Genomic DNA, 115343 nt, shown 5'->3' with positions numbered 1-115343 from the left:
CCCAGAGCGTGTAGGGGCCGTTGGGCTGGATCCGGCGGATCTCGGCGATGTCCGCCTCCGCCATGAGCCGGATGGTGGCGTGGGGCGTCTCGCCCTCGTTGATGCCGTACGCCTGCACGCCCGCCACCGAGCGTTCCCCGTCGAAGCCCAGCGCGAGGGCGCGCAGGTTCATCGGGTAGCCGCCTAGGCCGGGCCAGGCGAAGACCTGGGCGGGCGCCCTGTCGGAGTTGAGCCGCACCAGCCGGGAGGCGGCGGGCGCGGCGGCGCGGTCGTCGACACGGGCCGCCAGCCCGGCCAGGGTCGGGGTCTCGAAGAGGGTCTGGAGCGGCAGCCGGGTCCCGAAGCGCCGGTTGATCCGGTTCACCAGGGCCACGGAGTGCAGGGAGTTGCCGCCGGAGGAGAAGAACTCGTCCTGGGTGGAGACCTCTTCGTACCCCAGCAGCCGTCCCCACTCGGCGGCCAGCCACCGTTCGGTCGGCGTCTCCGGCTCGACGTGCGCGGCGGTGTTCCCGCTGTTGACCACCTCCGGCAGCAGCGCGGTGGCCTTGAGGTCGGTCTTGCCGTTGGCGGTGACCGGCAGCCGGTCCACCACGACGACCCGCGAGGGGACCATGTAGTCGGGGAGGAACTGCGCGGCGTCGTCCCGGATCATCTCCGCCGGGCCCTTGGTGTGCACGGCGTCCTCGTTCATGCCCTCGTGCTCGGTCTGGGCCGCGGAGACCGGCCCGCCGACGGCGAAGTACGAGGCCGGGGCGGCCGGGGCCGAGGCGCGCCGCAGCAGGTCGTCCAGGCGCTGGGAGGCCGGGAGCGGATGGCCGGTGCGCGAGGAGTAGCCGGAGGACATCAGGCCGGTGCCCGGCACGCGCTGGAGGTGGTGCAGCAGGGTCCCGAGCACCATGTACCGCCGCCAGGCGTCCTCCGTACGCGCGACGGCGCTGATCCCGAAGGAGGCCCGGTCGTACACGCCCTGGTTGATGGCGATGACGTGGCGCCGCTCCACCACCTCGTCGCCGAGCCGCACCAGCGCGCCGTCCTCGTGGCGGTAGAGCCCGCCCGGCAGCCCGTCGACCCGGTCGCCGTGCGCCTGGACGTACAGCTCGGTCTCCGCCGGGCGCGGGCGCCCGTCGTACCGGACCACCGCGAAGGTGCCCAGGTAGTGGTCCTCCTCCGCCACGTCGAGCCGCGCCTTCGCCTCGGGGGTGAAGCCGTCGGGCCGGACCGTGAGGCCGAGGCCGGGCAGCACCTCCTCCAGCACGCCGAGCATGTGCCCGGCCTCGAACTCCAGCACCTCGACGATGTTGTTCTTGTAGACCGGCTCGATGGCCCGCCGCTTGCCCAGGAAGTGGACCTTCAGCCCGGGTTCGCCGCCCGGGGCGGGGTGGTCCCCGACGCGGACGAGGGTGTGGTCGGCGGGGTGGTGGTAGTAGACGCCCGACAGCCCGGCCACCCCGTCGGCCTCCAGGTAGAGCTGGGTGGCGTAGAGGGCGCCGGGGGAGGCGTAGGCGTACTTGGGCAGCAGCCGTTCGGGGCTGCGGTGCGGGCCCAACCAGCGGAGTAGCGAACCGAGTTCGGGGGCGGTCAGCTCGCCGGGGCCGCGCGGGGGAGCGGCCGGGGGCCGCGGCGGGGCGAGGAGGGCCCGGAGCCCGTCGAGGGTCGCGCGCCCGCCCTCGTAGAACCGGTACGACTTGCGGGCGAAGGCGGCCCGCCGCTGCTCGGGCGTCGCCCCGGCGCCGGCGAGGGGGACCACCGGGCGGACGGCGAGTTCGGCGGGCTCGCGCAGACCGGGGTCCGCCAACTGGGCCTTCACCTGGAGCTTGGAGGACTTCGACTGGTGGTGCGCGGCGTCGGAGCGGCCCTGGTCCATCACCGCCGCCGTGTGCTCGTTGAGTTCGACGGCGGCGACGAGGACCTGGGAGCCGGTACGGGGGTTGTCGGTCACCACCGCGGCGGCCTTGCGCACCCAGGTGTGCTCCTCGACCCGCGAGGCGACCTCCTCCAACTCGACCCGGTAGCCCCGCAGTTTGACCTGGTTGTCGGTGCGGCCCTCGTACTGGATCGTGCCGTCCGCGTTCCACCGGGCGAGGTCGCCCGTACGGTACAGCCGCTCGGCCCCGACGTACGGCGAGACGGTGAACCGCTCCCGGGTCACCTCGGGGCGCCCCAGGTAGCCGCGGGCCAACTGGACCCCGGAGATGAACAGTTCACCGCTCCGGCCAGCCTCCACGGGGCGGAGGTCCTCGTCCAGGATGTGGCAGGTGACGTCGTCGGCCGGCCGGCCGACGGGGAGGATGTGGAGGCTCGCGTCGTCGAGGGAGGCCGGGTCGACGGCCAGGGAGGTCGCGTTGATGGTGGCCTCGGTCGGGCCGTAGAGGTTGATCAGCGAGACGTCGGGCAGGGCGCGGAGCAGCTCCTGCGCGAGGGTCCGGGTGAGCGCCTCACCGCCGGAGAAGATCCTGTTCAGGCTGGTGCAGGTGGCGAGTTCACCGCTGTCGACGAGGGCCCGCAGCAGGGTGGGTACGCCCTGGAGGGAGGTGACGCCGTGCGCGCGGATCGTGTCGATGATCGCCTGCGGGTCGCGGAAGGATCCCGGCGGGCCCATCACCACCCGGGCCCCCGCCGCGCAGGCGAGCACCTCCCACTGCGCCGCGTCGAAGCTGACCGGGGTCTTCTGCAGGACGGAGACCTCGGGGCCGAGGTAGCCGCTGCGCTCCAGCCACCGCAACTGCGCGACGACGCTGCGGTGTTCGATCATCACGCCCTTGGGGCTGCCGGTGCTGCCGGAGGTGTGGATGACGTAGGCGAGATGGTCCGCGCGCGGCTCGGGAAGAGGGTGGGCGAGCCTTCCGGCGCTTCCGGTGCTTACAGCGCTTCCCGTACTTCCGGTGCTCCCCGTGCTCCCAGTGCTCCCCGTGCTCCCAGTGCTTCCCGTGCTCCCAGCGCTTCCGGTGCTTTCGGTGTTCCTGGTGCCTCCGGGCTCTTCCGGGGTGGCGGGGCTTCCGGCGCTCGGGGCCGTGGCGTCGTCGACGGTGACCACCGTGGTCCCCTCGGGGACCAGGCCGGTCAGCCGGGCGCGTAAGTGCGGCTGGGTGACGACCACGCCGACGCCCGCGTCGGAGGCCATGTAACGCAGCCGCGAATCGGGGTAGTCGGGCGAGAGCGGCAGATAGGCGGCGCCCGCGGCGAGGATGCCCCACACGCCCGTCACCAGGTCGGCGGAGGGCTCCACGAAGAGCCCGACACAGCTGTCGGGCGCGACGCCCGCGCCGACCAGATGGGACCCCAACAGGTCGGCCGAGGACTGGAGTTCACCGAAGGTGAGGCGGCTATCCGCCGCTATGACGGCGATCTCGTCGCGCCGCTCGCGGGCTTGGTGGCGGAGCAGGTCCGGCAGGGTCCGCAGGGCGGTGCGCTGCTGAGGCACGCCGGGCGCCGGCTGTCGTCTGGCTGGTATCGAGGTGCTGGTGCTCATCTCTGAAATCCCCCGTGGGAGTGTGATCTGCGGTGGGTCCGGCCGTGCCGGGCAGGGTGCGCCGGTGCCGGCTGGGGCTGATCGTGCGAGGTGAACTCATGGGCCGGGGTGCCCTGCCGCGCCCTGTCACCGGCGTGCGGAGGCAGGGCGGGCAGGCCCGGCCGCCCGTCCGGCGGCAGCAGGGCATGGCCCGTCGGCCGGGCGGCCGGGGCATGGCCGGTCGGAGGAGCGGGGCGACCGTCCGCCCGGCCCGCGGGCGAGCGGGAGGAGGCCGGACGCGCGGGGTGCCGCGCTCGGGGCCCGCGCGGTGGTGCGGCGCGGGGGGCTCGGGTGCGCGCCGGTCGGCGCGCGGGGGGTTCGGCGGGTGGCCGGGCGGCTACCCGGCGCGGAGGATCTGCGCGACGGCCGCGGGGAAGTCCGCCACCGTCCAGGTGGGTTTCACCGCGGCCAGTTGGGCGGCCGAGTGGATGCCGTAGGTGACGGCCACACTCCGCATCCCGGCGTTGTGGGCCATGGAGATGTCGTGCGTGGTGTCGCCGACCATGACGGCCCGTCCGGCGGGATGGCCCAGCTCGGCGGCGATCAGCAGCCCCGTCTCCGGGGCGGGTTTGGGCTCCGTGACGGCGTCCGCGCCGACGACCATGGCGAAGTGGTCCCGGATGCCCGCCGAGGTGAGCAGCACCTCGGCGCTGGCGGTGTGCTTGCTGGTGGCGATGGCGAGGACGAGGCCCGCCGCGCGCAGCTCGGCCAGCCCGTCGGCCACTCCGGGATAGAGCAGGGACTTGGCCTTGGGCACGATCTGCTCGCGGTAGAGCCGCTGGTAGCACGGCACGGCCGCCTCGACCGTGGCGGCGTCCGCCGAGGCCCCGATGAGCTGCGCGAACGCCTTCTCCAGGGGCAGCCCGATGGTGGCCCGGATCTCCTCGGGGAAGACGGCCGGGACGCCCAGGGCGGCGAGGGTGGCGGTGAAGTTCTCGACGATGGCGTTCGGGGTGTCGACGAGGGTGCCGTCGAGGTCGAACAGGACCGGCCGCGTCACGACTGCTCCCCTTCCGTGGTCTGCCGGGGCGAATGGGCGGCCGGTCGGGTGCCGGCCTCGGTGGTGGGTGGCGCGGGGTGGACGGGCCCGGCCTCCGGAGGCGGTACGGGGTGGGCGGGCGCGGTGGCGGGGGGACTGCCGGCGGGACTGCCGGGTGCCGGTGCGGCTGCAGCCGCACCGGCAACTGTGGGAGTCCCGGCAGCTGTGGGCGTTCCGGCCGCGACCGGGGCGCCGGGGCGTACGCCGGTGCTCCCCGCAGGCGTTCCGGCCGCCTCGGTGCTCCCCGGCGGGGTCCCGGCCGTTCCTTGGGCCACCCGGGCCTCGCGCGCGGTCGACCGCTGGGCGAGCAGGACGGCGGTCACGACGGCGACGGCCCCGGCGCCCTGGACGAGGGTCAGCCCCTCGCGCAGGAAGAGGAACCCGAGGATGGTGGCGGCGAGCGGGCTGGCGAAGCCGAGGAGCGACACGGTGAGCGCGGGCAGCCGCTCGATGCCGCGGAACCAGACGGCGTACGCGAGCAGCGCGCCGACCAGGCTGAGGTAGGCGAACCCGGCGAGGTTGGTCCAGGTCACCCGGTCGGGAAGGCCCTCGCCCAGCAGGGTCACCGGGGCGATCAGCAGCCCGCCCGCGGCGAGCTGCCACCCGGTGAAGGTGAGCAGCCCGACCCCCGGGGGCCGGCCCCAGTGCTTGGTCAGGACGATGCCCGACGCCATGCACACCGCACCGCCGAGCCCGGCGACCACGCCGACCGTGTCGAGCCCGGCCTCGGGCCCGAGCACCAGCATGCCGACACCGGCCGTGCCGAGCACACAGGCCCAGACCTGCCAGCCGCGGATCGCCGTACGCAGCAGCAGCGCGGAGAGCAGCAGGACGAAGACCGGCTGGACGGAGCCGACGAGCGCGGCGACCCCGCCGGGCAGGTGGTAGGCGGCGACGAAGAGGAGGTAGAAGAAGACCCCGATGTTCAGGGCCCCCAGCACCAGGATCCGCCACCACCAGTGCCCCTGCGGAAGCCGCCGCCCCGCCAGCGTGAGGATCAGCCCGCCCGGCAGCGCGCGTACGGCGGCGGCGAGGAGCGGGCGGTCCGGCGGCAGGAGCTGGGTGGTCACCAGATAGGTGCTGCCCCAGACGACGGGGGCGAGGACGGTGAGCGCGGAGTCGAGCCCGACACGCTGCTTCATGAGGCGGCCGCCGGGACCGTACCGAAGAACCTGTCCCCGAAATCACCGATGCCGGGGACCATGAACGCGTTCTCGTTCATTCCGTCCTCCACGGCGGAGGTCACGATCTTCACGTCCGGTGCGGCGAGACCGAAGCGCTCCAGCCCGGTGGGGGAGGCCAGGAAGTTGATCAGGACGACGTTCTCGTCCGGAACTCCGGCCTCGCGCAGCACGTCGAGTGCGGCGAGTGCGGAGCCTCCGGTGGCCAGCATGGGCTCCATCAGCAGGACATGGCCCGTGTGTATGTCACCGGGAAGGTGTTTGTAGAACAGCTCGGGCTGCTTCGTCCGTTTGTCCCGCTGAATCAGGATCTTTCCGATCCGGATTCCCGGGACCATCTCGCGGAGTTCCGCCTCCATGCTCTCCCCGGCGCGGACCACCGAGACCCCGCAGACGCGACCGGGTAATTCCAGCCCGTGGTAGGTCTCGCCCACCGGCGTGGTGACCTCGCGCTTCTCGAACGGGAGCAGATCGAGCCCGGCCTCCAGCAGCAGCCGGATGATGCGCCGGGAGTAGATCTCGAAGTCCCTCCCCGACGCGTTCTTGTCCCGTACGGCGGTGTGCAGCGCGCGTAACAGGCTCGTCTGCGGCAGCAGTAACACATTTCGGGCAGGCATCCCGGACGACTCCCAATTGCAGATGGAACGGCGAGCAGGTGCGCCGCAATACCACACTCGGGGCTCGATGCCATCTCCCCCCAAGTCACTTCTGACGGAACGGAGTCGAGCTTTTCCGACTCCGAACGGTCCGGACACTAGGTGGCCGATAAGTGCCTGTCAATCGCGGGCAGGACGAGCTGTCAGGTGTGTTTCGGGGATCCGCATTCCCTGAATGGGCCTGTGACCAGGCACGTCCGGATCTTCTCCGGCGGTGGACCGATGTGCGGTGACGGTGTGGCCCGTCGGCCGATTTCTCCGCAGGTGGACGGTAGATGAACATTCGCCTGGCGCATATTGAGAGGTTCGACATTTCCGTATGCGTCAAGCCTTTTCGACCGTACGTGGAATGAACGCGGGCGGTGCGGGGCGGAGGTGCGGAGGGCGTACGTACCCGGGGCCGACGTGCGGAGGCGGGGCGCGGGGTCCGGACGTATGGAGGCCGGGTGCGGGTCCGGACGTGCGGAGGCCGGGCGCGGGGGCACGAGACCCGGCCGCACCCGGCCGCACCCGGCCACGGGCATACGGTCTACGGGCCCACCGCCGACCGCCGGCTCACCGCCCACCGCCCACCGCCCACCGCGCACCGCCTTCAGGCCCGCGGCCCCATCGGCGTACGGAACACGGGCGTTCCGGCACCGGCGTACGGAACATCGACGTACGCAACACCGGCGTACGGAACATCGACGTACGCAACACCGGCGTACGGAACATCGACGTACGGCGCTTGGCGATGCGGCCGGCCGGCCGGTCGGCTACCGCCCGGCTCGGCGGGTGACGGCCCAGGAGGCGGCGGCCACACCGCCCGCGACGGCGAAGACGGCGGGCCAGGCGCCGACCTTCTTGGCGAGCGGGTGCGACCCGGCGAAGGCGGCGACGTACGCGACGGTCAGGGCGGTCGCCGCACGCGGCCCGGCCTGCCGGTTCCACTCGTACGCGGCGAGGGACCCGGCGGCGGCGAGCGCGACCCCGCCGAGCGGACGCTTCTCGGTCCACCGGGCGACGCCGTACCCTCCGACGAGCCCGCTCGCCGCCACCGCCGCTGCCGGAACCTTCGCCATCGCCGCCACCATCGCTTTCGGGTACATGTACGGATACGTGTCTCCGGCCGAGGCTAGCCGCAGCCCGCCGGGCGCGTACGGCGGGGAGGGGCGGCGTAGGCGAACCGGGGTGACGCCGATCCGGGCAGGGCGACGGGGTATGGTCTGGACCTATCGGACGAGGGGGCCTCATGCTGGTACGGACGACTGCCCGCGACGGCATACGCAGATCGGCCGCCGCCGCAAGGGGACTGCGCGCGACGGCAGTTGCGCTGCTGGCAGCCGCCGCACTGGCGTCCTGCACCCAGGGCGGCCCGCAGGACGCCGCCCCCGCGACGGCCGCACCGTCGGCAGCCCCGGCGGACAGCACCGACAACACCGACCAGGCCGAACCGGCGGCGTCCGAGGCCACGGAAGAGCCCGCACTCTCCGCCGAACCGGCCCCCGAGGCCGTACGCGACGCCTTCGCCACCCTCCAGGCGACCCTGGGCGACACCTGCACCCCGGGCGCCGGAGACTGCGCCTACTTCCTCGGCCGGGTCACCCGGGAACTGACGGAACTGGACGAGGCGATGCGCGCCGACCCCAAGGGCCCGGGCCACTTCAAGCAGCCACTGGCCGATATGAAGGCCCTGTTCACGAAGTTGGGCACCGACCGTTCGACCCCGCACCTGGAGAAGCACTTCTCCGCGATCGTCGGCACCCGCGACGGCATCAACACCTGGATGCAGGACCACCCGGACGACTACCGCTGAGCCTGCGACGGCCGAGGCGTGGCCGGTCCGGTCCCCGTCGGACCCGCCAGAGCCGGACGCCAGGGCGTAACCGGGACGCTGATGCGGGCGTCAGGATCAGGGCCTGTCCGGCGGATCATTTCGGGCTGGTGCGGGGCGTGGCTGGTACGGCTGAGTCGTCGTGGGCCGCAGCGGTCACGCGAACGACGGCCACCGGTCGGCGGCCCACTCCCGCCAGTCGATCCAGCCGAGCGGCGGGCCGGCGACCCTGCTGCTCTCCAGCTCCGCCGCGTCGGGCTCCTCGAAATGCGCCCGCCCGTGCAGGACGTCGGCCTCGGACATCGGCAGTGTCTCTTCGGGGGTGGTCGCCCAGCGGTGGGCGATACGGGCGCGCTGGGTCTCCTCGTCCACCGGCAGGTAGACCATGCGGAAGCACACCCCCTCGGCCTCCACGAGCCAGCGGATCGCGGACCGTTCGTCCCGTGACCAGCAGCCGAAGTCCACGACGACGTCGGTGCCGAGCCTGACCGCCTCCAGGGCGAGCCAGAGCATGCGCCCCTCCAGCACGTCGCGCTTCCCGTCGGCCTCCGCCTCGCCGAACAGGGGAATCATCCAGTCGTCGGGCGTCAGACGCAGCGCGCCGTGCTCCGCGGCGAGCTGCCGGGCCCGCGTGGTCTTCCCGGCCCCTGGCAGGCCGACCATCAGGAACAACGTGGTCACCCCCAGATCGTGGCAGGGACGCCGATCAGGCGGCCACCGCTTTATCCGCCCGCTCATGACCTGAGCCACAGGCGGAGGGAGGCCACGGTGACAGTGCCGTGGAAGACGTAGGCGCGCTCGTCGTAGCGCGTAGCCACGGGCGCGGAAGTGCTTGAGCCGGCTGATCGTGCGCTCGACCTCGTTGCGGCGCTTGTATCTCTCCTCCTCAAAGCTCGCCGGACGGTCTCCTCGACTTCCTCGGCGCCTTCGGTTGGCCCGCTGGTCCTTCGGTTCCTGGATGGTGTGTTTGATCTGGAGTCTGAGCAGGCAGCGGCGATTACGGCGGGAGCTGTATGCTTTATCGCCGCCCAACTAGCCGGAAGCCGGAAGGGGCGGCGAGCGAGGGTCTGCAGCCCCTCGTCCCACCTCGCCTCCGCTTCGGCTCGCCTCGCGTCACTCCACCCGGGCCTCGGAGCAGCGCAGTGCGGCGCGGCCGGCTCGGTTCAGCTCAGCAGGGTGTCGGCGTAGACGACCATCGCGTCCCGCTGGTACACGGCCAGCCCTTCCGCGATCCGGTCGAAGTTCTCCCGGAACCGTGGGTCGTCGACGTAGGTCTGGCCCAGCCCCTTGTACGCCGCCGCGTCCGGGGTCCAGAACCGGCGGATGCTCGCGTAGTGGATGTCCAGCTCGGCCTGCACGGCCGGGTGGTCCACCGGCTTGCCCGCGGCCATGAACTCCGCGAAGCGGATCATCTGGGCCGTCGTCTCGCGCTGCCACCCCTCCGTCTCCTCGTCGGTCATCGCCGCCCTCGCCCCGCGGGACTCCTCCCACGCCGCGGGCCACCGCTCACGTACCTCGGCGTCGAGGGCCGCCCCGGTCTCGGCCAGAGCCTCCTGCGAGCCCTCGAACCCCGCGAACAGGTTCTCCGGCCTGTTGATCTTCACCATGGCGTCGTTCTTCCTGCCTTCCTCCAGTGCGGCGATGGTCCGCCCGACCGTCCGGGCGAGCGTCTCCAGCCGGTCCCGCTCCCCGAGGAGCCGCCGTCGGTGCTCGCGCAGGACGGCGACCCGGTCGGCCTGGCTGTCCAGCACGGCCCGGATCTCGCGCAGCCCGAGGCCCAGCTCACGCATCAGCAGGATCTGCTGCAGCCGCAGCAGCTCCGCCTCCCCGTACAGGCGGTGCCCGTTTCCCGCGATCCCCGCGGGCGGCAGCAGCCCGATCCGGTCGTAGTGGCGCAGCGTCCGCGAGGTCACTCCGGACATGCGGCACACGTCCGCGATCGACCAGGACATGCGTGGTGCCTCCCATCGCCGGGCCGGTCTCTCCGGCCCTGGGAACGACCGTATGAGTTGACGCAGCGGCAACCGCAAGCCCGAACGGTGGGGGCGAGGCGAACGGGCGCGTACGGACTCCCGCCGACGTTCCATCGCGGTGGTGGTGGCGGTGGCGGCGGGGCGGAGGGGGTCGCTTCACGCGGGGCCGAACGGCCTGAGGGCGGGGCGTAAGGGGGAGGCGGCGAAGGGCTCTAGCGGCCCGTGGCATCCAGGGTGACGCGGGCGGCCACGGGCAGGTGGTCGCTGCCCGTGGCGGGGAGCGTACGGATGTGGTCGACGGTGGCGGAACGGGCCAGGACCTGGTCGATCCGGGCCACCGGAAAGGCGGTGGGGAAGCTGAAGGCGAACCCGCGCTCCGCGACGTTCAACTGCGAGGTCACCGGGGCCAGTCCGCGATCCTCGACGGTGCTGTTGAGATCGCCCATGAGGATCACGGTGCGCACCTTCTCGCCCCGGACGAGGGCCCCCAGCGCCCGGGCGCTCTCGTCCCGCCGGGCCGAGGCGAGACCACCCGCCCCGATCCGCACGGAGGGCAGATGGGCGACATACGCCGCGACCTCCCCGTACGGCGTCCGCACCACGGCCCGCAGCCCGCGGCTCCACCCCTCCTCGATGCCCTGCGGCCTGATGTCCGCCAACTGGGCTTCACTGATCGGGTACTTGGACCACAGTCCGACGGTGCCGTGGACGGTGTGGTGCGGATACCGCACCCCGAGGACGTCCGCGTACGTCGACAGCGCGGGCACCACCAGCTCCTCCAGCGCGATGAGATCGGCCCCGGACGAGGCGAGCGCGCGGGCGGTCCCTTCCGGATCCGGGTTCTCGTCGCTGACGTTGTGCTGGACGACCAGCAACTCCCTTCCACCGGGAGCGGATTCGGGTGCGGGCAGCAGCAGTCCGCCGAACCCGTGCACCCAGACGGCCACCGGGAGGAGCAGCGCCACCAGCGCCACCCCGGACCGCCGCACCAGGGCGACGACGAGCAGCAGGACGACGAACAGCCCCGTCCACGGGAGGAAGGATTCGACCAGACTGCCCAGTCGGCCGGGGGAGTTGGGCACGGTGTGGTGGAAGGCCGACACTCCGGCCGCGACGACCGCGAGCGTGGCGATCACGGTGCCGCGCCGGGTCGCCGGGGCGTAGCGGACCGGTCCCGGCCTCGACAACGTAGCTGTCCTCCCGCTCGTGGAAGGGCAGCATCGCATGCCGCCGCAGGCGGAGGTGCGCCGGGAGTGCCTGTCGCGCCGAGGGGTGCGGCAGGCACTCCCGGCGTACCTCCGCGCCAGCGGGCGGTAGCGGGGCGTAGTGCCCGCTCGCGTGCGGTGACCGCCAGGACCACAGGCCCGCGGAGCCGTCGGCCGGCAGGTGCGCCGAGGACTGGTACATGACCAAGGCGGCGCGGGTCCGGGACCCCAGAGGCCGTCCGTGGCGCCGGGGCCGACCTTGTACGCGCACGTCAGGGGGGCACGGGATCTTCTCGGGGCCGGGCCGGGCCGCGCCGGGCCGCGCCGGGCCGCGCCGGGCCGCGCCGGGCCGCGCCGGGCCGCGCCGGGCCGCGCCGGGCCGCGCCGCGCCGGGCCGGGCCGGGCCGGACCGAGCCGCGCAGGGCCGAGCCGCGCAGGGCCGGGCCCGGGCGGGGCCGAGCCGAGCCGGACCGAGCCGCGCCGCGCCGCGCCGCGCCGCGCCAGACCGGACCGCGCCAGACCGGACCGCGCCAGACCGGACCGCGCCGAGCCGGACCGATCTGAACCGAGCCGCGCCGCTCCGGGCGTGGTCGGCCCGGCACAGGACCGGAGGCGCAGCTGCCGGACGCCGCTGCGGCCGACGGATGCTGCTGGTTGACTGGGGAGGAGGCAGGCGGGCCACGGGCCGTGTAGGACCGGGACGCCCCCTCCGAGAACGGCCGAGCGTGGCGGTGCGTGATGCCCAAGCTTCTGATCGTGGAGGACGACCCCGCTTCCGTACTGGCGCTGCGGGAACTCCTCACGCGCGGCGGGTACCGGGTGGTGACGGCCGCCGACGGCCGCGACGCGCTGCGGCTGATGTTCGCGGAACGCCCCGACCTGATGCTGCTGGACCTTCTGGTCCCCGAGCTGGACGGCTGGCGGGTCCTGACCCGCGCCCGTGACCTGAGCGATCTGCCGGTCCTGGTCGTCTCCGGCCTGGACGACGTCGGCCACCGGGTGAAGGCCCTGCGCGCGGGGGCCGACGACTATCTGGTGAAGCCCTTCCACCCGGAGGAACTGCTGGCGCGCGTCGAGGCGCTGCTGCGCCGGGCCGGGCACCGGAAGTGGGCCGGTGAGCGGGTCGGGGAGCATCTGCGGCTGGTACCCGAGCGGCGGGCGGCGGTCTGGTACGGGGGTGAGGCGCGGCTCAGCGAGATCGAGTACCGGCTGCTCCAGCTCCTCGTACGCAATCGCGGCAGGGTCGTCACGGCACAGCAGCTCCTCACCCGGGTGTGGGGGGACGAGACGGCCATCGGCGGCGACCGCGTCAAGTTCGGGGTCCTGCGGCTGCGCCGGAAGCTGCGCGAGGCGGCCGGGCCGGACGCGCCGGACCCGATCGAGGCCGTACGGGGCGCGGGGTACCGTTTCGCCACCGGAGAATGAATCGGATGAAAACGGACCAAGGTCCCGCCGGGGAGGGCCGGAGTACCCGGGAAGGACGTCCCGAAGCGGGCTGAACCGAGCGGGAGCAACCGTCGGGCAACCGGGACGCAACGGATCCGGCAACCGTGTTCCATGAAGCTCAGCTACATGAACGCTCAACCGGACAGCCGTGTCGCCGTCGTCCTCGGAACCCGCCCCGAGCTGGTCAAGCTCGCCGAACCCATCCGGCTGCTCGGCCCCGCCGCCCGGGTCATCCACACCGGCCAGCACTACGACGACACGCTCTCCGGCAACTTCCTGGACGAGCTGGGGCTGCCCGAGCCCGAGTACCTGACCGGCGTCGGCGGACAGCCCCGGGCTGTCCAGGTGGCCGCCGCCCTGGCTGCCCTGGACGAACGGTTCGCGGCCGAGCGGCCGCGCGCCGTGATCGTCCAGGGGGACACCAACGCGGCCCTCTCCGGCGCGCTCGCCGCGAACGCCCGCTCGATCCCGCTCATCCACGTCGAGGCGGGGCTGCGCAGCCACGACCGCGCGATGCCCGAGGAGCACAACCGGGTGGTCATCGACCGGCTCGCGGACGTCCTGTGCGCGGCGACCCCGGAGAACCGGGCGCTGCTCCTCGCCGAGGGCGTCCCGGACCACCGGATCGAGGTCACCGGCAACACGGTGGTGGAGGCGGTGCACGAGCACCTGCCCCCGCAGGCCGAGCGGACCCGCCTCCTCGACGGCCTGGGCCTGACCCCGGACGCGTACGTCCTGGCCACCGTCCACCGCCCGGAGAACACCGACGACTCCGCCGTCCTGGCCACCGTCCTGCGCGAGCTGGCCGCGCTCGCCCGCACCCTCCCCGTGGTCCTCCCCCTCCACCCGCGCACCCGCGCCCGGATCGAGGCCGCCGGTCTGGGCCCGCTCCTGGACGGGATGACGGTGCTCGCCCCGACGGGCTACGGCACGTTCCTCGCCCTGGCCCGCCACGCCGCGCTCCTGGTCTCGGACTCCGGCGGCATCCAGGAGGAGACCACCGTCCTCGGCCGCCCCCTGGTGGTGGTCCGCCGCTCCACCGAGCGCCCCGAGGCGTTCGCCGACTTCGCCGACCTGGTGGAGCCGGGCCCCGCCATCGGCACCGCCGCCCGCAACCGCCTCGCCGAGGGCGCCCAGGGCCTGCGCCGCCTGGGAACCCTGCCCAGCCCGTACGGCGACGGCACCGCCTCCCGCCGCATCGTGGACCTGATCACCCGCCTGCCGGCGCCGCCGCCCGCTCCCGTACCTGCCTCCTCCCCGCCCTCTGCCTCTCCTTCTCCTGCCCCGGCCCCGGGCGCCGCTCAGGACCTGACGACGGCGGCTTGAGGGCGAGGAGACGTACGGGGAGCACCCTCAGGGAGCACCCCCGGGCGGGACCGCGCAAGCGCGCCGCCCCAACCTCCCCACCCCTCCGGCTTTCACCCAGCACCACCGGCCCGCCCGAGCACCCCCCCACCCCCCCTCCACACCCACACTCCCCCCACCCACACCCTCGCCCTCATCCCCACCCCTGCCTGCCCTGGAGTCCCAGTTGGCCCCCCACCTCTTCCTCTACGTCTTCCCCTTCCTCCTGCTCGGCGGCTTCCTCGTCTACTGGGCGGGCTCCCGGCACGCGTACGCCAGGCGTCGGCCCGCCGAGCGGGGGGACGCCGCGGCCTGGGACTGGCACTTCTTCGTGCCGTGCCGGGACGAGGAGGCCGTCATCGCCACCACGGTCGACCGGTTGCGGGACGACTTCCCGGCCTCGTACGTCTGGGTCATCGACGACGCGAGCGATGACCGTACGGGGGAGATCGTCGCGGCCCTCGCGGCGGAGGACGCCCGGATCAGACTGGTCACGCGGCGACGCCCCGAGGCCCGGATCGGGAAGGGCGCGGCGCTGAACGCCGCCTATGAGGCGCTCGACGCGGAGCTGGGGGAGGACGCGGACCGGTCCAGGGCCGTCGTCTGCGTGGTGGACGCCGACGGCAGGCTGTCGCCGGACGCCCTGGCGTATGTGAGCGGCCCGGACGGCTTCGGTGATCCCGAGACGGGCGGCGTACAGATCGGCGTACGGATGCGGAACGTGGACGACGAGCGCCCGCGACCCGACCGCGGCCGGGTCGTCAACGCGTATGCGCGGCTGCTGATCCGCATGCAGGACGCGGAGTTCGCCGTGTCGAACACGGGGATGCAGCTGCTGCGGTGCCGGACCGGTTCGGTCGGCCTCGGCGGCAACGGCCAGTTCACCCGCCTCTCCGCGCTCGACCGGATCGCCGCCGCCGAGCGCCGCCCCTGGAAGCAGGACGCGCTCCTGGAGGACTACGAGCTCGGCCTGCACATGCGCCTGGCCGGCTACCGGGTCACGCACATCGCCGACACCTGGGTCACGCAGGAGGCGCTGCCCTACACCCGGCGCTTCCTGACCCAGCGCACCCGCTGGGCCCAGGGCAACATCCAGTGCGTGCGGTACGCGACCCGCATCATCGGCTCCCGCCACTACCGGGCCCGGGGCGTCCTGGAGTCGCTGTACACCTTCGTCCAGCCGCTCGCCCACCTCACGGTCCTCGTCCTGACCGTGGTGCTCCTCTCCATCCTCGCCACAGGCCTCGCCGCCGGCACCGTCCTGTTCGCCGCCTGGCCCCTCGCCCTGGCACTCGGCACCCTGTCGATCGTGCCGTTCCTGCTCTGGGGCCCGGTCTACCGAAGGGAGTTCGCCCCGAACCACTCACGCGCCGCCGGGGTGCTGTGGGGCATCACCCTCTGGCTGTACGCCTACCACCTCTTCATCGTCTCCGCCCGAGGCTCCGTACGCCTCGCCCGCGGCCGAACGGGCTGGGCCAAGACCCGCCGCAACGCGGAGACGGCCGTGGTGGGGCCTACTGCTACGGAGAGTTGAGTGGATGCGGGCTGATGTAGACGACCCTTCTTGCTGCTTGCCGGGGAGATCCGGGTACGGACACCTGGCACTAGCTCGTCAGTCTCTGTCGTCGTCGCCGTACTCGGGGAAGTGGGCCGAGTACCGCTTGGCCAACTCGCGTCGAATCGCTTCGGTTGTGGGGTCGATGACCTCCCATCCGTGTCCGGAGCCGTGATCCACGAACAGACCGCAGGCACGGTCTTCGGGGAGTCCTGCGGGGCACCATGGGAGGAGCGTGATCCGTCCGCTCGTCTCGTTCCACCGGGCCCACAAGGCGCCTCCGAACGTGCCGTCGGCGTCGTCCAGCATGACCGCGTGGTCGTCTTCGTGATTCTCGCCCAGCTCGCAGAGCACGTGTCCGTCCCGTAGTTCGCGGATGTGGCACAGCAAGGCAAGGACCGGCGCAGGGGTGCTTGTCACCATGACGGCGGTGCACTTGTCCATCGGAATGTGCGGCCCTCTACTCGTCGTCGGCCGGGCGCCGGTGCGCTTCACGGCGAATGCGTTCGGTGAGCAGGTCCCGAAGCGGGTCCGTTACGTGGAAGCTGTGGGGGAGGGCGTGATCACCGGGTAGTCCGCACCACTGCCTTGAGCCCTGTTCCACGTCATGGAGAACGGCGGGACACTCGGCCAACACGGCGAACCGGTAGACGCGGTGGGTGCTCGCCCCGGTCCACAGAAGCCACAGGCCTCGGGACGGATTGGTCTCGGCGGTCCACAGGTGCGCGGCGTGCTCGGTCCTCTCGTCGTGTTCGCTCAGTCGGCAGAGAAGATGTTCGTGGTGGTCGAGGTGGCTATCTGCGTCGTCGGGACCGCCCTCCATCTCTTCGAGCGCTTCCAGGGCTTCGAGCTGGGGCGTGGCGGTCACAGCGGTGCATTGCAGCACGGTGGAGGTCTCTTCTGTGTGAGTGTCGGCGTAGGGGCCGCCCCGTCCGTGTGCCACGGACGTAGAACGCGGACGGGGCGGTCGGGGACTCTCGCGATGCGCATCACGGGGTAGGCCCCTCAACCGTTGCGGAACGCTCTCAGCAGCTCCGGAACGGGTTCTGTATCCCCTCCGGCTCTCGTCCACCCTGGGTGGGCGGCGTGGTCGGCAGCGGGCGTCTGTGGTGCTGGCGGGAGCTAGGCTCCGGCTATGTCCGAGCCTTTCGTGAACGGCGACGTGCACCACCGTGCGTGCGGCATCTGCCCGTCCCGGGTCCACGCTGTTGGCGACTTCGACGTCTTCGAGCGCCCGACGCCGGATTGCCCGTTCAGCAAGACCGACGGGCACCGGTACTCGGAGGACGGAACACCGGTCTGCGTCCACCCCGAAAAGGTCGGGCTGCCTGCGGGGCGTTACAAGAGCGAAAACGCCCCGCTGGCCTTCACGCTGGACCTTCCGCCCGACCCCTCCGAGGTGGTTCCGTACTTGCGTGAAGTGCTGTGGAACGCTGCCCCCGTCCTCCTTGATGAGCTGATCTCCCAGGCTCAGAAGCAGATGGTGGAGCGGTTCCCTGAGATGGACCCTCTTACGGTGATGCGGCGGGCTCTTGGCTGACTGCTAGGCGGCCACGACGGAGAGTTCCTCCGCCGAGAACCCGAAGTCGTGCGCCTGCCCCTGCTTGCGGAACCCCATGGCCGCGTACTTCTGGTCCAGCCACGCGAGCCGCCGGGTCACCTCCTCTGCCGGAAGCCACAGGCGCCGGTCCGGCTCGCCCCATACGGCGCGGTACGCCCGGTGGGTGTAGTCCCCCTCCCGCCAATCGGTGTGCTCCTGGTCGGTCTGGTGGATGATCGCCACGCCGACGCGGGCGGCGATACGGGCCAGAAGCTGCGGTTGCGCGATCATCGCGTGCGTCATCTCGTCCACGGGGACGGCGACGGGGATCTCCGCCGCGTTCTCGTCGCCCGTCAGCTCGAAGACGGCGGCCTTGAGGCAGAGCGCCCGCAGCCCTTCATCGAACAGACCGTGCTTGTCCCGCTCCTGGTCGTAGTGCGCGACGACGACCGAGCCGGTGAAGCACTGCCAGTCGGCGTCGTACTTGAGGCTTGCCGCCTTGAACGTGGAGAACTCCTGGTCGGCCTCGATGGCCGCGTGGATCTCGTGTGCGCGTACCGCCACCGTCTCAGCGGCGGGAAGAGGCTTGATCGTGGGACTCACTGGTGCACTCTCCTTATTGGCTGTGTGGATTTCGTGCAACCCGGCTCGACTGCCTTCATCGGTACGACTGATGGCGTCCGGGCCGGCGGTTCGATCTCGTCTCCACCGGAACGTCCGGCAGGGGGCGAGTCAGGGATCTCGTGCCGTTGGGCGGCCCTTTGGCCGACTGCCACCGGCCGGCGGCCGGACAGACCGCTTCCATTCGTTGCGGAACGCCCCGGAAGCGCATCGCTACCGACGCTTGCGGGGGCTCAGATTCGCGTGGCCCTTTCGGTTGGGCGGGCGGCGCGGGACACCCCACCCGTCGACGATCCTGGCGAGTGTGCGCCGGTCGATGCCGTACTCCTCAGCGATCCTTCGAATAGGTACGTTCGCCTGGACGCGGGCGCTGATCCGGGCCCGGTCGGTCAGAACAACGCTCTCGCGTCGGGCGTAGTCGGCCCTCGTCGTCCCCTTGCGCATTACGGAATGCCGATCGTCGATTCGCGCTCATCGCCCGCCCACCGCGGGCTGACGGTCTCGCGGCTCGGTCCGGGCCAGGGATCTAGCCGCGGACTGCGCAGGGACGGCTGGAGGCCTCCCACCTGGCCCGGGCTCACTGCATGGACGAACACGGCGTGATGCCTGCTCTTCGGGGGAAGGACGAGAGTCAGTAATGCGCCCAACACTCCGACGATACGATCTTTCATAGGTCGTTCAGCTCCTCGTAGCTGGTCGGCTCAGCCCTGACTCGACCGGTGATGCGGCCGGGTCAGGGCGTAACGGATGCCTGTCAGACGCGGCGATTCAGGCGGTCGCGGGTGTTCTCCACCTATACGCGTCGGCGGAGCTCGGTGAGCGAGTACGACTCGCTTCGGTCCTCGGCTAGTACGGGCTTGTACTCGGGGCACGCACGCCTGCCGCAGGCGCAAGGGGGGTACCTCATGGGTGAGTCGAACGCTGAGGTGTCCACGCTCGCTCCGAAGTACAGCGAGACCGCCGTGTGTGTCAGAGATCGATAGCTAGTTGCGGCTCGCGCAACCATGATCGCGTTCCCCTCTCTCGCTGCGCTTGCGCTTCTTTGCTGCTTCCTGCTTGCACTAGGCAACAGCCTGGACACGGAGAGCGGTACCGTTGGAGGGAGGGCAAAAGTTAAGAGCGTTTAGCAGCCGCAGCACAGGAGTTGGGGCCAGTGAGCACACGTCAGCCGAACGCCGGTCTAGGCCAGCTCTTCCGCGAGAGCGGGTGGACCATGCGACAGTTCGCCCAAGCGGTGAACCGCCTCGGGACGGAAAGCGGATCTCCACTGAAGTACCAGCAGGCTTCCGTGCACCAGTGGTTGAGCGGGCACCTGCCGCGCGAGGCGGTCAGGCCTCTGATCCTTGAGGCACTTGCGCGCAGGCTCAACCGGCCTGTCACACGGGAGGAAGCCGGATTCCCGGCGGCTTCGGAACCATCTGAGCAGTCGACGACGGTGGAACAGTTAATCGACCTCGGGAGGCAAGATATGGACCCATCGCGGCGAAAGATTTTAGCGGCGGGCATGTATTCAGCGGCGCTGACTGTGCCCGCCTTCTCCGCTCTGGAAAGGACAGCGAGTGCCGCTGATCGAGACCGCCTCACTCGCCCCTCTGGTCGCATTGGAGGGGGTGAGGTTGAAACAGTTCGTCGAATGACGGATAAGATCGCAGAAATTCTTGACGAACTGGGTGGCGGGCATGCGCGGCCGATGGCTGCTGCCTTCCTTGTCAATACGGTAGCGGGTTACCTGCACGCTGACGCGTCGGAGAAAGTTCACCGCGACATGCTCTCGGCCGCATCTGACCTGACATACCTGACGGGTTGGATGGCCATGTATGAGCGGGCTCATGGGCTGGGGCAGACCTACTACCTCCGCGCCTTGGACCTGGCCCGTGAGTCAAGTGACCAACTGACCTACTCTCGAACCCTTCGCGGCATGAGCCTCCAGGCCTCCCACCTGCGTCACGGACGGAAGGCACTGGAGTACGCCGACTCGGCGGCAGAGGCGGCGCCCCAGGCCAGCCCGCGCCTGACGGCCTTCTTGCGAGGGCAACAGGCCCATGCGTCTGCCATGGTCGGAGATCGCCGGGGGGCTGTGCGACGGCTCAAAGAAGCGGAGTCGGCGCTGAGTCAAGCCGACTCTCGGCGTGATGCAGTGGGTGGCTATGATCAGGCCGCCTTTCTCTTTCATGTCTCGCATGTGCACTACGAAACGCGAGACGTCGAGAATTCGATCAAGGCGCTGCGCAATTCCATCCGAGTCATGTCTCCACTGGAAAGGCAAGGCAGGCTCCATGCTCACGCGGTGCTCGCCCAGAGGCAGCATGAAATCGGGCACCTTGAGGAGTCGTGCACGTCGTGGGAACGCTTCCTGGATGACTATGAAGCGTTGTCGACTGCGCGAGGTGACGAGCACTTCGATAAGCTGCGCGCCATCAATGCGCCCCGACAGTCCCCTGTGACTCGAAGGCTTCACGACCGAATCCACGCCGTGGCGAAGCTGAAGGCGGCATAGCTAGTCCTTCCGGCCCCACTGCCCAGATTTGGCTGCGGGCGGTCAGGGAGGGGCGGTCTGCTCGATTTCGGCAGGCCACCCCTCCTGTACAGAGAAGCTCTCAGCCGGCAGCGATGGCCGAGTAGGTCAAGACGTCAGCTGGGATCTGGTGGGAGAGCTTCCACTCGATCGCCATGGGGTTGCTGCCCGTGTGCTTGACGTACTCCGCCGGTCCCATGAGCATCCACGGCTGAGGACCGCTGATATCCGTCTTCTTGTACCGGCGCACAAAGAGGAGAACGTGCGTGCCCTTTTCCTTGTGGGTTTGATAGCGAATCCCTGTGGGGGACTTCTCCGACGTCTGGTTCTGCGACTCCCAGTGGAAGAGGAGGTCGTTGAGGGCGTAGTCCTTGTAGCGAGTCTCGGGTGAGAAGTCCTTCTCGTCTTTCTCAAGGGTGACGAACAGAGCGTCGGTCCGGATGTTCTCGCACCACTTCACCCCCTCGCGGAAGTGGCCCGGCTTGAAGCCGTCCACGGCGGCCTGGCCCAGGGCGGGGAGGATTTCTTCCCGGCTGTAGGAGGCGTGGATGGTGAGGGGGATGGCAGCGTGCGTGCCGAGGAGCGGGACCGGGACGTGGTCGGCCTGCTGGAGGACGTGGGCGAGCACCTGCTGCAACTCGTCCCGGAACGCGTGCTGATGGCTCAGCGAGTCCAGGCCCGCCTGGTAGCTGGTGAAGCCTCCGCCCAGAGGCCAGAGCGAGAAGAAGAACATGCGGGCGTACCCCTGTTCCTGCTCGCTGAGTTCATCGTAGGGAGGGGCATCGTCGGCCAGTAGTTTGCTGTATGCCGCAACACGCAGCGGGTCATCGACGTGAAGGAAGGCCGACACCCGCTTGAGGAGGGGCAACTCGCCTTCAGGGCCCACCGGGTCCAGGAGCCTCGCCCGACGGAGTAGGCCCGTCCACGAGTTTCCACTGCCGCGGTAGAGCTCTTTGATCTCCCGGCCGCTCTCCTTGAGGAAGTCTGCAAGCCGTGGTTGCGCGTAGGAAGCGACCTCGCGGGTCAACTGCGTGACATTGACTGCGATCTGTGTGCGGATGTTGTCGATGATCAATTCCTTGGCCTTGGTCTCAAGGATGATCTGGCAGCCGGAGGGCAGTTTAGGGAAGTCCTGCTCGATGTTGCTCAGGAGGCGGTTGCGCGTCAGATTGGTCAGAGCACGGAAGGGCTCCTCGAAGCGGAATTCCTTGCGGTGTTGACCGATGAAGTCCAGCACGGTGAGCACCGCTTTGTCCTCGGTGCGGCGCAGACCGCGGCCCAACTGCTGAAGGAAGACCGTAGCGCTAGAGGTGGGGCGTAGCAGGAGCAGGGTGTCGACGTCGGGGATGTCCAGGCCCTCATTGAGCAGGTCGACGGAGAAGATCACCTGGAGCGCTCCCGAGCGCAAGTCGTCCAGGGCGGCCTTGCGGTCGGGAGCGGGAGTCTCGCCAGACAGAGCCACAGCGTTCAGGCCGGCCTGCCGGAAGAAGTCGGCCATGAAGTGTGCGTGCGCGACCGATACGCAGAAGCCCAGGGCGCGCATGGAGTCAGGGTCGGTGACCTTGTCCTTCACCGCTTGAACCACGAGCCGAGCTCGCGCCTGGTTGCCTGTGAACAGGTTGCTCAGCGCTGCTGAGTCGTAGGCTCCACGCTTCCACGTGACCGCACTCATGTCCGTGTTGTCGGTGACGCCGAAGTAGTGGAAGGGGCTGAGGAGTTCGTTCTCCAACGCCTCCCACAGCCGCATCTCCGCTGCGATCCGGCCATCGAAGAACTCGTCCTGGATGTTCAAGCCATCCATGCGTTCCGGGGTCGCAGTGAGCCCCAGGAGTTCCTTGGGACGGAAATGGTCCACGATCTTGCGGTAGGTGGGCGACGTACCGTGATGGAACTCATCGATCACGATGACATCGAAGTGGTCGGGGGCGATGCGGTCCAGAGCCTGTGTGGTGAGCGATTGGACACTGGCGAATACGTGGGTCCAGCGAGTAGGGATCTCACCGCTGAACAACAGCTCGCCGAAGTTCGCATCGATGAGGACGTTCTGGTAGACGCGCAAGGATTGTTCGAGGATTTCCTTGCGGTGCGCTACGAAGAGCAGGCGTGGGGCGCGTCCCAGCGTCTGGCGCAGGCGCTTGTAATCGAGCGCCGCCATGACGGTCTTCCCGGTCCCCGTCGCCGCGACGAGAAGGTTTCGGTGGCGATCGTGCACCGTGCGTTCGACTTCGAGGCGTTCGAGCATGTCCCGCTGGTGGGGATACGGGCGAACCTCCAGGCCGGAGAGAGTGATGCTCGTCGACCCCGACCCGGGGCGACCACCGCCGCCTGCGCGGGACAAGGCGTCGTCCAGTCGTTGGGCATCGCGGTCGGGGTCGTACGACTCGAAGGCGGGCTCGCTCCAGTACGCGTCGAAGGTCGCCTCGAACTTACGGAGCACCGAAGGCGTGGCGACGGAGGAGAGACGGACGTTCCATTCGAGCCCGTCGAGGAGCGCGGCTTTGGAGAGGTTCGAGCTACCGACATACGCCGTGTCGAAGCCACTGTCACGACGGAAGAGCCATGCCTTCGCATGGAGGCGGGTGGAGCGGAGTTCGTAGTTGACCTTGACCTCGGCGCCGAAGTCGCGCACCAGTCGATCCAGAGCGCGCCGCTCGGTGGCGCCGATGTAGGTCGTCGTGAGAACGCGGATCGGGATGCCGCGCTCGCGCGCCGACGACAGAGACTTCTCCAGGACGCGGAGTCCATGCCATTTCACGAACGCGCAGAGAAGATCGACGCGGTCGGCCGTTGCGAGTTCGGCGCGCAGTTCGAAGCCGAGACTGGGGTCCTCGGGGGCGTTCGTGATGAGTGCCGTCTCGGACAACGGTGTCGCGGGGCGTATGGAGTACACACCCGGCTCCTCCTGCTCCGCGACGGCCAGCAACTGCCGCGGCCCATCGGTGACGAGGTCCACCCACTCCGTCGCGCCCTCGATCGTGTTGAGCGATTCCAGAATGTGATTGGCCGCAATCACCTGCTCGGCAGGCGAGAGGCCCTGGAGTACCTGCCGCACAGTGGCGCCGATATGGCGGGAGAGTACGTGGGGTGCCGACTCCGCACCGACTGAGGCATCGATGGAGCGCCATCCCGTGGAGTCGAGCTGTTTCATCCGCTCGGCAAGCCGATGCGTGATGAGCGATTCGTAAAGCCCAGCAACCGGTGCGTCATCCGAAATGTCGTTGGGCATGCCCCCGAGCCCTCCTCATGTGGCTGCGTACTACATGTGCAGTTGTATCAAGGAGCGCTGACAGCCGGAGCCAAGGCGCCTGAAAACCGCAGGGGCCGTAAACCGCCGTATCGCGGTTTGCGGCCCCTGCCAAGGGTGTCCGGGAGGCGTCACCCGCCCCCGTGGCACACCCCGTAGACCTCCCCCGAGCCGCACCAGCAGGCTGCCGTGCGGGACGGGGGCCACGGGGTGGCGCGGCCTCGGGCGGCGAGGGTGGTGGCGTACTGGGGGAGGAGGGCGGTGGTGGTGGGGGAGGTGGCTTCGGAGGCGGCGAAGGCTTCGTACGAGGGGACCGTGCCCGTGACGATGCCCAGGTTGGGGGTGCCCGCCGCGTGGAGGTCGCGCAGGGAGGCCTCCAGGCGGGACAGGTGCGTCGCGTGGTCCACGTACTCCTCGGTCAAGTCGGGGTAGGCGGTGAGGAGTTCGCGGAGCTCCTCCTTGGGCCAGTGCAGCACCGCCACCGGGAACGGGCGGGAGAGCGCCGTGCGGTACGTGCCCAGCTCCGCGCGCAGGCGGGTGATCTCCGCCGCCAGCTCCGCCGGGTCCGAGGAGCCCAGCGACCACAGGCGCTTCGGGTCGTGGAGTTCGTCCAGGGGGACCGGGGCCGTGTTCAGTGCGCCGGCCAGCTCGTCCCAGGCGTCGTGGGGGAGGGCGAGGAGGCGGCGTACCCGGTGGCGGCCCGTGAGCAGGGACTGCGTGGCGTACGGGACCTCCTCGCCTGGGGCCAGCAGCAGGGTCAGCGCGGTCGAGAAGAAGTCGTGCGCCGACTCCAGCTCGTCGTGCGCCTCCAGGGTCTCGGCGGCGACCTGCCACGGTGCCGCGTCCGGCGGGGCCGCGGCACGGATGCCCTCGATGATGGCCCGGGCCTCGGCCTCGTGCCCGTACTCCCAGAGGTTGGCGGCCTTCAGGGCCTTGATCAGGTGCGGGTTCTCGACGGCGGACTCGGGGGCGGCCAGCAGGTCGTCGTAGAGCGTGCTCGCGCGGGCGCGGTCACCGGCCAGTTCGAGATGGGCCGCGGCCCGCAGGACCAGGGGCTCCCGGTCCTCCGGATACTGCGCCGCGGTGCGCAGCAGGCGCTCGGCTTCGGTGGTGTGGTCGGCAGGCGTGTCGGGGCGCATGGATCACACGGTACTGCCGGAGCCCGGCCCCCGGGAGAAGAGGCCGCAACCAGGACCGGAAGGCGGCGACGGATGCGACGACAGGAGGGAAGTCGGGAGGAAACGGAGAGGGAACGGGAGGGGAGGAGTGGGGGGAATCGGCGGAAAGGTATGGAGAGTTCCGGAGGACGGGTCTATCTTGCCCGCCGTGTGGGAGCGGCACGGGGGTGTCCCTGCCGCGCCGCTCGTGCGGGAGGGGGAGGGAGGCGGTGCTGTGCGGCGGCGACTTCTCGTCCGTGCGCTCTGGGGGTTCGCCGAGGTGGTCGTCAGCCTCGGCGTCGTCCTGCTCCTCCTCGTCGCCCACCAGCTGTGGTGGACCAACCGGCTCGCCCGCGACGACGCCGGGCGGACCGTCCAGGCTCTGGAGAGGGAGTGGAGGGCACCCGCGCCCCCGTCCTTGTCCCCGTCCTCGCCCGGGCGGGAACCCGGAGCCGGGGCCGTGACCGAGCCCTTACCGACACCGGGAGCTGGATCCGGATCCGGTCCCTCCTCTTCCGCCGCTCCCCGTGGCGAACCCCCCTCCCCCCGCTGGGACCAGGCCTACGCCGTCCTCCGCATCCCTCGCATCGGCCTCACCGCCCCCGTCGCCGAAGGCACCGGCAAAGGCGGCGTCCTCGACCGCGGGTACGTCGGGCACTACACCCGCACCGCCCAGGCCGGGCAGGCCGGGAACTTCGCGCTCGCCGGGCACCGCAACACCCACGGCGAGCCCTTCCGGCGCATCGACCGGCTACGGCGCGGTGACCGGATCACCGTCGAGACCCGGGACGCCGTCTACACGTACACCGTCGACAAGAGACTCGCCCGGACCACACCCTCCGACAGCGGGGTCATCGCGCCCGTGCCGCGCTCCGGCGTCACCACCTCCGCCGGGTACGGCGAGCCCGGGTACTACCTCACCCTCACCACCTGCACCCCCGAGTTCAGCTCCCGCTACCGGCTCGTCGTGTGGGGGAAGCTCACCGCCATGCGGCCCCGGTAGCCGGTCGGCGGCCGTCCCGGTCCGGGGCGATCATCGTGTATAACGAATTCAAGGACGTTGTACGAGTGACGAGTGCGGGAGGAGCCATCCATGCGTGATGCCGAGTCCCTGCGCGGCGCCTTCGCCCGGGTCCTCCGGCCCGTCGGCCTCCTCGTTCTCCTCGTCGCCCAGGTGGTCCTCGCCGAGGGCGGTGGCCTCTCCGCCGCCGTCGCGCTCGCCGCCACCGCCGCGGCCGGCTCCGCGCTCCTCGCCTGCTCCGTCATCAGCGCCCGCTGCGCGCCCCCGGTGCCCCGCACCCGGGTCCGTACGGCGATCAGGGACCGCGAGAAGCGCACCGCCTTCCTGCCCCAACGCGACCCCGACGCCCGCGGGCGTACCAGGCCGCGAGCCCCCGGGTACGGCCTTCCGACGGCCGCCGTCGCCGTTTAGGGCGCTCCTCCCACACTCTCCCCGTACCACCCGCATCACCCCCTGAGCGCCCTTCCGCGCCGGTCGTCCTGCCATGCACCGAGCGCAGCACGCGCCCCACGCGCATCTCACGCCCGTATCCCGTGCACCGCACGTCCGTATCCCGTGCGTCGCTCGCACGTACCGCGTGAACCCGTGCGTCCCCGCGCGCCGCGTATCTCTTCCGGCACGACGAGACCCCCGGAGGGCTCACCCATGTCCGCCTTCATGTCCGCTTTCGCCCATCTGGTCGGCTCCCTCGCCGACCTGCTCCAGCCGCTGTTCCACGGCGCCTCCACCGCCGCCGCGATCGTCCTCTTCACCGCGCTCGTCCGGCTCGCCGTCCACCCCCTCTCCCGGGCCGCCGCGCGCGGGCAGAAGGCCCGGACCCGGCTCCAGCCGCAGATCGCGGAACTGCGCAAGAAGCACGGGAAGAACCCCGAGCGGATGCAGAAAGCGATCATGGAACTCCACGCCGCCGAGAAGGTCTCACCGCTCTCCGGCTGCCTGCCGAGCCTCCTCCAGATGCCTGCCTTCTTCCTCCTCTACCACCTGTTCTCCAGCGGCTCCATCGGCGGCGAGCCCAACGCGCTCCTCAGCCACGACATCCTCGGCGCTCCCCTCGGCGGGCGCTGGCACGACGCCCTCGCGGCCGGCGGGGTCCTCGGGGGGAACGGCCTGGTCTACGTGGGGCTCTTCGCGCTCGTCCTCACCGTCGCCACCTTCAGCTACCGGCTCACCAGGCGGCAGATGGCCGCCAACCCCGTGAACCCCGCCACCGGCCCCGACGGGCAGCCCCTGCCGGGCATGGGCGCGATGGCGAAGATGATGCCGCTGCTCTCGTTCGCCACCCTGATCACCGTCGCCGTCGTCCCGCTCGCCGCCGCCCTGTACGTCGTCACCACCACCGCATGGAGCGCCGCCGAACGGGCCTGGCTCTACCGGGACGTGTACCGCGACCGGGACACGGCCGCCGCCGGTGGTGCCGTCGCCACAGCGGCGTAGTTCCGGCCGTCGGTGTCCCGGCCGTCCGTATGCCGGCTTCCGGTGTCCCCGCCGCCGGTAGCCCGGTCGTCCGGATCACGGCCGCCGGTGGGGCGGTCCAGTGTGTGAACGGGGTCTTGCGGAGTGATCCCGGCTCTTGGAGGATCAGACAAGCCCTTCGCCGGCCGCAACCCGCCGGAGGGCCCCACCTCGAACAAGAGGAGTTGGACCGTTGAAGCTGCTTCGAGTCGGTACGGCGGGCGCCGAGCGCCCCGCGCTTCTCGACCGCGACGGGACTCTGCGTGATCTGTCGGGAATCGTCCCCGACATCGACGGCGATCTGCTCGCCGACGCCTCCGCCCTCGCCCGGGTACGGACAGCCGCCGACACCCCCGCCGTGCTGCCCGCCCTCGATCCTGCGGGGCTGCGCATCGGGCCACCGCTCGGGCGCATCGGCAAGATCGTGTGCATCGGGCTGAACTACCACGACCACGCCGCCGAGACCGGGGCGGCCATCCCGGCGGAGCCGATCCTCTTCTTCAAGGCCCCCGACACCGTCGTCGGGCCCGAGGACACCGTGCTCGTGCCCCGCGGCAGCCGTAAGACGGACTGGGAGGTCGAACTCGCCGTCGTCATCGGCCGCACCGCCCGCTATCTGGCCTCCGCCGAGGAGGGCCTCGCCCATGTCGCCGGGTACGCCACCGCCCACGACGTCTCGGAGCGCGAGTTCCAGATCGAGCGCGGCGGCACCTGGGACAAGGGCAAGAACTGCGAGACCTTCAACCCGCTCGGTCCCTGGCTCGTCACCGCCGACGAGGTGGCGGACCCGCAGGCCCTTCCGCTGCGGCTCTGGGTCAACGGCGAGCTGAAGCAGGACGGCACCACCGCCGACCAGATCTTCCCGGTGGGCGAAGTCGTCCGCTATCTCAGCCACTTCATGACGCTCTACCCGGGCGACGTCATCAACACCGGTACGCCCGCCGGGGTCGCCATGGGACAGCCCGAGCCCAAGCCGTATCTGAAGGCGGGGGACGTGGTGGAGCTGGAGGTGGCCGGGCTCGGCCGGCAGCGGCAGGAGTTGAAGGACGCGTAGGCCCGCCCGGACGAGGGGAGGGGCGCCGCCGCCGTACCCGGCCGTACGCGCGGCCGTACCCGGTCGTACGCGCGGCTGCGTCCGCCGTACGCCGCTGTGCGCGGGTGGCGGTGCCCCTTCCTCCCGCGGTTTCTCAGCCCGCCGGCGTCGACGTGAACTGCTCCAGCGCCTCCACCACCATCGCGTGGTCCTCCGCCTGCGGCAGCCCCGAGACGGTGACCGTGCCGATCACGCCCGCCCCCTCCACCGCGATCGGGAACGAACCGCCGTGCGCCGCGTACGTGTCCGGGTCCAGGCGGGACGACTCCTCGAACGTCGTGCCCTTCGCCCGGAACCGGGTGCCGACCAGATACGAGCTCTCGCCGTACCGCTCGACCACCTTCCGCTTGCGGTCGATCCAGGCGTCGTTGTCCGCGCTGGAGCCGGGCAGCGCCGCGTGGAACAACTGCTGCGCCCCGCGCCGGATGTCGATCGCCACCGGTGCGTGCCGCTCCCGGGCCAGCCTGACCAGCAGGCTGCCCAGCGCGAACGCGTCGTCGTAGGAGAAGTGCGGGAGGGTGAGCCGGCGCTCCTGGGCGATCAGCTCGGAGATCGTGGGGGAGGTGGTGGTCATGGGGCGGGCTGCTCCTCGTGGGGGAGGTGTCCGGGCAGGGTGACGGTGACGCCCTCGCGGGCCGAGCGGCGTGCGGCTTCCAGGACGTCCAGGGCGGCGGCCGCCTGGAGTGCGGTGACCGGGTTCTCGCCGGTGCCGCGCAGGGCGGCGGTGACGGCGGCGTAGTACGCGGGGTAGGCGCCGGGCAGCGTACGGACGGGGGTGCCGCCGCCGGTCAGCGGGGACTCGCCGGAGCCGATCCGGCCCCACAGCGTCTCCACCTCCTCGCCCCACGGCTCATCCTCGGTCGCCCCGGGGCGCTTGCCCTCGCGCAGGGCCGCCTCCTGGGGGTCCAGGCCGTACTTCACATAGCCCGCCGTCGAGCCGAGCACCCGGAAGCGCGGGCCGAGCTGGGCCGTGGTGGCGCTGACGTACAGATGCGAGCGGACCCCGCCGGCGTGCGTGATCGCGATGAACGTGTCGTCGTCCGCAGCCGCGCCCGGACGCCGTACGTCGGACTCCGCGTAGACCGAGGCCGCCGGGCCGAACAGGACCAGCGCCTGGTCGACGACGTGGCTGCCCAGGTCGTACAGCAGTCCGCCGATCTCCTCCGGGTCGCCCGACTCGCGCCAGCCGCCCTTCAGCTGCGGGCGCCAGCGCTCGAAGCGGGACTCGAAGCGCTGCACCTCGCCCAGCTCGCCGCCCGCGACCAGTGCGGCGAGGGTGCGGAAGTCGTTGTCCCAGCGGCGGTTCTGGAAGACCGAGAGCAGCAGGCCGCGCTCCTCGGCCAGGGCCGCCAGCTCGCGCGCCTCGGCGGCGGTCCCGGCGATCGGCTTGTCCACGACCACCGGCAGGCCCGCCGTGAGCGCGGCCGTCGCGAGGGAGACGTGCGTCTTGTTCGGGGAGGCGATCACGATCAGGTCCAGCTCGTCCGCGCGCTCCCACAGCTCGTCCGGCGAGGCGGCGAACCGGAGGTCCGGGTACGCGGCGCGGGCCTCGGCCCGGCGCTCCTCGTTCGCCGTCACGACGGTGTCGAGGACCAGGCCCTCGGTCGCGGCGATCAGCGGGGCGTGGAAGACGGAACCGGCCAGGCCGTAGCCGACGAGGGCGACGCGGAGGGGAGCGCCACCGGGGCGGGCGTCGGGGAGAGGGGAGCCCGGGAACGGGGCGTCGGCAACCATGCCTTCCACTTAAGCAACGCTGTTGCCAAAGTGCAAGCGACCGGCACAATAGGGTGGTGAAGAGGAGCGAACCGTGAACGGGAGCCTGACGAAGGCCCAGGCCGGAGTAGGCCTGCCCGCCGTGCGCCACCACAACGCGGCCCTGGTCCTGGACCTGCTGCGGGAGGCCGGGACGGAGGGCATCAGCCGGCTGGAGCTGGCCGAGCGCACCGGCCTCACCCCGCAGGCCGTCAGCAAGATCACCGCCCGGCTGCGGGCGGAGGGACTGGCCGTGGGCGCGGGGCTGCGGCCCTCCACGGGCGGCAAGCCGCGTACGGTGCTCCGGCTCGTTCCCGACGCCCAGTTCGCCGTCGGCCTCCATCTGGACCGGGACGGACTCACCGCCGTCCTGGTCGACCTGGCGGGCCGCCCGGTCGCGGTGACCACGGCTCCGCTCGACTTCGGTGCCCCGGCGGAGCGGGTGCTCGGCGCGGCGTCGGACGCCGTACGGGATCTGCGCGCCGCCGAGCCGCACAAGCCGGTGCTGGGGGTGGGCGTCGCCGTGCCGGGGCCGCTCGACCACCGGGACGGCGTGCTCCACCGGGTCACCGGCTTCCCGAGGTGGGACGGCTTCCCGCTCCGTGACGCGCTGGCCGGGCGGACCGGGCTGCCGGTCACCGTCGACAAGGACACCAACGCCGCCGCCCTGACCGTCTCCTTGAGCGAGCCGTGCGGTGACTTCGCCTACCTCCACCTCGGTACGGGGCTGGGCGCCGGGCTCGTCCTGGGCGGCGAGCTGCACCGGGGTGCGCGGACGGGGGCGGGCGAGTTCGGCCACCAGACCCTCCAGCTCGACGGGCCCCTGTGCGAGTGCGGGGGGCGCGGCTGCATCGAGGCCCTCTGCCTGGCCGCCGAGGCCCGCGGCGACCGTGCGGAGGCGGCCCGGATCCTGGGCGCGGGCGCGGCGAACCTGGTCGGGCTCCTCGACATCGACCGGGTCGTGCTGGGCGGGCGGACGGTGGCGGCCGACGAGGACGCGTACGTGCGGGGCGTCCGCGCCGTGATCGCCGACCGGGCCGCCCGGGGTGCGGGCGGCGCCCATGTGACCGTCACCGTCGCGGACGGCGGCGACCGGCCCGTCGCGGAGGGCGCGGCCCAACTGGTGCTCGCTCCGGTGTTCGGACGGGTGGGGGAGCGGGGGTAGGGGGCCCTTGCTGCCGGTGTGGTCCGTGGGGCGTCAGGCCCTTCCCGATCTGCGGGGCGCCGGGTCCGGCCCGTTCTGCGGGCGTCAGGTCCCTCCCGCTCTGCGGGGTTCGCCAGGTCCGGCCGGTTCTGCGGGGCGTCAGGTCCCTCCCGTTCTGTGCGGCGCCGGGTCCCGGCCGTTCTGCGGGGCGCCAGGTTCCTCAGCCAGGGCGTCCTGCTGGGGCTCGCCCCGGACGCCGACGAGCAGTACTTCGCCGACACCGCCCGCGCCCTGGTGTCGGGCGCGAACCTCGTGGGGGGAGGGGCGGAGGGGGCCGGAGGGCTCTGAACGGCCTTTCTCCCTGCGGCAGTTCCCCCGGTTACCGCTGTCTCCTGACGGTCACTTCTCCTGCTGATGCCGCCCGGGTGGCCGCTCCCCCGCCGGGGTGCTCCCCGGGGGTCCCGGGTGGCCGCTCTCCCCCCGGGTGACCGCCCCTCGGGCGACCGCTCCGCCCCGCCCCGCTCGGCCTATCGCCGCTCCCACGCCTCCGTGAACATCTCGTGCAAGGGGGCCGTCGGCAGGATCCGTACGAACGGGGCGACGACGCGGTCGCCGTACAGCGGCCACACCGCGTGCGTCGCCAGCTTCGCCTTCTCCAGCGGCAGGTGCGGGGCGCCGATCTCCGTCCAGTCGCCCGGCAGGAAGAGCGTCCGGCCCGCCCGCGCCCGCTTGGCCTCCACCACCGCGTCCGTGGCGAGCAGCTCCGCCGCGGCCTGCCGGTGCTGCTCGGCCGACCAGCCGTTCCAGCGGCGGACGTTGCGGTCGGTGGGGGCGGCCAGCGTCGCCAGCTGGAGGTGGAGCGCTGCCGCGTCCGTGCCCACCCCCAGCTCCTCCGCGACCCGTTCGACCAGCTCCGGGCAGGAGTGCCGGGGGTCGGCCTCGTACGCTCCCGTCGGCACCGCCCCGGAACGGGACCGGCGCAGCATCCGCTCCAGCCCGCCGCCGGGCAGCAGCGGGGCCACCCGGTCCAGCGCGCCGGTCAGGCCGGTGACCTCCCGGAGCCGCCGCCACACCTCCGGGCCGGTGACGGCGGTGGGCCGGAGGAAGGAGACGCCGCCGGGCGCGCAGACCACCAACGGCCCGCCGTCGTACGCCGTCGGCGCCGGGGTCCCGTCGTCCTTGCGGCGGCCCGGCGCGACCGGCAGCCGGGCGGGCCCGAACCGCTCGGCCATCCGGTCCGTGGTGTCCTGGACCCGGCCGCCCTCCAGCTTCAGCAGCAGTCCTGGGCGGGCCAGTTCCTCCCGCAGCCGTTCGTACAGCGCAGCCGCCCCGGCCACCGCGGGATCACCCACCGGCCGGTCCGTCCACGCCCACACCAGCGCGCTCGCGATCTCCCCGAGCGCGAGGCCCACGGGGGTGCCGTAGGGCGGCTCGGCGCCGGGCGGCGGCACGGGCCGCACCGTCACCCCGTAGCTGTACGCGGTCGACACCAGCTCCCAGCCCGCCGCCTCCACGATCCCGTCGTCGGCCGCCCCGTAACCGCCCGCCAGCCGCCGCGCCCACACCTCGGAGAGGCCGAGAGCGTTTTCCAGGGTGTCGGCCGCCTCGTCGTGCACGGCGGGCCGCTCCCCGACCAGCTCCCGCCAGACCCCGGCCATCCGCTCGGCGGCGGCCTCCGTCCCGCCCCGCCGCCACAGCTCCGCCGGGTCGTCCGGCAGGGCCGCCGCCAGCACCGCGCGCCGGCCGCTCTCCCCGAGCCGCTCCAGCAGCCGCCGGTACGACTCGACCGTCATCGGCGTCGCCCTGTACGGGGCCTTCCGCAGCTGGGCGCGGTCCGCCTCCCGGTCCGCGCCGCCGGTCAGCCCCGCCAGCACCAGCCGCGCCACGGGCCGCCGTACGCCGGTGAGTCCGGCGAAACGCGCCGCCGCGGACTCCGGCAGCGGGACGGGCCCCCGCTCGTCGACCGCCGCCACCAGGGCCCGGAGCCGGGCGGCGTCGTCCCGTCCGACCGTGATGAGGCGGGCCTCCGGGTCGACCTCCGTCACCGGCCGGTCCTGCCGGGCGGGTACGGCCGCGTCCTCGGCCCGGTCCGGGGCTTCGCCGCCCTCGGACGGATCCAGCGCGGCCTCCGTGACGAACCAGTGCGCCGCGCCGCCTCCCCGTACCGCCGCGGACGCCACGGCCCTGCCGCCCGACCGCAGCCCGTCCAGGTCCTCGGGGGCGGCAGCCGTCCCCACCCACCATCGGCCGCCCGCGCGGGCGAACGGGGCGTCGGCCCAGGTGTCCAGAAGGGCGAGCAGCGCGGCCCGCTCCGGGGCCGGGGTCGGGGCGACGGCCGCCCGCCACGCGACGGCGTCCACCGCGCCCAGCAGCCGGGACCAGTCGTGCGGGGGCGCGGGCGGGGAGAGCCGGCGCACCTCCTCCCCGATCGCCCCGGCCAGACACGCGCCGTCGGCGGCCAGCGCGTTCAGCGTCGCCGGAAGGGGCTCGTCGGGCGCCCGCCGCCACGGATCGCGCTCCCGCCGCTCGATCAGCCCGGACAGGGCGGGCAGCAGCTCGGTGTCCGGCACGGACCGGCGGGGCAGGGCGGGCGGCGCCTCGGCCAGGAGGGAGACGCGCCGGTGCAGGGCGCGGCGCCGCTCCTCCACCCGGGCCGCCCGCCCGGCCACCGCCACGACGGCCGCCACCAGCACGGCGTCGGTGACTTCGGGCAACTCCCGTGCCACGGCCGCGCGCAGGGCTTCGGTGCCGTCGAGCGCGGCGGTCAGCAGGGCGTCCGCCGTCTGCGGCCGCACCGCCCGCAGCGCCCGGGACCCGGCCGCGTCCCGGGTGCGCAGCAGATACCAGAAGGCCGGGGGCAGGGCCACACCTCCGGGCCGGGTGATCGTCCGGTCCGAGGGCGCCTCGGGCTGCCGGGGCGAGCGGGGGCCATGCAGCTCCCACAGCAGGGTGCCGTCGGCCGCGTACGCGCGCACCCCCGCCGAGGTCCGCGCGTCGGTGAGGACCACATCCTCCACTGCGCCCTCCGGCGGTGACCACAGGGCCCAGGGCCGCTCGCCCCGCCGGTCGGCGGTGAACCGGGCCGTCCGCCCGTCCACGCTCTCCACCAGGAACCGGTCGGGCACACGGTCGTGGTGCGGGGTGCGGAACAGCACCCGGGTCCCGATCAGACCGTCCTTGCTGCCCAGCGGGGAGTCCGTCAACGGGGCCGGCAGGGGCGCGAGTTGCAGCGCATCGACAGCCAGGGACATGCCCTCCTCGGCGGTACCGTACGGGCCGGGAGAGGCGGCCGGACCGGTCGCCGGAGCAGTGGGGGCGGTGGCCGGGCCGGCCGGGGCGTTGGCCGGCGCGGAGGCCGGAGTGGCCAGGGCGGAGGCCGGGGCGGCGTTCGCCGGGCGGCCCGGGAAGTCCGGCAGCGGCCTCGCTCCCCGGCGCTCGCCGGTGACCGAGTGCACCACCTCCCACGGCCGTCCCCCGCGGGCGCAGTTGGTCCAGATCCGGGCCCCGTCACCGAGCTGCGACTCGTCCCGGTCGATGCCCTCCGTGCCACCGGGGCGCAGGACATGGCCGCCGCTGTGCCGCCCGCCCCCGTCGGCGCTCTCGAACTGGAAGCCGTACGCCCCGCGCAGGCCCTCGCCGAACGGCACCAGGCCGCCCGTCTCCTCCGGCGTGAACGGCTCGTCGGGGCGGTCGGCCCAGAAGGCCGTGTTCCCGTTGTACGGGTTCGGCGCGAGGGTCCAGCTGACCAGGAAGGACCCGCCCACGTAATGGACGGCGAACAGGGTCGCCTCCTCGGGCACGGCGAACCGGCAGGAGCCGCGCACCCCGTCCGGGGCCACGGCGACCGCGCGGTCCCGCCCGAACACCGTCAGCACCGGCCAGGTGGACGTCACCCCGACGACCCCGGATGCACCGGGCACCCCGGCGGCACCCATCCCGGGTCCATCGCCCGCCCCGGGGGTACCGGCCGCCCCGGGGGCATCGCCCGTCCCGGGCGCACCGACCGTCCCGGGCACTGCGGTGGCTCCGGTGGCGCCCGCTGCACGTGCCTCCGCCCCGGCCCTCGCCGCCTCGGCCTTCTCCGCCTCGGCTCCCTCGGCCCCGGCTCCCTGCGCCCCGGCCCCCTCGCCCTCCGTCGCGAACTGCTCGTACACCGCCTCCAGTTCCGGCCAGGCCAGCTCCTCCGGGAGGCCGGACGTCAGGGAGCGGTGCAGGGCGCCCGCCACCCCCGCCCCGGCCACCGCGTCGACGATGCCGCCCAGGGCCGTCACCGTGGGGCGGTCCAGCAGGGTCTCCAGCCCGCCCATGGCCTCCTCGGCCCCGGCCATACCGCCGCCCCCGACCGTGTCGAGGAGCCTGCCCGCCCGCTCGGCCACCGTGCGGGCGATCCCCTCGTTGCCCGGCAGCAGGGTCACGGCCGAGCCGGGCCGCCGGGGCCGGGACGAGAACGCCCCCGGGCGCAGGCGCGCGTGGACCGTCCCCTCCAGCCGGGGGCCGAACACCGGGTCGGCCGCCAGCGCGGCGAGGTCCCGTCGCGACCTCTCGCCCCAGAAGTGGATGCTCACCCGCGCACCCGGGTCGACCACGGGGACCCCGGTCGCCAGCACCGCGTCCAGCGCGTCCGCGTCGAGGGTCTGGTGGCGGTAGCGCGTCGTGTGCAGCGTCACCGGAGCGCCCGCCGCCCTCAGCCGGGGGCCCAGCCGCCCCACCAGGTCGAGGAAGTCCGGCGGCAGCGGCTGACGGGTGATCCCGCCGCCGGACGCGGGCGTGTACAGGTACATGTGCGCGAAGTGGCCGACCCAGCGGGACAGCCCGCCCTCCGGGACCACCCGGCCGCTCACCAGCGCCTCGGCCGCCCCGCAGCCGGTCAGCAGGCGCAGCCACGCCCCGCCGTCGGTCGCCCCCGCCGGGAAGACCTCCACCAGCCCCGCCGCGACCGGGTCCGCCGGAGGATGGGCCGCCAGGAACGGCTCCGCCGCGGTCAGCAGCGCGTCGGGCACCGACTTCTCGCGGGCCACCGACAGGACCGTGCCGACCAGCCGGGCGACCTCCTCGTCCCCCTCCCCGGCCGCCTTGGCCGAGGCCCGCACCCGGCGTACGAGATCCGCCGGGAGGTCGCCGGAGGAGCCGGCCCACGCCGTCAGGAACGCCTCCAGCGCGGTGTGCGCCCCGGTCGGCTCCAGCGTCTCTGCGAGAAACCGCTGATGGGCGCCGAACTCCTTGGCCAGCATGGCCCCGCCCGCCGCGAACAGCAGTGCGTTGGCCCGGCGGTAGGCGGGGTCCACGGGCAGTCCGTGCCCGGCCTCCGCCGTCCGCGCCGCGCCGTAGGCCCGCCCGGCGGGACGGCTCCCGTAACCGATCAGCCGGTGGCCCACGGTGTCCCAGAACCACGGCAGATGCGCGGGCGGCAACTGCCGTGCCCGCGCAGCCATCCGGTCCACGAACCGGCCGGGCTTCGTCCGGGAGCGCGCCAGCTCGGAGCCCATGTCCGCGGTGAGATCACGGGCGGCCCCGGCCGCACCCGGGTCGTGGGCGGCCGCCCAGTCGGCGTACAGGGTCGAGGTGTGCGTACCGGCGGTGGGCAGCAGAGCCACGAGCGAGGCGATCATGCTTTCGATCGTCACACGCGCCACTGACAACGCCCCCGCCGGGCCGCCCCCTCTGCCCTGTGCGCCGCCCGGCGGTTCATCGGCCACGGGCCCGCCGGTCACCGTTCCGCCGGCCACGGGCCCGCCGGTCACCGTTCCGCCGGCCAGGGGTCCGTCAGTCACCGGCCCGCCAGTCCGGGGCCGTGGGCGACCGGCTCGTCGGTCAGCGGTCAGCGGTCCGTCGGCCACCGGCCGCCAGCCGGCGGTCCGTCGGTCGGGTGATCGTATGAACCGGATGAACGGGTGTCGGCATGTCGACTCTCCGGCTCCCGCGCGCGCGTGTTTGCGTCGAAGGCCACCACCGGTGGCCCCCGCCCCGGTCGTTCGCGAGCAGTGAAGGGTGTCCCCCCATGTCCCCCACCTCCCGCGCACGGCTGCGTGACGCCCGTGCGCTCACCGCCCTCGGGCTGGCCGCCGGTATCGGGGTCCCCGCCGCGCTCCTGGCCGGCCCGCAGGCCGTCGCCCGGCCGGCCGCCCCCGCCTCCTTAACCGCCGCCGCTGCCGGGTCCGTGGCCGCCGATGCCGCCGACACCGGGGAGGAGCAGCCCGTCTGCGGTGATCCGGACGCCAAGGAGTTCCCCATCGAGGCCCGGATCCAGGACGCCCCGAAGGCGTACGTCTCCGGTGGCGGATACGGCACCTGGTTCCTCGACCTCACCAACACCACCGACGCGGCCTGCGGTGCCCTGCACCCGGTGCTGGTGCTCAGCGACGGGGAGCGCGGGCTGACGGCCGACCAGGTCCAGCTGAAGTTCTCCGAACCCGGCCGCACCGACACCGAGCACCAGGCCACCTGGGAGACCACCGACCGCCACGAGCAGATCGGCGTCTTCGGCGGCTCCGGCCCGGCATCCAGCCCCAGCTCCAACTCCGGGGCCAAATCCGGCTCCGGCTCCAACTCCGGCTCCGACGACTTCCTCGGGTTCACCGTCCCGGCCGGGGGCACCATCAGCGTCCGCGTCCGGATGGCCTTCGGCTCCGAGACCGGCCCCGCCCGCGTCACCGCCCACGCCGCCGTCGTCCAGCGCCGCCACCAGGCCAAGGCCAAGGGCGGCGGCCGGGAGGACGGGGACTGGGTCGGGGAGTCGGGGGCGTACCGTTTCGTGGTCGTCGACGGCGCCACGGGTGAGTACCCCCGGCCGGAGGCCACCCCGGCCGAGGAGGACAGCGGCGGCCGTACGGACGTCCCGGCGGCGCCCCGGCCCCGTACGGACACCTCCTCCGGCGCGCCCACGCCCACCCCCGCCTATACGGGCCCCGGGAAGGAGCCCGCCCCGGAGTCCGGCACCCGGCCCCCCACCCGCCCGGACGGTTCGGCGTCCCCCCGGAGCGACGCCGACAGCACCAGCGATGGCGTCACCGATGGCGTCACCGGTGGCGACGGCGGAGGCCAGGAGCGCCCCGCGCGCCCGCCGCACTACGACACCGGGCGCCCGCTGCCCGAACTCGCCCGCACCGGACCCGAACTGCTGCCCTGGGCCGGAGCCCTCGCCGGGATCCTGATCCTCTGCGGCGGAGCCCTCGTGGCGCAGGGCCGCCGCATGCGCCGAGCCGCCGGCTGACCCCGCCCCGCACCTCCGAACCCCGCAACCTCGTCCCACATCCCCCGGACCCCGCCCCGCACCCCCGTCCCTCCGGACCCCGCCCCGTACCAAGGCCCTGACCCCGCCCCCCACGGCTGCCCGTACCGCAGGCCACCGGCTCCGACCAGGCCTCGCACCTGCCCGTTCACCTGGGTCTGCCAGGATCGGGCGGTGGACTACCCGAACGACCAGGCACCTGGCGCACCGATCCGCTCCGGCATCCCGGAACACGGCCGTATCCCCAAGTACTACGCGGTCAAGGCCCGGATCTCCCTCCTCCTCGACGAGCTGGGCGAGGGCGGGCTCCTGCCCACCGAGCGGGACCTCGCCCTGCGGCACGAGGTGTCGCGCGAGACCGTCCGCCAGGCGCTGCGCGAACTGCTGCTGGAGGGGCGGCTGCGGAGGCAGGGGCGCGGCACCGTCGTCGCCGGGCCCAAGCTGGAGCAGCCGCTCTCGCTCGCCAGCTACACCGAGGGGGTCCGCCGCCAGGGCAGGCGGCCCGGCCGCCATCTCATCGGGCTGGAACGCTTCCCCTGCCCCGGCCCGCTCGCCGCCGAGATCGCGGTGGCCCCGGGCGAACCCGTCTGGCACCTGGAGCGGGTGCTGCTCGCCGACGACGAGCGGGTCGGGCTGGAGAGCACGTATGTCACCGTCGCCCGACTCCCGCGCCTGGAAACGGAGTTCGACCCCGACTCCTCCTTCTACGGCTACCTCCGCGAGCGGCTCGGCATCGCGTTGGGGGACGCCGACGAGCGCATCGAGACCGTGCTCGCCACGCCCCGCGAGGCCCTGCTCGTCGGGACCCCGCCCGCGCTGCCGATGCTCCTGCTCCACCGGCTCTCCCGGGACACGGAGGGGCGGCCGGTGGAACGGGTGCGGACGCTGTTCCGGGGGGACCGGTTCTCCTTCACCACGCACCTGGGCGGCGGTGACGAGGGGCGCTGAGGCGGGCGGAAGCCCCGGGACGGACCGCTCTCCTTCAGTGACGGCGAAGAGAGATTTGATAACGAAGAGATAACGGGTCTAGTCCAAACTTGTGAGGTCGTTCACCATCTCGTTGTCGACCGGACGGGTCCGTGACACCCGCCCCGAGGAGCGTGGCCGCCGTGAGAGTCATCGTCGTAGGAGCCGGCGTGGTGGGAACCATGCACGCCTGGCACGCGGTCAGCCGCGGCCACGAGGTCGTACAGATCGAGCGCGAGAGCGAGGCGCGCGGGGCATCGCTCCGAAATTTCGGACAGATCTGGGTCAGTGGCCGGGCCGGTGGCGAGGAGCTGGAAACCGCCCTGAGAGCACGGGAGTTGTGGGAGGAGATCGGGCGGCGGGTGCCGGGGGTCGGCTTCCGGGCCTGCGGTTCGCTCACCCCGCTGCGGACACCCGCCGAAGTCGTCGTCGCCGAGGCCGCCGTCGCCCGGCCGGACGCCGCCGCACGCGGCCACAAGCTGCTCACCGCCGGGGAGGCCCGCGTCCTCAACCCCGTCCTGCGCGGGGAGTTCACCGCCGCCCTGTGGTGCGAGCGGGACGCGGCGGTCGAACCGCGCACCGCGCAACTCGCCCTGAAGCGGGAGCTGCTGGCCTCCGGGCGGTACACCTATCTCGGCGGGCGGGAGGTCCGCGAGGCCGTCGGCACCGCCGCCGTGCGCGACGACCACGGCGACGTCCACACCGGGGACGCCGTGATCCTCGCCACCGGGGCCTGGCTCGGCGGGCTCGTCCGCGAACTGGCCGGTCCCGATCTGCCCGTACGCCGTGTCCGCCTCCAGATGATGCAGACCGACCCGCTCGGCGAGCCCCTCACCACCTCGGTCGCCGACGCCGACAGCTTCCGCTACTACCCCGCCTACCGCGGCGAGGCCCTCGACGCCCTCGACGCCCACCAGCCGCAGGACCCGGTCGCCGCCGAGCACCGCATGCAACTCCTCATGGTCCAGCGGAACGACGGCGGGCTCACCATCGGGGACACCCATGAGTACGAGCACCCCTTCGCCTTCGACACCGTCGAGGAGCCGTACGAGCACCTCACCCGGGTCGTCGAGGCCTTCCTCGGCCGGCCCCTGCCGCGTATCCGGCACCGCTGGGCGGGCGTCTACGCCCAGTGCACCGACACCTCGCGCGTCGTCCACCGCCAGCAGGTGGCCGACGGGGTCTGGCTGGTGACCGGACCCGGCGGGCGCGGCATGACGTGCGCACCCGCCATCGCCGAAACGACCGCCGACCGACTGAGCTGGTGAATCCCATGTGTCCCATGTATCCGACGACTTCACCGACACCCGTCCCCGACCGCCGCTTCGGCCTCGTCGTCCTCGACATGGCCGGCACCACCGTCGCCGACGGCGGTCTCGTCGAGCAGGCCTTCTCCGTCGCCGCCGAACGCCTCGGTGTGAAGCCGGGATCGGAGGAGCACGAGCGCCAACTCCACTACGTACGGGCCACCATGGGCGAGTCGAAGATCTCCGTCTTCCGCCACCTCTTCGGGGAGGAGGAGAAGGCCCGGTACGCCAACAGCGCCTTCGAGGAGGCGTACGGGGAACTCGTCGACGGCGGCCGCGTCGCCCCGGTCCCCGGGGCGCGGGAAGCCGTCGAGCGGCTCGCCGCCGAAGGCCGTACCGTCGTCCTGACCACCGGGTTCGCCCGCAGCACCCAGGACGCCGTCCTCGCCGCCCTCGGCTGGCAGGACCTCGTCCCCCTCACCCTCTGCCCCGCCGACGCGGGCGGCCGGGGGCGCCCCTGCCCCGACATGGTCCTGGCCGCCTTCCTGCGCACGGGTGCCGTGGACGACGTTCGCCGGATCGCGGTGGCGGGGGACACCTCGTACGACATGCTCAGCGGCGCACGGTCCGGCGCCGGGATCGTCGCGGGCGTGCTCACCGGGGCCCACGACCGCGACCGGCTGGAGCGGTCCGGCGCCACCCATGTCCTCGGCTCCATCGCGGAGTTGCCGGACCTCATCGCCCGGGCCGAGGCGTGAGGGGCGAAACGCCACCCGGTATCCCCATCACCCCCATCGCCCCCGCCGCGTCCGGTTCGACGGCGTCGGCGCCGCGTGCGGGAGGACCACGGTCCCGGAGCGGCTCGACCTCACCGTCGGACCGGGCGGACAGCGGCACCGAACCGGACCCGTACATCGACGCCCGGAAGACGGCCACCGGCAGCCGGCCGGTCACCTTTCGGCCATGGACCCCTGCCAAGGTCACATCCCGCACCACACACCCCGCGCAGCCCGTCCCGTCCCGCGTGCCCTGGACTCCGCCCGCCCGTCTCGCGAAGGTAACGGGTCTGGTCCAGAAGCGAGTTGCAGTCAGCCCCGCCCCGTCCCCGTGTCACCGTCCCCCTCCGGAGGATCACGTGTCCCGAACCGTCTCCCGGCGCTCCGTGCTCGCCGCCACCGCCGCCGCGGCCACCGTCGCCGCCGTCGGCCCCCTCGCCACCGCCACCACCGCGTACGCCGCCCCGCCCACGCTTCCCGACGGCACCAGCAAGGACAAGGTGCTCGTCGTCGGCATCGACGGCCTGCGCCACGACGTTATCGCCGCCGCCAACGCCCCGCACCTCAAGGGGATGATGGCGAACGGCACGTACGGCACCTCGCTGCTGTACACCAACCCGATGGCCGCCACCTCCTCCGGGCCCGGCTGGTCGACCATCTCCACCGGTGTGTGGCCCGACAAGCACGGCGTGAGGGACAACTCCTTCGCCGGCAAGAACTACACGCGCTACCCCGGCTTCCTCGCCCGCCTCGCCCAGGTCCGCCCCGGACTCTCCACCTACGCGGCCGTCGACTGGAAGCCCCTGGACGCCCAGGGCACCGTCACCGCGGGCGCCGACGCCAAGCTCGTCCTCGACGGCGACCGCGACGGCTACACCGGCCACGACGCCACCATCGCCGCCGACACCGAGTCGATCCTGCGCCACCAGAACCCGGACGTCGTCTTCGCCTACCTCGGCCAGGTCGACATCGTCGGCCACAACCTCGGCGCTGCCCACGCCCAGTACCGCGCCGCGATCGCCACCGTCGACGGCTACCTGGGCCGGTTCCTCGCCGCGATCAAGGCCCGCCCCAGCCACTCCACCGAGCGGTGGACGGTCATCGTCGCGACCGACCACGGCCACACCGACGCCGGTGGCCACGGCGGCAGTTCCATCGAGGAGCGGCGCACCTTCGTCCTCGCCCAGGGTCCCGGCATCGCCGCCGGTGCCACGCCGGGGGACACCCGGCTCGTCGATGTGGCCGCCACCGTCTTCAACCAGCTCGGCATCGTCCCCGATCCCGCCTGGGGCCTGGACGGCAAGCCGGTCCAGGAGCGCTCGGCCGACCCCTTCGAGACCCTGTACCCGGCGCTCGCCGGCCGGGTCGACGAGACCGGCATCCCGGCCGGGGTGCTCGGCTGGACGCACACCGCGCCCAGCGGCTGGTCGGTCATCAACTCCGCGATGGGCACCGGGGGAGTGGCCGAGTGGCGCGGCTGGGCCTTCGCCACCGACGAGTTCTGGAGCCGCACCCAGCGAGACCAGTCCCGTGAGCTGAACGTCCGCGCGCGCGGGATCTTCGCGGTGGCCGACTCCGACGAGTGGGACGACAAGGCCTCGTCGGGCCGGTTCGACTCGACGCTGGTCACCCCGGCGTACGCGGTCGGCGGCAAGTCCTCCGTGACACTGGACTTCACCACCCTCTACCGCCCCGAGGGCAGCCAGAGCGCCCGCGTCCTCGCCTCCTGGAACGGCGGCACCCCGACCGTCGTGCGCACGTACACCACCGAGGTCATCTCCCAGCCGCAGTCGCTGAACCTCGCCGTCCCGGCCGGGGCGACCAACGTGAGCTTCCGGTTCCACTACACCGGCAGCAACAACTGGTACTGGGTGATCGACGGGGTCAAGATCAGCGTCGGCTAATTATGCTGGGGGTGCCGGGACGGCGTGGTCCGGGCACCCCCAGCACGCAGCACGCATGGCAGGAGTCCCCGCACATGGCAGATCGCAAGCCGATCACTTCCTGGCTCACCGACATGGACGGCGTCCTCATCCACGAGGGCACCCCGATCCCCGGCGCCGACGCCTTCATCAAGCGGCTGCGGGATTCCGGGCTCCCCTTCCTCGTCCTCACCAACAACTCCATCTACACCGCGCGCGACCTGCACGCCCGGCTCAACCGCATGGGCCTGGACGTGCCCGTCGAGAACATCTGGACCTCCGCCCTCGCCACCGCCCAGTTCCTGGACGACCAGCGCCCCGGCGGCACGGCGTACGTCATCGGCGAGGCCGGGCTCACCACCGCGCTGCACGACATCGGATACGTCCTCACCGACCACGCCCCGGACTACGTGGTGCTCGGCGAGACCCGTACGTACAGCTTCGAGGCGCTCACCAAGGCGATCCGGCTCATCAACGGCGGTGCCCGCTTCATCTGCACCAACCCCGACGAGACCGGGCCGTCCGCCGAGGGCCCGCTGCCCGCGACCGGTTCGGTCGCCGCGCTGATCACCAAGGCGACCGGCAAGGAGCCGTACTTCGCGGGCAAGCCCAACCCGCTGATGATGCGGACCGGGCTCAACGCGATCGGCGCCCACTCCGAGACCAGCGCCATGATCGGTGACCGGATGGACACCGACGTGCTGGCCGGGCTGGAGGCGGGGATGCAGACGTTCCTGGTCCTCACCGGTCTCACGGGCACCGCGGACATCGACCGCTACCCGTTCCGGCCGTCGCACGTCGTCGACTCCATCGCCGACCTGGTGGACCTCATCGACCTGCCGGACCAGGCCGACCGGACGTAATCGGCCGCACCGCCCCTCACCTGCGGGAATCGCGTCCGCGGTCCTCCCTCCGTCGCTCGAATGGGGGACTGCGGATGCGGGCCGCCGGGACAGGCGTGAACCTTCCCCTAGGAGGTTCACGATGCGTTCAGCGCCCATCACGTTCTGTGCCGCGATATCGGCCGCGCTCATAGCCCTGCCGATATCCGCCGCCCAGGCATCCCCGGCCGCCCGTGCCGGTGACGACGACCGCAGGGGCTCCACCCTCTCGGTCACCCCGTCCACGATCGCCCCCGGCGGGCAGGTGGAACTCTGGACCGACGCCTGCGGCAAGGGCAGGTCGGCCAAGGGCAACTCCGACGCCTTCGCCTCGGTCGCCCACTTCCGCCCGGCCGACGACAAGGGGATCTACGCCGAGGCCACCGTCCGCTCCGATGCCGGACCCGGCACCTACGACGTCTGGGTGACCTGCGAGAACGGCAAGGGCAAGGCCACCGGCACCCTCACCGTCATCCACCACACCCGCCCCTCGCCCGTCGCCCCCGTCAAGGCCGGCGGCGGAGGCACCGCCACCCTCGCCGAGCGCGGAGCCGAGTCCGAGGGCCCCGGCGTCCGGCACGCGGTGACCGGACTCGTCCTCGCCGCCGTCGCCTCCGCGGCCGTCGCCCTGCGCACCTCGCGCCGCCGCCGCGACGCGGCCATGGACTGACGTGTCCGCCCCCGCCCGCCCGGCAGGCACCGGGCGACTGCTCACGGGAGTGGCCTGGGCCGTGCTCCTTCTCGGTCTCTGGCTCTGGGGACGCGACGCGTCCGGCGCGATGTCCGCGCCGACCACCGGCGATGTCGCCGCCGTCGGCCGCCCGCTCGGCGCCCCGCTGCCCCCGGCACACGAACCGGTCGAAGGCGTGGCCCCGCGCACGGTGCGGGTCCCCTCGGTCGGGATCGACGCCCCGGTCGTCCCGCGCGGTCTGGACAGGGACGGGGCCATCGACCCACCGCCGTACGACCTGCCGCAGACGGCCGGCTGGTACGGCAAGGGCACCCGGCCCGGCGCCGAGGGAGCCGCCCTGCTGGTCGGCCATGTCGACACCGAGACCGAGCCCGCCGTCTTCTACGGGCTCAGCACGGTGCGGCCGGGCGAGAAGGTCGAGGTGGTCCGGGACGACGGCAGCGTCGCCGAGTTCACCGTGGACGACGTCCAGGTGGTCACCCGCGAACGCTTCGACGCCGGGAAGGCGTACGGGCCCCGCGTCGCCGGGCGGGCGGAGCTGCGGCTGATCACCTGCGGCGGGACGTACGACAAGAAGAGCCGCTCGTACAGCGCCAACGTCGTGGTCTCGGCCTACCTCACGGGGACGCGGGACACCGCTCAGTGACCCGGGACACCGCCTGAGGGCTCGGCAGGATCCCCGGTGAAGGGCTCGGCAGGATCCCCGGCCCGGTGAGCACACCCGTCGCCGGGCTGCTCACCGGGCCGGCCTCGACCGCGTGCACCGGGCCGCGGGAGTTGCCCGGCGCGGTACGGGAGGTCGGTGCGGTACGGGGGCGATCTCTGCCGCCACTGTAGGGGGACGGGTACCCCGGAGGCGCCGGTTGCGAACAGGATGTCCGGAACCCGGTGCCTCTCTGTGACCGGGCGGGACGGACCGTTGTGCCAGGATGGCCCGAAAAGAGAGCCCCGCCCGGCAGCAGGCAGGCCGGGGCGGGGCAGTGCACCCCAGGGGAGCGGATGTACGGCAGTCACACCGGTCTCATCAGGTCGGCCGGGACGGCGGCGGTCTGCGCCGCCCTCCTCCTCACCGGCTGCTCGGGCGGTGACGGCGGCGCCTCCGAGGGTTCCCCGGCCATCGGCCGGCAGCCCGGGGAGAAGGACCCGTACTGGGTGAACCCCCAGGGCAGCGCGGCCCGTCAGGTCGCCGCGTACGAGCAGGACGGCGACCGGGAGAAGGCGCGCCTGATCCGGAAGATCGCCGAGCGGCCGACGGGCGAGTGGATCGGCCCCGACGACCCCGAGGGCGAGGTGCGGCGGATCACCGGCGCCGCCACGCGGGCCGACCGGTACGCGCTGCTCGTCCTCTACAACATCCCGCACCGCGACTGCGGCCAGTTCTCCAGGGGCGGAGCCGCCGACGCGGACGCCTACCGGGCCTGGGTGGACGGCGTCGCGAAGGGCATCGGTGACCGCCGGGCGACCGTGATCCTGGAGCCGGACGCCCTGCTCCACCTGGTCGACGGCTGCACCCCGCAGGAGCACCACGACGAGCGGTACGACCTGCTCAGGTCCGCCGTCGAGCGGCTGAAGCGGCAGCCCGCCACCCGGGTCTACATCGACGCGGGCAACGCGGCCTGGCAGTCGCCGGACGCCCTGCACGAGCCGCTGCGGAGGGCGGGCATCGAACGGGCGGACGGCTTCTCGCTCAACGTCTCCAACTTCCTGACGACGGCCGTCAGCACGGAGTTCGGCAAGAAGCTCTCGGACAGGGTCGGGGGCAAGCCCTTCGTCATCGACACCAGCCGCAACGGCAACGGTCCCTACGAGGGCGGCGACCCCGCCGAGAACTGGTGCAACCCGCCCGGCCGTGCTCTGGGCGAGCCCCCGACCACGCGCACCGGCGACACGAAGGTCGACGCCTATCTCTGGATCAAGCGCCCCGGCGAGTCCGACGGCGACTGCAAGGGCGGCCCGAAGGCGGGCGACTGGTGGCCGGAGTACGCCCTCGGCCTGGCCCGCGCCACCGGGTAGCGCCCCGGTCGCGGAGCGGGGGAGGGGCCGCACCCGGGAGAGCCGGTCAGGGCTCTGCCGGTGGTGGGGCGTGAAGAGCCGGCGTTATGCGCCCCGGAGCCTCCCCCGGGCCGTTTCGTGATGCTCCGCACTCCCGGTGTCGCTGTGCGTTGATGGTGCGTCGGTGTCGCCGGTCTCCGGGCGGGGAATGATCAAGGCCCCCTCACTTTTGGTGAGGGGGCCTTGATGGTGCGTGCGCCGTCAGGGACTCGAACCCCGGACCCGCTGATTAAGAGTCAGCTGCTCTAACCAACTGAGCTAACGGCGCCTGCTGACCTGGAGAACTCTACCCGACCCCGAAGAGTGCTCCGGACCATTTACCTGCCGCCACGCCACGTCAGATGGTCGTTTTTTCTCATTGGTCCGTCAAAATGCCTTATGTCGGGAGAGTTGAGACGCTCACCCCGGTCGCAGCTGCGCCCAAAGATCTTGACGAGTGACGAGTGCGGAGGGGAATCGCATGACTGTGCCGGTCTTCGAGGAGTACGAGCCCGCCATCGACTGCACCTGTGCGGGGTGCGCCGTGCAACGGCGGACCGCCGCCCGGGCCGTCGCCGTCCGGTACGGCGGCCACCCCGCCGCGCACGGCGCCCGCCGCGCCCTCGTCCTGGCCACCGCCGCCGGGGTGGTCCTCTCCTGCGGGGCCACCGGTGCCGCGGCCGCCGCCGGACCCACCGCGGGGGTGCCCCGGGCCGACGAGGAGCCCGCCCCCGTCCCGGCCACCCCGCAGGGCGAGGCGGGCCCGCTGAAGGGCGGCGGCGCCTCCGGACCGCCGTCCGACAACGCTGTCCTGGCGAAGACCACCCGGGCCGAGATCATCAACCGGGCCAAGAAGTGGGTCTCCGCGAAGGTCCCGTACAGCATGGAGAAGTACTGGTCGGACGGGTACCGCCAGGACTGCTCCGGCTATGTCTCGATGGCCTGGAACCTCGGCACCAACGAGTGGACCGGCAGCCTCGCGAACTACGCGACCCGGATCGCCCGCGCCGACCTCCAGCCCGGCGACATGCTCCTCTTCCACAACCCGGCCGACCCCTCCAAGGGCTCCCACGTCACGATCTTCGGCGGCTGGACCGACTACCGGCGCACCCACTACATCGCCTACGAGCAGGCGCGCCCGCAGACGCGGAAGCAGTCCACGCCCATGGCGTACTGGAACAACTCCGACCGGTACATCGCCTACCGCTACAGGGGCCTCAGCGCCGGCAACCCCGGCTCCGGCTCCGGTACGGCCTTCCCCGGCACCGGCCAGTTCGGTCCCGGCGCGAACAACCCCCATGTCACCCGGCTCGGCGAGATGCTGGTCGAACGCGGCGGCAAGCGGTTCTACGAGATCGGACCCGGCCCGGTGTGGAGCGCGGCCGACCGGCGGGCCACGCAGGCCTTCCAGCAGGCCCAGGGGTGGAAGGGCGCGGAGGCGGACGGCATCCCCGGTCCGGACACCTGGCGTCTGCTGACCTCGGGCACCGGCCGCGACATCCCGCCCGCCGCGACGGGCGGCAGCCCGAACACCTCGGTGGTCTTCCCCGGGCGCGGCTATTTCCAGCCGGGTCAGTCCAACGGCCATGTCGAGCGGCTCGGCAGACAGTTGGTGAAGAAGGGATACGGCAAGCACTACGTGTCGGGTCCCGACCCCCGCTGGACCGAGGCGGACCGGCGCAATGTCGAGGCGTTCCAGCGCGCCCAGGGCTGGCGCGGCAGCGCGGCCGACGGATATCCGGGGCCGGAGACCTGGCGCCGGCTCTTCGCCTGAGGCCGCGAGCACGGGGCTCCGGAGCCCTGGAGCCTCGGGACCACTGAGGCCCCGAGCCCCGGATCCTCGGAAGCGGCTGTGGCCCCGAGCCCTGGAGCCCCGGGACCGCCGAGGCTCCGGGCCCAGTAGCCCCCGGAGCCGCTGAGGCCCCGAGCCGCTGAGGCTCCCGGACCTTGCGGCGAGCCCCTGGGCCTCCGAGGCCCGACGGACCCGATGACCCGACGGATGACGGAAAGGAACAGGGAACCGGTGACCCCAGACCAGAACCCCCACCCCCCGACCGACCACGACCGTTTCGCCCCTCGCGGCGAGACCCCGATGCCCCTGGTGGACGGAGTGGCCCTGCACCAGCCCCCCGCAGCGACCCCGCCACCCCTGTTCCGCCCGAGGGAGGAGCGGAGCGGGGCGGAGGAAGGGGCTCCGGCGACGCCGTCGGCCTCGGGACCGCCGCTGGACCTGGACCCGGACCTGGGCTCCGACGCGGGGCCGCCGGAGGCAGCGGCCCCGGTGACCGGCCGGGACCCGCTCCTGGACCTGGACCTGGACCTGGACCGGAGCCCGGTGGGGGAGGGCCGGGGCGCTCCGGCCCCGGCGCTGGACCCGGCTCCGGACCTGGCCTGGGACTCGGCCTCGGCTCCGGCTCCGGACCTGGCCCGGGGTCCGGCCTCGGGCCAGGCACCGGACTGGGCGCGGGACCTCGCTTCGGCTCCGGACCCGGCGCGGGGCCTGGCCTCGGAGCTGGACCCGGACTTGGCGCGGGGTCGGGCGTCGGCGCTGGACCCGGCCTCGGCTTCGGACCTGGCCCGGAACCAGGCCTCGGCTCTGGACCCGGACTTGGCGCGGGGCCGGGCCTCGGCACAGGCTCCGGCCCCGGCCCGGGAGTCGGTCTCGGTTCCGGATCTGGATCTGTTCGTTGGCCTGGACCCGACGCCGAGCCGGACGGGGGCGGGCGGGACCTGGCCGGGGCGGGACCTGGGCCCCGGCCCTGACCTCGACGCCCGCCCGGGCGGGTACTCACGTCCCGGCGCGACGGACCGGACGGCCCCCGCCCCGGCCTCGGACTCCCGGGTCGCGGGTGGGTCGGCCCCGGCCCCCGCCCCCGCCTCGGCCTTGGCCTCGGACTTCCGGGTCGCGGGCGAGTCAGCCCCGGCCCAGGCCCCGGCCTCGGACCCCCGGGGCGCGGGCGGGTCAGCCCCCGCCCCGGCCCCCGGTTCCGCCCCCGTCCCCGACCCCGATCCGGGCCCGGGTTCGGGTCCGGCCTCACCCCCGGGCAGCCCCCTCCCGCCGGTGAGCCTGGAGCACCCGGGCCGGAGCCCGCGCCTGGGCCAGGGGGAAGCCGAGATCCCGGAGCCGGTGGACCGGTCGTCCTTCCGGCCCGTCAGCGGTGCGAAGCGTGCGGACGGCCTCGGGCTCTTCCGGCCCGTACGGCGTCCGAGGACGGAACCCTCGGGCGAGTGGACCCCGCTTCCGGCGTACGGGGAAGAGGCGGGGCCCCGCCCGGCCCCCGCCCCCGCCGCGCAGGCGGACCGGGCGAGGAGCGCGGCGGAGACCGGGGCAGGCGCCGACGCGGTCGCGGAGACCGGGACCGCTGCGGAGACCGGGGCCGACGCCGGCACGGTGGCCGGGACCGGGGCCGGGGCCGGGATCGCGGCGGTGGCCGGGGCCGGGGCCGAGGCCCAGGACGCGGACAAGGCCACCGGCGCCCAGGGCGCCCCCGCCCCCACGCCCTCCCTCTCCGTACCGGCTCCGCAGCCCCCGCCCCACTCCCGTCGCCACGCGCTCATCGCCGGGGAGTCCACCGCCGCCATCCCCGTACACCTGCTCTTCCGCGACGACGACGCCCCCCGGCGTACCGAGCCCACCGCCCTCCCCACCACCGTCGCCCGCCAGGCCGCGCACACCGCCCCCGCTCCCTCCGACCGCGCCCCCCGCCCCCGCTCCCCGCACCCCCGCGTCGAGCCGGCCACCCGGCCCGCCCCCCTGGCCGACCCCCGCCTCGCCGAGCGCCCCGGCCCCGCCCTCTCCGGGTACGCCGCCCTGCTCACCGGAGCCGCCGGACTCCTCGGCGGTCTGGCGCTGCTGTGGTGGCGGGGCGCCCTGCCCGTCGCCGTACAGAGCACCGTGGGGCTGACCCCCCGCCCGTACGAGGGCATCGGTGCCGGGGTCTGGGCCGGTCTCGCCCTCCTGGTCACCGCCGTCGTGCTCGCCCTCGGCGGCCTCGGCCGGGGCCGGGTCGGCCACGCCTGGGTGCTCACGCTCTTCGGGGACTACCGGGGGACCGTCCGCCGCACCGGCCTCGTCTGGATCTCCCCGATCCTGCTGCGCCGCCGCGTCGACGTACGCCTGCGGCACTGGCGCAGCGAACCGCTCCCCGCCGTCGACGCCAACGGCACCGCGCTGCGCGTGGTCGTCCTGGTGGTCTGGCGGATCAAGGACACCGTGCGCGCCGCCCTCGGGATCGAGGACCACGAGGCGTATCTGAGCGCGCAGGTCGAGTCGGCCATGGCCCGGGTGCTCTCCCAACTCCCCGCCGACGCCTTCCACGAGGACGCCCCGACTCTCCGTGACGCGGAGGCGGTCGGGGACGCGCTGACCCGGATGCTGAAGGCGGATTGCGAGCCGGTCGGGGTCGAGGTCTACTCGGCGCAGCCCACCGGCATCGAGTACGCCCCCGAGGTGGCGGCGGCGATGCAGCGGCGGCGGATTGCCGCCATCGACGCCAAGCACCGTGACAGCGTGCTGACTTCGGTGGTGGACGCGGTCGACGACACCGTCAACCGGCTCACCACGCGCGGCATCGTCGAGCTGGACGACTACGAACGTAAAGCGCTGGTCAAGGACTTGACGGTTGCCTTCTACACCGGCCGCAGCGCCGGAGGGGACGGCGCCTGAGCGCACCGCGAGCGGATCGCGCGTGGTGGAAGGGGCCCGGAGAGACCACTCCGGGCCCCTTCCGGCGCTCCGGAATCCGATGCTTATTGGTCTGGACATGTTCATGAAGCGTCAATAATCTAAGACTTGGTCTAGACCGCAGTACCCACCCACCACGCACCAAGCGCGCAGCATGTCGAGCAATGCTCAGGAACCTCCCCCACGTTCTAGAGGAGCGACAATGCGGAAAAAGGCAAGCGCGGCCGTGATCGGCCTGGCGATAGCGGGCGTCTCCGTCCTCGCGACCACCAGCGCCAGCAGCCACGGCTACACGGACACCCCCATCAGCCGCCAGAAACTCTGTGCCAACGGCACGGTCACCGGCTGCGGCAACATCCAGTGGGAGCCGCAGAGCGTCGAGGGGCCCAAGGGCTTCCCGGCCTCGGGTCCCGCCGACGGCAAGATCTGCGCCGGCGGCAACGGGCAGTTCGCCCAGCTGGACGACCCGCGCGGCGGCAACTGGCCCGCCACGCAGGTCACCGGCGGTCAGGGCTACAACTTCCGCTGGCAGTTCACCGCCCGCCACTCCACCAGCGACTTCCGCTACTACATCACCAAGAACGGCTGGGACTCCACCAAGCCGCTCACCCGGGCCGCGCTGGAGTCGCAGCCCTTCATGACCGTGCCGTACGGGAACCAGCAGCCGCCGGCCACGCTGACCCACCAGGGCACGATCCCCACCCAGAAGACCGGTAAGCACATCATCCTGGCCGTCTGGAACGTCGCGGACACCACCAACGCGTTCTACGCCTGCTCGGACGTGAGGTTCTGATCACCCGCGGGTAGCCCCTAGGGCGCCTGTGCATTTTCCGCTGTGGTTCGACACGGCGGCCCTGAGCCGGGGTCGCCGTTGCGGTGGGCGGCTGCTGAACCGGGCCGGAAACAGCACTGTGGGCGGTCTCCGCGAAGGAGACCGCCCACAGATGTGTCGTGCGCCGTCAGGGACTCGAACCCCGGACCCGCTGATTAAGAGTCAGCTGCTCTAACCAACTGAGCTAACGGCGCCTGCTGACTCGAAAATAATACCTGGTCCGGAGGGGTGCTGATGACACCCCGCCGCCGGCCCTCCCGAGGCGCCTCCCGGGTCCTGGGTCCCGGGCCTTGGATCCCGGGCCCTACAGGGCCAGCGACAGCAGCACCGGGGCCGCGCGCCGGTTGAGGGTGTCGGCCGCCTCGCGGAGCCGGTGGGCGTCCTCGATCGGCAGCGAGAGGGCGAGGCAGCCGGCGGTGGACCCGGCCGTCAGCGGGACCGCCGCGCAGACGGTGCCCACCGCGTACTCCTGGAGATCCAGCACCGGGACCGTGGCGGGCTGGGCCTCCAGCTTGGCCAGGAGCACCTTCTCGCTGGTGATCGTCCGCGAGGTGAGCCGGGCGATCCGGTGCCGGGAGAGGTGGTCGCGCCGCCCCGCGTGGTCGAGCTGGCCCAGCAGGCACTTGCCGACCGCGCTGGCGTGCGCGGAGGAGCGGAAGTCCACCCACTCGTTCACCGCCGGGGTGAGCGGCCCGTCGGAGACCTGGACCACGCTGACCTCGCCGTCGACGTACCGGCTGAGGTAGACGGCGGCGCCGACCGAGTCGCGCAGCTGGTCCAGGGCGTGCTGGAGCCGCCCCTCCAGAGCCTGGCGGCGGGCCGGGCCCGAGCCGAGGAGCAGCAGCGAGGCCCCCATGACGTACGCGCCGTCGCTGACCTGCTCGACATAGCCCTCGCGGCGCAGCGTCAGCAGCAGGGGAGCGAGGTGGCCGGGCGGCAGGCCCGTCTCGCGGGAGATCTGGGCATTGGTCACACCGTTGCCGTGCCGGGAGACCGACTCCAGTACGCGCAGGGCGTACTGCACCGAGTGGAACGGTGCGGTCGGCTCGGGCTTCAACGCCACGGTGTCCCCCTAAAAGGTTGTGACCGCAAGCTTCGGCCCAACGATAGCCGCCGGGCACCGGTTTCGGGGTGGCAGTTGACAAGCGGGCGGGTGCGCCCCGGCCCTGTCAGCTGGGGCGCACCCGTCGGGCATATGCCAATGGCATGAGCGGTGACTCAACTGCAAGGTCACAGCACCGCGTTGAGGAACTCGCGCGTACGTTCGTGTGACGGGTCGGAGAAGATTTTCTCCGGCGTCCCGGACTCCACGACCCGGCCCGCGTCGAACATCAGGACCTTCTCCGAGACGTCCCGGGCGAAGTTCATCTCATGGGTCACGCAGAGCATGGTGATGTCGGTGTTGCGGGCGATGTCGCCGAGCAGCTCCAGCACCCCGGCCACCAGCTCCGGGTCGAGCGCGGAGGTCACCTCGTCCAGCAGCAGGATCTCCGGCTCCATCGCCAGCGCCCGCGCGATCGCCACCCGCTGCTGCTGGCCGCCGGAGAGCTGGGAGGGGTGCGCGTCGATCTTGTCGGAGAGCCCCACCAGCTCCAGCAGCTCCCGGGCGCGCGCCTCCGCCTCCTCGCGCCCCTTGCCGAGGACGCTGATCGGCGCCTCGGTGATGTTCTGGAGCACCTTCATGTTGGGGAAGAGGTTGAACTGCTGGAAGACCATCCCGATCTTCTTCCGGGACTCCCGCAGCTGCTTCTCGCCCGCCGGTTCCAGCGCCCCGCCCGGGGTGCGGACGTGGGAGAGGGGGGAGCCGTTCACCCAGATCACCCCGTCGCTGACCTTCTCCAGCGTCATCAGCAGCCGCAGGATCGTGGTCTTGCCCGAGCCGCTGGGCCCGATCAGGGTGACGTGCTCGCCGCGCTCCACGGTGAAGTCCAGCTGGTCCAGGACCACATGGTCGCCGTACCGCTTGACCACCTTCTCGAAGCGGACCAGCGGCCCGTCCGTGCGCCCGGCCGCCGGGACGGCGTCCTCGGGGGCCGGGGCCTCCGTCTTGCTCAGGGGCAGGGGTTCAGTGGCCAAGGCGCTTCTCCAGCTTTCTCATCAGCAGCGACGTCGGGTAGCTCGCGACCAGGAAGATCAGGCCGGCGAGGGTGAAGACCTCGGTGTACGCGAAGTGGTCGGCCCCGTACTTCCGGGCCTCGAAGACCATCTCCTGCACCGTGATCACGGCGAGGAACGGGGTCTCCTTGAACATCGAGACCGCGTAGTTCCCGAGGGCGGGCAGCACGTTGCGCACCGCCTGCGGCAGGATCACGGCCTGCCAGGTGCGCCGGGGCGACAGCGACAGCGCGCGGCACGCCTCCCACTGCCCCTTCGGTACGCCGTCGATCCCGGCCCGGTAGACCTCCGAGGTGTACGCGGCGTAGTGCACGCCCAGCACCGCGATCCCGATGTACAGCGGCTCCACCGAGCTGAACAGGGCCGCCGCGCCGACCAGTTGGACCAGGAGAGGGGTGGAGCGGACGAACTCCACGACCGCCCGCACCGGCAGCGTCACGAATCTGCTGGGCGCGCGTCCGGCCACCGCGACCGCCAGTCCCAGGACGGCGGCCACCAGGGTGCCGAGCACGGTGGCGAGCAGGGTGACCCGGAACCCCTCCAGCAGCAGGGGCAGGGACTCACCGAGGGCGTTCCAGTCGAAACCGTTCACCGGGCACCTCCCACGGTGGCCGTCGACGCGCTGCGGCTCTTGAACAGGCTGGTGGCGCCCGTCTCCAGGCCGAGCCGCCGCTTGGCGCTCCGCTCCAGCAGGTTCATCAGCATCGTCAGCGCGTAGGCCAGCACGAAGTAGGCGGCCAGCAGGGTCAGATAGGCGGTGAGGGTCTCACCGGTGCGGTCGCGCAGCGTCTGGATCACCGTCATCAGATCGGCGGCCGAGATCAGCCACAGCAGCGGGGTCGCCTTCAGCAGCTGGATCAGCAGATTGGTGAGGCTCGGGATCATCTGCACCCAGGCCTGCGGCAGGATCACCTTCCACAGCCGCCTGGAGGGACTGAGGTTGAGTGCGATGGCCGCCTCGTACTGTGCACGCGGTACGGAGTTGACGGCACCGCGCACCACTTCGGCGCCGTACGCACCGAAGTTGAGGCCGAAGGCCACCACCCCGCAGATCACCGGGGTGAGTTCGTAGCCGGTCACCAGCGGCATCGCGTAGTAGAGCCAGAACAGCTGGATGTAGAGGGAGGTGCCCCGGAAGAACTCCACGACCACCCGGGAGACCCCGCGGACCAGGAGCATCCGGCTGCCCGCGGCCAGCCCGAGCGCGAAGGCCAGCACCAGGGCCAGCAGCGCGCCGAGGACGGTGGCCTGGAGCGTCACCCACAGCCCGGAGCGGACCTGGGGGAACTCCTCGGCGAGGAGGGAGAAGAAGTCACTCATACGTGCGCACCCGCCCGTCCCGTCAGCCCTTGCACAGGTCGGCGGTCTTCAGGTCCTCCGGCGGGATCTCCGACTTTCCGAACCCGTACGGCTCCAGCAGCTGCACATAGCGCGAGCTGTCGGAGACGATCTTCTTCAGCTCGCGGTTGAAGGAGTCCCGCAGATCCTCGTTGCCCTTGCGGAACACCGCGCCGCCCGGGGAGAACTGCGCCATGCCGTCGATCTGCGGCACGAACGGCTCGGTCACCTCGGTGTCCGGGTTGGTCTTCGCCAGCCAGCGCAGCGAGATGCCGGTGAGCAGGAACGCGTCGATCCGGCCGCCCTTGACGGCGTCGGCCCCGTCCTGCGGCTTCTGGAGGGTCTTGATGCTCCCCTCGGGGATGCCCGCCCCCTTGGCGTAACTGCCCTCCACCGCACCCGACATGACACCGATGGTGATCCCGGCCTCCTTGGCGGAGTCCAGGTCGGTGACCTTCTTGGGGTTGCCCTTCCGCACCATCAGCGCGGTCGGGGAGATGAACTCCGGCTCGGAGAAGATCGCGTTGCCGCAGCGCTCCGGGGTGATCGCCATGCCCGCGCTGACCACGTCGTACTTCCCCGCCTGAAGCCCCGGGATGAGCCCGTCCCACTCGGAGAGCGTCGGCTTCAGCTCGTCCACGCCCAGGGCCTTGAATATCTCCCGGTGCAGCGTCGGCGCCTCGCCCTTCAGCTCCTTGCCCTCCATGTACCCGTACGGCGCCTCGTTGGCGTACGCCACCCGGACGAACCCCTGCTCCCGCAGCTTGTCGAGCGCGCCCGCGCCGGTGGCGGCCCCCGCATCGGTCTTGCTGCAGGCGGTCAGGAGGCCGGGAACGACCAACAGGCCACCCACGGCCGCCGATCGATTGAGAAAGCCTCGGCGGGAAAGGTGAGGAAAGTCAGCCATGGTTCGCGGTCTCCTGGAGGTCGCTCAGTCCGGACAGGGTGAGCGCCTGCCCGATCCCGTGCGTCTATGCAGGAAGCCGGGGCATGTAACCGAACGGTGGCCGGAAGGAGACCTTCCCGTGGCCGGGTGAGAGTGGTCGGTGACCGGCCTATCCGGGGGAAGTTCCCTCCACCGCACCGGAGTTGTCGGTGGGAAGATCCTCGGAGGGGACGTATCCCCGTTGCTTGTCCACTACATTGGGCAACGGCTCACCATGTGTCCATAGTTCGTACATGTCCACGAACTGCTCGCCCAGCCGGTCCCGCCAGCCGACCGTGTCCCCGCTCTGATGCGGCGAGACCAGCAGCCCCGGCACCTCCCACAACGGGCTCTCCTCCCCCAGGGGTTCGTCCGCGAACACGTCGAGCGCGGCCCCCGCCAGCCAGCGGCGGTGCAGGGCGGCCACGAGGTCCGCCTCCACCACGGTCGCCCCCCGGCCCACGTTGATGAAGTGGGCCGACGGCTGGAGCAGACCGAAGAAGCGGGTGTCGAACATGCCGTACGTGGCCGGGGTCAGCGGCACCGCCGAGATCACCCAGTCCGCCCGGGCCGCCAGCGGGCCCAGGTCCCCGACGCCGTGGATGGTGCGCCGGGCGCTCCGGCCCACCAGCGCCACCTGGACGCCCAGGCCGTGCAGCAGCCGGGTGATCTCCCGCCCGACGGGGCCCGCGCCGACGACCACCGCCCGCGAACCGGCCACCTGCCGGCCCTCCCGGTGGCGCCAGCGCCGCTCCCGCTGGAGGGCGAGGGTGGTCGGCAGGTCCTTGGCGAAGGCCAGCACCAGCCCGGCCACGTACTCCGCGATCGGCCGCTCGAAGACGCCCCGCGCGTTGGTCACCACGGTGCCGGAGGCCGTCAGCTCCGGGCAGAGCAGCCGGTCCACCCCCGCGCTCGCCGTGTGCACCCACCCCGGCCGCGCCCCCGGGCCGGGCCAGGCCTCCCGTACGGCGTCGGAGGCGAAGTCCCACACCAGCAGCACATCGGCCGCCGGCAGCCGGGCGGCCAGGTCCGCCGGACCGGTGCGCACGATCCGGGCCCGGCCGGTCAGCCGGCCGAGGCGCGGGGGCGGGTCGGCATCGAGGACGAGAACGACGGGTACCGGCATCGGTGGCTCATCACTCCGCAACATCGCAGGTCGCCGTGGGTGCAGGCGTGATCATGATCTCCGCGCCCCCACGCTCGCACCAGCGCCCGCCCCCGTCAACACGGCCCGCTGCCCGTGTCCGGGGCGTGTGCCGCCCGGGTGTCCGGTGGTGCCCGCGGCCGGTGCCCGGGCTGCGCCCGCGCCCGTGCCTGCGGCCGGGCTGTGCCCGGGCTGTGCCCGCGCCCGCGGCCGGTGCCCGGGCTGCGCCCGCGCCCGCGCCTGCGGCCGCTGCCCCGGCCCTGCCCCGCCCGAGCCTCTGGCCGGTGTTCCCGCCCTGCCCCACCCGGTGCCCCGCCGCGCTCGCCCGGTGCCCGCGCCGCCCACCCTCCGCCGTCGGCCCACCCGGGGAATACTTGATGGGGGGAGGGGCACCAGTGGTTTTCCGCGGCCGATGCGAAGACGCGCGAAGGAAGGGTGACCATGACCGCCGTAGGACTGCTCTACCCGGGCCACGCAGCCGAGGACGACTTCCCGCGGATCGAGATCACGCTCGACACGGACATCCGGCTGCCCCTGTTCTCCACCGAGGCCGACGAGGAGACCTTCCGGCCGGGCGCCCTGCTGGAGGCCGGTGCCCCCGACCGGCTCTCCGAAGGCGTCGACGAGCTGCGCCTGGCGGGAGCGGAGGCGCTCGTCCAGGCGAACCCCGCCGGCAGCTTCGTCTACGGCTGGGCGGGCGCCCACAACCAGATCGCCACCCTCGCCCGGAGCGCCGGCCTGCCCGCCTCCAGCACCGCCTTCGGCTTCGTCCACGCCCTGCGGGAGCTGGGCGCCGGCCGGGTCGCGGTCGCCGCCGCCTGGCCGGAGGACGTCACGGTGCTCCTCACGGAGTTCCTGGTGGCCGGCGGTGCCGAGGTGGTGGCCGCCCACAGCGCGGGCGTCGCCACGGCCGCCGAGATCGCCGGGTGGGAGGCCGGCCGGGTCAAGGAGCTGGCGCTCGCCGCCGACCACCCGGACGCCGAGGTGCTGCTGCTCCCGGACGCGGCCCTGCACACGGCCGCGTACATCCCGGAGCTGGAGGAGGCGGTCGGAAAGCCGGTCCTCACGGCGAACCAGGTGACCGTCTGGGAGGGGCTGCGGCTGACCGACCGCCGGGTCTGGTCCCCCACCCTCGGCACCCTCTTCGCCGCCCGCCGGCCCGTGCCGGGCGCGGTGGAGCCGAAGGGGATCGAGGTACGGGAGTAGGCCCCCGGCCCGCCCCGGAGGCCCCGGGCCTCCGGAGGCCCCCGGCCCCCCGGAGGCCGGCCGTGCGGAATAAGCGGAGCCATCCTCCTGTTGTACGCCTCCGTCACGCGGACGTATGACGACCAGCACCACGGGAGAGGGCGACACGTGAACGACATCCAGGGCGGCGACGGGACGGGCGGGCCGGGTACCGGCCGGACGGACGGCGACGGAATCCGGGGTACGGCGGCGGGCACCGCCCCCGTACCCCTCTCCGTCCTCGACCTGGTCACCGTCGGCCAGGGCCGCACCGCCTCCCAGGCCCTGCGGACCGGCGTCGACATCGCGCGGCTCGCCGAGCGCCGGGGCTTCCACCGCTACTGGGTCGCCGAGCACCACTCCATGCCCGGCGTCGCCTCCTCCTCCCCGGCCGTGCTCCTCGCCCACATCGCCGCCCACACCGACCGCATCCGGCTCGGCTCGGGCGGCGTCATGCTGCCCAACCACGCCCCGCTGGTGATCGCGGAACAGTTCGGCACCCTGGAGGCGATGGCCCCCGGCCGGATCGACCTGGGCCTGGGACGGGCCCCCGGCACCGACGGCGCGACGGCCGCCGCGCTGCGCCGCAGCGACCGGCTCAACGAGGGCGCCGACGACTTCCCGCAGCAGCTGAGCGAGCTGATCCGGTTCCTGGACGACGACTTCCCCGACGGGCACCCGTACCGCCGTATCCACGCGGTGCCCGGCCCGGTCCAGGCGACCGCCCCGGGCGGGGTGCAGTCCGCGCACCGGCCGCCCGTCTGGCTGCTGGGCTCCTCCGGCTTCAGCGCCCGGCTGGCGGGCACGCTCGGGCTGCCGTTCGCCTTCGCCCACCACTTCTCGGCGCGGAACACGATCCCGGCGCTGGACCTGTACCGCAGCTCCTTCCGCCCCTCGGCCGTGCTGGACGCCCCGTACGCCCTGATCGGCGTCTCCGCGCTGGCCGCCGACGAGGAGGCCGAGGCCCGCCGCCAGGTGCTGACCGGGGCCCTGTCCATGGTCCGGCTGCGCACCGGGCGGCCCGGCCTGATCCCGAGCCCGGAGGAGGCCGCCGCGTACGACTTCTCCCCGATGGAGCGGGAGTTCGTCGACGGCTGGCTCGCGGACGTGATCCACGGCACCGCCGACGAGGTCCGCGCCGGCCTGGACGACCTGGCCAAGCGCACCGGCGCCGACGAGCTGATGATCACCGCCAACGCCCACGGCGGCGAGGCGCGGCTGCGCAGCTACGAGCTGATCGCGGACGCGTACGGGCTGCCGCGAGCCGACTGAGGCGTGGGCCCGAGGTCCGAGGCCCGGGACCTGAGGCGTGGGGCCCGAAGTCCGAGGCCTGGGGCCCCAGGCCGCTCCCGTAGAGGCCCTAGCCCTCTTCGGCGGCCGGCCGGGCCGTGATCAGCGCCGCGATCAGCTCCGGCGCCACCGCCCGGGAGTACAGCCACCCCTGGCCGGTGTCGCAGCCGATCCGGCGCAGCCGCTCCGCCTGCCCGGCCGTCTCCACGCACTCCGCGGTGACGGTCAGGCCCAGGCGGTGGGCGAGCTGGACCATGGCCTCCACGATCGTCTCGTCGGCCGGGCTCGGATGCGTACCGTCCTCGTACCGGAAGCCCTTCACGAACGCCCCGTCCAGCTTCAGTACGGAGACGGGCAGGCGGCTGAGGTAGGCGAGGTTCGAGTAGCCGGTGCCGAAGTCGTCGATGGCGATCCGGACGCCCATGTCACTCAGCGCCTGGAGCGCTCTCAGCGGGCGGCCGCCGGAGCCCATCACCGCCGACTCGGTCAGCTCCAGCTGGAGCAGCCCGGGGTCCAGGCCGGTCTCGCCCAGGATCTGCGCCACGTCCGCCACCAGATCGGAGTCCCAGACCTGCCGTACGGCGACATTGACGCTGATGAAGAGCGCGGGCTCGTCCGGGTGGTCGAGCTGCCAGCGGCGCGCCTGGCGGCAGGCCGTGCGCAGGATCCACCGGCCGAGCTGGACGATCGAGCCGTCCTCCTCCGCGATCCCGACGAACCGATTCGGCGAGAGCACGCCGAACTGGGGGTGGTTCCAGCGCACCAGCGCCTCCACCCCGCGCACCACCCCGTCCGCCATCCCGACGAGCGGCTGGTACTCCAGCGTGAACTCGCCGCGCTCCACGGCGGGCCGGAGCGTGGAGGAGAGGGCCTGGCGGGTCATGCGGTGGGCGTTGCGCTCGGGGTCGAAGAGGGTCCAGCGGGCCCGGCCGTCGGCCTTCGCCCAGTAGAGCGTGGTGTCGGCGGCCTGCATCAGGCCGGTGGGGGAGGTGCCCGCCACCGGCCGCTCCACCACCCCGATCGAGGCGGAGACCGAGAGCCGCTGCCCGGCCAGGTCGAAGGGGTGCTGGAGGGCGGCCAGGACCGAGCGGGCCAGCTCGGTCAGCGCCTCCGTACCGCCGGAGTCCTCCACCAGGATCGCGAACTCGTCGCCGCCCATGCGCGCCACCAGCCGGCTGCCGCCGGGGTTGCGGCTCGCGTCGCTCTCGGCGCAGTCGTTGAGCCGCCCGGCGACGGCGGCCAGCAGCCGGTCCCCGATCCGGTGGCCCAGAGTGTCGTTGATGGCCTTGAAGCCGTCCAGGTCCAGGTAGCAGAGCCCGATCCGGCCGTGCCGGGGGAGCATCGAGTCGTCCTGGTACGGCGGGGTCTCCAGGGCCACCGAGAGCCGCTCGAAGAACAGGGTCCGGTTGGCCAGCCGGGTCACCGGGTCGTGCATCTGGAGGTGGCGCAGCCGGTCCTGGAGTTCGCGCCGGTCGCTGACGTCGGCCACCGTCAGCAGCACCCGCGCGGGCTCGGCCGCCGATGTGCCCGTCATCGGGACGACGGTGACCTCGGCCCACAGGGTGCGCCCGTCGGGGTGCTTGAGGCGGCGGGTGCAGCGGAACCGGGAGCGGCGGCCCTGGAGCACCTCGCGGTAGGCGAGCCAGGTGCGGTCGTCGGAGGCCAGGTCGACCAGTTCGCACGCCTGACGGTCCGCCAGCGCCCCGGCCGTGGTGCCGAGGAGGGCGCCGAGGGCGTCGTTGGCCCGGACGACATGGCCCCGGCCGTCCACGACGGCCATGGGGAGGGTGGCGGCGTTGAAGGCGGCCCGGTGGTCGCGCAGCTCGGTCGCGCCGGCGTCGGCCGCGCTCCGGGAAGCAGGCGCCGACGGCTGCGCCGGCCTCTGCGGCCGGGCGGGCCGGGTCGCGGGGGACGCCGGGGGCCGTTCCGTATGACGCTCCGTGACCGTCGCGTCCACGGCGTCCGGGGATGTGCCTGCCGGGGCCCTGGGCCCTTCGGAGGTTCCGCTCACCGCTCGCTCCCGCTGTGAAGGTTGTCGTGAACAGGTGGGGTCGGACAGGGCACCGGGTGGTGAACCCGTGAAGGGGCCCGATCCACGCGGGAAAGCGTGGTGAAGCATAGAGGGTGGCGCATCGGGCGTTCCAGCTCGCATCCGGCCACGGGTCGCGTGAGCGGCTGGTCTGCGCCGTTCCGCTTTGCCCGGCCCTGATGGTTTCTGAGCGCTTCTGTTGTATCGAGTCATTGATCCGACCGATGGTGACGTTCCGTGAAGGTCTGGGGCGGGGCGCTTCCGGGCGCCGGCTCTGCGACCCGTGTGACTCCTGTGACCCGTGTGGGGCAGCACAACAGGGCGTATCGCCACGAACCGGAACAGGGTGGACGGGACGTATCGCGTTCCCCACCCGGAGGTCGATGTGCAGCGTGAGCCCGGACCCGGGGCAGTGGAGCGGCTGAGTGTGCGCAGTCTCGCGGCCGCCCTGACTTCCCTCCTGGCGCTCGCCGCCACCTCGCTCGTCGCCGGCCCGGCCGCGGCCGCCGTACGCGACGCGACCCCGTGCGCGCTCCCCAGGACCGCGGCCCACCACTCGCTCGGCCTGGACAGCTGGAACGGGTCCTACCCCCGCCCCGACCGCAGCCTCGACGCGGTGATGATCTTCCTCTCCTTCCCGGACTCCGAGCCCCGGCTCACCCCCGAACTGCTCACCGCCGACCACTTCCCCGCCACCACCCGCTTCTTCGAGCGCGCCAGCTACGGCCGGTTCACCCTCCGCCCGCACCCGCAGCGGAACTGGACGCCGATGCCCCGCGCCTCCACCTGGTACGCCATAGAGCGCGACTGGGACGCCGGGAAGCGGACCGCCTACCTGCGCGACGCGATCGCCGCCGCCGACGAGGACGTCGACTTCTCGGCGTACGACATGGTCTACCTGGTGGCCGACCCGGACGCCCCGGGCGTGGACTCCGACGCCACGAAGGTCGTCAACTTCGAGCGCCCGCTGCGCGCCGACGGGACGGACATCCGGCGCGTGGTCACCGTCTTCGAACAGCACCCGCCCGACCGCAACGTCCTCGCCCACGAGACCGGGCACGTCTTCGACCTGGCCGACCTCTACCACCGGCCCACCGACGGCAAGGGCGACTGGGACACCTACGTGGGCGACTGGGACGTCATGGGCAGCCAGTTCGGCCTGGCCCCCGACCTCTTCGGCTGGCACAAGTGGAAGCTCGGCTGGCTGGACGGCGCCCAGGTCGTCTGTGTGCAGGGCTCCGCCGACCTCACCCTGGAGCCGGTCGCCGCGGCCCCCGTCCCCGGCGGGTCCATCGGCACCCGGCTCGCCGTCGTACGGACCGGGGAGGACAGCGTGCTCGCCATCGAGGCCCGCAGCGCCACCGGCAACGACGAGGGGACCTGCACCGAAGGCATCCTGATCTACCGGGTCCGGGCCGGTACGGCCTCCGGCGGCGGCCCGGTCGAGGTGGTGGACACCCACCCGGAGACCGGCGCCTGCTGGGACCGCTCGGTCTACCCGCCGCTCGCGGACGCCCCGCTCGCGGAGGGCGAGACCTACACCGTGCCGGGGGAGCGCACCCGCGTGGAGGTCGCGGACCGTACGCCGTCCGGCTCCTGGACGGTCCGGATCACCACCGGCGTCTGAGCCGCCCAGGCCGTGCGCAGGCCCGCGCACGCCCGCGTACGTCACGGAAACGGAACACGAAGAAGCCCCCCGCTTCCGCGAGGGGCTTCTTCCGTCGGTGCGCCGTCAGGGACTCGAACCCCGGACCCGCTGATTAAGAGTCAGCTGCTCTAACCAACTGAGCTAACGGCGCCTGCTGACGTCGTAGACATTAGCACCCTGATCCGCCCGAGGAAAAATCGTATGCCCGGACCCCTGGGAGGTCCGCCCCGAGCCGTGCGCCTCCTGGCGGGAGGCCGCCGAGCGGCTCACCCGTACACAGGCCCACAGCAGCACGTCGGGCCCCGGCAGCCAGGGGGCCCGGGTGTCGGGCGCCACCAGCCAGCGCGGCCCCGAACCGCCGGACGGGCAGGTCAGCGCCGGTACGGTCACGGCGTCGCCGGTTCCGTGGCAGAGCACCGGGGGCACCTCGCCGCGCGGTGCGCCGCCGCCCGCCCCCCACTCCTCCCAGGCCAGCAGCGAGGGCAGCCGCTGGGCCGTGCCGGGGGCTGCGAAGAGCAGCATCCGCCCCCGGTGCACGGCGACCGGGCCGGTCCCGGGCCCCTCGGCCCAGAGGCGCTCCAGCATCCGGCGCCCGAACAGCGCGGGCACGTTGACGATGTCGAACTGGCTGCCGCAGGGGAGCACCCCCGGCGAGGACGGGCGCTCCTCCCACTGCGCGAGCGTGGAGCGCGGGTAGGCGGAGGCGCCCGCCAGCCAGGCGGCACCCGCGGCGGTCACCTGGGCGGCCTGCGCCCCGGTCTGGTCCCGCAGCAGGGCGAAGATGTCGACGGCGTGGGCCGCGGCTCCGCCGGCCTGCAGGGTCGTTTCGTCTTTCAGCCAAGCGCTCATGGAGAAAAGGTCTACCGGGAGTGACCGAGCTGATTCCGAGAGTTGCCGGAAACCAGGACAGGGCGCGAGGGGAAGGGGTATCTTGCCCACCCGGAATATGCCACGGGACATGCCAGGGGACCTGACCCCCGGCCTGAGGCCGCCGGTGACACCGTCCCGGCAAGGCGCCGTCGTGAACTCCGGGCCCGGACGACGACGGACTGGGACGCTGACGGGCCGGACGCTGACGGGCCGGGCACCGGCGGCCCGGACGACGACCGGCCGGGCACCAACCGGCCCCGAAACGCCGACGGGCCCGGCACATGCGTGCCGGGCCCGTCAACGTACTTCCGGGGGTCAGTGACCCGCGGCCTTCTTCCTGCGCAGCAGGAACAGTGCCGCACCGCCTGCGGCCACGAGGGCCACCGCCAGGCCGGCGATCAGGGGTGTCGCACTGGAGCTGCCGGTCTCGGCGAGGTCGCCGCCGCCGGTGGTGCCGCCGGTCGTCTCTCCGGTGGTGCCGCCAGTGGTGTCGCCGGTGGTGCCGCCGGTCGTCTCACCGGTGGTGCCGCCGTCGGTGTCACCGGGCGTGGGGGCCGGGCTAGTGGGAGGGGTGCCGCCGCTGCCACCGGTGCTCGGGGCCGGAGTGCCCTGGGTCTCGCAGTCCAGGACACCCTGGAAACGCTCCGAGAAGCCGTCGGGGCCGGTGACGGTGATGTCGTACGCCTCGTCCTCGCCGACCGGGACCGTCACGGTCTTGGTCTCGCCAGCCGCGACCGTGTGCTCGGCGTCGCCCAGCTTGAAGGTGAAGGGGGCGTCGCCGTCGTTGCTGACCTTGACGTCGATGCCGCTCGCGGAGCAGTTCTTCTCAGCGGTGACCGAGGGGATGGCGCCCTTCGAGGCCCAGTTCACGGTCGCGTCCGCGGAGATCGTGGACTCGGTCGAGCCGGCCAGGATCTGGGTCTGGCTCTTGCTGGGGCTCGCGAACGCGCGGCCGACCGGCACCTGCGTGGTGGCCTTGGCCGTCAGCGAGGCGGTGCCGTCGGGCGTGCCCGCCGGCACGTCGAAGTACAGCTCGGTGCCGTCGTTGACCGAGGTGATGGGCTGGCCGTCCTTGTCGGTCACCTTGATCCCCGCCGCCGTGGCGTCGGAGTTGGCGGCCACGGAGACCTTCTCGGCGTCGGTGTGCACCGTCACCGGACCGATCTTGCTGCCCGACTTGCCGGAGACCGCGTTCGGGTCCAGCGTCAGGGAGGTCTTCGGCTCCTGGAGGTTCTGGGCCTGGGCCTCGAGCCAGTCCGCGAGCTTCTCGGCCTGCGGGTTCTTCGCCTCGACCTTCGCCTTGTCCGAGAAGCGCCAGATGGCGACCTGCGTACCGGCGGCGGCGGTCTTGGCGCTCAGCTGCCCGGCGCCCGACTTCTGGGCCAGCGCGTTCAGGTCACTGACCTGCGGGTAGGAGTTGCGGAGGATCCAGAGGATCTTCCCCGCGTCGTTGTTGCCGCCGAGCGAGGTCTGGCCCCAGGGGGTCTCCAGGTACTTCGCCTTGTTCTGGGTGGGGTTGTGGATGTCGATGCAGTACGTCTGCAGCTGACCGCCACCCTCCACGCTCATCTCGAACAGGCCCGCGGAGATGTTGATGGTCTGGCCGTTGCCGGTCTTGAGCCGGGCGGTGTCGTACGTCTTGAGGCCGTCCAGCGTGGCCACCGCGCCACCCTGGTGGTGGACGTCGCCCCCGTCGGCCGCGGCGCTGCCGGCCCCGGCGAGGGAGCCCAGGACCAGAAGTCCGGCCGTGGCGACCGAGGTCGCTATTCGGCGACCGGTGGTACCCCGCCCGGTCGCGGTGGGTGATGAGAAGTTTGCAAACACAGAAGTCCCCTCCGATGCGGCTCATCCTTGCAGGCGCGTTCAGATGCGCCACACGAGAAACGTGGGAGAGTCGCGAAACCAGTGCCAAGTGCCCTGCGAGCACGCGCAGATCCTATGGAGAGAGCGACGCCGCGCGCTCCTCGGCGGCATGATTTGAGTGTTCTGAATCGGAATCGTTACCTCCGAAGGGTGTGAGCCCGATCCGTCGGGGCCACGGTGTTCCCGGTGTGCGTGTTTTATCGCAACCGGCCGCTACCTTCCGGGAACGCGGAGTTACGGGTCTGTTCGCTCGATTCCACGGTTGCGGCCGCTCCGGCGGCGCGTTGGCCGGGGTGGGGCGGTGCCCGTGCCCCGGCCCGGGCCGGGCGGCCTCTGCGTGCCCTGCCCGGCGGCGAGTTGGCCGAGAGGGGTCCGGCGGGAAGGGCCTGCCGGCGGTGCTCCGTCCTTATGCCGGACGTATCACGGGAGGTGGCCCCATGCGGGAGCCCTGGGGCGTCGCGGGCGGGCGTGGGCCCTGGGCGGCGGACGGCGGTGCGGCCCGTCCGGCCCCGGGGCGCGGTGCGGACCCCTTCCGTACGGGAGGCCGGGGCGCCCGAGGGGGCGTCGTGTGCACGGGCCGCCGTCGGGAAAACACCGTGCGGCGGGCCCCGTTGTTGACAGCTCCTTAAATACAGAAGTCGACTTATTCATAGGGCGTCTGCAGTGGTCCGCTATGCGCCGGTACAGGGCGGAAAACCATCGCCGTCGAATCCGGTGGGTGCCGCCGAGGGGGCCGGTCGCGGCGGGAGAATCCCCGGTGAATTCACCGCGCGGGCGAGGGTGCGCGGGGCTTTCGGGGTGCGATGAAGATCGTCCATAGCTCAACACTGGGCGCGGAAGCGCTGGTTGATGCGGTGTCAGCGCCGGGCGGCTCGCCTCGGACGGGCCGGTGCTACCGGGGGTTCGTCAATGCAAAGACGTAGGCATCGCTTCCGGGGCGAATCCCCTGCGGAAGGCCCGTGGAGCGCGGTCGCCGGGCGCCCCGGCCGATCAGGGATCCGCTCGGGCCCTTCTCGCCCCGCGCGGGGGGCCCGAGCCGCCTGATCACGTGGGGGAGGAGGCGTCCAGCAGGGAGCGGCCGAACTCGATCATCTTCTTCGCGTAGTCCTCGGTCCACTCCGCGCGCTCCGCGACATCCGCCGCGGTCAGCCGGTCGAACCGGCGCGGGTCGGCGAGCTGTGCCGCCGCTATCGCCTGGAACTCCACCGACCGGTCCGTCGCCGCGCGGAAGGCCTGCGTCAGCTCGGTCGCGCGGGCCAGCAGCTCACGGGGGTCCTCCACCGACTCCAGGTCGAAGAAGTGCTCCGGATCGGCCACCGCCTCCGACGGCTCGAAGAGCAGCGGCGCGGGGCGCAGCCGCTGCCGTTCGTTCCGCTCGGACTGTGTCATGTGCTGTTCCTTCCTCAGGCGGTCCGGACAGCCCGGACGGCCACCCTCCATTGTCCAACCCCGCGCAAGAGTGCGACCGGCTTTCGGACGCTCTGCCCCCGTGGACCGCCCGGCGGGCCGGGCGCCCGGCCCGGTGGAGAGGGAACGGCGGGGCTACGGCCGCCAGCGCACCCGGTGCTCCGCGAGACGGGCCAGGACCGCGTGGTTGGCCTCCCAGCCGTCCGGGAACTTCACCGTGACGCCGAGCTGCACCGGCTCGGTCGACGGGTGCTCGTCCAGCAGCTCCGCCACCCCCTCCCGGCACACCACGACGCACGCGTGCCGGTGCCGTGAGGCCAGCACGCACAGCCGCCCCGTCTCCAGGTGGAACGCGGTCGCGTCGGGGCGGCCCGAGAGCGGGTGCAGGACCACCGTGACGTCGAACTCGCGGCCCTGGAGCCGGTTGGCCGTGTCCACCGCCACCCCCGTGACGCCCAGCTCCGCCAGGGCCGCCCGCACCGCCGCCGCCTGGTCGCGGTGGGCCGTGCCGACCGCCACCCGGTCCGCCGTCACCGGAACCGGATCGTCCGCCCGTTCGCTGGTGGCGACGCAGCCCCGGTCCAGCAGCCGGCGGACCACCAGCGCCACCGCCCGTACCGCCTCGGGGTCCGTACGCGGGGTGTGCCGGGCCGGCAGCTCCAGCAGCCCCCACCCGGCCTCGGCCGCCTCGTCCAGCACCCGGTCCGGCCCCGACCCGTCCGACGCCACCCCGAACGAGAGCTTCCGGTCCCCGTGGTCCGTGCCGCTGCGGAACGGCGTGTACGGGTAGAACGCGGCAGACACCAGCGGTGCCGCCGAGGCCGGGAGCCGCCAGGAGACCGGCAGCCGGTGCTGCGGCAGCTCCGGATTGTGCGCCAGCAGCGTGGAGACGGCGCTCGCGGACGGGTCGTAGCTCAGCCCCGCCCACTGGTCCGCGCCCACGATCGAGAACGGGTCCAGCTGTCCCGGGTCCCCGACGAACAGCGCCCGCTCGAACAGTCCGGCCACGGCCAGCAGCGCGTCGGAGCGCATCTGGTACGCCTCGTCGACGATCGCGTGCCCCCACGGCTCCACGTTCTTCACGTGCGCCCACTTGGCGGCCGTCGAGATCACCACGTCCAGCCCGGCCAGGTCCGCGGCCTTGGCCGATTTTCGTACGTTCTCCAGCCCGTCCAGCACCTTGTCGTACGGGTCGGAGTCGTTGCTGTGCAGCCGGCCCACCGGCAGCTCGGGCTCCTTCTCCGCGAGCCGCACCACCAGGTCGTCGACCTGGGCGTTGGTCTGCGCGACCACCATGAGCGGGTGCCCGGCGGCGGCCAGCTCCAGGGCCGCCCGGACCACCAGGGTCGACTTCCCGGCCCCGGGCGGGGAGTCCACGACGATGCCCCGGGCGGAGCCGCGCAGGGTGTCGTCGAGGATCGCCCCGGTCGCCCGCGCCGCCGCGGCGCCCGGGGCGAAGACGGTGGTCACAGCGGGTCCTCCCAGCCGAGGGTCGTCACAGCAGGTCCTCCGGGGTCACGGGGTCGGGGTGCTCCGCGTGCGCCGCGGCGTCCGCGCCCGGCGGGCCGCCGTGGGTCCACGGGGTCTCCTCCGGGTCGGGCAGCTTCGGCCCGCCGCGCTGGTCGTGCTCGAACAGGGTCCAGGCGATCCGCTCGCCCGGCTCCGGCAGCGAACCGGGCGCGGGCTCCTTGCCCCGCCCCATCCGGTCCATGATCCGCAGCACGATCAGGATCTCGCCGTCCGGGCCCTCCTCCTGCCCGGCCCGGACGAACTCGGCCGTCTGCGGCTTGCCGTCCAGCGAGCGGTAGACCTTGGTCCGCTCGCCGAGATGCGGCCGCTCGTCCGTGCGGAGGGTGACGAGGGGGCGCGGGGAGGGCCGCTTGGACTCGGTGTACGCCATCTCGACGCCGGTCACCGTCGCCAGGAACGCCTCGCCCGCCAGCCGCCGCCCCGCCAGTACCAGCGGATCGTCCAGCGCCTCCTGCGCCTCCAGCTGGGCCTGGGCGGTCTCCCGGGAGGCCAGCTTCTGCGCGGCCGTCACCGCGTCGTCGCGGCGGGGCTGCGGCGGCTCGCCGGAGCGCACCCGGTCGCGGTGGGCGGTGAAGGACCAGCGGTCGCGGGTCCACCGGTCCTCGGTCCGGGCCCCCTCGGGCAGCTCCCGCAGCAGGTCGAGCCCCTGCCACACCTTGTCCCAGGTCGGCAGGAGCACCGTGGCGAGCAGCGAGCGGATCTCGCGCTCGGCCCTGCTCAGCTCACCGTGGCCCTCGTCGGCCGCGAGCCCGTCCTCGGCCGCCGCGAACGCCGTACGGGCCCGGTCGTACCGCTCGATCGCCGGGGCCAGCAGCCGGTTGTCGAAGGCCGGGTCGGTGGCCGGTCCGGCGGGCGGGCACAGGAGCTGGCCCTCCGCGTCCCGGGCCAGCTCGGCGGCGAGGGCGGCCTCGGCCCCGGACGCCCCGTCCGGCGGGTCGATCCAGGCGAGCAGCGCCCCCAGGTGCTGGTCCTCCAGGCTGCTCTGGCCGGTCGCCCAGTGCCGGTTGAGCAGGTCCGTGGCGGCCAGCAGCAGCGAGGAGCCGGGCACCCGGGCCCGCTCCCCGTAGTGCGTGAGCCAGCGGCCGAGCAGCGGGACGCGCACCGGGGCCGGGTACGGCGTCTCCGGGTCGTCCTCGGCGGTCCGGCGGAACCGCATGGAGCGGCCGAGCAGCCGGACGAACTCGATGCCCGCCCGGCTCGGCACGATCAGCTGCGGGGCGTCCGTGCACAGCTCGACCTCGACCTTGGTCTTCTTGCCGGTGGCCGGGTCGGTCTCGTTGCGCTCGGTGGGCTCGACGACGTCCTCGTACGCCTCGATGTGCGGAAGGACGGCCTCCGCCAGCTCGGCGAGGAACGCGAACCGCAGGTCCCGGTCGCGCGGCTGGGCGACCGCCAGCAGCCGGGGCCGGTCGCGCTCGGTGCCGACCAGGGCGCCGAGCGGCGCCCCGGCCTCCCCGGCGGTGGTGAGCGGGACCAGGACCAGCGGGCGGTCGGTGATATGGCGGTGGCGGACGGTCGCGAGCGGCTGGGCGCGGCCGGAGTCCACGGCCTCCAGCCGGGCGAGGGTGGTGATCAGCGACATGCGGCGGACTCCTCCTCGCGGGCACGCCCGCGCAGGACGGCCGCGCTCTCCAGGGCCTCGGCGCGCCGGGCCGCCGCGCTCTCCAGGGCCTCCGCGCGCAGCGCCGCGGCCCGGCGCAGGGCGGCGACGGTCGGGTCGGCCGGATCGCCCTCCTTGCCGGCGGCGGCGGCCAGCACCCCGGCCACCGTGGTCAGCCCGCCCAGCTCCCCGCGCACGCTCCGGCCGAGGGTCTCCACGGCCCCCTCGGCCCGGGACCGCGCCCGGCAGTGGAAGGCCAGCTCGCAGGCGGCCAGGCACTCGGGGGCGTACGCGGCGGAGACGGCGGAGACGGCGGACTCCAGCTCCTGCGGCGAGCACGCCGGGTCGAAGGTCGTCCCCTCGGGGAGGGCCGCGGCGATGTCCTCGACACGTGTGAGCCGGGTCAGCTGGCGGCGGGTGACGGCCCGCTGCTTGCGTACGTCGACGACGGAGGCGGTCGGCAGGTTCGAGAAGTCCTTGGGGCAGACCAGCAGTACCCGGTGGTCCACCTCCGCGCCCTCGGTCACCGCCGCCACCCGCTCCAGCGCCAGCACGTACACCGCGGCCTGGCGGGCGGCGGCCCCGACCTTCGCGGCGTCGGCGGAGGCGTCGATCATCGGGAACGACTTGATCTCGACCACCGTCCAGCGGCCGTCGGGGTGCACCACCACCGCGTCCGGCTCCAGATAGGCGGGGGAGCCCGCCACCTCCAGGGCCAGCATCGGGTGGTCCAGCAGCGCCCAGCCGCCCGCCGCCGTCGCCTCCCGCAGGGCGAGCGCGGTCCGGGCGGCCCGGCCCTCGGGACCGGCGGCGCTCAGATCGGGCGTGGCGGCATCCGGGCCCGGGGCGGGGGAGGAGCCCGCGAGCCGCTCGTGCAGCAGGCGCAGCAGCTCCGCGCCGCCGTCGGCCTTCACCCGGGCCTCGAAGGCGTTGCCCCGCATGAACGCGAACTGGGACTGGCCGAAGGGGGCGGGGGAGCCGAGGGCCTGGGCCAGCACGCCCTTGTCGACCCCGGCGCCGTCGAGCAGGGCGCGCCGCCTGCAGCCGGGGTTGGCGGCGAGCGCGGCCAGCGCCCGGGCGTCCAGCGGGTGCGGGGCGACCGAGGGGCCGCGCAGCTCAGCGAGCCGCTGCCGGAGCGTCGTCGTCGGCCGGTGCTCCGGCGCGGGCTTCCGTGGCCGCGCCGCCGGGTCCTGCGCCGCCTGGCCCCCCACCTGGTCCTGCGGCGTCGGCTGCCGCTCCACGGGGTGCTGCCGGCCCGTCGGCCGACGCGTCGGGGGAATCTGCGGAGGAGGTCCGCTGGCCGGGGATTCGCTCACCCGCGGAAGTCTTGCATCCGCCACTGACAATCGGGGACTTGACCGGCTCGGATGCCGTCCGCACGGTGGCGAGGAGAGCCCGCAGCCGCCCCTTGATCCGGTCGGCCAGCCGGATGACCGGCCTGGTCAGCAGGGCTCCGGCGCCCATGACGGCGGCGCCCGCGACCGCGTCGAGGAAATAGTGGTTCGCGGTGCCCATCACCACGATGGTGGTGATCAGGGGGTACGCGATCCCGGCCGCCCGCAGCAGCGGGTGGCGGCCGTGGCGCCACAGCAGGATGCCGCACCACAGGGACCAGCCGACGTGCAGGCTCGGCATCGCCGCGTACTGGTTGGTCATCCCGCTCAGCCCGCGCGGCGCGCTCGCGCCCTCGCCCCACCACCCGTACGCGCTGTACTGCGCCATCGTGTCGACGAACCCGTGGCTCGCGTCCAGCAGCCGGGGCGGGCAGGTCGGCAGGAGCGTGAAGCCGACCAGACCGAGCAGCGTGGAGTTCATCAGCCAGACCCGCGCCGCCCGGTACGCGGCCGACCTGCGCCGGAACATCCAGACCAGGATCGCCGGGGTGACCAGGTAGTGCAGCGTGGCGTAGGCGAAGTCGGCGGGTATGCCTATGGCAGGGGTGCTGGTGAAGAGACGATTCAGCGGTTCCTCGGCGTTCAGGTACAGCGCCTGCTCGAACCGGAGGATCGCCAGCCCGTGGTCGACCGCCGTCGACACGTCCCCGCGGACCAGGAGGCGGCCCACGGAGTACAGCGCGTAGACCACCGCGATCAGCGGCAGCTCCGTCCACCAGCGGGGCCGGTGACCGGTCGCGGGCAGGGCGGTGGCGTGCGGCATCCGGTGGCTCTCCCCGTGTTCATGCGGCCGACGGTCAGCGTTCAACCGTAAGGCGGTGGCGGGCCGCCCTGTCCCCCGGGGGTCTCCTCCCGGACATCCCCTACGCAGCCTGCCCCGCCGCGGCGGTCCTACCGCTGCGAGCGGCTGCTCAAGGGAGGGACGCCGGAGCGGGCCCGGAGGTTGCCCGGCGGGGCGGTACGGGATGATGGAAGGCCGCACCACCGTTCCAGGGAGCACCCCGCATGGCACCGCGCATCCTCCTCGCCCGGCACGGCCAGACCCAGTGGTCGGTCCAGGGCAACCACACCGGCCGGACGGACATCCCGCTCCTGGACACCGGCCGCGAGGGCGCGAAGCTGCTCGGCGAACGGCTGCACCGGGCGCCGTGGGACGGCCTCCCCGGCGTCGAGGTGCGCACCAGCCCGCTGGCCCGGGCCGCCGAGACCTGCGAGATCGCCGGATTCGGGGAGCGGGCCGAGCGGTGGGACGCGCTGATGGAGTGGGACTACGGGGCGTACGAGGGGCTGACCCCGGCGCAGATCAAGGCGGACCGCCCCGACTGGCTGATCTGGCGCGACGGGGTCCCGGAGGGGGAGTCCGTCGCGGAGGTCACCGCCCGCGCGGACGAGGTGGTCGGCTGGGCGCGGTCGGCCGACCGTGACGTGCTGGTCTTCGCCCACGGCCACATCCTGCGCGCCCTCGCCGCGCGCTGGCTGGGCGAGGACCTGTCCTTCGGCGCCCGCATCCGCCTGGAGCCGACGTCGCTGTCGGTACTGGGGTGGGCGTACGGGGAGCCGGCGATGGAGCGCTGGAACGACACGGGGCACCTGGAGACGGCCTGACCCACTGCGGCCCGTCCGGCGCCCCTTTCAGCCCGTCCGGCGCTTGAGGGCGCAGGCCCGTGGCCGTCCCAGCCCCTCCCGCGCTTGAGGGCGGAGGCCCGTGGTCATCCCAGCCCGTCCGGCGCTTGAGGACGGAACCCTTGCCTGGGTGGGCGGGCACTCTCTCGGCCCCCGTGGCGGGGGAGCCCCTTGTACGTGCCCCGGACGGGCTCGACGGTTCCGACCTCAAACGCCGGACGGGCTGCAAGGCACCCCGGGACGGGCCGGAGGGTGCACCTTCAAGGCGGGCCGGAGGAGGCACCCTCCGGCAGGCTCGGGTGGGCGCCCTCGAACGCCGACGGGCTAGAGCGTTCGCCCCGGGGCGGGTCGGAGGAGCACCCTCAGGACGGGCTGGAGTGGTCGCCTCAGGACCGGCTGGAGGAGGCGCCCTCGGGCAGGGCCGGGTGGGCGCCCCCCAACCCCCGGTGGCGGGTCAGGAAGGACTCCGCGCCGGACACCCCGCCCGCCCGCCCCTCCAGCACCCGCGCCGCCCCCGCCACCATCCCCCGGATCCGGGACGAGCGGACCCGGTCCAGGAGGTCCAGCACCTGGTGGCCCGTGGTGGCGGCCTCCTCCACCCTGCCCGCCCGCGCCAGGTCCCCCGCCAGCTGCGCCCGGTACAGCGCCAGGTTCCGGGTGAAGTGCGCGTCCTGGAGCGTCACCGCCCGCCGCCCGTGCCGCGCGGCACGGGACCAGTCGCCCAGCGCCGACCAGCACTGCGCCTCCAGCAACTCCAGCTCCGCCTCCCGGAAGAAGCTCATCCACTCCGGATCCCCGGCCGCCGTCCCCCGCTCGAACGCCGCCCGCGCCCGCCCGATCGCCCGGTCGCACCCCGTACGGTCCCCGAGCCCCGCCCGGCCCCCCGCCTCCCGCAGCGCGAGCAGCGCCAGCAGCCGGGGCGAGCCGAGCGCGCGGGCCGCCCGCTGTCCGGCCTCCGCCGCCCGTACGGCCTCCCGCGGCCGGCCCGCGTCCCGGGCCAGGAACGAGGTGTTGCAGAAGGCGTGCGCCTCAAGACCCGCGTCCCCGGCCAGCCGTGCCGTCGCCAGGGCCTCCGCGTAGTGCGAGCGCGCGTCCTCGAAGCGCCCCGAGTCATGGGCCAGCCACCCCACCGAGATGGCCAGCTCACCCGCGCCCGCGTGCAGCCGGTCGGACACCGCCCGCCGGGTCGTGGCCCCGGTGTCCAGCAGCTCGTACGCCGCCCGCAACGGCCGCGCGGCCTGCCGGTAGAGCCCGTCGCCCCCGCGCCGGTCGTCCAGCACCCGGATCCGCCGCACCGCCTGCTCGACGGCGTCCACCTCGCTCTCGCCGACCCGGCGCTGTGCGGGCAGGGAGACCCCGGCGGCGGAGGCGGGTGGGCCGCCGAGCCCCAGGGAAGCGGCGGCCACCGTGGCCGTACCGCCCATCATGAACACGCGACGCAGCACGTCGCTCTCCTCGTCGGTGTGGTGGGACTCGTCAGGGGCAGGTGGGGCAGGTTGGGCAGAGGGGGCCTCGGAGGCGGCCGCGGGAGCGGAAGGGCCGGAAGGAGCGGAACCGGACCGCGCCCCCCGTCCCCGTACGCTCTCGCGGGCCGAGAAGCCCAGGTCGGCCAGGGACGCCCCGGGGAACATGTGCAGGAAGACCCGCTCGTACGCGTAGTTGGGGCAGCGGATCTCCCCGGACTCCACGCGCCCGATGTACCGGGCGTCACACGCGACCTGCTCACCGATCTCGCGCGCCGCCCTGCGGACGGCGGCCGCGAACTCCCCCGCGGAGCGCTGTCCGCGCAGTCGGCGGAAGGCGAGGTTGGGAACTGCCCCTGTCGACACCATGGCCGGCCCCTCTCTGGTGCTGGCCGGGTCCTGCTTTCCGGTGTCCCGGCGGAGCATGAACGTACCTGCTGTGACGGAGGACACAGGCCTCTTTTCGTCGCAAATCAGCCCGTACCGACCGTGATCCGCCATGAACTGCCACCCTTTGCGGCGGTGTGTTCCCGTAGCCCTTGACGCCCCCGTGCCGTTGGTCCATGTGGAGACGGAGTGTGGCTCCGTTCGGCGATGAGAGGAGGGGTTCCCTTGCTGCACCTCGGCATGGAGACCGGCTCACGGACGACCGCGACGAACCCGACGACGACCACGACCCCCACGGCCCCGACCACGAACCCGGCATCCGCCCCGCCCCCCGCTCCCGCCCGCGCATCCGCGGCGGCGGACCAGCCCTGCGACCTCGTCACCGTCCCCGCCCGCCAGGGGCTGGAGGCCGTCGACATCCTCCGCCGCGGCCGGGACCACGTCGGCGTCGGCCCGGTCCTGCACAACGGCGCCTGCGACACCCTCGGCTTCCTGGTCCCGCCCGGCACCGCCGACGCCTGGGACGTACCGGGCAGCGCCTGTACGCGGACGGACGGGCGCGGGCTGCGCATCCCCGCCGAACCGCCCGCCGCGGGCTCCGGCTGGCTGCTCCCGCCCGCCGAGGACGCCCCCGTCACCGACCCGGCCGTCCTGCGCGCCGCCCTCGACCAGGCGGCCCGGCTCCTGGAGGTTGCCGACAACTGCCGGTGACCGGTCCGCCGCCACCGGGCGGAGAGGGCTGCCGCTCGTCCGGAGACCGCCGGTGCCCCCGGGGCGCCCATAATGGCCGTACGGGCGGAACCCTCCGCCACCGGCACCCCGGCCCCTCCACCAGCAAGGACCCGCGTACGTGGCACGAAGAGGAGCGCCGGACAAGGGCAGGAAGGACCGCACCCGGGGCAGGGAGGAGCGCGAGCCCTTCGCCGCCCCCGTCGACAGCGGCCGTGCCGAGCTGCTGCCCGACCGGGAGCGCCCGGACGGCTGGACGCTGCTGCTCGACGGCGCCCCGCAGTCCCATGTGGACCTCGGCGACCCCGCGCACCTCTCCTTCGCCTACCAGCGCCGGCTCGGCCACGTCATCGACCTCGCCGCGCCGCCGCTCCAGCCCCTGCACGTCCTGCACCTGGGCGGCGGCGCCTTCACCCTCGCCCGGTACACCGCCGCCACCCGCCCCCGCTCCACCCAGCAGATCGTGGAGATCGACGCGGCTCTCGTCCGGCTCGTGCGCGAACGGCTCCCGCTGGACCCGCAGGCGCGCGTCCGGGTCCGGTCGGTGGACGCCCGCGAAGGGCTCGCCAGGCTCCCGGACGGCTGGGCGGACCTGGTCGTCGCGGACGTCTTCAGCGGTGCCCGGACCCCCGCGCACCTGACGTCCGCCGAATTCCTCACCGACGTACGGCGGGTGCTGAAGTCCTCCGGGCAGTACGCCGCCAACCTGGCCGACGGCCCGCCGCTGGCCCATCTGCGCGGCCAGATCGCCACCGCCGCCGCCGTCTTCCCCGAACTGGCCCTCGCCGCCGACCCCGCGGTCTGGCGCGGCCGACGCTTCGGCAACGCGGTCCTGCTGGCCTCCGCCCTGCCGCTGCCGGTGGCTGAGTTCACCCGCCGGGTGGCGAGCGACCCGCACCCCGGCCGGGTCGAACACGGCCGCGCGCTCCGGGACTTCACCGGCGGCGCCGCGGTGGTCACCGACGCGGCGGCCAAGCCGTCGCCCGCGCCCCCGCCGTCCGTCTTCAAGGACCTCTGACCCCGAGGGGGAGGCTCAGGGCTCGACGACCTGCACCATCGGCGGGGTCCCGTTCCAGGTGCAGAAGACCGAGTACGTCTTCCCGTTCACCCCGCCCCCGTCGCTGAAGTCGACCCGGATCCAGGCGTCGTTCGTCCACACCTGCATCGACCAGCCCGGCTCCGGCGTCGCGGAGACCAGCTTCGCCGAGCTCTTCCCCAGCTCGAACACGACCCGGCCGCCCTTGGTGCGGTACCCCTTCACCTCACCGGAGGCCGTGACCGCCCCGGTGGACGCGGGCGGCTCCGGTGGAGCGCTCGACGGCGTACGGGACGGGCGCGCGGTGGACGGGGAGGGGCTCGGTCCGCTGCGCCGCGCCGAGGGGGAGGGGGACGGCGAGGCGCGGTGGGTGGACGAGACGAGGGGCTCCTCGGTGGACTGCCCGATGCGCTGCGGTGCCCCCGCCCCCACGGAGATCGGCACGGCCCGGGGCGGGTCGTAGGCCGTTCCCGTCATGACGGTGTGCACACCCCACCACGACAGCGTGACCGCCGCGCCGGTGGCGAGCGACCACGCGAGCGCGTGTACGAGTCCTCGTTGCATCGGGCACATCCTGCCCCACCCGCACCGGAACTGTCCCCCGCCGGTATCCCCCGGCATCCCTCCGCCCGCACCCGGACCGCGCCCCTCCGACTCCCTCCGTTCCGGCTCGGAACGCCTCCCGTTCCGGCCTTTGCGGAGGTTTCCGGCGGTGGCGGGACCGGGCCCCGTGCCATGGCGTACGGTGCGGCCCATGGCAAGTGTGCTCGTGGTCGAGGACGACCAGTTCGTACGTTCCGCCCTCATCCGGCACCTCAGTGAGGCCTCCCACACGGTACGGAGTGTGGGCACCGCGCTCGAAGCCCTGCGCGAGGTCGCGCACTTCCGCTTCGACGTGGTCATCCTCGATCTCGGGCTGCCCGACCTGGACGGCGGCGAGGCGCTCAAGATGCTGCGCTCCATCACCGACGTCCCCGTCATCATCGCCACCGCCCGGGACGACGAGAGCGAGATCGTCCGGCTCCTCAACGACGGTGCCGACGACTACCTCACCAAGCCGTTCTCCGTCGAGCACCTCTCCGCCCGCATGGCCGCCGTACTGCGCCGCGCCCGTGCGGCCGGCGAGCAGGCGCCCCCGCCCCGGGTCATCCGCGTCGGCGGGCTCGCCATCGACCCGCTGCGCCGCAGCGCCGAGCTGGACGGTGCCCAACTCGACCTCACCCGGCGCGAGTTCGACCTGCTGACCTTTCTGGCCGGGCGCCCCGGGGTGGTCGTGGCCCGCAAGGAGCTGCTGGCCGAGGTCTGGCAGCAGTCGTACGGCGACGACCAGACCATCGACGTCCACCTCTCCTGGCTCCGCCGCAAGCTCGGTGAGACCGCCGCCCGCCCGCGCTATCTGCACACCCTGCGCGGCGTCGGCGTGAAGCTCCAGCCCCCGGCCGACGCGGCTCCGGCCCAGCTGCCGTCGGCCCCTGTGCCGCCGACCCGGACGCCGCCGACCCGGACACCCCCGGCGCAGATATCACCGCCCCAGATGCCACCGCCTCAGATATCACCGCCCCAGATGCCTCCGGCTCAGATGCCGCCCCCCGGCATGCCGCCGCCCGCCGAGGTGCCGCAGCCGGGCGCCCCGCCCCACCGCGGCGCCCCGGCCGTGGAGCCGCCCGCATGAGATGGGCCCTGGTCAAGGTGTGTCTGGCCGTCACCGCGATGGTCGTCATCGCCTTCGCCGTACCCCTCGGGCTCGTCATCCGGGAGATGGCCAGCGACCGGGCCTTCTCCGACGCCGAACGCCAGGCCGCGACCATCGCCCCCGCGCTCTCCATCACCACCGACCGCGAGGAGCTGACCCGGGCCGTCCTCTCCACCGAACCCGGCGACCGGGGGCGGCTCGCCGTCCATGTCCCCGACCCCGGCAAGTCGGTGGACGGCGGCACCGCGGCCGAGGCCCTGCACATCGGCACCCGCCGCGCCCCGGCCAAGGACATCGCGACCGTGCGCAAGGCGGGCCGCGCCTCCATCACCGAGGTGGCCGGCGGCTTCGCCCTCCTCCAGCCCACCGCGCTCTCCACCGGGGACATCGCCGTGGTGGAGGTCTTCGTCCCCGAGGGCGAGGTCTCCAACGGGGTCGCCACCGCCTGGCTGATCCTGGCGGGCGTCGGCGTCGCGCTGATCGTCGGGTCGGTGGCGGTCGCGGACCGGCTCGGCATCCGGATGGTCCAGCCCGCCCAGCGGCTCGCGGCGGCCGCCCACGACCTGGGGGAGGGGCAGCTCGCCACCCGGGTCCCCGAGGAGGGCCCCACCGAACTCCGTTCCGCCGCAGTGGCGTTCAACTCGATGGCCGACCAGGTCGTCCAGCTCCTGGCCAACGAGCGCGAGCTGGCCGCCGACCTCTCGCACCGGCTCCGCACCCCGCTCACCGTCCTCCGGCTGAACGCCGCGTCCCTCGGCGAGGGCCCGGCGGCCGACCAGACCCGGGCGGCGGTCGAGCAACTGGAGCACGAGGTCGACACGATCATCCGGACCGCCCGCGAACAGCGCCCGCAGACGCAGGGGGCGCAGAAGGGCGCCGGGGCGGGGTGCGACCTCTCCGAGGTGATCCGGGAGCGGATGGGCTTCTGGTCGGCGCTGGCGGAGGACGAGGGCCGCGAGGTGCGGCTCGCGGGAGTGGACCGTACGGTACGCATCCCCGTCGCCCGCCCCGAACTGGCCGCCGCCCTGGACGCGTTGCTCGGCAACGTCTTCCGCCACACGCCCGAGGGCACGGCCTTCGCCGTCGACGTCCACCACAGCGGGGACGCGGCCATCGTCCTCGTCTCGGACGCGGGCCCCGGCATCGACGACCCGGAGGCGGCCCTGGCCCGGGGCGCCAGCGGGCGTTCCCGGGCGAAGGGCGCGGTCGGCTCCACCGGGCTCGGCCTGGACATCGTGCGCCGGGTCGCCGAGTCCACCGGCGGGGACCTGCGCATCGGCCGGTCCGTGCTCGGCGGCACGGAGGTCCGGATCTGGATCGGGCTGAACGGCAGCGGCGGCGGCCCCGAGCGCGGCGGGCGCGGCCACGGCCGCCGGGTGGGCCGCCGGGTCGGCCGGCAGCGCCGCAGGGAGCGCGACGAGCCCCGGACCGCGGCCGGTCCCGGGGCCCAGCATTAACCCGCGCCCATGCGTTCCTTAAGCGAACCCTAAGAACATCAACACCGGTCCGTAACGCCCTCTTTGCCCGTTGCCCTGCCGCTAGCGTGTTCTCACGTCCTCCACCCCGGGACCACGCCCGACTCCATCCCGTCACGTCTTCCACACCCCGCAGCTCACACCCCACCCGGCTCACCCCGCCGCCCACCCGGCTCACCCCAGCCCCCGGGCCCCAGCCCCGGCCCGCGCCCCGAGGTTCCGGCGCCCAGCCCCCTCGGACGCCCCGGAGCCCCGAAGACCCGCCCGCGCCCCCCTGCGCGAGCGCACCGACCCCCACGCCGACCCCCGCTGCCACCGGCCGCCCCGGTGGCGGCGGGGACTCCGGTCCCCAGACCACCCAGCCCCCCACGCGCGCGTCCCGGCCGGGCCACACCCCACCCCCGGCCGGGACGTGCCCCCTCCGCCCCGGGCCTTTCGTCGAACGGCCGCCGGCCGCCTGCCGCGCGACGGACGGCAGTCTGACGACAGGCCCTAGCGGGCCCCGGCCCGCCACTCCTGCGCGTACTCGTCGAAGATCGCCCGCAGATGGTGGCCGATCTTCAGGTAGTCCAGGTCGTCCAGGTTGGCCAGCGACACCCGCACCGACCACTCGGGCCCGTCGAACCCGCCCCCGTTCAGCAGGACCACCGACGTCTGCTCGGCCAGCCGGAACAGCGGGTCCACCGGCTCGTAGTTGGCCTCCAGGAACTCCGCGAACGGCTTCCCGTGGACGCGCTCGGCCTCGGCCAGCAGATCCAGCTCGATGTAGTACGCGGCCCGCTTCGGGTCCTCCGAGACCTTCATGTGCACGCCCTCCAGCAGGAGTTCGAGCCGCTGTCGCACGATGGCCCGGATGCGGTGCTTGTACGCCTGGCCCTCGTCCAGCATGTCGAAGAGCGAGAACAGCGCCATCATCACCTGCTGCGGGAGCGAGAGCCCGGCCGTGTGGTTGAGCGCCACCTGCCGCGAGTCCGCCACCATCCGGTCGATGAACCGCATCTTCTCCGGCTCCAATGACAGCGTCCCGTAACGCCTGTTGAGCCGCTCCTTCTGCTCCTCGCCCTGCTCCTTCAGCATCGCGTCGATCACGTTGTCGTCGTGCAGCCCGATCACCCCGAGCCGCCAGCCGGTCGCCCCGTAGTGCTTGGAGTAGGAGTAGACGAGCAGCGTGTTGCGCGGCAGGTCGGCGGCGAGCGAGCGGAAGCCCTCGACGAAGGTCCCGTACACGTCGTCGGTCACGATGATCAGGTTCGGGTTCCGCTCACCGACGATGGAGACGATCTGCTCGCTCACCCGTGAGGAGAGCGCCAGCGAGGGCGGGTTGCTCGGGTTGACGCAGCAGACCAGCTTCACCGACGGGTCCGCCAGCTTGGCGATCTCCTCCTCCGGGTAGCGCCACTGCCGCACCCCGGTCTCGGTGAAGAGGTTCGCCTCCACGTGGACCACGTCGAAGCCGTACGTGTCGAGTTCGGGGATCTCCAGGTACGGGGTGAACACCGGGACCATCAGGGCGATCCGGTCGCCCTTCGCCAGGATCCCGTTCTTCATCAGGGAGTCGAAGATGTAGCACATCGCCGCCGTGCCGCCCTCGGTGGCGAACAGGCTCAGCGTCTGCCCCTCCGGCGGGCGGTGGTCGAACATCTCGTCCGCGATGTAGCCGCGCACGATCTCCTCGGTGTGGCGCAGGATCCGGTCCGGCACCGGGTAGTTGTCCCCGATCGAGGCGTCCGCCAGCTCGTGCGCGAACGCGTCCCGGTCGAAGCCGAACCGCTTCACCGCCAGGTCCACGCTCGCCTTCAGCAGCTCGATGCCCGGCAGCTCCGGATGCGTACGGACGAACCGCTCGAACCGCTCCGCGCACCCCGCCTCCTCCGGCATCCCGCCCAGGTTGTCCGCCGTCCAGACCCGGCGGGACTCGGAGATCGCGAAGTAGCCGAGCGCGTGGTACGCCTCGCGGGGGCCGGTCGCGGTCCAGTTGGGGTTGCCCCGGCCCGCGTTGAGCATGGCCCGGGTCGTCTTCCCCTTCTGGCCGGGCTTGTCGCTCTGCGCCTCCGTCGCGATCTGGATGAACTTGTCCTTCAGCTCGAAGGGCGAGAGCTGGGCGAAGGACCGGATCTCTTCCCGGCTGAGCTTGGTCTTGGGCATGGTGGTGTCCGCTCCCGTGCAGGGTCAGTGGTTGAGGATGACGATCACGGCGCCCCACACCGTCAGCAGGACGTTGCCGACGGCGTACGGAATCGTGTAACCGAGGGTGGGGATCTGCGACTTGGAGGTCTCGTTGACGGCGCCGATCGCCGCCGTGGTGGTCTGGCCGCCCGCCAGGACGCCCATCAGCACCGGGAACCGGATCTTCTGGATGTGGTGCCCGACCAGGAACCCCACGATCAGCGGGACCACGGTGGCGACCGCCCCGAAGACCAGCAGCCCCCAGCCGGCCGTGGAGAGCCCGCTGGTGAAGCCGGGACCGGCGTTGATGCCGACGACGGCGACGAAGAGGCAGAGGCCGAGGGTGTCCATGAACCACTGGGCGCCCGGCGGCACGTTCCCGTACGTCGGGTACTTCCCGCGGATCCACCCGAAGACCAGGCCCATGATCAGCCCGCCGCCCGAGGTGGAGAGCGAGATCGGCACCCCGCCGGCCGTCAGCGCCGGGATGCCGATGCAGCCGCCGAGGAAGATGCCGAGCCCCACCCAGACCATGTCGGTGGCGAAGCTGGTCGGCACCGGCTTGCCGAGCGCCTTCGCCGCCGGGCCGACCAGCCGCTCCGGGCCGGTGAGGATCAGCGTGTCGCCGCGCTCCAGCGGGGTGGAGAGCCGGTAGGGGAACTCGGCGCCCGCCCGGTACAGCCGGTCGATGTAGACGCCGACCATGAACGGCTCCCGGCGCACCTCCGCGACCGTCCGCCCGAGGTGCTCCTTCCGCGAGACGACGACATGCAGCGTCTCCGTGCGGTAGCCGAGCAACTCGACGTCGTCGGCCTCGGCGCCGATGTGCGTACGGGGGTCGAAGTCGACCAGGTCGCCCCGGATCGCGCTGACCGCGACGGTGTCGCCGAGCCGGAGCGTACGGGACTGGTCGTGCTCCAGGACCGTGCCCTCGCGGCGGACGCCGGTGAGGTAGACGCGGCGGCCCAGCGCCCGCTGCTGCTCCTCGAAGCCGGCCACCGAGCGGCCCGCCAGGTCGGGGCGGTCGACGCGGTAGGCGCGCAGCACCACCTCGTAGTAGCCCGCACCCTCGTCCGGGCTCTCGTCCGGCGCGTCCAGCTCGGCGGCGAGGTCGGCGCTCTCCTTCGCCAGGTCCCTGCGGTAGAGCCGGGGCAGCACGTTGGCCAGGAGCATCGCGCACAGGATGGTGCCCAGCGGGTACGTCACCGCGTACCCGACGGCCACCAGGTTCTCCTGGGTCTTCACCTCGTCGGCCGACAGCCCCGGCAGCGTACCGATGGCGTCCTGGGCGACGCCGATCGCGGCCGACTGGGTGAGGGCCCCGCTCATCAGCCCGGCGCCGAGCCCGGGGCCGTAACCGAGCATGCTCGCGAAGAGCCACGAGACCAGCAGCCCGGTCACACAGACCACCACCGCGTTGACCACCTGCGGCAGGCCGTCCTTCTTCAGACCCCGGAAGAACTGGGGTCCGACCCGGTAGCCCAGGGCGAACAGGAACATGATGAAGAACAGGTTCTTCACCGTGTCGTCGATGTCGACCTTGAACTGCGCGCCCAGCACCAGCCCCGCCACCAGGCACCCCGTCACCGCGCCCAGCGCGATGGCCCGGTAACGGACCTTGCCCAGCAGGAAGCCGAGCGCGACGACGATGAAGACGAGCAGTTCGGGGTGGGGCTGGAAGATGTTCCGGTCGAGGAAGTCGATCACGTCCCGCCCCTCTCAGGCCCCGAGGACGCCGACGAGGATCGGCCCGGTCAGCGGCAGCAGGAAGTTGGAGAGCGTGTACGTGATCGTGTAGCCGAGCAGCGGGACGGAGCTCTGGGCCACCTGGGTGATGGAGGTGATCGCCGGGGTCGAGCACTGCTGTCCGGCGATGGCACCGATGAGCAGCGGCTTCTCGATCTTCAGCAGCTTCCGCCCGACGATCAGCGAGATCGTCGCGGGCACCAGGACCATGGCGATCCCGGCGAACGGCAGCAGCGCCCCGTACTCCTTGAGCAGGGGCCAGGCCTGCGGCCCCGCCGCCAGTCCCGTACAGGCGATGAAGACGGCCAGGCCCATGTCCTTCAGGGTGGTCGCGGCTTGCGGCGGGAAGGCGCCGAAGGTCTGCTTGCGGGAGCGGAACCAGCCGAAGACCAGCCCGGAGATGAGGCAGCCGCCGCCGGTGCCGAGCGACATCGGGACATCCCCGAGCTTGACCACGATCTGGCCGAGCAGGGAGCCCGCGACGATGCCGAAGCCGATGTAGACGAAGTCGGTGGAGTCGTTCTTGACCACCGCGCCGATCTTGGCGACCAGCCGGTTCAGCCCGCCGCGCGCGCCGACCAGGGTGAGGACGTCGCCGCGTTGGAGGACGGTCTCCGCGCTGGCGGGGAGGTGCTGGTCGTTGCGGAGGACGTCGGTGATGTAGACGCCGTCCTCGCGGAACTCCGGGTGGTTCTTCTCCAGCCGGTCGATGGACGAACCGGCGGTCGCCTTCTCGGTGACGGCGACCTGGCTGGTGGCCAGCGGGGTGTCGAGTCCCGGGATGGCCGGGGTCTCCGGGCCGATCTCCCGGCCCGCCTCGATGATCGCGGAGCGCCGGCCGACGATCTGGACCAGGTCGCTGAGGGTCAGCTCCAGCTCGGGGGAGGGCGTCAGCAGCTTGCTGCCGCGCTTGACCCCCTCGACCGTGATGTGCCCGCCGAACGCGACCTCCAGCTCCCCGACCGTACGTCCGTCGGCGAGCGTCACCAGGTAGGTGCGGCCGACCGTGCCGGGCAGCGCCTCACGCTCGTCGGACTCCAGCCCGGACTGACCGCCGCGCATCTTCTCCCACAGCTCACGCGAGGCGTCGGCCAGGTTGATGCGGAGGAGCATCGGCATGATCTGGCTGGTGAAGAGGACGATGGTGATCAGGCCGAACAGGTAGCAGACCGTGTAGGCGGTCGCCACGTGACCCTGGTACTGGGTGATCTGCTCGGAGGTCAGATCGCTCAGCTTGCCGATCGCCTCGGTGGCCGTGCCCACGACGGCGGACTCGGTGGCCGCCCCGGCGAGGATCCCGGCCGCCGTGCCGACGTCCAGGTCGAAGGCCTTGGCGAGCCCGTAGGCGATCCCGAGGACACAGACCAGTTCGATGAAGCAGAGCGTGAAGAACCGCAGGCTGGAGCGGTTGAGGTTGGCGAAGAACTGCGGCCCGGCCATATAGCCGAGCGAGAAGATGAAGAGCGCGAAGAAGACGGTCTTGACGTCGTCGTCGACGCTGACGTGCCGGGTGCCGATCAGCAGCGACACGATCAGCGTGCCGCAGATGCCGCCCAGCGTGATCGGGCCGACGCGGAGCTTGCCGACGAGATAGCCGGCCGCGAGACAGAAGAAGAGGGCCAGTTCGGGATGGTCACGCAGAACGCCCATCCCGCCTCACTCAGCATGTTCGGTCATAGGTGACATAAGGGCGAAATTAACAGGGGCACCCCGGCCCGGCACCTCGCCCGCGGCCGGCCGGGGCTTCTCACGTGCGCGTTCATCTCTCGACGCCCGGACCGGGCGGGAGCCCCCGCGTGACGTCCCGGACATCCCTCGGCAACGGAATCGTCTTCAACTCTTGACACCCACCCCCTTGAGGAAGGAACCTTCCGGCATCGGCGCATGGGAGCGCTCCCACACTTCGGGGGGTGGCGGTCCCGCGCGCCTCCTCCCGTCCTTCCGAGGACCTCCCGCAGAGGACCTCCAGCCCCCCGCACACCCCCCGCAGAACCATCCCGCAGAACTTCCCGGAACAAGGAGCAGTGGAATGCGCATCACCCGCAGCGTCGCCGGCCGGCGCCGGAGAACCGCGATCGTGGCCACCACCGGTCTGACGGTCACCGCCTTGCTGCTCACCGGCTGCGGCGGCTCGTCCGACTCGGGCAGCAAGGGCGCGGACGCCGACGGCAACATCACCCTGACCGTGGCCGACTTCGGCCAGTTCGGGTACAAGGAGGCCGGGCTCTTCGAGAAGTACCACGAGCTGAACCCGAAGATCACGGTCAAGGAGGACACCACCGCCGAGGAGAAGAACTACTACCCGAAGCTGCTCCAGCAGCTGAACTCGGGCAGTGGCCTCGCGGATGTCCAGGGCATCGAGGTCGGCCGGATCAAGGAGATCGTCGACACCAAGGCCGACTCCTTCACCGACCTCTCCAAGGCGATCGACGTCGGCCAGTGGGTCTCCTGGAAGGCCAAGCAGGCCACCGCCCCCAGCGGCGCGGTGATCGGCGCGGGCACCGACATCGGCCCGATGTCCCTCTGCTACAACCGCGAGCTGTTCGAGAAGGCCGGTCTGCCCACCGACCGCGCCGAGGTCGCCAAGCGGATGTCCGGCGGCTGGGAGGACTACCTGGCGCTGGGCGAGGAGTACAAGAAGAAGGCGCCCGCGGGCACGTTCTTCATGGACTCCGCCAGCGCCATGTTCAACGCGGTCGTCAGCTCCAGCCCCGAGCAGTACTACGACGCGAGCGGCAAGCCGGTCTACAAGGAGAGCGCTAGCGTCCAGAAGGGCTGGGACCTCGCCGCCGAGGCCGCGTCCAAGAAGCTGACGCAGGGCCTGGCCCAGTTCGAGGACCAGTGGCAGGCGGCCCTGCGCAAGAGCACCATCGCCACCATCGTCTGCCCGGCCTGGATGGCCGGCCAGATCTCCACGTACGCCGGTGACGCCAACCAGGGCAAGTGGGACATCACCACCGCCCCCGGCGGCACCTCCGCCAACTGGGGCGGCTCCTTCCTCGCCGTACCCAAGTCCGGGAAGAACGTGGAGGAGGCCACCAAGCTGGTGAAGTGGCTGACCGCGCCCGAGCAGCAGGCCGCCGTCTTCAAGGCGATCGGGGTCTTCCCGTCCAACCAGGGCGCCTACGAGCTGCCGGACGTGAAGAGCGCCACCCTGCCGTACTTCAACAACGCCCCCATCGGCCAGATCTACGCGGACGGGGCGAAGTCCATCCCCGAGGCGGTCCTCGGCCCGAAGGACGGCGTGATCAAGGACTCGATCTCCACGCAGATCAACAACATGGAGCAGCGCGGGACGAAGCCGGACGCGGCGTGGGACGCGGCGGTCCGCACGGTCGACAAGGCGATCGGCTGAGCCTGACCGCCTCCGGGCCGGGGCGGGCGGGCGAACCCTGCCGCGCCCGCCCGCCCCGCCCGTCCACCACCGCACCTCCAGGGAAGGACCCCCGACCGTGGCAACCTCGACCCCCACCCGGGACGCGCACGTACCGCCGCCCCGCCCACCGCAGAAGGAACCGCCGTCCGGGCGGCGGCAGTTGTGGCGCAGCCGGCTGTGGCGGTTCGACGACAAGGCCTCCCCGTACGCCTACATCGCCCCGTTCTTCCTGGTCTTCGGGGCCTTCGGTCTCTACCCGCTCCTCTATACCGGCTGGATCGCCCTGCACCGGGTCTCGATGACCGGGCTGGACACCATGGAGTGGGTGGGGTGGGAGAACTTCGACAAGATCCTGCACGACCCGGAGTTCTGGACCTCGGTCAGCAACACCTTCCTGATCGGCGTCATCTCGACCGTCCCGCAGCTCCTGATGGCGCTGGGCCTGGCCCACCTGCTCAACTACCGGCTGCGCGCCAGCACGTTCTGGCGCACGATCATCCTCACGCCGTACGCGACATCCGTCGCCTCCGCCGCCCTCGTCTTCGCCCTGGTCTTCCGGGCGGACGGCGGACTGCTCAACTGGACGCTCGGCCTGGTCGGCTTCGACCCGGTCAACTGGGCCAACGGGCACTGGACTTCGAAGCTCGCGATCTCCATCATCGTGATCTGGCGGTGGACCGGCTACAACGCGCTGATCTACCTGGCGGCCATGCAGGCCGTCCCCAACGACCTCTACGAAGCCGCCTCGTTGGACGGCGCCTCGCGCTGGCAGCAGTTCCTCAAGGTGACCATCCCCTCGCTGCGCCCCACGATCCTCTTCACCATCGTCATCTCGACCATCGGGTCCATGCAGCTGTTCGGTGAACCGCTGCTGCTGGAGGGCGGCGCGCTCGGCGCCACCGGCGGCAACGAGAACCAGTACGAGACGCTCAGCATCTACCTCTACAACTACGGCTGGAACCTCGGACATCTGGGCCCGGCGGCCGCCGTCGCCTGGGCGATGCTCGCGCTGCTGCTCCTCATCGCGGCCGTCAACTGGCTCATCGGCCGCGCCGCCCGCTCGTCCGACTCCGCGGTCCGAACGGGAGCGACCCGATGACCCTGACCAGCCCCACCCCCACCGCCCCCGTGAAGCGCGCACCGGCCCCGAGGAGCACCGGGCCCGCCCGCCCGAGCCGCTTCCGGATGGGGGCCGGCCAGCAGCTGAAGGGCGGCCCGTTCGCCTACCTCGCGCTCGCCGTCGTCGGCTTCGGCTCGCTGCTCCCGCTCTACTGGACGCTGGTGGCGGCCTCCCGCACCCAGGACGAGGTCCTCGCCTCCACGCCGCCGTTCCTGCCCGGCGGCAAGCTGGTGGAGAACCTCCAGACGGCCTGGGAGCAGGCCAACCTCGGCAAGGCGATCGTCAACAGCGTCATCGTCTCGTCGTCCATCACGGCGGCCACGCTCTTCTTCTGCACGCTCGCCGGGTACGCGTTCGCCAAGATGCGCTTCCGCGGCCGGGGTTGGCTGATGACCGCCGTCATCGCCACGCTCACGATCCCGCCGCAGCTCAGCGTGGTGCCGCTCTTCATGATGATGTCCGGCCTCGGCTGGGGCGGCCAGCTCGAATCGGTGATCTTCCCGACGCTGGTGAGCGCGTTCGGCGTGTTCTTCATGCGTCAGTACCTCATCGAGGCGCTGCCGTACGAACTCATCGAGGCGGCCAAGATCGACGGGGCGAACAACTTCCGCATCGTGGTGAGCGTGGTGCTGCCGGTGGCCCGCCCCGCGATGATGGTGCTCGGGATGCTCACCTTCGTCCAGGCGTGGAACGACTTCTTCTGGCCCTACCTCGCCCTCAACCAGCAGAACCCGACCCTGCAGGTGGCGCTCGGCCAGCTCAGCGCCTCGTACACCCCCGACCAGTCCATCGTCATGGCGGGCGCGCTGATCAGCACGCTGCCGCTGCTGGTGGTCTTCGTGGTCTTCGGCAAGAAGATCGTGGGCGGGATCATGTCGGGCGCGGTCAAGGGCTGACCCCGCCGGGCCGCAGTGGCCCCCCTCCTCTCCACTCCACCCCATCACCCCCTTTGGGAGCGCTCCCACATGACAGCAGTACGACCGGACACGGTCCCGCAGCCGGCCACGGCCCCCGCCGCCCCCGCCCCCTTCCCCACGGGCTTCGTCTGGGGCGCCGCCACGGCCGCGTACCAGGTGGAAGGGGCGGCCGCCGAGAACGGCCGCACCCCCTCGATCTGGGACACCTTCAGCCACACCCCCGGCAAGGTCCTGAACGGCGACACCGGGGACGTGGCCGCCGACCACTTCCACCGCTACCGCGACGACGTCGCCCTGATGAAGCGCCTCGGCCTCAAGGCGTACCGCTTCTCCGTCTCCTGGTCCCGCGTCCAGCCCACCGGCCGGGGCCCGGCCGTCGAACGCGGCCTGGACTTCTACCGCGCGCTCGTCGACGAACTCCTGGAGGCGGGCATCGAGCCCGTCGCCACGCTCTACCACTGGGACCTGCCCCAGGAACTGGAGGACGCGGGCGGCTGGCCCGAGCGGGCCACGGCCGAGCGGTTCGCCGACTACGCGGCCATCATGGCCCGCGCGCTGGGCGACCGGGTCGGCACGTGGACGACGCTCAACGAGCCCTGGTGCACGGCCTTCCTCGGATACGGCTCCGGGGTCCACGCCCCCGGCCGCACCGAACCGGCCGCCGCCCTGCGGGCCGCCCACCACCTCAACCTGGCCCACGGACGGGCGACCGAGGCTCTGCGCACCCACCTCCCCGCTGCCGCGCGGACCTCGGTCACCCTCAACCTCCACCAGGTCCGCCCGCTCACCGGCAGCGCGGCCGACGCGGACGCGGCGCGCCGGATCGACGCGGTCGGCAACCGGATCTTCACGGGTCCGATGCTGCGGGGCGCGTACCCGGAGGACCTGCTCAGGGACACGGAGCGCCTGGTGGACTGGTCGGCGCTGGTCCACGACGGCGACGTCAACGCCATCGCCCGCCCGCTCGACGTCCTGGGCATCAACTACTACACGCCCACGATCGTCTCCACGCCCGCCGACGGCACCGGCGACACCCGCAACGACGGCCACGGCAGCAGCGACCACTCCCCGTGGCCCGGCTCGGAGCACGTCGCCTTCCATCTGGCCGAGGGCAAGCCGCGTACGGCGATGAACTGGTCGGTCGACCCGAACGGCCTGCACGCCCTCCTCATGGACGTCGCCCGCGAGAACCCGGGGCTGCCGCTGATGGTCACCGAGAACGGCGCGGCCTTCGAGGACACGGTCGACGCCGAGGGCCGGGTCCACGACCCGGAGCGGATCGCGTATCTGCACGGCCATCTCGCCGCCGTGCAGCGGGCGATCGCGGACGGGGTGGACGTGCGCGGCTACTTCCTCTGGTCGCTGATGGACAACTTCGAGTGGGGGTACGGCTACGCGAAGCGGTTCGGGGCGGTCCACATCGACTACGCGACCCAGCGCCGTACGCCGAAGTCCAGCGCGCACTGGTACAGCGAGGTGATCGCCCGCCACGGCCTGCCGGCCGAGGCCTGACCCGTACGGAACCTCTGCCCGTACGGAATCCCCGACCGCAGGGAACAGCGGACCCCGGCCACTCCCCGGCCGGGGTCCGCGCCCGTCACCGATCTCTGGGAGCGCTCCCAATACACTGTCCGTACGCTCGTCGGGGTGATCGGTCCCGGACTTGGATTGACTGTACGGCTGTGAGAAATTGACCGGGAACGGGGAGGCGGCCATGGCGGCAGGGCGGGAACGGAACGGCGGGCGGCCCACGCTCGAAGAGGTCGCGGCCCGGGCGGGCGTCGGCCGGGGCACCGCCTCCCGGGTCATCAACGGCTCGCCCCGGGTCAGCGAGGCGACCCGCGAGGCGGTCGAGGCTGCCGTGGCGGAGCTGGGCTACGTCCCCAACCGCGCCGCCCGCGCCCTCGCCGGGAACCGCACGGACGCCATCGCGCTGGTGGTGCCGGAGCCGGAGACCCGGTTCTTCGCGGAGCCGTACTTCTCCGCCATCGTGCGCGGCGTGGGCGCGGCCCTGGCCGACACGGAGATGCAGCTCCTCCTCACCCTGGCGGGCAACGACCGCGAGCGCCGCCGGCTGGCCCAGTATCTGACCGCGCACCGGGTGGACGGCGTCCTGCTGGTGGCCGTGCACGCGGACGACCCGCTGCCGGAGCTGCTGGAACAGCTCGGGATGCCCTGCGTGATCAGCGGTGCGCGCCATGCGGCCGAGCCCCTCGCCTCGGTCGACTCGGACAACTTCGAGGGCGCGCGGGCGGCCGTCGAGCACCTGGTCTCCCGGGGCCGCCGCCGGGTCGCCACGATCACCGGCCGCCTGGAGGTCTACGGTGCCCAGCGCCGCCTGGACGGCTACCGCGCGGCCCTTGCCACCGCCGGGCTGCCTCCGGACGAGCGCCTGATCGCCCCCGCCGACTTCACCGAGGAGGGCGGCGCCCGGGCGATGCGCGAACTCCTGGCCCGCCGCCCCGACCTGGACGCGGTCTTCGCCGCCTCCGACGTGATGGCGGCCGGCGCCCGCCAGGTCCTGCGCGAGGCGGACCGCCGCATCCCCGACGACGTGGCCCTGATCGGCTTCGACGACTCGGTGGTCGCCCGCCATATGCACCCGCCCCTCACCAGCGTCCGCCAGCCGATCGAGGAGATGGGCCGCCGCATGGCCGAACTCCTGCTGGAGGAGATCGCGGGCCGCTCCGGCGAACGGCCGACGGTGGTGCTCCCGACGGAGCTGGTGGTCCGCGACTCGTCGTGAGAACCGGCGGCCGTGCCTCCGGATTTCACCAGTTCTTCACGCGCCCGTGTTCCGGCGACTACTGTTCGCGAAGTACGGCGATTGTGTGACGCACCACACACGTCACGCAGCGAGCTGCCCGGGTGCGTTCCGTGCGGCGGTGCATCTGGGGGGCCTCGTGCACGAGATGGTCAAGGGCGCCAACGTCGGACTCACGGCGCTGAGCGAGAACGTCGGCTCGGTCGTGGTGGGCCTGGGCTGGAGCAGCGCCACGGGGGAGGGCGACGCCGATGTCTCGGTCCTCCTGCTCGACGGTGACGGCAAGGTCCGCAGCGACGGCGACTTCTGCTTCTACAACAACCCCGTGGCGGGCAACGGAAGCGTGCAGCTGCTCGGCAAGACCCCGACGGCCGACGGCAGCGAGGACCGGATCAGCTTCGATCTGGACGCCGTGCCGCAGGAGATCGACAAGGTGGTCGTCGCCGCCAGCCGCTACGGCGGATCCCGCTTCGGCGAGCTGGACGACCTGCGTCTGACCCTCGCCGACAGCGCGGGCGACGGCCTGGTCCGGTTCGCCGTCGACGGGGCGGACGAGGTCAGCGCGGTGATCTTCGGCGAGCTGTACCGGCGCTCGGGGGAGTGGAAGTTCCGTGCCGTGGGCCAGGGTTACGCCTCGGGGCTCGCCGGGCTGGCGACCGACTACGGCGTCGACATCGACGACACGGAGGAGGAGGACCCCCCGGAGCCCGCGGACCGTGCGGAGGCGGCGGACCGTGCGGAGGCCGCGGACCTCGCGGAGGACGGCCGGCCGGAGCCCGGCATGCCCGCCCACGAGCCGCCGAGGCCGGAGGAGCCGCCGGGGGAGTCCCCCGTGTCGCGGGTCCCCGCCCAGGCCACCGGCCCCCGGGTGGACGGCACCCCCGAGCCCCCGGCCCCGGAGCGGCCCGCCGCGCCCAGGCCCGCACGCCGTCCCCGTACGGCCAAGAAGAAGGTCACCCTCCCCCGGACCACCAGGAAGAGCCTGGCCGACAACGAATCGTGGCGGGCGGCCCGGCTGTTCCCCGTCCCCGCGCTCAAGAGCGACCGGGAGCGCGAGACGCGGGCCACCTCCGTCGTCCTCTCGGTGATGGCCCAGGTGCCGGAGTTCGGCCGCCGCCTCACCGCCGGGTTCGGCGCACCGGCCGGCCGGATGGAGACGTACACCGAAGTGACCCTGCCGCACGGGGAGTCGCCCCGGCGCCCGGACGGGGTGATCCGCGTCGAGCGGGCGGGCAAGCTGTGGACCGCGCTCGTCGAGACCAAGACCAACGGCAACGCGCTCAAGCCCGACCAGGTGCAGGGCTACATGGACATCGCCGCCCGGCGGGGCTACGAGGCCGTGATCACGCTCTCCAACGACGTGGCGCTGGAGGGCAGTCCGCTCGTCGACGTACGGATCGACGGCCGGCGCAAGCACAAGGTGGCCCTGTGGCACCTGTCCTGGGCCGAGGTCGTGCACCAGGCCCAGCTGCTGATCCGCCACGAGGGCGTCGGCAACGCGGCCCACGCCTGGCTGCTCCAGGAACTGCTGCACTACCTCCAGCACGAGAACTCCGGCTGCCACGGCTTCCAGAACATGGGGGCGGCCTGGGTCCCGGTGCGCCGGGGGATCGACGACGAGACCCTCTGCCAGGGCGACGCCCGGGCGCTGGAGGTCATCGAGAACTGGGAGCGCCTGGTCCGCCAGGTCTGCCTGCGGCTGGGCGGCGAGCTGGGGCAGAAGGTCCTGCCGGTCCGGCGCACCCGGCGCGGCTCCGACCCGCGCGCCCTGCGGACCGAGCTGGCCGACCACCTCTGCGAGCAGGGGCGGCTGAACGCCGAGCTGAGGATCGAGGGCACGCCGGGGGTCCTGGCGATCACCGCCGACCTGCGCACCGGCAGGCTCCGGACGTCGATCGAGGTCCCGGACGCCGAGCCGGGCTACCCCCTCAGCCGGGTCAAGCGGCTGATCCGCAGGCTCTCCGAGGCCCCCGCCGACCTGCACATCGAGACGCTCGTCGACGGCCAGGGCACGGGCCCGCGCGGCACGCTGGAGAGGCTGCGCCCGGAGCCCGCCGACATCGTGCCCAAGGACGGGGCGCAGATCACCGGCTTCCGGCTCTCCCTCTTCAAGAGCATGGGCAGCGGCCGGGGGAGCGCCGAGACCGGCTTCATCCGCAGCGTCGACCAGGCGGTCGACCGCTTCCACGCCCAGGTCGTCGCCCAGCTGGAGGCCCCGGCCCGCCGCTCCCGCAGCGCGGAGCCGACCGGCTGACCGGCGCCCCGCACCGTCACAACGGCCCCCGTCCCCGGACGGGGGCCGTCGCGCTGTCCCCGCCCTTCAGTGGTATGGACATGACCAAACGGCGGGGCTAGCCTCCTTCTTGGTCTAGACCAAGTGCGACGAGCCGTCGCCGGTCCGGCCGCGGGCCCCGGAAGATCCACGGACCCGCAGATTTCTCTGTCCGCAAGCTCCACCCCTCACCTCAGGAGCACCACATGCGCAGAAAGATCACCGCCTTACTCCTCGGCCTCGGCATCGCCGGGGCCTCCCTGTCGGCCACCTCCGGCAGCGCACAGAGCCACGGCTACACCGACTCGCCCGTTAGCCGTCAGCAGCTCTGCGGCAACGGGACCGTCCGCAACTGCGGGCAGATCCAGTGGGAGCCGCCGAGCGTCGAGGGCCCCAAGGGGTTCCCGGCCGCCGGGCCCCGGGACGGGCTGATCTGCGCCGGGGGCAACCAGCGGTTCGCCGAGCTGGACGACCCGCGCGGCGGGGCCTGGCCCGCCACCGCCGTACAGGCCGGGCAGAACCATACGTTCCGGTGGCGGATCACCGCGCGGCACGCCACGACGGACTTCCGCTACTACGTCACCAAGGACGGCTACGACCCGAAGAAGCCGCTCACGCGCGCCGATCTGGAGCCGCAGCCCTTCCTCACCGTGCCGTTCGGCGGACGGCTCCCCGACTCCACCGTCAGCCACGCGGGCGTCCTGCCGCAGAAGTCCGGCAAGCACCTGATCCTGGGCGTCTGGACCGTCTCGAACACCGGCAACGCCTTCTACGCCTGCTCCGACGTCACCTTCTGACCCGGCGATCCCCCGGGCGCCGAGCACCGCGTCCGGACGGGGGACCCGTAGGCGTACGGACATGAAGAAGGGCCCCGGTCCGAAGACCGGGGCCCTTCCCTCAGGGTGAGTAACGGGACTTGAACCCGCGACATCCTGGACCACAACCAGGTGCTCTACCATCTGAGCTATACCCACCATGTCGCCCGGTCGTTTCCGACCGGCCGAGAAAAAGTGTACAGGGTCCGGGAGGGTGCTCGCGCCACCGTTTCCCGGGGTCGGCCGTCAGCCGTTCGTACGGCCTTGACCAGGGGTTTCCCGGGGTGTGGCGGGGACCACATGGCGCGCCGCGATCTCCTTGGCGCGCTCCGAGTCCGGGCCGGGCTGCGGGACGAAGACCGCCTCCCGGTAGTACCGCAGCTCCGCGATGGATTCGCGGATGTCCGCCAGCGCCCGGTGGTTCCCGCTCTTGTCCGGGCTGTTGAAATACGCCCTCGGGTACCAGCGCCGGGCCAGCTCCTTGACCGAGGAGACGTCCACGATCCGGTAGTGGAGGTACCCCTCCAGCTGCTGCATGTCCCGGGCCAGGAACCCGCGGTCGGTGGAGACCGAGTTCCCGCAGAGCGGAGCCTTGCCGGGCTCCTTCACATGCTCACGGACGTACGCCAGCACCTGCTCCTCGGCGTCGGCCAGGGTGGTTCCCCCGGCCAGCTCGTCGAGGAGACCCGAGGTGGTGTGCATCTGCCGCACCACCTCGGGCATCGTCTCCAGGGCCGCGTCCGGCGGGCGGATCACGATGTCCACCCCTTCACCGAGCACGTTCAGCTCCGAGTCGGTGACCAGGGCGGCCACCTCGATCAGTGCGTCGTCGGCCAACGAGAGCCCGGTCATCTCGCAGTCGATCCACACCATGCGGTCGTTCATGCGCCCCACCCTACGGGGCACTCCGCTGTCCCGGCAGGGCCGGGCGCCCGGGAACGTACGCGTCGGGGACCGGCAGCGAGTGCTCCGGGGAGCCCGCCGACGCCGCGATGGAGACCGGAGCCGAGGAGCCCATCGGGGCACCCCTGCGGCCGGACGGCGAGCCCTGGCTGGGCACGACCGTCTCCAGCACCGTCGCGGCGCTCTCCGCCACCCCCTGCGGACGACGGGCCCGGTAGGCGGCCCGGTACGCGGCGGGGGAGGAGCCGAGCTGGCGGCGGAAGTGCCCGCGCAGCGCGACCGGTGAACGGAAGCCGCAGCGGCCGGCGACCTCGTCGACCGAGTAGTCGGAGGTCTCCAGCAGCCTCTGTGCCTGAAGCACCCGCTGGGTGATCAGCCACTGGAGCGGTGCGCTCCCCGTGAGCGAGCGGAACCTCCGGTCGAAGGTCCGCCTGCTCATGTAGGCGCGCGCCGCGAGCGTCTCCACGTCGAACTGCTCGTGCAGATGCTCCAGCGCCCAGGCCACGACCTCGGCGAGCGGGTCGGAGCCGATCTCTTCAGGTAAAGACCTGTCCAGGTAGCGCTCCTGTCCGCCACTGCGCCGCGGCGGTACGACGAGCCTGCGGGCGAGCGCGCCCGCCGCCTCGGTGCCGTGGTCGGTGCGGACTATATGGAGGCAGAGATCGATGCCGGCGGCCGTACCGGCGGAGGTCAGCACATCGCCGTCGTCCACGAAGAGTTCGCGCGGATCGACGTGCACCGACGGATAGCGCTTGGCCAGCGTCGGTGCGTACATCCAGTGCGTGGTGGCCGGTCGGCCGTCCAGCAGGCCGGCCGCCGCGAGCACGAAGGCTCCCGTGCACAGGCCGACGATGCGGGCGCCCTCCTCATGGGCGCGCCGCAGCGCGTCCAGTGCCTCGGCGGGCGGCGGCGAGGTGATCGACCGCCAGGCGGGCACCACCACGGTGCCTGCTCTGCTGATCGCCTCCAGGCCGTACGGCGTGGTCAGTTCGAGTCCACCCGTCGTGCGCAGCGGTCCGTCCTCGCCGCCGCAGACCAGCAGGCGGTAGCGGGGAACTCCCGCGTCCTGCCGGTCGATTCCGAAAACGGAGAGCGGGATGGAGCTCTCGAAGATAGGGCCGCCGCTGAAGAGCAGCACGGCAACGACTTCCCGGCGTCGCCGCCCGGTCAGCTTGCGTGCGGCCTCCGTCGCGGTGGCGGAGTCCTGGCTCATGACGCTAAGCCCCCCTCGGTGTTCGCGTCTCCCTGGTCCCTACGGGCCTGCCGCTCCTGCACGTTTCCCCTCGGTTTCGCACGTTTCCCCAGTCCCCGATTTTCAAGATCGAATCTACTGCGTCGCGTGGTCCCGCCGTGACACCTTCCCCCACCGGCGCTATGTCGATAAGGAAACGTGGCGTGAAGCGTTCGATCACGAAGCGTTCCACCCGTGAAGCGCACAGGGAAGTGCCCTTCGCGAAGGTGGCCCGTCCGCGTCGGGTGAAAGCGTACCGCGCGGTCTCTTCCTGCCTGGTGGGCGGTGGGCTCTCCGGCCATTCTGCTAAGGGTTCGGCCAGGATATGAAGTTGGCTGAAAACATGCGGTTGCGTGCGCGGGTTCCAGTCACGCCGGGCGCACAACTTCCGCCTGACGGCCGCCCCGGTGCGCTCCCTCGGGCCGGTGAAACGTGGCGCGTTCGGACCGCCGTGGCGGAACGGCGTGGGGTGAGGGGGTCCGGCCGGCCCCCGGGGCGACCGGAGCCGGATTACCGACCGCTGGGTCCGTGGCCGCCGGGCGCCCGGGGCGTGGGGCCGGGGCGCGCCCCTTCCGGTACGCGCCGCCCACGGGGCTCCAAGGGGCCGCGGACGGCCCGGAAAACAGGACGGCCGCCCTCGTCCCGCTTCCCGCCGAGGCCCGTGTACGACACATCCGGCATTGCCATACCGGACCGCCTCGTGCATGCTCCCTCCAGCGTCACGCGGGCTTTTGCGGCGGTCTGGGCAGTGGAGGAGTGACGCCGTACCCTTGGGGGTATGGGGTTGGGAAGATGCTTCCCGGACAGAGTTCACCGCCCGTAGACGCCCTCATGCACGTCGAAACCGTTCCCTCCTCACGAGGATTCTCTTCGCCGAGACACCGATGGCCGGTCACGAAATCCCTGAACCCGCAGACCGCAAGCAGGTAGCCGACCCCCGGTCGGAGCCGCGGACGGTCGAAGAAACGCGCCCTGCGTGCGATCCCGCCTTCCGGCACGGAGTCGTGGTCGGTTTCGACGGCTCCACCTCCAGCGAGCGGGCCCTCGCCTACGCGATCGGCATGGCCGGCAGGTCCGGCTCCGGCCTGATCATCGTCCACGTCGCCAACCGGCTCCCGACGACGGTCTGGGCCGGCTGCGAACCCCCCGTCTTCGTCGACGTCCCCGACCACCGCACCGAGGTCCTCGGCCTGGAGCTGGCCTGCGCGGACTACCTCTCCGAGGTCCCCTGGGTGCTGGTCGAGCGCGGCGGTGACATCTGCCACGAGCTGGAGGAGGTCGGCCGGGAGTACTCGGCCGACGCCATCGTCGTCGGCTCCACCCACGGCATCGTCGGCCGCATCTTCGGCTCGGTCGCGGGCCGCCTCGCCCGCCGCGCCCAGCGCCCGGTCGTCGTCATCCCCTGAGGGTGCCCCGGGGCGCCGCCGGGGAGTGCCGGGCCCCAACACCCGCCGGAAGTCCCCTGAGCGCCCCTGAGGCCCTGTCAAGAGCCTTTCCCCCGGCATGAGTCGGGCCCCGCACCGTCGTCGTCCAGCACGACGGTGCGGGGCCCGCTCCCGTTCCCGTACGGCCCGCTACTCGACCGTCACCGACTTCGCCAGGTTGCGCGGCTTGTCGATGTCCCGGCCCATCGCCAGGGCCGTGTGGTACGCGAAGAGCTGGAGCGGGATGCCCATCAGGATCGGGTCCAGCTCGTTCTCGTTCTTCGGTACGACGATGGTGTGGTCGGCCTTCTCCTGGACCTGGTGGGCCACGGCGAGGATGCGGCCGCTGCGCGCCTTGATCTCCTCCATGGCGGCCCGGTTCTTCTCCAGCAGATCGTCGTCCGGCACGATCGCCACCGTCGGCATCGCGGGCTCGATCAGCGCGAGCGGGCCGTGCTTCAGCTCGGAGGCGGGGTAGGCCTCGGCGTGGATGTACGAGACCTCCTTCAGCTTCAGCGACGCCTCGCGGGCCACCGGGTAGCCCCGCACCCGGCCGATGAACATCATCGACTTGGCGTCCGCGTACTCCGCCGCCAGCCGCTTGATCTCGTCCTCGTTCGCCAGGATCTCGCTGATCTGCTCCGGCAGCCGGCGCAGCCCGTCGATGATCCGCTTGCCGTCCGCGACCGAGAGGTCACGGATGCGGCCCAGGTGCAGGGCGAGCAGCGCGAAGGCGACCACGGTGTTGGTGAAGCACTTGGTGGAGACCACGCAGACCTCCGGGCCCGCGTGGACGTACGTACCGCCGTCGGCCTCCCGGGCGATGGCGGAACCGACCACGTTCACCACGCCCAGCACCCGCGCGCCCTTGCGCTTCAGCTCCTGGACGGCGGCGAGCACGTCGTACGTCTCGCCCGACTGGGAGACCGCCACGTACAGGGTGTCGGGGTCCACGACCGGGTTGCGGTAGCGGAACTCGGAGGCCGGCTCGGCGTCGGCGGGGATGCGGGCCAGCTCCTCGATCAGCTGGGCGCCGATCTGGCCCGCGTGGTACGAGGTGCCGCACCCGAGGATCTTGATCCGGCGGACCCCGCGCGCCTCACGGGCGTCCAGGTTGAGCCCGCCCAGGTGCACGGTGGAGAACCGGTCGTCGATCCGGCCGCGCAGCACGCGGTCCACGGCGTCGGCCTGCTCGGAGATCTCCTTGTGCATGTACGTGTCGTGGCCGCCCATGTCGTACGACTCGGCCTCCCACTCCACGGTGGTCGGCGTGGCCGTCGTGGTCGAGCCCTCCGTCGTGTACGTACGGAAGTCGTCGGCCTTCAGGGTGGCCATCTCGCCGTCGTCCAGCGTGACGACCTGGCGGGTGTGGGCGACCAGGGCGGCGACGTCGGAGGCGACGAACATCTCCTTCTCGCCGATGCCGAGGACGACCGGCGAGCCGTTGCGGGCCACCACGATCCGGTCGTTGAAGTCGGCGTGCAGCACGGCGATGCCGTACGTGCCCTCCACGTGGCGCAGCGCCTGGCGGACCTTCTCCTCCAGGGTGTCGGCCTGGGCCCGGGCGATCAGGTGGACCAGCACCTCGGTGTCGGTCTCGGAGAGGAAGACGACGCCGTCGGCGGTGAGCCTGGCGCGCAGCTCGGAGGCGTTGTCGATGATCCCGTTGTGGACGACGGCGACCTTGTTCTCCGCGTCCAGGTGCGGGTGGGCGTTCTCGTCGCTCGGGGCGCCGTGGGTGGCCCAGCGGGTGTGCGCGATGCCGGTGGTGCCCGCGAACCGCTTGGGGACCCTGGCCTCCAGCTCACGGACCCGGCCCTTGGCCTTGACCATCTTCAGCGTGCCCGGCTTGCCCGCCGCGGCCTTGCCGGTGATCACGATGCCCGCGGAGTCGTACCCCCGGTACTCCAGCCGCTGCAGCCCCTCCAGCAGCAGCGGTGCGACGTCACGCTTCCCGATATATCCGACGATCCCGCACATGGATTCTCTGCCCCTCCATCGACGTACACATTCCGTAACCGCTCGCGTCCGGCGCCCCGCACATGGGCGCCCGGCCCGCTCAGCCGTAGACGATGCGGCGCAGCTGGCGGAGCGAGAGCTCCGGCGGCGCCACGGCGCGGTGCGGCAGCTCGGCCGCGATCCGCTCGAAGATCTCCGTGTTGACTAGGCCGCCGGACTGCAGTTCGCGGTGGCGGCGCCGGACGAAGTCGTCGGTGCTCTCGTCGAAGTACGCCAGCACGTCGAGGACCACCCGGGCCGCCTCACCGCGCTGGAGCGCGGTGGAGCGGACGAGGTGGTCGATGAGGTCGTCGTGCGACGAGCGGCGTTCAAGCACCCGTCGATAGTGCGTGCCGGGGCGCGGTTGCGCAAGAAATCTGCCCGATGTCGGGCAGGATCGTCCGGGAAAGTGGTGCGAGCGGGTCACGCACCGGTCACATCCGGCTCAGGATCGCCTGCTTCGCCGTACTGAACTCCTCATCGGTGAGGACCCCGGCCCGGTGCAGCTCGCCCAGTTCCCGCAGCCGTCGCAGCAGCACGTCGTGGTCGTCGGCGGGCGGGGGCACGGGGGCGGCGGGGGGCTCGGGCGCCTTGGTGAGGGCAGGGGCCCCGGCGGGCCCGTCCAGCGCCGTACGGGCCTGCGGCAGCCGGGCCAGGACCGCCGCCGCGACCACGACCGCCGTGTACTCCTTCTTGGACAGCCCCCACAGATCCAGGGAGTACGTGTCGTACTTCGGCGGGGCCGAGACCGGCCCGTCCACCGGCTCGAACCGCAGGTAGCCGTTCTCCATGCCGATCGAGGGCAGCCAGCGCACCCCCGCGATCCGCGACAGCGGGAAGGACGCCGGGCCGCTCGCGGTCTTGGACTCCTCCGCCTTCCAGTTCCAGGTCAGCCGCACGGTCTCCCCGTCGAAGGAGGCCGTGCCGTCGCCGCCCCCGCCGGAGACCGGCAGCGCGGGCCCCGGCAGCAGGAAGCGGTCCACCGGCCCCTCGGGTACCTGCTCGATCAGCAGCGCGTTGCGGACCTCGTCCACGAAGTACTCCGCCACCCCGGTACGGTCCTTCTCGACCACCAGGACGTACGGGTCGGAGCCGTCCTTCAGCCTCCCGTCGGCGGCCCGCAGCACCGGGCAGGCGCCCCCGCGCAGCCGGAGCCGCAGCCGGCCGCCCTTGCGCTCCGGCTCGAACGAGATGCCCGCCAGTGCCTGCACGGGAACGGCCAGTTCACCCAGGGCCAGCCGGACCGGATGGGCCTTGCCCCCCGGCACGATGCGTACCGTCTCCCCGTCGAACGTCCACGTGCCGTCGCGCTGGATGATTTCTGCCATGTCCGCGATTCTGCCAGCCGCCTCCGGGGGACGCCCCTGGCCAGGGCGACGGCCTGCGGGGAGGGGCGGGAGGGCGAGCGCCCGGGGCCGTCCCCGGGCGCTCGCCGGCTCGGTGCGGACCGCTCAGTACCCGGCGATCGGGTTCTTCAGCCGTCCCACCAACTGCAGTGCCCCGGCGGGGTCGTTGAGGTCGACCATCTGCTGGTTGTCGCGCAGCTGGAGGCGGTTGAGGCAGGAGAGCGCGAACTCCGGGGCGAACAGGTCGTACTGCTTGAACTTGTCCGCGAGGTACGGCACGGCCTCCTGGTAGTCGCGGACGCACTGTGCGACCGTCCGCCAGAAGGTGTCCTCGTCCAGGATCCCCTCGGTGGCCAGCCCCGCGCCCAGGAAGCGGAAGAAGCAGTCGAAGACGTCGGTGAAGACCGACAGCAGCTTCATGTCCTCGGGGACCTCGGCCCGGATCCGGTCGACCTTCGGCGGCAGCACCGCGTCCGGGTCCATGACCGCGATCTCCTCGGCGATGTCCTTGAAGACCGTCCGGGTGACGGTCCCGTCCTCCACGACCAGGATCACGTTCTCGCCGTGCGGCATGTAGACCAGGTCGTAGGCGTAGAAGCTGTGCAGCACCGGCACCAGATAGGCGTCCAGGTAGTGCCGCAGCCACACCTGCGCGTCGAGCCCCGACTCCTCGATCAGCGCCCCGGCGACCGAGCGGCCCTCGTGGTCGGTGTGGAGCAGGGAGGCCATGGTGGCGACCCGCTCGCCCGGCGCCAGGGCCGGGACGGGGCTCTCGCGCCAGAGCGCGGCCAGCATCTTCCGGTACGGGGAGCCCTTGGCGGTGGCCGCCTCGTACGCCCGGTGGTGGTAGCCGATCGCGGCCCGCTCGCGGATGATCGAGAACCGGGCGCCGGTGAGCAGGGTGTCGCGCTCGATGAGTGCGGCCAGCCAGTCGTTGATGGCGGGCGTGGCCTCCATGTAGGCCGCGGAGAGGCCGCGCATGAAGCCCATGTTCAGGACGGACAGGGCCGTTTTGACGTAGTGCTTGGAGGGGTGGTCGGTGTTGAAGAACGTACGGATCGACTGCTGGGCCAGATAGGCGTCCTCGCCCTCGCCGAGCACCACGAGACGGCGTTCGGCCAGCTCACCGGCGAAGGTGACCGCGAGTTTGTTCCACCACTGCCAGGGGTGGACGGGCAGCAGGAGGTACGCCTCCGGGTCCAGGCCGAGCGCCCCCAGGGTGGCGGCGAACCGCTCCCGGGTCTCCTCGCTCAGCTCGTCCGCGATCAGCGTTTCGTAGTCGAGGCCGGCGCCCACGGTGAAGGTGGCCCGGTCGCGGTGGGCGGCCAGCCACACCAGCCGGACGGGGGAGGCGGCCTCGGGGGCGTACGCGCGGTACTCGTCGACCCCGAAACCGATCCGGCCGTTGTTGGCCACGAAGCAGGGATGGCCCTCGGTCATACCGGTCTCGACGGCCTGGAATCCGGCGGCGACGAGCTGCCGGGAGGTGGCCGGTTCCTTGGTCAGTTTGTAGGCGGTTCCGGCCAGCGTGGAGGAGACCTCCTCCAGATAGACCGGCAGGACATCATCGCTCAGCCCGAGCGCGACCCGCAGCTCGATGAAGAACTCCAGGGCGTCCAGGGGCACTTCGGAACCGTGCCGGTGACGCGTGATCGACTCGGCCTCGATCTGCCAGTGGTCCAGGGCGAAGAGCCGTGCGGTGAAGCGGTACTCCGTCCCCGCGTCGTCGCTCCGCAGGGTGTAGCGGTCCTCGCCGACGGGAACGGGGGTCAGCAGCCGTTCATGGCTGAATTCCGCCAGTGCTTTGCGGACCAGCAGTCGGTTTGCGGTGGCCCAGCGGCCCGGGGAGAGGTGGGCGACGCTGTAGGTGAGCGCGTTCGTCATCGGTCGGTTCCTCCGGTTGCTGCTTCGAACTGCTCGCGGGTGCAGGCGCTGAGCAGCGCGTCCTTCTCCGGTTTGGCGATCTCCCGCAGCACCTCGAAGCCGACGGCCTTGTTGAGGGCCTGCACGGCGCTGTTGGTGACGTCGGGCTCGACGACGACCCGGCGCACCGAGGGGTCGGCGAAGAGGAAATCCATCACGGCGGTGATCACGGCCCGGGTGAAGCCGTGCACCGGGGTGTCGGTCGGCGCGACCAGGAAGTGCATCCCGATGTCGCCGGGCTCCGCCTCGTACAGCCCTTTCAGCTCGACCTCGGTGGGGTCGTACCGCTCGATGAGGAAGGCGGGCTCCCCGTCGTGCAGGCCGATGAACGCGTCGTGGTGCGGGTGGGCGGCGATGTCCCTGTACTCCCGCTCCACGTCCTGGAGTCGGGCCCCGCCCATCAGCCAGAAGGCGGCTTTGGGGTGGGTCACCCAGCCGTGCACCAGCTCGGCGTCGGAGGCGGGGTCCAGCGGGCGGACGGTGAACGTGCCCGGTTTCCCTGGGGTGTTGTCTTCTCCGGGTTCTTTGCCGCTGCTGGTCTCGGGGCGGTTCATATCGCGAACTCCTGGAAGGCGATGGACTTCTCGACCGGGTAGTACTCACGGCCGAGCAGTTCGCCGATGATGTACGCGTTGCGGTAGGCACCCATGCCCAGGTCGGGCGAGGTGATCGAGTGGGTGTGCACCCCGGCGTTCTGCAGGAAGATCCCGCGCCCGGTGGTGTCGATGCTGTAGTTGCGGGCCACGTCGAAGCGGCCCCGGCTGTCGTGGCGCAGCCGGTGCTGGACGGGGGCCAGGAAGGCGGGCGCCTCGTAGCGGTAGCCGGTGGCGAGGATGAGCCCCTCGGTGGTGATCCCGTACTCCTTGCCCTGCTCCTCCTGGCGCAGCCCCAGGCTGTACGCGCCGCCCTCCTCGTCGTAACGCGCGCTGATCAGAGCCGAGTTGGTGAGCAGCCGGGTCGGCACGGGGCCGGGCAGGTTCTTCTGGTAGAGCAGGTCGAAGATCGCGTCGATCAGCTCCCCGTCGATGCCCTTGAACAGCCCCTTCTGCCCGGTCTCCAGCCGGTAGCGGGTCTCCTCGGGCAGCGCGTGGAAGTAGTCGATGTACTCCGGGGAGGTCATCTCCAGCGTGAGTTTGGTGTACTCCAGCGGGAAGAACCGCGGCGAGCGGGTGACCCAGTTGAGCCGGTATCCGTGGGTGTCGATCTCGGAGAGCAGGTCGTAGTAGATCTCCGCGGCGCTCTGCCCGCTGCCGACCAGGGTGATCGACTTCTTCTTCTGGAGTTCGGCTTTCCCCTCCAGATAGCGGGAGTTGTGCAGGAAGTCCCCGCCGAGGCCCTGGCAGGCCTCGGGGACGTACGGCGGGGTTCCGGTGCCGAGGACGAGGTGGCGGGAGCGCAGGATCGTCCCGGCGGCGGTGGTCACGGTGTAGAGCGCCTCGCCCTCGTCGTACGTCACCGCCTCCACGGTCTCGTCGAACCGGATGCTGCCGAGTCCGGCCGCGGCCCAGCGGCAGTAGTCGTTGTACTCGGTCCGCAGCGGGTAGAAGTTCTCCCGGATGTAGAACGAGTAGAGCCTGCCGCGCTCCTTGAGGTAATTGAGGAACGAGTACGGCGAGGTCGGGTCGGCCATGGTGACCAGGTCCGACATGAACGGCGTCTGGAGATGGGCCCCTTCGAGGAACATCCCGGAGTGCCACTCGAAGTCCGGCTTGGACTCCAGGAAGACACCGTTCAGTTCGTCGATCGGCTCGGTGAGACAGGCGAGGCCGAGGTTGAACGGGCCGAGCCCGATCCCGATGAAGTCGTGAGGGTCAGGAAGCGCGGTCAAGGGAGTCTCCCAGGTACTGCTCGGCGTGGCCGGCGATCAGGTCGAGGACCGCGGCGATGTCCTCCGCGGTCGTCTCGGGGTTGAGGAGGGTGAACTTCAGGTACTGGCGGGCGCCGACCTTGGTGCCCGCGACGATCGCCTCACCGGAGGCGAACAGGGCCTTGCGGGCGTGCAGGTTGGCGCGGTCGATCCCGTCCGGGGACGTGATCGGGGACGGGATGTAGCGGAAGACGAGCGTGGAGAGCTGTGGCTGGACCACCACGTCGAAGCGCGGGTCGGCGGCGAGCAGCTTCCACCCCTCGGCGGCCAGGTCGCAGACCTCGTCGAACAGCTCACCGATGCCGTCGGCGCCCATCACGCGCAGCGTCATCCACAGCTTGAGCGCGTCGAACCGGCGGGTCGTCTGGAGGGACTTGTCGACCTGGTTGGGTATCCGCTCCTCGGCCATCCGGCGCGGGTTCAGATACTCCGCGTGGTACGTGGCGTGGCGCAGGGTGGCCCGGTCGCGGACCAGGATCGCCGACGAACTCACGGGCTGGAAGAAGGACTTGTGGTAGTCCACGGTCACCGAGTCCGCCCGCTCGATGCCTTCGAGCAGCCCGCGCCGCTCACGGGAGGCCAGCAGCCCGCAGCCGTACGCCGCGTCCACATGCATCCAGGTGGCGAACCGCTCGCACAGGGCGGCGATCTCGGGCAGCGGGTCGATGGAGCCGAAGTCCGTGGTCCCGGCGGTCGCGACGACGGCCATGGGCACGGCACCCTCGGCCACGCACTGCTCCAGGGCGCGGGCGAGGGCGACGGCCTGCATCCGCTTGTTGCTGTCGACGGGGACGGTGACCACCGCGTCCGGTCCGAGGCCGAGCAGCTTGGCGGACTTCTGGACGCTGAAGTGGCTGCACTCGGAGGTGAAGATCCGCAGCCGGGTGAAGTGCTCGGGCCGGACCTTCGCCTCCTCCCGGGCCAGCAGCAGGGCCTGGAGGTTGGACTGCGAACCGCCGCTGGTGAAGATCCCGTCGGCGGCCGGTCCGAGGCCGATGCGCTCGTTGGTCCAGTCGATCAGCCGGCGCTCGATGAGGGTGCCGCCCGCGCTCTGGTCCCAGGTGTCCAGGGAGGAGTTGACCGCGGAGAGCACGGCCTCGCCGAGCACGGCGGGGATGACGACCGGGCAGTTCAGGTGGCCCAGGTAGCGGGGGTGGTGGAAGTAGACGGCGTCGCGGAGGTAGACCTCGCCCAGCTCGTCGAGGGCGGCGGTGGCGTCGCCCAGCGGCCGGTCGAGGTCGATCGCGTCGAGGACGGGGGAGAGTTCGTCGACACCGACCCCGCTGAAGGGGCGTTCGGTGGCGGCGAGTTTGGCCGCGACCCGTTCCACTCCTGCGGTGACGGTGCGCCGGTAGTGCTCCGCAGTCGTGTTGTTGAGCAGGTGCGAACGCATGAAGGGGTCCTCCCGGGTGAGGGGAACTTCATCGCGTCCCTCCGGGCAGGGGAAGGAACAAAGGGGGACGAGAGACGCGATGTCGAAGTGAGGTTAGCCTAACCTAACTTCGATCACGGCTGGCCTGGCGCCCCCTCGGGTGGGCTGGTTGTCCGCTTGGTGGGTGTTTGGTGAGCGGTATTCCGGTCGACGCCCGGGGTGCTCCGTGCCCGCAGCCGTCGGCGCCCGCCGCCTTCCGCCCCCGGGACCTTCTGCGCCCGCTGGCTTCCGCCCCGGGGCCTTCTGTGCCCGCCGCCTTCCGCGCCCCGGGGGTGGCTACTCCATGGCCCCGGCGCGGGCGATGGTCTCCGCCCGCAACTGCTCCTCGCTGAGCCCGCGCCGCCAGTACCCGACGAAGGTGACCCGCTCGCGGTCGAAGCCGCGCTCCTGGACCAGATGGCGGCGGAGCGCCCGCACCTCGGACGACTCGCCCGCGATCCAGACGTACGGGGTGCCCTCCGGCAGTTCGGCGGCGCGCACGGCCTCCACGGCGGGCAGGGAGCCCTCGCTCCGGACGAGCCAGCTGATCCGGGCCTTGGCGGCCGTGTTGAGGGCCTGCCGGTCCTCCGTCTTCGGCACCTCCAGCCAGACCCGGGCGGGCATTTTGGCGGGCAGCCACTCCAGGGCGGCGGACGCGGCGGGCAGGGCCGTCTCGTCGGCCCAGATCAGCACCCAGTCGGTGTCCTCCGGCGGCCGGAAGCGGACGGAGGTGTTGTCCTCGACGGCCGGCCCCAGGACCTTGAGCCGGTCACCCGCCGCCGCCATCAGCGCCCAGCGGGAGGCGGGCCCGCCGTCGCCGTGGAGCGCGAAGTCGATGTCCACCTCGGTGGAGCCGTCGGCCCTCACGCGCTGGGCCCGCACGGTGTACGAGCGCATCACCGCCCGTACGTCCTCGGGCAGCGCCCGCCACTTCGGGTACCAGGCGCCGTCCTCGCCCTCCGGCACCACGGCCTCGCCCTGCCCCGGGTGCGGCAGGAAGATCGACAGGCTCTGGTCCCGCCCCCCGGCCCTGAACCCCGCCACCCCGGGCCCGCCCAGGGTGACCCGGAGCATGGAGGGGCCGAGCCGCCTGACCCGCAGGACGGTCAGGTCGAAGAACCGGAACGGGGCGACATGGGGAACGGCGGCAGTCGTCGTCAACGAGGGCTCCTCCGGAACGGGCAGGAGCGGCGGGCGGACGGGCCCGGCTCCGGCGAGGGCAGTCCGAAGGAAGGTTAGCCTAACCTTGCTAGGCGGTCACGGTGTCGCGCGGGTTCCCGCGCCGGGTGTCGGGGCCCGGTGCCGCGCGGGAGGGGCCGCCATGGCTCCCACCCGCGGCTGTTGGTGCCCTACGGAGGTGGGGGCGGAGCCTGCACGGGAGATCGGCCCGGACTCCGTACGAGGGCCGGCCGGGACGGCGTACGGCCATGGTCGGGAGATTCCCCGCGTACACCGAGGGGATCGTGGCCGGGGAGCCCACGGCCTACGCCGGAGGGGGCGAGTGCCCGTGGCGCCCGCCCCCTCCTCCTCACCGGCCGGAGCACGCCCGGCCGCACGCCCTACTCCGGCAGGCCGGGGCCGGCCTGCTTCAGGACGGACGAGCCGGTCCCCGTCACCCCGCCCTTGGCCCCCGGCAGGATGCGGACCGTGTTCTCGCCGGGCACGGAGACGGCCAGATCGGCGCGGCCGTCCCGGTTCAGGTCCCGCAGCCGGACGTCGTAACCGAGGCTGTCGTACGCCGCGATGTCCCCGGCCACCCCGGGGAGCGCCTTGCTGATCTCGGTCGAGCGCGACCCGGTCAGCCCGCCCTTCCCGCCGAGGAAGAGGTGGGCCCCGCCGGAATCGGTCCGGGTGCCGATCTTCTCGGTCGGTACGCCGACGGCGAGGTCCGCGTACCCGTCGCCGTTCGCGTCCCCCGCGGCCACCGACGCGCCGAACGCGTCACCCCGCTCCGCGACGCCCGGCACGCCGGCCGTGTCCTGGGTGAACGTGGCGCTCTTGCTGCCCGGGCCGGAGGAGGTGCCGTACCAGACGACGACCGCGCCCCGCCCGTCGCTCGCGTGCGGGTTGCCGATGGCGATGTCCCCGTACGTGTTCCGGTCGAAGTCACCGATGGCCGCGTCCAGCCCCTGCCGGGCCTTCTTGCCGTCGATCACCTTGACCGGGCCGGAGGTCAGCCCGCCGGCCGCGCCCTTGAGGAACCAGGCCTCCGTGCGGAACGCGCTGCCGACGCCGCGCACCCCGAGGACGACCAGGTCGGTCTTCGCGTCGCCGGTGACCTTGCCGGCCGCGATGGTGTCGCTGTGCCAGCCCTGGCCCACCCGGTCGTACTTGCTGATCTTGCCCAGGCCGCCGGCCTTGGCGAAGCCGCCCCGGTAGAGATAGACGTCACCGTCGTTCACCACCGCGATGTCGGGGCGCCCGTCGCCGTTGAAGTCCCCGGTGGCGATGTCGCTGCCGAAGCCGCCGTACGCGCCACCGCCCTTGCGTGGCAGGGACGTTCCGCCGCTGAGCCCCTTGGCGGAACCCCAGACGATGGTGACCGAGCCGACCGGGGTGGGGCCGACCTCCTCGCTCGGGTTGCCGACGACGAGGTCCGCGTACCCGTCCCGGTTCAGATCGGCGCTGTCCAGCACCGCCCCGAACTGGTCGTTCTGCTCCCCGACTCCGGGGATCCCGGCCGTGTCCTGGTGGATGACCTGCCTCTTCGAGGTCAGCCCCTTGGGGCCGCCGTAGGTGATGAGGACGGCGCCACCGGTGATGGAGCCCAGACCGTCGTGCGCGTACCCGACGGCCAGATCCCGGTAGCCGTCCCCGTTGAAGTCGTCGGTGTGCTTGGCGGGGGCGGCCGACGCGGGCGCGGCGGCCAGCAGCGGCACCGGTCCGGCGGCGAGCGCCACCCCCAGGGCGATCGACGTCGTACGGAGACGGAACCGGCGCGCACGGGCGGGGCGGGAGGGTCTGAGGTACTGGTTCATGAAGGGCTGCTGCTCCTGGGGCTCAGAGCCGTGCCCGGGCGGGGGCAGGGCTGCCGACGACAGACACAAGACCGTCTTCGGGGTCGAAAGGTTGTACGTGCGGCGAGGCCTGGCCCACCCCGTCCGGGCGGCTACACCCCGAAGTCGGAGCGGCAGGCGTCGAGACCCTCCACGGTGACGTCCACCGTGCGGTGCTCCTCCCATCCGGCCCGGTCCAGCCGCAGCCGCTGCAAGGTGGCGGCCTCCCCGCGGATCACCTGGATCTGGAGGCCGTCGGGCCGGTAGCCGAGCCGCCGCGAGACCCCGAGCGAACCGGCGTTGTCCGTCCGGGCGTCGGAGACGGCGTACCGGGCGCCGAGCCCCTCGAAGGCCAGGTGCAGGGCGGCGGCCCGCATCTCCGTGCCGATGCCCCGCCTCTGGTGGGGGAGGCCGAGCCACGACCCCGTCAGCACCTCGCGCCGCACGCCGAACTCCCGGCCCATCACGTCCTGCCGCCCCACGACCTCGCCCTCGTGGAGAACGGCCAGGGAGAGCGTCCAGTCCTGGGCCGTCCACCCGGCGACGGTGCCCAGCACATGCTGGTAGGTCGCCCGGCCGACCTCGTCCGGCTCGCCGTCCGTCCACGGCACGAGGAACGGCATCCGGTCCGGGGCATGCACCCCGCCGGCGGCGACCGACGCCAGCTCGTCGAGCAACTCTCCCTCGGGCAGCCGCAGTTCGAGGCGGGGCGTGCGGATCCGGAGGGCCCGGAGGGGCCAGTGGCGGTGACTCGGGGAAGGGTGGCTCATGCAGGGACTTTGCCGGACGGGAGGCCGGCCTGTCGAACGGAATTCGGGGCGGGGGCCGGCCTGCTGCGGGGCCGCAGCCGCAGCCGCAGCCGCAGCCGGATCCGGAGCCGAGGCCGGGAGCCCGACCCCGGCGTGAACGCCACGCCGGGCAGGCCGAGGAGGGGGAGGCCGCTACCACGTCCGCGTGACGTGTTCGGGACGGGAGTGTTGGTCAGGTCTTCCCATGGCGGCCCGCTACCGGAAAACTGTGCCGGGCACGGTGGTGCCCGCGCCCGGACGGGGGATAGACAACGTTGTCATACGTGCCTGCCCGCCTACCTCCGCTCTCCCCGGGCCCGGGGCACCACGCCCCACCTCCGCCCTCCGTCCGCCTTCCCGAGAGGACCGCACATGCGGGAACCCGCCGCCACCACCGGACCCCCGAACCCCCGGCGCAGACACGCCAGGTGGCGCTCGGTGGCCGTGGCCGCGCTCACGTCCGGCGCGCTGCTCGCCGGTCCGGCCCCGGCCACGGCGACCGCCACCGCCGGCGCGTCGGCCGTCACGCCCCGCGCCTCCACGATCAGCGCGTACGACGCCGTCGACCCGTTCATCGGCACGGAGCTGGACCCGACGCAGAACAAGGGCAACAGCGCGTACGGCAACACCTGGCCGGGCGCCACGACCCCGTTCGGCATGGTCCAGTCGAGCCCGACGACGTACCGCTCCTCGGACGGTGACCGGAAGGGCGGCTACGAGTACAGCGCGGACAAGCTCCGGGGCTTCGGGATGACCCGGCTCTCCGGCACCGGCTGCGAGGGCCGGTTCAGCGCCTTCGACTTCCCGGTCCTGCCCTACACCGGCAGGCTCGACGGGGGTGCGCTGCCGACCAGCCCCGGCGCGGGGATCGAGCCGTACTACCTGGACTTCGACCACCGCGACGAGACGGCCGCCCCCGGCCACTACACGGTCGGCCTCGGCAACGGAGTCGAGACCGGGCTGACGGCGACCACCCGAACCGCCGTCAACCGGTACGAGTTTCCGGCCCGCAAGGACTCCGCCACGCTGATCCTGGACGTGGCGGGCTCCAACAACCGGGTCTTCGACAGCGAGGTGAAGGTCGAGGGCCGTACGGTCAGCGGCTGGGTCGAGACGGCGTCGGTCTGCGACGAGGGCGGCCGCTACCGGGCCTACTTCTCCTCGACCTTCGACCGCGCCTTCACCTCGTACGGCACCTGGCAGGGCGGCGAGGTCACCCCGGGCGCGGCGAGCGCGCGCGGCGGTGCGGCCCAGCACGGCTCGGGGGCGTACCTCGTCTTCCCGAAGGGCGCGACGGTCACCGCGCGGACCGGGCTGAGCTATGTGAGTGTGGCGAACGCGGCCCGCAACGCGGAGGAGGAGACCGGCGGCCGCACCTTCGACCAGGTGCGGAAGGCGACCGCGCGGACGTGGAAGGACGCCCTGTCCACGGTGAAGGTGACCGGCGGGACCAAGTCGGAGCGGGTGAAGTTCTTCACGGCGCTCTACCACTCCCTCCTCCACCCCAACGTCTCCGACGACGTGAACGGCCAGTACCCGGGCCACGACGGCAAGATCCGCAAGGTGGCGCCCGGCCGGCACCACTACGTGACGTACGCGGGCTGGGACATGTACCGGGGCCAGGCCCAGCTCGTCGCGCTGCTCTTCCCGAAGGTCGGGGACGACATCAACCAGTCGCTGGTGGACCTGGTGAAGCAGACGGGCGCCTGGCCCAACTGGCCGCATCTGAACCAGTCGCAGCAGAAGATGAGCGGCGACTCGCTCCAGGTGGTCCTGTCGTCGATCGACGCGTTCGGCAGTGTGGACTACGACCGCAAGGCGGCGCTGGCGTCGATGCGGAAGACGCAGCAACTGCCCGCCGGCACGACGAAGCGGGCGCACGCGCAGCAGTACTTCAGCGCCGGTTTCATCGACAACGGCAAGGGCGACTCGGCAACGTCGAAGACCCTTGAGTACGCGATCGACGACTTCGCCATCGCCCAACTGGCGGGCAGGCTGGGCGAGAAGGCGACCCACGACCAGTTCATGGTGCGGGCGCAGAACTGGCAGAACCTGCTTGACCCCGAGACGCAGCGCATCCGCCCGCGCGGCCGCAACGGCTTCGACCGCTCCTTCAACCTCGGTGAGCGGGGCAACCAGTTCGAGCAGGCGACGGGATACCAGTACGGCTGGATGGTCCCGCAGAACCTCGGCACGCTGATCGAGAAGCGGGGCGGCGCCGAGCAGGTGACGCGGGACCTCGACGAGCACACCAGGTCCCTGGACGCGGGCGTCTACAACACCACGGGCGCCTACCTCTCCAACCAGCCGAGCTTCTCGATGCCGTACGTCTACAACTGGCTGGGCCGGCCCGACCGTACGTCGGAGGTGCTGCGCCGGGCCACGGACGAGATGTACGACACGACGCCGTCGGGCCTGCCGGGCAACGACGACCTGGGCTCGCTGAGCGCCTGGTACGTGTGGGCGAACCTCGGGATGAACCCGATGGTGTACGGCACGGCGAACCTGGTGCTCAGCTCACCGATGTTCGACCGGATCGTGATCGACAGCGCGGGGAGCGACCGCCGGATCACGGTCAGGGCGGAGGGCGCGGCGGCGGACCGGCCCTATGTGACGGCCCTGAAGGTCAACGGGGCCCAGCGTACGCAGTCCTGGCTGTCCGAGGACTTCGCCCGGGCGGGCGGCGTGCTGACGTACACGATGGGCGCTACCCCGGGTACCTGGGGCACCGGCCCGGCCGATGTACCCCCCTCGTACACCGACGGCTCCGACGCCCGCAACAACACCGGCTCGACGCCGGACGGCCGGGGCGGGCTGGGCTCGCTCGACCTCAGCGACAACTCCCTCTCCCGCGAGAAGCTGGCGGCGGCGGGCGCGGCACCGGGCGCGAAGCTGCCGCTCGGTGACACGGGTGTGACCTTCACCTGGCCGAAGGCGAAGCAGGGACAGCCGGACAACTGGATCCCGCACGGCCAGCGGG

At 72.5% G+C, this 115343-nt stretch carries 87 protein-coding genes, 4 tRNA genes and 3 pseudogenes (2 of these 94 cut by a window edge); 41 read left to right on the top strand and 53 right to left on the bottom strand.

Annotated features, from left to right (window positions below; genetic code table 11):
* The 5 genes from ACQ9ZG_RS11120 to ACQ9ZG_RS11100 all read right to left on the bottom strand — a co-directional run.
* A protein-coding gene (locus ACQ9ZG_RS11120) for an AMP-binding protein (RefSeq protein ID WP_499280397.1) crosses the window boundary here: on the bottom strand, positions 1 to 3469 show its 5' portion. 560 nt of this gene lie to the left of the window's left edge; the window shows 3469 of its 4029 coding nt (coding positions 1–3469); its start codon is at positions 3467 to 3469; the stop codon falls past the left edge of the window.
* A gap of 376 nt (positions 3470 to 3845) precedes the next feature.
* Positions 3846 to 4508, bottom strand: a complete 663-nt coding sequence (locus ACQ9ZG_RS11115) for an HAD family hydrolase (protein ID WP_018488640.1) — start codon at positions 4506 to 4508, stop codon at positions 3846 to 3848.
* Complete coding sequence (locus ACQ9ZG_RS11110; protein WP_499280395.1) at positions 4505 to 5689, bottom strand: DMT family transporter; 1185 nt, start codon at positions 5687 to 5689, stop codon at positions 4505 to 4507. The genes ACQ9ZG_RS11115 and ACQ9ZG_RS11110 overlap by 4 nt, the downstream gene beginning before the upstream one ends.
* Positions 5686 to 6330 carry a uracil phosphoribosyltransferase gene (gene upp / locus ACQ9ZG_RS11105; protein WP_028418392.1) on the bottom strand — a complete coding sequence of 215 codons (645 nt, stop codon included), beginning with the start codon at positions 6328 to 6330 and terminating at the stop codon, positions 5686 to 5688. Before upp ends, ACQ9ZG_RS11110 begins: the two co-directional genes overlap by 4 nt.
* An 809-nt stretch (positions 6331 to 7139) precedes the next feature.
* On the bottom strand, positions 7140 to 7457 hold the full coding sequence (locus ACQ9ZG_RS11100) for a hypothetical protein (RefSeq protein WP_028418393.1): 318 nt from the start codon (positions 7455 to 7457) through the stop codon (positions 7140 to 7142).
* A 158-nt stretch (positions 7458 to 7615) separates the two neighbouring features.
* Here ACQ9ZG_RS11100 and ACQ9ZG_RS11095 point away from each other — a divergent pair, with 158 nt between their 5' ends.
* Positions 7616 to 8179 (top strand): hypothetical protein, encoded by a 564-nt coding sequence (locus ACQ9ZG_RS11095; protein WP_109916647.1) that lies wholly within the window; start codon positions 7616 to 7618, stop codon positions 8177 to 8179.
* Positions 8180 to 8353: 174 nt separating this feature from the next.
* Here the strand turns inward: ACQ9ZG_RS11095 and ACQ9ZG_RS11090 are convergent, their stop codons facing one another.
* The 4 genes and pseudogenes from ACQ9ZG_RS11090 to ACQ9ZG_RS11075 form a co-directional block, all read right to left on the bottom strand.
* Entirely contained in the window at positions 8354 to 8878 is a 525-nt protein-coding gene (locus ACQ9ZG_RS11090) for a P-loop nucleotide/nucleoside kinase family protein (protein WP_109916648.1), read from the bottom strand.
* A 53-nt stretch (positions 8879 to 8931) separates the two neighbouring features.
* Positions 8932 to 9229 (bottom strand): annotated as a pseudogene (locus ACQ9ZG_RS11085) (IS5/IS1182 family transposase); the annotation flags it as partial.
* Between the two features lie 131 nt (positions 9230 to 9360).
* Positions 9361 to 10149 carry a MerR family transcriptional regulator gene (locus tag ACQ9ZG_RS11080; protein ID WP_109916649.1) on the bottom strand — a complete coding sequence of 263 codons (789 nt, stop codon included), beginning with the start codon at positions 10147 to 10149 and terminating at the stop codon, positions 9361 to 9363.
* 233 nt (positions 10150 to 10382) lie between these two features.
* Positions 10383 to 11306, bottom strand: a complete 924-nt coding sequence (locus ACQ9ZG_RS11075) for an endonuclease/exonuclease/phosphatase family protein (protein ID WP_181398321.1) — start codon at positions 11304 to 11306, stop codon at positions 10383 to 10385.
* An 807-nt stretch (positions 11307 to 12113) separates the two neighbouring features.
* Here ACQ9ZG_RS11075 and ACQ9ZG_RS11070 point away from each other — a divergent pair.
* The 3 genes from ACQ9ZG_RS11070 (at position 12114) to ACQ9ZG_RS11060 (ending at position 15699) form a co-directional block, all read left to right on the top strand.
* The gene (locus tag ACQ9ZG_RS11070) at positions 12114 to 12800 is read left to right on the top strand and encodes a response regulator transcription factor (protein ID WP_109917640.1); all 687 of its coding nucleotides are present in this window, start codon (positions 12114 to 12116) and stop codon (positions 12798 to 12800) included.
* A gap of 147 nt (positions 12801 to 12947) precedes the next feature.
* Positions 12948 to 14147 carry a non-hydrolyzing UDP-N-acetylglucosamine 2-epimerase gene (gene wecB / locus ACQ9ZG_RS11065; RefSeq protein ID WP_258312500.1) on the top strand — a complete coding sequence of 400 codons (1200 nt, stop codon included), beginning with the start codon at positions 12948 to 12950 and terminating at the stop codon, positions 14145 to 14147.
* A 205-nt stretch (positions 14148 to 14352) separates the two neighbouring features.
* Positions 14353 to 15699 carry an XrtP-associated glycosyltransferase gene (locus tag ACQ9ZG_RS11060; protein WP_109915744.1) on the top strand — a complete coding sequence of 449 codons (1347 nt, stop codon included), beginning with the start codon at positions 14353 to 14355 and terminating at the stop codon, positions 15697 to 15699.
* A 78-nt stretch (positions 15700 to 15777) separates the two neighbouring features.
* On the opposite strand, the gene ACQ9ZG_RS11055 is transcribed toward ACQ9ZG_RS11060, so the two are convergent.
* Entirely contained in the window at positions 15778 to 16164 is a 387-nt protein-coding gene (locus ACQ9ZG_RS11055; RefSeq protein WP_109915743.1) for a hypothetical protein, read from the bottom strand.
* 16 nt (positions 16165 to 16180) lie between these two features.
* Positions 16181 to 16588 carry a hypothetical protein gene (locus tag ACQ9ZG_RS11050; protein ID WP_232790392.1) on the bottom strand — a complete coding sequence of 136 codons (408 nt, stop codon included), beginning with the start codon at positions 16586 to 16588 and terminating at the stop codon, positions 16181 to 16183.
* Positions 16589 to 16855: 267 nt separating this feature from the next.
* Between ACQ9ZG_RS11050 and ACQ9ZG_RS11045 the strand changes: the two genes are divergently transcribed.
* Positions 16856 to 17260: a hypothetical protein gene (locus ACQ9ZG_RS11045; RefSeq protein WP_028418401.1), complete on the top strand. Its 405-nt coding sequence runs from the start codon at positions 16856 to 16858 to the stop codon at positions 17258 to 17260.
* Positions 17261 to 17263: 3 nt separating this feature from the next.
* Here the strand turns inward: ACQ9ZG_RS11045 and ACQ9ZG_RS11040 are convergent, their stop codons facing one another.
* Together ACQ9ZG_RS11040 and ACQ9ZG_RS11035 are read right to left on the bottom strand one after the other, a co-directional pair.
* A complete protein-coding gene (locus ACQ9ZG_RS11040) occupies positions 17264 to 17863 on the bottom strand; it encodes a hypothetical protein (protein WP_109915742.1) in 600 nt (199 codons plus the stop codon).
* A 231-nt stretch (positions 17864 to 18094) separates the two neighbouring features.
* Complete coding sequence (locus ACQ9ZG_RS11035; protein WP_106961757.1) at positions 18095 to 18325, bottom strand: helix-turn-helix domain-containing protein; 231 nt, start codon at positions 18323 to 18325, stop codon at positions 18095 to 18097.
* Between the two features lie 709 nt (positions 18326 to 19034).
* Here ACQ9ZG_RS11035 and ACQ9ZG_RS11030 point away from each other — a divergent pair.
* Entirely contained in the window at positions 19035 to 20378 is a 1344-nt protein-coding gene (locus ACQ9ZG_RS11030; RefSeq protein ID WP_258312205.1) for an NsdA family TPR-like regulatory protein, read from the top strand.
* 100 nt (positions 20379 to 20478) lie between these two features.
* Here the strand turns inward: ACQ9ZG_RS11030 and ACQ9ZG_RS11025 are convergent, their stop codons facing one another.
* Together ACQ9ZG_RS11025 and ACQ9ZG_RS11020 are read right to left on the bottom strand one after the other, a co-directional pair.
* Positions 20479 to 23622 (bottom strand): DEAD/DEAH box helicase, encoded by a 3144-nt coding sequence (locus ACQ9ZG_RS11025; protein ID WP_109915740.1) that lies wholly within the window; start codon positions 23620 to 23622, stop codon positions 20479 to 20481.
* A gap of 149 nt (positions 23623 to 23771) precedes the next feature.
* Positions 23772 to 24779 carry an SEC-C domain-containing protein gene (locus ACQ9ZG_RS11020; protein WP_109915739.1) on the bottom strand — a complete coding sequence of 336 codons (1008 nt, stop codon included), beginning with the start codon at positions 24777 to 24779 and terminating at the stop codon, positions 23772 to 23774.
* Positions 24780 to 25032: 253 nt separating this feature from the next.
* Here ACQ9ZG_RS11020 and ACQ9ZG_RS11015 point away from each other — a divergent pair, with 253 nt between their 5' ends.
* The 4 genes from ACQ9ZG_RS11015 (at position 25033) to ACQ9ZG_RS11000 (ending at position 28324) form a co-directional block, all read left to right on the top strand.
* On the top strand, positions 25033 to 25800 hold the full coding sequence (locus ACQ9ZG_RS11015) for a class E sortase (RefSeq protein ID WP_109915738.1): 768 nt from the start codon (positions 25033 to 25035) through the stop codon (positions 25798 to 25800).
* A 90-nt stretch (positions 25801 to 25890) separates the two neighbouring features.
* Complete coding sequence (locus ACQ9ZG_RS11010; protein ID WP_070201356.1) at positions 25891 to 26229, top strand: DUF6412 domain-containing protein; 339 nt, start codon at positions 25891 to 25893, stop codon at positions 26227 to 26229.
* Positions 26230 to 26463: 234 nt separating this feature from the next.
* A complete protein-coding gene (locus tag ACQ9ZG_RS11005; protein ID WP_109915737.1) occupies positions 26464 to 27252 on the top strand; it encodes a YidC/Oxa1 family membrane protein insertase in 789 nt (262 codons plus the stop codon).
* Positions 27253 to 27463: 211 nt separating this feature from the next.
* The gene (locus tag ACQ9ZG_RS11000; protein WP_084995358.1) at positions 27464 to 28324 is read left to right on the top strand and encodes a fumarylacetoacetate hydrolase family protein; all 861 of its coding nucleotides are present in this window, start codon (positions 27464 to 27466) and stop codon (positions 28322 to 28324) included.
* 133 nt (positions 28325 to 28457) lie between these two features.
* Here ACQ9ZG_RS11000 and ACQ9ZG_RS10995 read toward each other — a convergent pair whose 3' ends face one another.
* Together ACQ9ZG_RS10995 and ACQ9ZG_RS10990 are read right to left on the bottom strand one after the other, a co-directional pair.
* Positions 28458 to 28937 (bottom strand): heme-degrading domain-containing protein, encoded by a 480-nt coding sequence (locus ACQ9ZG_RS10995; RefSeq protein ID WP_018488662.1) that lies wholly within the window; start codon positions 28935 to 28937, stop codon positions 28458 to 28460.
* A complete protein-coding gene (locus tag ACQ9ZG_RS10990; protein ID WP_109915736.1) occupies positions 28934 to 30097 on the bottom strand; it encodes a Gfo/Idh/MocA family oxidoreductase in 1164 nt (387 codons plus the stop codon). The genes ACQ9ZG_RS10995 and ACQ9ZG_RS10990 overlap by 4 nt, the downstream gene beginning before the upstream one ends.
* 73 nt (positions 30098 to 30170) lie before the next feature.
* On the opposite strand from ACQ9ZG_RS10990, the gene ACQ9ZG_RS10985 reads away from it, so the two are divergent.
* Both ACQ9ZG_RS10985 and ACQ9ZG_RS10980 read left to right on the top strand, forming a co-directional pair.
* Positions 30171 to 31280 (top strand): ROK family transcriptional regulator, encoded by a 1110-nt coding sequence (locus ACQ9ZG_RS10985; RefSeq protein ID WP_109915735.1) that lies wholly within the window; start codon positions 30171 to 30173, stop codon positions 31278 to 31280.
* 198 nt (positions 31281 to 31478) lie between these two features.
* Positions 31479 to 31607: pseudogene (locus tag ACQ9ZG_RS10980) on the top strand (TetR/AcrR family transcriptional regulator); the annotation flags it as partial.
* 179 nt (positions 31608 to 31786) lie between these two features.
* Here the strand turns inward: ACQ9ZG_RS10980 and ACQ9ZG_RS10975 are convergent.
* Entirely contained in the window at positions 31787 to 36868 is a 5082-nt protein-coding gene (locus ACQ9ZG_RS10975) for a hypothetical protein (protein ID WP_499280393.1), read from the bottom strand.
* Between the two features lie 389 nt (positions 36869 to 37257).
* Here ACQ9ZG_RS10975 and ACQ9ZG_RS10970 point away from each other — a divergent pair, with 389 nt between their 5' ends.
* The 9 genes from ACQ9ZG_RS10970 to ACQ9ZG_RS10930 all read left to right on the top strand — a co-directional run bounded on the left by ACQ9ZG_RS10970 (position 37258) and on the right by ACQ9ZG_RS10930 (position 46983).
* Positions 37258 to 38469 carry an LAVTG motif-containing sortase-dependent surface protein gene (locus tag ACQ9ZG_RS10970; protein ID WP_499280392.1) on the top strand — a complete coding sequence of 404 codons (1212 nt, stop codon included), beginning with the start codon at positions 37258 to 37260 and terminating at the stop codon, positions 38467 to 38469.
* Between the two features lie 192 nt (positions 38470 to 38661).
* On the top strand, positions 38662 to 39435 hold the full coding sequence (locus tag ACQ9ZG_RS10965) for a GntR family transcriptional regulator (protein ID WP_028418414.1): 774 nt from the start codon (positions 38662 to 38664) through the stop codon (positions 39433 to 39435).
* Between the two features lie 161 nt (positions 39436 to 39596).
* Positions 39597 to 40721 (top strand): TIGR03364 family FAD-dependent oxidoreductase, encoded by a 1125-nt coding sequence (locus ACQ9ZG_RS10960; RefSeq protein ID WP_109915711.1) that lies wholly within the window; start codon positions 39597 to 39599, stop codon positions 40719 to 40721.
* A gap of 14 nt (positions 40722 to 40735) precedes the next feature.
* The gene (locus ACQ9ZG_RS10955) at positions 40736 to 41458 is read left to right on the top strand and encodes a phosphonatase-like hydrolase (protein ID WP_109915712.1); all 723 of its coding nucleotides are present in this window, start codon (positions 40736 to 40738) and stop codon (positions 41456 to 41458) included.
* A gap of 377 nt (positions 41459 to 41835) precedes the next feature.
* Positions 41836 to 43380 carry an alkaline phosphatase family protein gene (locus ACQ9ZG_RS10950; RefSeq protein ID WP_109915713.1) on the top strand — a complete coding sequence of 515 codons (1545 nt, stop codon included), beginning with the start codon at positions 41836 to 41838 and terminating at the stop codon, positions 43378 to 43380.
* 74 nt (positions 43381 to 43454) lie between these two features.
* The gene (locus ACQ9ZG_RS10945) at positions 43455 to 44261 is read left to right on the top strand and encodes an HAD-IIA family hydrolase (RefSeq protein ID WP_028418418.1); all 807 of its coding nucleotides are present in this window, start codon (positions 43455 to 43457) and stop codon (positions 44259 to 44261) included.
* A 121-nt stretch (positions 44262 to 44382) separates the two neighbouring features.
* Complete coding sequence (locus tag ACQ9ZG_RS10940) at positions 44383 to 44949, top strand: hypothetical protein (protein WP_499280389.1); 567 nt, start codon at positions 44383 to 44385, stop codon at positions 44947 to 44949.
* A 1-nt stretch (position 44950) separates the two neighbouring features.
* Complete coding sequence (locus ACQ9ZG_RS10935; protein WP_499280388.1) at positions 44951 to 45616, top strand: class F sortase; 666 nt, start codon at positions 44951 to 44953, stop codon at positions 45614 to 45616.
* Between the two features lie 353 nt (positions 45617 to 45969).
* A complete protein-coding gene (locus ACQ9ZG_RS10930) occupies positions 45970 to 46983 on the top strand; it encodes a glycoside hydrolase family 6 protein (protein ID WP_109917438.1) in 1014 nt (337 codons plus the stop codon).
* A gap of 233 nt (positions 46984 to 47216) precedes the next feature.
* Here the strand turns inward: ACQ9ZG_RS10930 and ACQ9ZG_RS10925 are convergent.
* Positions 47217 to 47290, bottom strand: a tRNA-Lys gene (locus ACQ9ZG_RS10925).
* A 192-nt stretch (positions 47291 to 47482) separates the two neighbouring features.
* Between ACQ9ZG_RS10925 and ACQ9ZG_RS10920 the strand changes: the two genes are divergently transcribed.
* From ACQ9ZG_RS10920 to ACQ9ZG_RS10910, 3 genes are all read left to right on the top strand, one after another.
* Positions 47483 to 48775, top strand: coding sequence for a peptidoglycan-binding protein (locus tag ACQ9ZG_RS10920; protein WP_499280386.1), 1293 nt, complete (start codon positions 47483 to 47485; stop codon positions 48773 to 48775).
* 249 nt (positions 48776 to 49024) lie between these two features.
* Positions 49025 to 51667 carry an SPFH domain-containing protein gene (locus tag ACQ9ZG_RS10915; RefSeq protein WP_499280385.1) on the top strand — a complete coding sequence of 881 codons (2643 nt, stop codon included), beginning with the start codon at positions 49025 to 49027 and terminating at the stop codon, positions 51665 to 51667.
* Between the two features lie 220 nt (positions 51668 to 51887).
* Positions 51888 to 52478: a lytic polysaccharide monooxygenase auxiliary activity family 9 protein gene (locus ACQ9ZG_RS10910; protein ID WP_028418424.1), complete on the top strand. Its 591-nt coding sequence runs from the start codon at positions 51888 to 51890 to the stop codon at positions 52476 to 52478.
* A 159-nt stretch (positions 52479 to 52637) separates the two neighbouring features.
* Here ACQ9ZG_RS10910 and ACQ9ZG_RS10905 read toward each other — a convergent pair.
* From ACQ9ZG_RS10905 to ACQ9ZG_RS10875, 7 genes are all read right to left on the bottom strand, one after another.
* Positions 52638 to 52711, bottom strand: a tRNA-Lys gene (locus ACQ9ZG_RS10905).
* Between the two features lie 110 nt (positions 52712 to 52821).
* On the bottom strand, positions 52822 to 53580 hold the full coding sequence (locus tag ACQ9ZG_RS10900) for an IclR family transcriptional regulator (protein WP_109915485.1): 759 nt from the start codon (positions 53578 to 53580) through the stop codon (positions 52822 to 52824).
* Positions 53581 to 53747: 167 nt separating this feature from the next.
* Positions 53748 to 54593 carry an ectoine/hydroxyectoine ABC transporter ATP-binding protein EhuA gene (gene ehuA / locus ACQ9ZG_RS10895; RefSeq protein ID WP_018488818.1) on the bottom strand — a complete coding sequence of 282 codons (846 nt, stop codon included), beginning with the start codon at positions 54591 to 54593 and terminating at the stop codon, positions 53748 to 53750.
* Complete coding sequence (gene ehuD / locus ACQ9ZG_RS10890) at positions 54583 to 55224, bottom strand: ectoine/hydroxyectoine ABC transporter permease subunit EhuD (RefSeq protein ID WP_028418426.1); 642 nt, start codon at positions 55222 to 55224, stop codon at positions 54583 to 54585. The genes ehuA and ehuD overlap by 11 nt, the downstream gene beginning before the upstream one ends.
* Entirely contained in the window at positions 55221 to 55952 is a 732-nt protein-coding gene (gene ehuC, locus ACQ9ZG_RS10885; protein ID WP_028418427.1) for an ectoine/hydroxyectoine ABC transporter permease subunit EhuC, read from the bottom strand. Before ehuC ends, ehuD begins: the two co-directional genes overlap by 4 nt.
* 22 nt (positions 55953 to 55974) lie before the next feature.
* Positions 55975 to 56877, bottom strand: coding sequence for an ectoine/hydroxyectoine ABC transporter substrate-binding protein EhuB (ehuB, locus tag ACQ9ZG_RS10880; RefSeq protein ID WP_028418428.1), 903 nt, complete (start codon positions 56875 to 56877; stop codon positions 55975 to 55977).
* A gap of 148 nt (positions 56878 to 57025) precedes the next feature.
* Entirely contained in the window at positions 57026 to 58021 is a 996-nt protein-coding gene (locus tag ACQ9ZG_RS10875; protein ID WP_499280383.1) for a D-2-hydroxyacid dehydrogenase, read from the bottom strand.
* A gap of 459 nt (positions 58022 to 58480) precedes the next feature.
* On the opposite strand from ACQ9ZG_RS10875, the gene ACQ9ZG_RS10870 reads away from it, so the two are divergent.
* Positions 58481 to 59245 carry a maleate cis-trans isomerase family protein gene (locus ACQ9ZG_RS10870; RefSeq protein WP_109916740.1) on the top strand — a complete coding sequence of 255 codons (765 nt, stop codon included), beginning with the start codon at positions 58481 to 58483 and terminating at the stop codon, positions 59243 to 59245.
* Positions 59246 to 59392: 147 nt separating this feature from the next.
* On the top strand, positions 59393 to 60535 hold the full coding sequence (locus tag ACQ9ZG_RS10865) for an LLM class flavin-dependent oxidoreductase (RefSeq protein ID WP_181398328.1): 1143 nt from the start codon (positions 59393 to 59395) through the stop codon (positions 60533 to 60535).
* 88 nt (positions 60536 to 60623) lie between these two features.
* Here the strand turns inward: ACQ9ZG_RS10865 and ACQ9ZG_RS10860 are convergent, their stop codons facing one another.
* Complete coding sequence (locus ACQ9ZG_RS10860) at positions 60624 to 62564, bottom strand: putative bifunctional diguanylate cyclase/phosphodiesterase (RefSeq protein ID WP_499280382.1); 1941 nt, start codon at positions 62562 to 62564, stop codon at positions 60624 to 60626.
* Positions 62565 to 62967: 403 nt separating this feature from the next.
* Here ACQ9ZG_RS10860 and ACQ9ZG_RS10855 point away from each other — a divergent pair, with 403 nt between their 5' ends.
* A complete protein-coding gene (locus tag ACQ9ZG_RS10855; RefSeq protein WP_028418433.1) occupies positions 62968 to 64209 on the top strand; it encodes a M6 family metalloprotease domain-containing protein in 1242 nt (413 codons plus the stop codon).
* Positions 64210 to 64307: 98 nt separating this feature from the next.
* Here ACQ9ZG_RS10855 and ACQ9ZG_RS10850 read toward each other — a convergent pair.
* From ACQ9ZG_RS10850 to ACQ9ZG_RS10815, 8 genes are all read right to left on the bottom strand, one after another.
* Positions 64308 to 64381: transfer RNA gene (locus ACQ9ZG_RS10850), tRNA-Lys, on the bottom strand.
* On the bottom strand, positions 64372 to 65079 hold the full coding sequence (locus ACQ9ZG_RS10845) for a bifunctional DNA primase/polymerase (protein WP_084995399.1): 708 nt from the start codon (positions 65077 to 65079) through the stop codon (positions 64372 to 64374). The genes ACQ9ZG_RS10850 and ACQ9ZG_RS10845 overlap by 10 nt, the downstream gene beginning before the upstream one ends.
* 336 nt (positions 65080 to 65415) lie before the next feature.
* Positions 65416 to 66924 carry a Cys-Gln thioester bond-forming surface protein gene (locus ACQ9ZG_RS10840; RefSeq protein ID WP_181398423.1) on the bottom strand — a complete coding sequence of 503 codons (1509 nt, stop codon included), beginning with the start codon at positions 66922 to 66924 and terminating at the stop codon, positions 65416 to 65418.
* 1083 nt (positions 66925 to 68007) lie between these two features.
* Entirely contained in the window at positions 68008 to 68352 is a 345-nt protein-coding gene (locus tag ACQ9ZG_RS10835; RefSeq protein WP_028418436.1) for a DUF8844 domain-containing protein, read from the bottom strand.
* A gap of 153 nt (positions 68353 to 68505) precedes the next feature.
* Positions 68506 to 69840: an AAA domain-containing protein gene (locus ACQ9ZG_RS10830; RefSeq protein ID WP_499280380.1), complete on the bottom strand. Its 1335-nt coding sequence runs from the start codon at positions 69838 to 69840 to the stop codon at positions 68506 to 68508.
* A 25-nt stretch (positions 69841 to 69865) separates the two neighbouring features.
* Positions 69866 to 71482, bottom strand: coding sequence for a hypothetical protein (locus ACQ9ZG_RS10825; protein WP_499280379.1), 1617 nt, complete (start codon positions 71480 to 71482; stop codon positions 69866 to 69868).
* On the bottom strand, positions 71473 to 72711 hold the full coding sequence (locus ACQ9ZG_RS10820) for a hypothetical protein (protein WP_386696644.1): 1239 nt from the start codon (positions 72709 to 72711) through the stop codon (positions 71473 to 71475). The genes ACQ9ZG_RS10825 and ACQ9ZG_RS10820 overlap by 10 nt, the downstream gene beginning before the upstream one ends.
* Complete coding sequence (locus tag ACQ9ZG_RS10815; protein WP_084995404.1) at positions 72617 to 73657, bottom strand: phosphatase PAP2 family protein; 1041 nt, start codon at positions 73655 to 73657, stop codon at positions 72617 to 72619. The genes ACQ9ZG_RS10820 and ACQ9ZG_RS10815 overlap by 95 nt, the downstream gene beginning before the upstream one ends.
* 242 nt (positions 73658 to 73899) lie before the next feature.
* Here ACQ9ZG_RS10815 and ACQ9ZG_RS10810 point away from each other — a divergent pair, with 242 nt between their 5' ends.
* Positions 73900 to 74499: a histidine phosphatase family protein gene (locus tag ACQ9ZG_RS10810; protein ID WP_109917692.1), complete on the top strand. Its 600-nt coding sequence runs from the start codon at positions 73900 to 73902 to the stop codon at positions 74497 to 74499.
* Positions 74500 to 74903: 404 nt separating this feature from the next.
* Here ACQ9ZG_RS10810 and ACQ9ZG_RS10805 read toward each other — a convergent pair whose 3' ends face one another.
* The gene (locus ACQ9ZG_RS10805) at positions 74904 to 76349 is read right to left on the bottom strand and encodes an NsdA family TPR-like regulatory protein (protein ID WP_499280377.1); all 1446 of its coding nucleotides are present in this window, start codon (positions 76347 to 76349) and stop codon (positions 74904 to 74906) included.
* Between the two features lie 243 nt (positions 76350 to 76592).
* On the opposite strand from ACQ9ZG_RS10805, the gene ACQ9ZG_RS10800 reads away from it, so the two are divergent.
* Both ACQ9ZG_RS10800 and ACQ9ZG_RS10795 read left to right on the top strand, forming a co-directional pair.
* Positions 76593 to 77078: a hypothetical protein gene (locus tag ACQ9ZG_RS10800; RefSeq protein ID WP_181398346.1), complete on the top strand. Its 486-nt coding sequence runs from the start codon at positions 76593 to 76595 to the stop codon at positions 77076 to 77078.
* 139 nt (positions 77079 to 77217) lie between these two features.
* Complete coding sequence (locus ACQ9ZG_RS10795) at positions 77218 to 78114, top strand: spermidine synthase (protein ID WP_109916895.1); 897 nt, start codon at positions 77218 to 77220, stop codon at positions 78112 to 78114.
* A gap of 15 nt (positions 78115 to 78129) precedes the next feature.
* Here the strand turns inward: ACQ9ZG_RS10795 and ACQ9ZG_RS10790 are convergent, their stop codons facing one another.
* The gene (locus ACQ9ZG_RS10790) at positions 78130 to 78696 is read right to left on the bottom strand and encodes a hypothetical protein (RefSeq protein ID WP_109916894.1); all 567 of its coding nucleotides are present in this window, start codon (positions 78694 to 78696) and stop codon (positions 78130 to 78132) included.
* Positions 78697 to 78886: 190 nt separating this feature from the next.
* Here ACQ9ZG_RS10790 and ACQ9ZG_RS10785 point away from each other — a divergent pair.
* Both ACQ9ZG_RS10785 and ACQ9ZG_RS10780 read left to right on the top strand, forming a co-directional pair.
* A pseudogene (locus ACQ9ZG_RS10785) lies at positions 78887 to 79612 on the top strand (response regulator transcription factor); the annotation flags it as partial.
* A 188-nt stretch (positions 79613 to 79800) separates the two neighbouring features.
* Positions 79801 to 81282, top strand: coding sequence for a sensor histidine kinase (locus ACQ9ZG_RS10780; protein WP_499280374.1), 1482 nt, complete (start codon positions 79801 to 79803; stop codon positions 81280 to 81282).
* A 510-nt stretch (positions 81283 to 81792) separates the two neighbouring features.
* On the opposite strand, the gene ACQ9ZG_RS10775 is transcribed toward ACQ9ZG_RS10780, so the two are convergent.
* The 3 genes from ACQ9ZG_RS10775 to aspT (ACQ9ZG_RS10765) are packed head-to-tail and all read right to left on the bottom strand — an operon-like array spanning position 81793 to position 86862.
* Entirely contained in the window at positions 81793 to 83445 is a 1653-nt protein-coding gene (locus ACQ9ZG_RS10775) for a bifunctional aspartate transaminase/aspartate 4-decarboxylase (RefSeq protein WP_109917411.1), read from the bottom strand.
* Between the two features lie 24 nt (positions 83446 to 83469).
* Complete coding sequence (gene aspT, locus ACQ9ZG_RS10770) at positions 83470 to 85173, bottom strand: aspartate-alanine antiporter (RefSeq protein ID WP_109917410.1); 1704 nt, start codon at positions 85171 to 85173, stop codon at positions 83470 to 83472.
* A gap of 12 nt (positions 85174 to 85185) precedes the next feature.
* Entirely contained in the window at positions 85186 to 86862 is a 1677-nt protein-coding gene (aspT, locus tag ACQ9ZG_RS10765; RefSeq protein ID WP_109917409.1) for an aspartate-alanine antiporter, read from the bottom strand.
* A gap of 379 nt (positions 86863 to 87241) precedes the next feature.
* Between aspT (ACQ9ZG_RS10765) and ACQ9ZG_RS10760 the strand changes: the two genes are divergently transcribed.
* The 7 genes from ACQ9ZG_RS10760 to ACQ9ZG_RS10730 all read left to right on the top strand — a co-directional run bounded on the left by ACQ9ZG_RS10760 (position 87242) and on the right by ACQ9ZG_RS10730 (position 96458).
* A complete protein-coding gene (locus tag ACQ9ZG_RS10760; protein ID WP_028418450.1) occupies positions 87242 to 88567 on the top strand; it encodes an ABC transporter substrate-binding protein in 1326 nt (441 codons plus the stop codon).
* A 97-nt stretch (positions 88568 to 88664) separates the two neighbouring features.
* Positions 88665 to 89687 carry a carbohydrate ABC transporter permease gene (locus tag ACQ9ZG_RS10755; protein WP_028418451.1) on the top strand — a complete coding sequence of 341 codons (1023 nt, stop codon included), beginning with the start codon at positions 88665 to 88667 and terminating at the stop codon, positions 89685 to 89687.
* Positions 89684 to 90604 (top strand): carbohydrate ABC transporter permease, encoded by a 921-nt coding sequence (locus ACQ9ZG_RS10750; RefSeq protein WP_084995426.1) that lies wholly within the window; start codon positions 89684 to 89686, stop codon positions 90602 to 90604. Before ACQ9ZG_RS10755 ends, ACQ9ZG_RS10750 begins: the two co-directional genes overlap by 4 nt.
* A gap of 69 nt (positions 90605 to 90673) precedes the next feature.
* Positions 90674 to 92137 (top strand): GH1 family beta-glucosidase, encoded by a 1464-nt coding sequence (locus tag ACQ9ZG_RS10745; protein ID WP_109917408.1) that lies wholly within the window; start codon positions 90674 to 90676, stop codon positions 92135 to 92137.
* A gap of 202 nt (positions 92138 to 92339) precedes the next feature.
* The gene (locus tag ACQ9ZG_RS10740; RefSeq protein WP_109917407.1) at positions 92340 to 93371 is read left to right on the top strand and encodes a LacI family DNA-binding transcriptional regulator; all 1032 of its coding nucleotides are present in this window, start codon (positions 92340 to 92342) and stop codon (positions 93369 to 93371) included.
* 166 nt (positions 93372 to 93537) lie between these two features.
* Positions 93538 to 95643, top strand: a complete 2106-nt coding sequence (locus ACQ9ZG_RS10735; RefSeq protein ID WP_499281589.1) for a TerD family protein — start codon at positions 93538 to 93540, stop codon at positions 95641 to 95643.
* A 224-nt stretch (positions 95644 to 95867) separates the two neighbouring features.
* Positions 95868 to 96458 carry a lytic polysaccharide monooxygenase auxiliary activity family 9 protein gene (locus ACQ9ZG_RS10730; protein ID WP_109916379.1) on the top strand — a complete coding sequence of 197 codons (591 nt, stop codon included), beginning with the start codon at positions 95868 to 95870 and terminating at the stop codon, positions 96456 to 96458.
* Between the two features lie 104 nt (positions 96459 to 96562).
* Here ACQ9ZG_RS10730 and ACQ9ZG_RS10725 read toward each other — a convergent pair.
* The 3 genes from ACQ9ZG_RS10725 to ACQ9ZG_RS10715 form a co-directional block, all read right to left on the bottom strand.
* A tRNA-His gene (locus ACQ9ZG_RS10725) sits at positions 96563 to 96635 on the bottom strand.
* A gap of 87 nt (positions 96636 to 96722) precedes the next feature.
* Positions 96723 to 97361 carry an oligoribonuclease gene (orn, locus tag ACQ9ZG_RS10720; RefSeq protein WP_026237672.1) on the bottom strand — a complete coding sequence of 213 codons (639 nt, stop codon included), beginning with the start codon at positions 97359 to 97361 and terminating at the stop codon, positions 96723 to 96725.
* Between the two features lie 10 nt (positions 97362 to 97371).
* Positions 97372 to 98592 carry a helix-turn-helix domain-containing protein gene (locus tag ACQ9ZG_RS10715; RefSeq protein ID WP_028418456.1) on the bottom strand — a complete coding sequence of 407 codons (1221 nt, stop codon included), beginning with the start codon at positions 98590 to 98592 and terminating at the stop codon, positions 97372 to 97374.
* Between the two features lie 902 nt (positions 98593 to 99494).
* Here ACQ9ZG_RS10715 and ACQ9ZG_RS10710 point away from each other — a divergent pair.
* On the top strand, positions 99495 to 100016 hold the full coding sequence (locus tag ACQ9ZG_RS10710; protein ID WP_026237673.1) for a universal stress protein: 522 nt from the start codon (positions 99495 to 99497) through the stop codon (positions 100014 to 100016).
* A 168-nt stretch (positions 100017 to 100184) separates the two neighbouring features.
* Here ACQ9ZG_RS10710 and glmS read toward each other — a convergent pair whose 3' ends face one another.
* The 10 genes from glmS to ACQ9ZG_RS10660 form a co-directional block, all read right to left on the bottom strand.
* Positions 100185 to 102014: a glutamine--fructose-6-phosphate transaminase (isomerizing) gene (gene glmS, locus ACQ9ZG_RS10705; protein WP_084995438.1), complete on the bottom strand. Its 1830-nt coding sequence runs from the start codon at positions 102012 to 102014 to the stop codon at positions 100185 to 100187.
* Between the two features lie 79 nt (positions 102015 to 102093).
* Positions 102094 to 102369 carry a hypothetical protein gene (locus ACQ9ZG_RS10700; protein WP_018488852.1) on the bottom strand — a complete coding sequence of 92 codons (276 nt, stop codon included), beginning with the start codon at positions 102367 to 102369 and terminating at the stop codon, positions 102094 to 102096.
* Positions 102370 to 102466: 97 nt separating this feature from the next.
* Positions 102467 to 103360, bottom strand: coding sequence for a DUF4429 domain-containing protein (locus ACQ9ZG_RS10695; RefSeq protein WP_499280371.1), 894 nt, complete (start codon positions 103358 to 103360; stop codon positions 102467 to 102469).
* A 123-nt stretch (positions 103361 to 103483) separates the two neighbouring features.
* Positions 103484 to 105262, bottom strand: coding sequence for an IucA/IucC family protein (locus ACQ9ZG_RS10690; protein ID WP_109914653.1), 1779 nt, complete (start codon positions 105260 to 105262; stop codon positions 103484 to 103486).
* On the bottom strand, positions 105259 to 105855 hold the full coding sequence (locus ACQ9ZG_RS10685) for a GNAT family N-acetyltransferase (protein ID WP_109914654.1): 597 nt from the start codon (positions 105853 to 105855) through the stop codon (positions 105259 to 105261). The genes ACQ9ZG_RS10690 and ACQ9ZG_RS10685 overlap by 4 nt, the downstream gene beginning before the upstream one ends.
* On the bottom strand, positions 105852 to 107129 hold the full coding sequence (locus tag ACQ9ZG_RS10680; protein WP_109914655.1) for a lysine N(6)-hydroxylase/L-ornithine N(5)-oxygenase family protein: 1278 nt from the start codon (positions 107127 to 107129) through the stop codon (positions 105852 to 105854). Before ACQ9ZG_RS10680 ends, ACQ9ZG_RS10685 begins: the two co-directional genes overlap by 4 nt.
* A complete protein-coding gene (locus tag ACQ9ZG_RS10675) occupies positions 107113 to 108561 on the bottom strand; it encodes a pyridoxal phosphate-dependent decarboxylase family protein (RefSeq protein ID WP_109914656.1) in 1449 nt (482 codons plus the stop codon). The genes ACQ9ZG_RS10680 and ACQ9ZG_RS10675 overlap by 17 nt, the downstream gene beginning before the upstream one ends.
* A gap of 315 nt (positions 108562 to 108876) precedes the next feature.
* Complete coding sequence (locus tag ACQ9ZG_RS10670) at positions 108877 to 109740, bottom strand: siderophore-interacting protein (protein WP_109914657.1); 864 nt, start codon at positions 109738 to 109740, stop codon at positions 108877 to 108879.
* Between the two features lie 398 nt (positions 109741 to 110138).
* Positions 110139 to 111557, bottom strand: coding sequence for an FG-GAP and VCBS repeat-containing protein (locus ACQ9ZG_RS10665; protein ID WP_109914658.1), 1419 nt, complete (start codon positions 111555 to 111557; stop codon positions 110139 to 110141).
* A 131-nt stretch (positions 111558 to 111688) separates the two neighbouring features.
* Positions 111689 to 112345: a GNAT family N-acetyltransferase gene (locus tag ACQ9ZG_RS10660; protein WP_028418465.1), complete on the bottom strand. Its 657-nt coding sequence runs from the start codon at positions 112343 to 112345 to the stop codon at positions 111689 to 111691.
* A 390-nt stretch (positions 112346 to 112735) separates the two neighbouring features.
* Between ACQ9ZG_RS10660 and ACQ9ZG_RS10655 the strand changes: the two genes are divergently transcribed.
* Positions 112736 to 115343 carry the 5' portion of a GH92 family glycosyl hydrolase gene (locus ACQ9ZG_RS10655; protein ID WP_499280369.1) on the top strand. It continues 1745 nt past the right edge of the window, so only the first 2608 of its 4353 coding nucleotides appear in the window; the start codon lies at positions 112736 to 112738; its stop codon lies beyond the right edge, outside the window.

Origin of the sequence: Streptomyces araujoniae (assembly GCF_050871195.1) — a bacterium.
GTDB classification, from domain to species: Bacteria; Actinomycetota; Actinomycetes; order Streptomycetales; family Streptomycetaceae; genus Streptomyces; species Streptomyces bacillaris.
The sequence above is the reverse complement of the archived record's forward strand: the minus strand, read 5'-3'. Positions and strand labels throughout refer to the sequence as shown.

Coding starts and splice junctions, on each gene's coding strand:
- ACQ9ZG_RS10660 (WP_028418465.1), bottom strand. CDS start 112,345: ATGAGCCACCCTTCCCCGAGTCACCGCCACTGGCCCCTCCGGGCCCTC.
- ACQ9ZG_RS11005 (WP_109915737.1), top strand. CDS start 26,464: ATGTCCGCCTTCATGTCCGCTTTCGCCCATCTGGTCGGCTCCCTCGCC.
- ACQ9ZG_RS10740 (WP_109917407.1), top strand. CDS start 92,340: ATGGCGGCAGGGCGGGAACGGAACGGCGGGCGGCCCACGCTCGAAGAG.
- ACQ9ZG_RS10990 (WP_109915736.1), bottom strand. CDS start 30,097: ATGGTTGCCGACGCCCCGTTCCCGGGCTCCCCTCTCCCCGACGCCCGC.
- ACQ9ZG_RS10975 (WP_499280393.1), bottom strand. CDS start 36,868: ATGATCGCCTCGCTCGTGGCTCTGCTGCCCACCGCCGGTACGCACACC.
- ACQ9ZG_RS10810 (WP_109917692.1), top strand. CDS start 73,900: ATGGCACCGCGCATCCTCCTCGCCCGGCACGGCCAGACCCAGTGGTCG.
- ACQ9ZG_RS10780 (WP_499280374.1), top strand. CDS start 79,801: ATGAGATGGGCCCTGGTCAAGGTGTGTCTGGCCGTCACCGCGATGGTC.
- ACQ9ZG_RS10875 (WP_499280383.1), bottom strand. CDS start 58,021: ATGCCGGTACCCGTCGTTCTCGTCCTCGATGCCGACCCGCCCCCGCGC.
- ACQ9ZG_RS11045 (WP_028418401.1), top strand. CDS start 16,856: ATGTCCGAGCCTTTCGTGAACGGCGACGTGCACCACCGTGCGTGCGGC.
- ACQ9ZG_RS10930 (WP_109917438.1), top strand. CDS start 45,970: ATGTACGGCAGTCACACCGGTCTCATCAGGTCGGCCGGGACGGCGGCG.
- ACQ9ZG_RS10845 (WP_084995399.1), bottom strand. CDS start 65,079: ATGAGCGCTTGGCTGAAAGACGAAACGACCCTGCAGGCCGGCGGAGCC.
- wecB (WP_258312500.1), top strand. CDS start 12,948: ATGAACGCTCAACCGGACAGCCGTGTCGCCGTCGTCCTCGGAACCCGC.
- ACQ9ZG_RS10760 (WP_028418450.1), top strand. CDS start 87,242: ATGCGCATCACCCGCAGCGTCGCCGGCCGGCGCCGGAGAACCGCGATC.
- ACQ9ZG_RS11070 (WP_109917640.1), top strand. CDS start 12,114: ATGCCCAAGCTTCTGATCGTGGAGGACGACCCCGCTTCCGTACTGGCG.
- ACQ9ZG_RS10775 (WP_109917411.1), bottom strand. CDS start 83,445: ATGCCCAAGACCAAGCTCAGCCGGGAAGAGATCCGGTCCTTCGCCCAG.
- ACQ9ZG_RS11080 (WP_109916649.1), bottom strand. CDS start 10,149: ATGTCCTGGTCGATCGCGGACGTGTGCCGCATGTCCGGAGTGACCTCG.
- ACQ9ZG_RS10735 (WP_499281589.1), top strand. CDS start 93,538: ATGGTCAAGGGCGCCAACGTCGGACTCACGGCGCTGAGCGAGAACGTC.
- glmS (WP_084995438.1), bottom strand. CDS start 102,014: ATGTGCGGGATCGTCGGATATATCGGGAAGCGTGACGTCGCACCGCTG.
- ehuB (WP_028418428.1), bottom strand. CDS start 56,877: ATGGCTGACTTTCCTCACCTTTCCCGCCGAGGCTTTCTCAATCGATCG.
- ACQ9ZG_RS10665 (WP_109914658.1), bottom strand. CDS start 111,557: ATGAACCAGTACCTCAGACCCTCCCGCCCCGCCCGTGCGCGCCGGTTC.
- ACQ9ZG_RS10710 (WP_026237673.1), top strand. CDS start 99,495: ATGGCCGGTCACGAAATCCCTGAACCCGCAGACCGCAAGCAGGTAGCC.
- ACQ9ZG_RS10805 (WP_499280377.1), bottom strand. CDS start 76,349: ATGGTGTCGACAGGGGCAGTTCCCAACCTCGCCTTCCGCCGACTGCGC.
- ACQ9ZG_RS10790 (WP_109916894.1), bottom strand. CDS start 78,696: ATGCAACGAGGACTCGTACACGCGCTCGCGTGGTCGCTCGCCACCGGC.
- ACQ9ZG_RS10745 (WP_109917408.1), top strand. CDS start 90,674: ATGACAGCAGTACGACCGGACACGGTCCCGCAGCCGGCCACGGCCCCC.
- ACQ9ZG_RS11035 (WP_106961757.1), bottom strand. CDS start 18,325: ATGCGCAAGGGGACGACGAGGGCCGACTACGCCCGACGCGAGAGCGTT.
- ACQ9ZG_RS10870 (WP_109916740.1), top strand. CDS start 58,481: ATGACCGCCGTAGGACTGCTCTACCCGGGCCACGCAGCCGAGGACGAC.
- ACQ9ZG_RS11010 (WP_070201356.1), top strand. CDS start 25,891: ATGCGTGATGCCGAGTCCCTGCGCGGCGCCTTCGCCCGGGTCCTCCGG.
- ACQ9ZG_RS10695 (WP_499280371.1), bottom strand. CDS start 103,360: ATGGCAGAAATCATCCAGCGCGACGGCACGTGGACGTTCGACGGGGAG.
- ACQ9ZG_RS10815 (WP_084995404.1), bottom strand. CDS start 73,657: ATGCCGCACGCCACCGCCCTGCCCGCGACCGGTCACCGGCCCCGCTGG.
- ACQ9ZG_RS11055 (WP_109915743.1), bottom strand. CDS start 16,164: ATGGACAAGTGCACCGCCGTCATGGTGACAAGCACCCCTGCGCCGGTC.
- aspT (WP_109917409.1), bottom strand. CDS start 86,862: ATGGGCGTTCTGCGTGACCATCCCGAACTGGCCCTCTTCTTCTGTCTC.
- ACQ9ZG_RS11095 (WP_109916647.1), top strand. CDS start 7,616: ATGCTGGTACGGACGACTGCCCGCGACGGCATACGCAGATCGGCCGCC.
- ACQ9ZG_RS10920 (WP_499280386.1), top strand. CDS start 47,483: ATGACTGTGCCGGTCTTCGAGGAGTACGAGCCCGCCATCGACTGCACC.
- ACQ9ZG_RS10995 (WP_018488662.1), bottom strand. CDS start 28,937: ATGACCACCACCTCCCCCACGATCTCCGAGCTGATCGCCCAGGAGCGC.
- ACQ9ZG_RS10910 (WP_028418424.1), top strand. CDS start 51,888: ATGCGGAAAAAGGCAAGCGCGGCCGTGATCGGCCTGGCGATAGCGGGC.
- ACQ9ZG_RS10835 (WP_028418436.1), bottom strand. CDS start 68,352: ATGACACAGTCCGAGCGGAACGAACGGCAGCGGCTGCGCCCCGCGCCG.
- ACQ9ZG_RS11020 (WP_109915739.1), bottom strand. CDS start 24,779: ATGCGCCCCGACACGCCTGCCGACCACACCACCGAAGCCGAGCGCCTG.
- ACQ9ZG_RS11100 (WP_028418393.1), bottom strand. CDS start 7,457: ATGGTGGCGGCGATGGCGAAGGTTCCGGCAGCGGCGGTGGCGGCGAGC.
- ACQ9ZG_RS10940 (WP_499280389.1), top strand. CDS start 44,383: ATGCGTTCAGCGCCCATCACGTTCTGTGCCGCGATATCGGCCGCGCTC.
- orn (WP_026237672.1), bottom strand. CDS start 97,361: ATGAACGACCGCATGGTGTGGATCGACTGCGAGATGACCGGGCTCTCG.
- ACQ9ZG_RS10945 (WP_028418418.1), top strand. CDS start 43,455: ATGGCAGATCGCAAGCCGATCACTTCCTGGCTCACCGACATGGACGGC.
- ACQ9ZG_RS10970 (WP_499280392.1), top strand. CDS start 37,258: ATGTCCCCCACCTCCCGCGCACGGCTGCGTGACGCCCGTGCGCTCACC.
- ACQ9ZG_RS10825 (WP_499280379.1), bottom strand. CDS start 71,482: ATGTCGCTGATCACCACCCTCGCCCGGCTGGAGGCCGTGGACTCCGGC.
- ACQ9ZG_RS10955 (WP_109915712.1), top strand. CDS start 40,736: ATGTATCCGACGACTTCACCGACACCCGTCCCCGACCGCCGCTTCGGC.
- ACQ9ZG_RS10750 (WP_084995426.1), top strand. CDS start 89,684: ATGACCCTGACCAGCCCCACCCCCACCGCCCCCGTGAAGCGCGCACCG.
- ACQ9ZG_RS10730 (WP_109916379.1), top strand. CDS start 95,868: ATGCGCAGAAAGATCACCGCCTTACTCCTCGGCCTCGGCATCGCCGGG.
- ACQ9ZG_RS10675 (WP_109914656.1), bottom strand. CDS start 108,561: ATGCGTTCGCACCTGCTCAACAACACGACTGCGGAGCACTACCGGCGC.
- ehuC (WP_028418427.1), bottom strand. CDS start 55,952: ATGAGTGACTTCTTCTCCCTCCTCGCCGAGGAGTTCCCCCAGGTCCGC.
- ACQ9ZG_RS10685 (WP_109914654.1), bottom strand. CDS start 105,855: ATGAACCGCCCCGAGACCAGCAGCGGCAAAGAACCCGGAGAAGACAAC.
- ACQ9ZG_RS11110 (WP_499280395.1), bottom strand. CDS start 5,689: ATGAAGCAGCGTGTCGGGCTCGACTCCGCGCTCACCGTCCTCGCCCCC.
- ACQ9ZG_RS11025 (WP_109915740.1), bottom strand. CDS start 23,622: ATGCCCAACGACATTTCGGATGACGCACCGGTTGCTGGGCTTTACGAA.
- ACQ9ZG_RS10690 (WP_109914653.1), bottom strand. CDS start 105,262: ATGACGAACGCGCTCACCTACAGCGTCGCCCACCTCTCCCCGGGCCGC.
- ACQ9ZG_RS10715 (WP_028418456.1), bottom strand. CDS start 98,592: ATGAGCCAGGACTCCGCCACCGCGACGGAGGCCGCACGCAAGCTGACC.